Raw genomic sequence first — 106511 nt, 5'->3', positions numbered from 1 at the left:
GAATTCGAGGCCGACCTGATCCGAGCACGCACCCGCGAAGGGATGCAAGTCGCCAAAGCGGCTGGCCAGCTCCGCGGCAAGCAGCCCAAACTGTCTCCGGCGCAGGAGAAGCACCTAGTCGAGGTCCACCAACGGGGCGAACACACCACCGCGCAGATCGCAGAACTTTTCAGCATCGCCAGATCCACGGTCTACCGGGCAATCCAACGAGCTGGGGACACCGCCGTCTGAACGTGCGTCGTGCAGAGGAGTACGGAAGCCAGTGGACAGCGATGGCACTATCGCGCGGTCATAGTGCCCCTGGCGTCAGATCATACGTAACCCACTGAGTAGACATAGCGGTCAAATCATAGAGGCGGCGGGCCCGAGTATTGTCTTCTGCCGTGATCCAGCGAACGACTGAGCGTCCTTCGCGTTCGGCCAGCGCGGAGAGTTCGCTCAGTAGCGCGCGCCCGACGACGGCTCCCCGAGCTGTCGAATCCGTGAACAGATCGTCGAGGTAGATGCCCACGCTGCCCGTTGAAGGACGAGAAAATCGACGGTAGTGCGCGAGCCCCACGAGTCGATCCCCGGACGTGGCGACGAAAGCATGGACTTCATTCGAGTCGTCATTGATCCAGGTCCAGACACGCTCTACGATGCTGTCATCGGGAGACAGCTCGTAGAAGTCTCGATAGCCCCGATAGAGCTCAGCCCACTGGGACGAGTCTGAGGTTTGGACCGCGCGGATAGAAACCGAATCGTTTGTGATCATCGACCCAGAGTATCTGCGCGCGTTCCGTTCCCTCCTCCGTTTCCATTCGGGCTTTTCTGGCCACGCGTCCACCGTCGGCGAGTGCAGTGCTACGGGGAGCCCGTTGAGGGTCCGCCTTACGGTCACGCGGTGGTGCGTGTCCTGTTGGCCGGGTGGTGGCGAATTCCATGGTTCGCCGAGGCGTGCGTCAGTGGAGATCCGCTCATACGTGCTCGCAGGGCGATGCCGCCCAGGATGATGACGACCATGGTCGTGGCCTTTGCGATTGGTCCAGGACCCGGAGGACTTCCCCGGTGGACGAGCACGGTGAATCGTCTACTGAATCTATCGACAACCACACAGATAAAGACGGTATCGTCCTATTATTAGGTTCGCGGTTTTCTCCGCGCCCCACTCCCTCAGAACCTCCTCAGGGCTGTGCAGCATATGACAGGACAAACACTGTGATTGACTCGAAGACTTTCGACTTTCTCCATGACATCACCGAGAACAACACCAAGGAGTGGTTTGAGGGACACCGGGATGCCTACAACGACGTCCTCGCCAACCTCACCGACGTTTCCAGCGCTCTCATTACCGGTTTCGACAAGGAGAGCGCTGGTTTTGCTGCTGCGAACCCCGATCCACGACGCACGATCTCTCGCATCCACCGGGACATGCGCTTCGCGAAACCGGGCAAGCCGCGCTTTAAGTCTGAGTTTTTTCTGATGTTCAAAGCCCCGGCGGCCGCGCCGGCCATCGCTGGGTTCTACCTGCATGTCGAGCCGGGGAACGTGTATTGCGGTGGTGGCGCGTTCACTCCGCAGCGCCGGGAGCTGACTCGTATCCGTAAGCGGTTGTCCGGTTCCTACGGGAAGTGGCTTGGTGTCGTGGAGTCTGAACCGATGACGAGCATGTTCCCGCATGGGCTCACCAGCCCCGGAAACTTGAAGATCGCGCCCCAGGGCTACGATCCGGACGACCCGGCCATCGAGTACCTACGGATGAAGGGGTACTGCGCGAACCGGCCAATGACGATGGCACGCGTGAAGGAATCCGAGTCGACGACCGACGTCGTCGAGACATTCAGCACGGTCCGTCCGCTGGTGGACTACCTGAACGAGGCCGCCCGGTGACCGTATGGTCGATCGGATGCCGTGGCCGACGATGACATTCCCTCTCCAGCCTGACCCGCCGCGGCGTGGTCGACCTCGCGCCGATCAGGCCGGCGAAGTCGAACAGCGGATCCTCGACGCCGCGACCACCCTCATCCTCACCCAGGGATATGCGAAGACCACCGTCGATCAGGTCGCCGCTGCTGCTCGGACCGGTAAGACAACCCTGTACGGGCGGTTCTCGACCAAGCCGGATCTGTTCGCTGCTGTCATTCGCCGTTCCACTGCGGAGTTTGCCCGCGCGGTCACGGTCGGGGAATCTGAGGGGTCTGCTGAGGAGCGCCTGGTGAAGGCCGGTCTCGAACTGGCTGATGTGACTCTGACCCGGTTCTGTATTGACCTGATGCTCGTCACGGCGGCTGAGTCTGACGCGTTCCCGGAGCTTGCGGTCGAGGTCGGCCGCGTCGGGTTCAGCCAGTGCGCCGCTGCGATCGCCGTGTGTCTGGCCGAGATCACGACGTTGGGCACGGTCGAGGCGGCAACCCCTTTGGGTGAGCGGTTCGTTCAGATGGCCCTGCACCCGTTATATATGCGGGCATTCTACGGCGAGGACCTCGCCGGTCTCCGCGAGCAGGCTCGCATCGACGTCGCCCTGGTCGCCCGGATGTTCTTCGCCTCTCTCGTCACCGCCCGCTGACCCGCCGTCTTGTCACCACGAATCCGCCGTCCGACCACCGCCTTCACCTGCGAGAGGATCACTTGTGCATACCGTTGTTGTTTCGATCCGGTCCGCTGCCGCAGACCCGGACGCGCCCCAGGTGTTCGCCCAGTTCGCTCCCGAGTCCGTCCACGCCGGCTTTCCCTCGCCCGCCACGGGCTACTACAACGGTCCAGTTGATTTGAACCGGCACTTGATGACGGATCCGACGGCGACGTTCATCGTCCGGGTCAGTGGCGACAGCATGATCGGCGCCGGTATCTGGGACGGGGATGAGGTCATCGTCGACCGGTCGCTGAACGCTCGGGACGGGAGTGTCGTCGTCGCCGTGGTTGACACCGAGCTCACTATCAAGCGTCTCCGCCTCGATCCCGACGGGGGTGTGCGCCTGATCCCGGAGAATCCGGCGTACCCGGAGATCGTGCTGGAGGAGATGAGCGAGCTGGTCATCTGGGGAGTTGTCACGAGGTGCCTGCACCGTGTCTAACGCCTCGTCTCTGGCTCTGGTCGACGCGAACAACTTCTACGTCTCGTGTGAGCGGATCTTCAACCCCGCCCTCGAGGGGAAACCGGTGGTGGTGCTCTCGAACAACGACGGGTGTGTCATCGCCCGTTCTGCCGAGGCCAAGATGCTCGATATCGACATGGCTGCCCCGTGGCAGGCCATAGCCCCCGAGGCCAGGCTGAAGGGAGTCATCGCCCGCTCCAGCAACTACGAGCTCTACGGCGACATCTCGGCCCGCACCGTCGAAATCCTCGGCCGATATACCTCTTCCCAAGAGGTGTACTCGATCGACGAGAGCTTCATCCGCCTCACCGGCACCCCCGCTCAGGTCACTGCCACCTCCCGCGAAATCCGCGCCGCGATCAAGAAGTTGATCGGGCTGCCGGTGAGCATCGGTATCGCTCCGAGCAAGACCTTAGCCAAACTCGCGAACCGCGGTTCCAAGTCTTCCCCGGCGCTCGAGGGTGTCTGCAACCTCGCCGCGTACACCCCCGCCCAGCTCACCTTGATCCTCGAATCGGTCGCGGCCGGCCAGGTCTGGGGAGTCGGCTCCCGGACAGCCCGAAAGCTTACCGGGATGGGCATCCATACCGCCGCCGGCCTCCGCGACACCGATGCGGTCCGCATTCGCAAGAGCTTCAGCGTCGTCATGGAGCGAACGGTGCAGGAGCTGCGCGGCATTGACTGTCTCCCGCTCGAGGAGGAACGGGCGGACAAGGAGCAGATCCAGTTCTCCCGCTCTTTTTCCATTCCGATCAGCACTGTCGCCGAGCTCGAGGAAGTCCTCTCCGTGTACACACAGCGGGCCTCGGCCAGGCTTCGGCAGCAGGGCTCCCTCGCCCGCCTTATGCGCTGCTACGCCTCGACGTCACCGTTCAAAGACAACCACACGACCCACGCCGTCTCCCTGGCCTTCCCCAATGCGACCGATGATCCGGTGGAGATGTACCGGGCGGCGATCGCCGCCCTCGGCCCGCAGCTCGACAGCAGCCAGCGCTACGTCAGGGTCGGTGTCAGTCTGCACGAATTCTCTCCTACCGACTCCCATGCCATCCTCGATATTTTTGGAACCGACCCGACACCCTTCGCCGCCGGTGCGGTCCTGGATTCCATCACCGCCCGCTACGGGCAGGAGAGCCTCGCGCTCGGCCTCGCGGGTCTGAAGACGAACCGGGCGTGGACGATGCGCCGCGAGATGGTGTCACCGCGGGCGACCACCCACTGGGACGAATTGGCCATCGTTAAGGCCAACTAGAGCGGTCTCAATCTGTCAGCACTCTCCCAGCCACTAAACAGGACTACTTCGTACGATTACTGTTAGTATCAGTGATACCACCCGGTTCGTCGCGCTGTTCACGGACGGTTCTTGTCGCTTTGTTGCGACCCTCCACCTCACTCATCGAGCTGAGGCCATCTTTGCGCCCGCAGTCTCTTCAACGTCCCCGTCAGGAACTCCATATCCCAAATTCGTGTTGCACGCCTCGTCACTGCTGGGGAACCGCTCGTCCTCGGCGTCGCCGACAAGCCAACTCCGGGCCCGAACGACGTCCTGGTCAAGGTCGTCGCCGCCGGCCTTGTCCCCAACGCCTACAACATCATCACCGTAGTGGGCGCCCCCGTCCCGACCCTGCCTGCGGTGTTCGGCCTCGACGTCTCCGGCGTCATCGAAGCCGTCGGGGACAATGTGCTCATACTCAAGCCCGGTGACCGGGTCTACGTCGACCCGCACATGACCTGCGGTACCTGCACCAGCTGCCGCCGGGGACGCGAGGACATCTGCCGCTACAACAGCCTCCGCGGCTACGTCGCCCTCACCCCCGAAGGTGGCGAACTGCTCAACCAGAACCCCCTCGGCGGCCTGTCCGAATATGTGATCGCCCCCGACGCCCGCATCGCCAAGCTGCCCGACACCGTTGACCTGCGCACCGCCGCCCGCTTGGGATACATCGGCACCTCCTACGCAGGACTCAAAAAAGTGGGCGTTGGACCCGGCAAGACGGTGCTGATCAACGGAGTCACCGGCACCCTCGGCCTCGCAGCCGTCGCGATCGCTCTCGGCATGGGCGCCACAACAATCCTCGGCATCGGTCGCAACCGCGACGTGATGCACCGAATCGAGCAGCTCGCCCCCGGACGGATCAGCACCCACAGTTCCGAAGACAACATCGACCTCGTCGCCTGGGCCCAAGATGCCACTGGCGGCGACGGTGTCGACGCCCTCTTCGACTGCTCGGCAACGGCGGCGACAGCAACAGCACCAACACGCTGCTGGCCGCCATCACCAAGGGTGGCCGCGCCGTCTTGGCCGCCGGTGGCGTCGACGGCCAGATCTCCCAGTCCTACTGGGACATCCTCACCCGCGACGTCGCCGTCGTCGGCTCACAGTGGTTCACCTCCACCGAGATCGACGAACTGATCACTCTGATCGGAGCCGGCGTCATCGACCTGTCCTTCCTCGAACACCGCAGCTACCCCTTGGACGAGGTCAACGACGCTTTCACGTTCGTTGACGACCGACCCGGCGGCTTCATCAACGTCGTCGTTCATCCCGGCGACACCGCCACCGCCATCTAACCGGACAGGCGGCGATACCCATGCTCGACCAGACAACCATCACCCGCGTGTACGAGGTCTTGAAGGACACCTACCCGACGTTCGACAACAGCGATGACGAATGGATGACCAGTGGAATGTCCGACACCCCTTTCCGGGTCATCGTCGCCACCGCCTTGTCCACCATCACCCACTCCAAACGGGTGATCCGCGCCTGCACCGCCCTGTTCGCTGAAGTGTCCACGTTCGAAGGCATTCTCGCGCTCACTGACGATGAGCTGCGTGAACTCATTCGCCCTGTTGCCCACTACAACATGAAGACCCTGTCGTTGAAGAAGATGAGCCAGCAGATCATGGACTGCCACGATGGTCAGATTCCGCACACGCACGATGAGTTGATGGCTTTGGCGGGCATCGGTCGCAAGTGCACCGATATCGTCATGACCACGCTCTTCGACGAATCCAGCGTCGCCGTCGATACCCACGTTCACCGCGCAGTCAACCGCCTCGGCCTCGTTCACACCACAACCCACGTCGCTACCGCCGACGCCCTGAACCGCATCACGCCGTTTGAGTACAAACGTCATGCCCATGAATGGCTCATCCAGCACGGAGACAAAGTCTGTGTCGCGGGGACACCTAAGTGCGGCGACTGTCCACTGACCGCCTACTGCGACTACTTCCAGAAAACAGCCCAGTAGGTCCACGGTGACACAGCAAAGAATCCCCAACTTCCCACGAACCCTAGGACAGAAACATGACTGAAATGAACGTCGCGCGCATGGTCGCCATCGGCAAGCCGCTGGAGGTGGGGACCGCTAAAATCCCGACCCCGGGTAAGAACGAGGTGCGGGTGAAGGTCGCGGCCTGTGGCCTCGTCCCGAACTCATTCAACGTCGTCAACGGCTACACACCGTTCGCGCTCCCCGACATGCCCTACATCTTCGGCCTCGACACCGCGGGCACCATCGATGCCGTGGGTGACGACGTCCTCAACCTCAAAGTCGGCGACCGCGTCTGGATCGATCCTGTCTTCGTCTGCGGGACATGCGAGACCTGCCGCAGCGGCCGCGGTGTCTGTCCCTTCGCCACGATGCGCGGCTACATGGGTACCAGCCCGCAGTCGAAGGAGATCATCAACCAGTGGCGAGACGGCGGCTTTGCTGAATTCACCCTTGCTCCCGCTGACAAGATCGCCCTCATCCCCGACACCCTGGACTACCTCACCGCTTCCCGGCTCGGCTACATCGGTACCTCCTACAACGGCCTCATGACCGCAGAGTTCACCCCGGGGCAGACTCTGCTCATCAACGGTGTCACCGGAACCCTCGGTATGGCTGCTGTCGCCATCGCCCTTGGCCTCGGCGCCACGAAAATCCTCGGCATCGGACGAAACAAAGACCGTCTCGAAATCGTCAAGCAGCTCGCCCCACACCGCATCGAGATCCTCTCCACCGAAGACGACGTCGACCCCACCGGCTGGGTAAACGCTCACACCAACGGCGCCGGCGTCGATGTGTTCTACGACTGCCTGGGCGTTGGTGGCGACGCCAACAGCACCAACGACCTCATCAAGACCGTCAAACCGTCCGGACGGACCGCCCTGGCCGCAGGCGGCGCCGTCGGTGACATCACCCAGACTTACTCGGAAGCGATGGCTCAAAGCGCCCCCATCCTCGGAACCGGATTTCCCACCCGACCGCAGATGTACAACCTGCTCAAGCTCATTGAAAGTGGCGTGGTTGATTTCTCCTTCCTCACTCACAAAACCTTCACCCTCGACAACGTCAACGACGCACTCGCCTACGTCGGCGATCGTCCCGGCGGAAACATCACTGTGTCTGTTCTGCCCAACGGCCCCTTGGTTTAGTACTCCGGCCTCCCGCGTGGAGCTAGTGGGGACTGTCTCTTAAACGGTGTTTCCGGCCTGACGCGCTGGACGTGGGTCTGGCGGGAAAGGTGCCGTGATGACGACACTTGATGCTGTGACGAAGAAGACGAAAAATGAGCCCACCCGTGAGGCGTTGGCGGCGAAGGAATGGGTGCGCCTGGCCAAGGAGCAGGGCCTGGCTCTGGACGGTCCTGAAGGGCTGCTGGGCCAGTTCACGAAAACGTTCCTGGAGACGGCTCTGAACGAGGAAATGACTGAGCATCTCGGTCATGAGAAGAACCGTGCCCCGGACGAGCGTGACGAATCCAACGTGCGCAACGGGACCCGGCCCAAAACGGTGATCAGCCCTCGACGGGGCCGGTGACCATCCAGGTGCCTCGTGACCGGGACGCCACGTTCACTCCGGTGATCGTGCCGAAACGACAACGCCGTTTGACCGGGGTCGATGAGATTGTGCTGTCGTTGTATGCCTGCGGCCTCACGACCGGGGAGATCAGCGCGCACTTCAACCAGATCTACGGTGCGCAGGTCTCCAAAGAGACGATCTCTCGCATCACGGACAAGGTGATCGAGGAGATGCAAACGTGGCAGTCTCGCCCCTTGAACGGCGTCTACGCGGCGATCTTCATCGACGCGATCGTCGTGAAGATTCGGGATGGGCAGGTCGCCAACCGGCCCATCTACACGGCCATCGGCGTGACCTTGGACGGCGATAAAGATATTCTTGGGTTGTGGGCCGGCACCGGCGGTGAGGGCGCCAAATTCTGGATGTCTGTCCTGACCGACATCAAAAAACCGTGGTGTCACCGACACGTTCTTCCTGGTCTGTGACGGGTTGAAAGGGCTCCCGGACGTTGTCGGGAACGTGTGGCCGTTGACACGGTGCAGACGTGCATCATTCACCTCATTCGGAACACGTTCAAGCTGTCCTCGAAGAAGGATTGGGATGCGATGAAACGAGCGGTGAAACCGATCTACACCGCTCCGACCGTCGACGCCGCACGGGCAGCATTGGACGATCTGACCGAGATCTGGGGAAAGAAATACGGTGCCATCATCCGGTTATGGGAGTCGGCATGGGAAGAGTTCACCCCGTTCTTGTCCTACGACCCCGAGATCCGCCAAGTGATCTGCTCCACGAATGCGATCGAGTCACTCAATGCCCGGTACCGGCGGGCGGTGCGTGCTCGAGGGTATTTCCCCACCGAGCAGGCCGCTCTAAAATGCTTGTATCTGGTCACGCGAAGTCTCGATCCCACCGGTGAGGGCCGAGCTCGTTGGACGATGCGTTGGAAGCCAGCTCTCAACGCCTTCGCCATCACCTTCCACGACCGCTGGCCGAACGCAGAATCCTACTAATGAAAAACGCCGGAAACACCGTTAACGAGACACACCCAGCTAGTGGGCTGCGGGATAGCTATTTCAGCTGTCCCGCAGAGGGTTCGGCGGATTCAACCGGTCGTCGCAACGATGGGATTTTCTGGCTCTGACAATAGTCGTTCCATGGCTTGAGCGGGTGTGATGCCGCCGAGTGTTTTGCGGGGTCGATTGTTGAGTTCGGTAGCGACTTCGAGCAGTCGCTCGGGCGAATGGACGGATAAGTCGGTGCCTTTGGGGAAATATTGGCGCAGTAGGCCGTTGGTGTTCTCGTTCGTGCCCCGCTGCCACGGCGAATGTGGATCACAGAAGTAGATCGCGATCCTGGTGGCCAGCGTGATCTGCCGGTGCTGGGCCAGCTCGGTTCCTTGGTCCCACGTCAGAGTCTTCGCCAAGTGGTCGGGGAGACTTCTAATGGCGGCCAACAGCCCCTCGCGAACCGTGATCGCGCCGTGGTCACCGGGGAGGTGGACCAGCATCGTGAAGCGGGTCTGACGCTCCACCAAAGTGGCGATCGCCGACCGGCAGTGTGACCCCAAGATCAGATCGCCTTCCTTACGTTGTTGTGGTGGGTGATTTCGGGACTGTCGTAGTGTGTCGATCACCCTCGGGTGGCGGGTATGGCTGAGATCGCCTTGCCGCATAAACGGCTCACTGGGAATGGCCGCCCGCTGCCCGCAGATGACTCGACCGCTGATTGAGAATTGCGACATTGATCGCTGGGTAAGGACGTGCCGGCGTGGTTATCGACAGGGAAACTGCTATCAACGAGACGGAAGGAACATTCAGATGCCAGCAGTATGGGCGGGAATCGATTCAGGAAAGCGGGCGCATCACTGCGTCGTGATCGACCAGACCGGGGAGATGCTTCTCTCCCAACGGATAGATAACGACGAGACCGTGCTGCTCGAAATCATCGCCACGGTCACCGAGATCGCCGATGGACACGAGGTCGTATGGGCGACGGATCTGAACTCAGGCGGCGCAGCGCTCCTGATTTCCCTGCTGGTCGATCACGGCCAGCAGCTGCTCTACATCCCGGGCAGAATCATTCACCACGCGGCTGCGACCTACCGCGGTGACGGCAAGACAGACGCGAAAGATGCCCGAATCATCGCCGATCAGGCACGGATGCGCACCGACCTCCAACCCGTTCGCGATAGTGATCAGATCAGCGTCGACCTGAAACTCCTGACCGCTCGACGCCTGGACATCATCCACGATAGAGTGCGCGCAATCAATCGGCTCCGCGCGACCATGCTGGAATACTTCCCCGCGCTGGAGCGCGCGTTCGACTACTCCACAAGCAAAGCCGCTCTCACCCTCTTATCGACCTACCAGACGCCCGGAGCGCTTCGCCGGATGGGAGTAACGCGTCTGGCGGCATGGTTGAAAGCCCGCGGCTGCCGCAACAGCGCCACCGTCGCCCAGAAAGCAATCGACGCCGCGCGTGAGCAAGAAACGACGTTGCGCACCGAGATTATCGCCGCCACCCTCGTGTCGCGCCTGGCCGCCGTAATCACCGCAATCGACGCAGACCTCGTCGACCTCGACAAAACCATCACCGCCCGATTCAACGAGCACGAGAACGCTGAGATCTTGGAAAGCATGCCAGGATTCGGGCCCATCCTCGCCGCCACGTTCCTTGCCAACACTGGAGGCGACCTGCGCAGCTTCGAAAGCCCGGACCGGCTTGCAAGCGTTGCCGGCGTCGCACCAGCTCCCAGAGACTCCGGCCGCATCAGCGGCAACCACCACCGACCCCGCCGATTCAACCGACGGCTGTTACGAACTTGCTATCTCGCAGCACTATCAAGCTTGAAGAACAGCCCCGCCTCCAGGGCTTACTACCACCGAAAGCGCCGCGAAGGGAAAAACCACAAACAGGCGCTGCTCGCTCTCGCCCGGCGACGCATCAACGTCCTCTGGGCAATGCTCCGCGACCACACCCTCTACCAGGAACCAGCCGAGATCCCGATGCTCAAAACCGCTTGACAAAGACATTGAGATTCCCACGGCCCAGGCACGGCGCGATCCTCAACCTCCGGCGGTCGCTCGCTGATCATGGTCATGTCCGGGATCTTGCCCGAGTTCTTCGCAGCGGGCCGTCTCGGACGCCTGATGCGCGGCCGGTGCGCAAGTGCTGATGCAGATCACCGCGCAGGCCACCCCGGCCGCCCTCGTAAAGCGCCTGGTAGATCGCTTCCGGGCTGACTCGCATTTCCTGCCGATCGGGAAACACCGCAGCCAGATGATCACTGATCTGTTCCGGACTCCATTTCAGGCACAACTTTTTCTGCACCACAAGGGCCAGTTCCGGACGGTCGAATTTGCTGCCCTTCGGGCGACGTCCACGAAGCTCGGCCTGCTTCTGCGCCGCATAAGGGGCATACTTCGTCCGTGCCTGCGGGCCAGTCTTGGCCCCGCCTCGAGCCAGCTCTCGACTGATCGTGGCAGCAGAGCGGCCCACCAGAGCAGCGATCGCCCGCACGCCGGTGCCACCCAGATGCAAGTCCGCGATCCGCAGTCGCTCCTCCAGGGACAAGTACCGCCCGGATACCTCTGCCACAGGAAGAGGGATCCGCCCACCCGTTGCTTGACGCCAACGCCGTCCAGTTCGTCGATTCACCCCGACAGCATCGCACGCTGCAGTCAGCGTCGAGCCTTGAGTCATCAACACCCAAAACCGCGCCTGTTTCTCAACCAGCTCATACTTCGACCACACGTACAACACCTCAAAAAAATCGAGTGTTGCAACGACCGGTTGAGTCCGCCGTTCCTCTACTGGGCAATCGGCCGCCGCCTCGTCCCACCGCTTGAACTGCCGAAGCGATCGCTGGCCAACCGCACGTCATTCGGGCACGACCAACGAATTGACGCGATCCGACGGGTTCTCCTGTCCGACGAGATGCTCCTGAACCTACGGATCGCAGGCGGCCTTGTGCTCCTCTTCGGCCAGCCACTGAACCGCATCGCATCCATGAAGTTAGACCACGTCAAGCTCGACGGCGACGCGACAACGCTCCAGGTCGTCGACGAGTGGCTGGACCTCCCCGCTCCGTTCGACGCGTTGATGCGGTCATGGCTTAGTACGCGATTCAATCTGCAGACCGCCGCGCACACACAGTCACCCTGGCTGTTCCCGGGCCTGATGCCAGGCCAGCACCTACTCCCGGCCTACATCTCCACAGCGCTAGCCAGGGAAGGCATTCCCGAACAACTCGGACGCACGGTCGCATGGCGCGACATGGTCAAAGACGCCCCACCGAGCATCCTTGCCGGCCTCCTCGGAATGACCCCTGAAACGGCCATGCGACACGCAGAACTCGCCGGCGCTAACTTCGCCCGCTACGCCGCGCTCCGCCACTGACTCATCGCCTCTCGACATACGGGATCGAGTGCAATTCGACGCCGTTGGACACGCATCGTTACCGGTATAGGCTGTGATTTACCAGGGATCGCATAGTGAAGTCTTAGTCTTTTGTTTGCTATTTGCTGTGGGATGTTGTGTACTTGATTCATGGGTACTACAACTGCACGGCCCGGGCTGCGGGGGTATGAGGAATCACTTCGGCTGTCGCCGGCCGAGATCGTTGCGGGGCTGCGTGAGACGCTCGGCGCGAAGCTTGTCGCCTATCTAGGAGGCGTTCGCGAAACTCGAGCGGTGCGCGAGTGGTCCGAAGGTAAGCGAGCTCCTTCTGCAGAAGTTGTCCAGCGCTTACGTACAGCGTTCTACGTGATGGCGTTGCTTCGTGACCGCGAGGCGGCATCGACCGTGGCGAGCTGGTTCCAGGGGATGAATCCTGAGCTTGGCGATGTGGCTCCGGCCCGCGCGCTGCGTGAACAGGATCTCGCAACAGCGGGGCCAGCTGTGCTGGCCGCCGCACGTTCGTTCGTGGCGTTCGGCTAAGCAGGAATGTCTGATGCAAATCTCATCCTGAATGCTGGCCTAGGTACGGTTTGGCGGGTTGGATTTCGCCCCGAACCGTGGGCTTGGAGCGACTGGAAGTACGCCAGCAATGAGGGGCGCTTCAACGGGCGGTGGGACGACATCAATGGTCAGTTCAGGACGGTCTACGCCGGGGATTCCCTCTTCGCATGCTTGATCGAAGTACTCGCGATGTATCGAGCCGACCCCCACCTGTCAGGCGCTCTGGACGAGATTGTGGAGGACGCTGCAGACACGGCAGAATTCCCTGCTCGAGTGCCGGCTGCCGTGAGTTACCGCTGGCTTGAGGATCGGCGAGCATCGACCGCCACGCTAGAGGGCACCTATTGTCGCGTGCTCGCTGCTGGGACTATCGCCGCGCTCTGGCCGCGTTTCGTTGACGCCGCACGCCGTCTGGGTGCAAGCGACTTCGACGCAGCGGCACTGAAAGACTCAGGGCCGCGGGATTTGACGCGCTCGATTGCGAGCTGGCTCTATCAGCAGACCGACCCGGTGATTGACGGCGTCGAATTCACATCAAGACATGGCGATGACCTTCGTCTCTGGGCGATCTTCGAGCGCTCATCGGCAGACTCGGATTTCTCGCCTCGACTCACCGACGTCGGACCGGTCGACCTAGCCCCAGAAACTCCAGAGCTCGTCGCCGCCTTCGCGGTGCTCGATCTGGTTTGGGCGGATTAGCAGAGCGGCGGTCATTTCAGGAATCCCGCCTTGGTGACGACGTCCGTGACGCCGGACTGCATCGTTGTAATCGCGTCATCCAGGGAGATCTGCCCGGCCAGGTTCGCCTTGGGCGCGGTCACCTGATCCCGGCTCAACAAATCCGAGTCTCAAGGAGACCGAGAACTGACGACGCGACCGAAGATTCGGCGAGCGTCCTTAACGCCTGGTAGCGATCACAGAACGCCGCCACTCAGCGATCAACTCCACACCTCATTTCCCGCAAGGGGAACTTCTCTACGGGGCGGCGGAAAAGCGTCCAGTCTTCGGCTTGGTCGTAGCGCCACTCGTGATGGATCGATTCCTCGTGCGTAACTCCGGTTAGCCAAAGAATCTGGCCTGGGTCCCAACCCAACGATTCGCCGACAGAACGCCCACCCACCCCGTTCCACAGAAGGTTCGGCTTAACCGCGACTCACCGGCTGGCTTTGCCCTGCTTCTGGTAGCCGTGGACTTCTTTGATCGTGTCGTCGACATCGACCAGGACGTAGTCGTTGATCCCAGAAGCGATCGGGGTCGCTTGCGGGACGTTGACCAACCACCGCCAGGCGACGGCGTCGAGTTGGCGGACGTGCCCAAAGGTGAACGATCCGGACGGCATTTGCAGTTTAACGCGCCGCCATCACTACGATCCCGATGGGTGGATCGACGCTTAGGTGACGGCACTCGGCGCAAGTTACGAGACACCCAGATGCATAGCGACAAAGCTGAGCGGCAGCGGGCAGGGCGAATTGCCCGCGGAAGGTTACAGTTCTCCCGAGGTATCGTGTTGTCATGACGAATGCCGAGACCGTCCAGACGGTTCCTTCGCGGTACCACGCGATGATCGTCGTGCCGGGCGGCGAGTTCGCGATGGGATCGCAGGACTTCTACCCGGAGGAAGGCCCGGTGCACCGCGCGACGGTCGATACCTTCGTGCTCGACCGGAGCCCGGTGACGAATCGGCAGTTCGCCGACTTCGTCGATTCAACCGGCTACGTCACGGTCGCGGAGCAGCCGCTTGATCCTGCGACCTTTCCACAGTTGCACTCGGATGACCTCGTCCCCGGAAGCCTGGTCTTCCATCCCACACACGGACCGGTCGATCTGGGTAACTGGCGGGCCTGGTGGGGTTGGGCGGCCGGCGCGAGCTGGCGGCATCCATTCGGACCCGACTCGCATATCGACGACAGGCAGGACCATCCGGTGGTGCAGGTGTGTTACACGGATGCTGCCGCCTACGCCGCGTGGGCCGGCAAACGACTTCCTACGGAATCCGAATGGGAGTACGCGGCCAGGGGCGGTCTCGAAGGGCAGACCTTCGCGTGGGGTGACGATCTGCGCCCGGATGGGCGTCTGATGGCCAACACCTGGCAGGGCTCCTTCCCGTATCGGAACACCGGGGCGGCAGGCTGGACCGGCACGTCACCGGTCGACACGTTCCCAGCAAACGGGTTCGGGCTGTTTGACATGATCGGAAACGTCTGGGAGTGGACCTCGTCGGAGTTCCTCAGCGACCACAGCGCTGTTCGCGCCGCTGCCGGCGCTCTGCTTACGCCGGCATCCGAATCATCGCTCACCGGTGGACCGGCACCGGGGAGTTGTGGCGAGGGATGCCTGTGTGGTCCGTCGTCGACAAACGAGGCACGTCAGTCGGTGTCGTCGCTTCCGCTGCCGGATCCTGACGTGCGCCGCGTGACGAAGGGTGGTTCACACCTGTGTGCGCCCGAGTACTGCCTTCGGTATCGACCCGCCGCACGGTCGCCGCAAACCGAGGACTCCGCGACCAGCCATATCGGGTTCCGCTGCGCCACCGACATCGCGATCGCATGACAGACCGACGCTTCCCGAAGGTGGTCTATCGACACGGTAGTGAGCCAGACCCGCGCTTCACGCTGGCCAATGAACGCACCTTCCTCGCCTGGATCCGAACCTCTCTCGCCTTGGTCGCTGCGGGCGTCGCGCTTGAGGCGCTCGAACTGCCGATTCAGCCGGAACTCCGCCTGCTCGCGGCCGCGATCTTCATCCTGTTGGGGATCGCTGCCCCAGCACACGCGTGGATCGGCTGGATGCGCACGGAGCGGAGGATGCGTCGGAATCTGCCGTTACCGGCTCCGGCGCTCTCCGGCGTTCTCGCCGCCGGAGTTGTCATTGCCGGTTTGCTCATCGCTGCAGGGCTGCTGTTGTGAGTGGCAGCCACATCAATGATCGACCGTTCGATGTCGGACTGCAGGCGGAACGAACGCTCCTGGCCTGGCAACGAACCGTGCTCTCCCTGGCCGTCGGTTGCGCCGTCGCCATTCGTCTGACGGTGCCCGCAATCGGTCTGGGTGGCGCCGTGGCCGGAATGGCGGGACTCGGCCTCGCGATTGCCGCTTACTTGGGCATCGCCCGGCGGTATCGGGCGACCCACAACGCTCTCCGGAGCGACGCAACGCTCCGCGGTGTCAGTGCGTGGCCGCTGGTAGCGGTCGCAGCGTCAACGGTGGCGCTGGGCACCCTCGCTGCCGTGTTTATTGTTGCGTACTGAAAGTTCGTGCGTACAAAATCAGTCGAGCGTCCTCTCCCTCAGTGCGGGCGACCTCCTGCGCACGCGGCGTCTCCCACAACCGCTTTCCGCCGCCACCAGCACGAAAGACAGTGCTGTAATGCCCAAGGCCCGTGGCTCAGCATTGTTCTGGACCATCAAAGCTGTGTTCGTTTCATAGGCCTGTTTCGTTTCCTCGTCATGGAGGCGTCGTCGACAAGCAACACGTCCCCTGGTTGGTCTCTGGCTCAGCTACAGAACAGCAGCGAAGGCCGCTTCCTGGTCAAGGCAGATCCGAGGAGCGCACATGGCACCAGTGCCCTGTGCGCCGAGTAACAGAGTCTTGGTTCCAGAACACGTCCCAGCTGTCAGCGCCATGTTTACTTGAGCAGAGGCCCAATCTCAAGAGCTGAACACCTCATATCTTCTTGGACACGCCAGCCGGAACACCCCCTGCGAGTATCACGGGAACTACGTTTCGGCCGGATGAGTCGCTCTTGCGGCGAGGAGATCGAGCCAAGTGCGCGCCAGCGTATTTAGTTCATCGATATGGCCGTGGGGTGGGCCGCCAGTCGGGCCGGTACCTCCTGTGTCGGGTGGGGTACGTCGCCGAGGTCCGCCTGCAGTCTCCAGAGCTGCGCTTCGAGTTCCTCCCGTATCTCGGTGTACGACGGTTCGTCGCAGACGTTGGTCAGCTCTTCGGGATCCGCCACGAGGTCGTACAGCTCCCACTCCGGCGGGTAGCTGATACCCGACGTGCCGGGGAGACCGAGGCCGTCATTGTAGAAGTAGATGAGCTTGTGGCGTTCGGTTCGAATCCCGTAGTGGGCAGGCGCATGGTGGTGCTGGTCGTCGTTCTCGTAGTACCGGTAGTAGACGGCGTCCTGCGTGCTGTCGGGTGAGCCGGTGAGTTGCGGCAAGAAGCTGGTTCCCTGCATCCGTTCGTGTGGTTCGACTCCGGCCGCTTCGAGGATGGTGCGTGCAAAATCGACGTTGGTGATGAGTTGCTCGACGGGTTCGCCCGGGGTGATTCTTGACGGATAGCTGACCAGCAGCGGCATCCGGATCGACTCCTCGTACATGAACCGCTTGTCGAACCAGCCGTGGTCGCCGAGAAAGAATCCCTGATCGGAGGTGTACATCAGGAGGGTGTCGTCGAAGTGACTCTGTGCGCGCAGCCAGTCGGTCACCCGCCCGACATTGTCGTCGACGGATGCGACGCAGGCCAGGTAGTCCTCCATGTACCTCTGGTATTTCCAGAGTGCGAGTTGCTCGTCATCCAGGCCCTCCGGCGGGTCCTGTTTGAGATCTTCTGGCGTCAGGTCTTCTGCGACCCGCATGGTTGCGCGGCGCGCGGCCTGTGAGCGGGTTGCGTGATCGTCATCGAAGGTACCCGGAACGCGGATCGGGTCCGTGTACATCCCCTTGTGCTTCTCGTCGGGTTCCCAGGCGCGATGGGGCGCCTTGTGGTGGATCAACAGGCACCATGGTTCGTCACCATCGAGTGAGTCGACCCAATCGAGGGCAAGGTCCGTGATGATGTCGGTCGCGTAGCCCGGAACCACCTCAACACCGTGCTTAGTGAGTATTTGAGGGTTGAAATACTCGCCCTGTCCTCTCAGCACCGCCCAGTAGTCGAAGCCCTGCGGGTCGTGAGCGGGGCCCTCGCCCATGTGCCATTTGCCCACGAGGCCGGTGCGGTATCCGGCATCCTTCAGGAGCGAGGCGAAAGTGGGCTGGCTCGCGTCGATCGGCGTGTCGAGGGTGGTGACCCCGTTCACGTGACTGTGCGTTCCGGTGAGAATCGATGCGCGGCTAGGAGTGCACAGGGCGTTGGTGCAGAAGCAGTTGTCGATGCGGCGTCCGGTTGCGGCGATCTCGTCGATACGCGGCGTCGTGTTCACCACGGAGCCGTACGCGCCGATCGCGTGTGACGCGTGATCGTCAGTGAGAATCAGGACGATGTTCGGTCGGCGGGCGGAGTTGCTCATCGGCCGGCCACCGCGGACTCCCCTGCCGCCACTAGCGTCAGCCTGCCCCGCAACGTATCCATGACGGCGAGACTCTCGCGAAGCCCACCGCGCCTGGCCCGAGCGAGCCAGCATTCCTCGTGCTGGTGCAGCAACCGTTCAAGGCGTGCCAAGAGGTGTGCGGCGTCGGATGCTGTCGGCTGGGAGTCTGCTGTGACGCCCGAATGGATCAGGTCGATGGCCAATACCGACATGTCGATCACAAATCTGATCTCTTTGATGATGTCTTCGGCATCCGCCAACGTCGGTGTTGCCGTGTCCAATCGCACAAGCGCCTCGGAAAGGACGCGCCGCGCGTCTGCGAGCGCGCCTGTCGTTGGCACCTGGCTGGCGCGCAGCTCGCCGCCGGACTGCAGCACGACCCAGAGTGGGGTCGTGTTGAGAATGTGCGTTCCGAGACTGTCGGCGATTCGGCCGATGTCGCAGAGGACCTGGCCGATGGCCCCGGATGCGTCGTCGAAGAAGTGACGGTTCAGCACCTCCGGCAGCGCACTGGGATCTCCGAGTCCCCGGTTCGCCTCGAGCGCCCAGCTGAACGCACCGCCGGCGGCGATCGGTGGCACCGAGACTGTGGGCGGGTCCCAGTATCCGTTGTTCCCCCAGGAGGTGACGAGGTAACCCTTCGAGTTGTTCTCCAGCCCAACCTCTGCCGCGTCGATGAGGTTGCCGAGTCCTTCGTCCAGGCGCCCGATCAGAGACCGCCAGGCGTTCGTTCCCGGAGCGACCCAGAAGGGGACGCCCCGCTCGATGAACGTTGCGGCGCGGTCTCTGAAGCCGTTCAGCAGGCCTCGGATGTTGATTTCGTGCGCGGCGTGGATGGCCTCCTCTTCCGCGTCGTTCAAAGCGGCGAGGCGTTGCATCGCGTTGGGGGTGTTGTACATCCAGACGACTGGAATAGCGCCGGTCGGCATGTCGTCGATGGCATCGGGGTGGTGAGCGATGACATCCGCCCAGTACTCGACTTCGTAGCCCTGGCCGGTCCAGGGCTCGATGATGCCGGCGACATAGTCTGTGTACACCCTCCCGAGCCCGACGGCTTCGGCCTTGGCCCGGCTCGTCCCAGCTCCCAGCTCCCAGGGCTCGTCGCAGTCGATGTTGACGCGCCGGGTGCGGAACAGAGGCAAGAGTTCACCGAGCAGATCGCCGACGAATCGGGCGTTCTCAGGCGTCGGAGCGAGGGTTGTCGGGGGAAGGATCTCGCTGGTCAGGTCGACCCCCTCCGGCTTTTCGGCTCGATGGGCATAGTCGGGGTGCGCGAGCCAACGCTCCATGTGGCCGAGGATGTTTTGATTGGGCACCAGTGCGATCCCTGCTGACGCGCACAGACCATCGAGCCAGCGGATGTCGTCTGCGGTGAGCGGTGAGGCGTGCTGCCAGACCCCGGGGTGATCGCGATATGCGAAGGTGTGCTCCGTGTAGAGCTCGAGCTGGTTGTACCTGGCGCGTTCGAGGAGCTCGACCAGGTTGCGCAGCGCGAGTCGGTTGGGGACCCGGTCACGGCTCACGTCCAGCATGTAGCCGCGCACCGCGAAGTCGGGCCAGTCCTCGACGTGGAATGCGCCGTCGTCGAGCATCCCGCCCATCCGAATTTGGGCGAGCGTTGCCAGTGCGTAGCGGAGCCCGGGTTCGTCGGAATGCCGGACCTCGACGCGGCCGTCCTGCGCTAGCAGGTGGTACCCCTGAACCGGTACCGTGAAATCCGTGATGACCTCAAGCGAAGCGAGTCGCCCTGCGGGGCGACCGTCCAGTGTGCTGAGCGAGCGCGGGACGGGAAAGATATCGGTCGAGAACAACGTGGTGACTCCAATGGTTTGAAACTGGCGGGCGGCTCGGAGCGGGGCTATCCTTTCACCGCTCCAGCCACCATTCCCTTGCTCATCTGGTTTTGCACGATGAGGAACAGGATGATGACGGGGATGGCAATAGCAGTCGATCCGGCCATGACACCGCCCCAATCGGTGCCGCGGTTTTGGGTCTGAAAGTTTTGCAACCACAGCGGGAGGGTGGTGGTCCCCGCTTTCGTCAGCATGACGAGAGCCAACGTGAACTCGTTCCAGGCGGCAAGGAAACCGAACACCCCGGTCGCTACCAGCCCTGGGCCGAGCAGCGGGAGGGTGATGCGGAAGAATGCTCCGGTTCGGGTGCACCCGGACACCATCGCTGACTCCTCGAGTTCCACCGGAACTCCGTCGATGAATCCCTTGAGCATCCAGGTGATAAAGGGCAGAACGGTCCCGGCGTACAGGATGGCGAGGCCGAGTGCGGAGTTGAGCAGGTTCCACGAGTCGAGCATCTTGTACTGGGAGATGAAGATCGCCTCGGTGGGGATCATTTGGATCACCAGAACGGCTACAATGACCCAGCGGCGGCCGAGGAATCGGAGGCGGCTCAGCGCCAATGCGGCCAGGCACGCCGACACGAGGGAGAGACCGACGGCGATGAGTGTGATGGTGAGACTCATTCGCAGGGACGACCAGAATTGCTTATCGGTGAACACCCCGGCGAACGCAGCAAGATCCGGTGCTGCGGGAAAGAACGTCGGCGTCTCGTTTAGAAGCTTGCTGTCTGGCAGCATCGAGCTATTGATCATCCAATAGACCGGGAACGCCCAGAGCAGGCCGAGGACGATGGCGAAAACGTTCCACAGCGTCCTTTGGCGGGTCGTGCGCGTGCGTCGCTGCCGCTGCCTGGGGTTTGCGATGACGGTCATGAGATGTCTCCCTGTTTTGCCAGTCCGCGCATGTAGAACCAGGTCATCATCAGCGCGATCGCCAGCATGACCATTGCCAGGGCTGACGCCATGCCGTACTCTCCCTGGCCAACGCCGATCTCGTAGACGTACGTGCCGAGCACATTCGTCTCCTTCGAGACACCGCCGGCCTGTTGGAGTACGTAGACCTGAGTGAAGACCCGGAAGTCCCAGATGACCTGCAATACACCGATGAGGAAGATGATCGGTTTGATGATCGGAAGCACGATGTAGCGGAGGCGGTTCCAGAATCCAGCACCGTCGATGCCCGCAGCCTCGAGCACCTCATCGCTGACCTGGGAGAGGGCGGCATAGATGGTGATCGCCACGAGAGGAATGCTCCCCCAGAGCACGATGACTCCCACGATGACGAGGAAGGTGACCGGGCTGGACGCCAGCCAGGAGAAGCCCTCGAATTGCGTCAGGCCGATGTTCACGAGCACGTAGTTGAGCACACCGAGCCGAGCATCGAGGATCCACTGCCAGACGGTGAGGCTGGCGATCGCAGGCATGGCCCAGACGAACATCAGGCAGACATTCAGAATAACCCTCGCGTAGGCACTGACGCGCTGCATCAGCACAGCCATGCCGATACCGACAGCCATCGTCGCCGCGGCCACCAGCACGCAGAATGCGAGCGAACGCCCCAGAACCGCCCAGAAGTACGGGTCGCTGACGATGGCGATGTAGTTGTCGAATCCGACCCATTCCGCTGGCTTTCCGAATTGCTGTGCGAGGCCGTACTTCTGAAGCGACATCACGACCTGGCGGAAGAGCGGGTAGCCAAGGGTCACCCCGATGACGACCGCGGGCAGGAGCAGAAGCGCCAGCGGCGCAAGCCGACCCTTCAGCCGCTTTCTGGGGCGAATGCGGTGCGGTGGCGGCGAACCGGCGAGCTCGATCGGGGAGACCGGCTTGCTCGCGGTGATGAGAGTCATGGTGTGCGTTTCCTGTAATTGGGAGGTTCGGGCGGAGCGCTCGGACGCCCCGCCCGCCGTGGTGTCGTTCCTTAGTTGCCCGCGTTGAGCGTCTCTTCGAGCGCTGCATCGACCTCTTTAGCCACAGCTGCGGGATCGTCACCCTGGGCAATGCGGGTGTAGAAGTTCTGGATGACGTTATTCCCTGTCGCAACACCCCAGGCTGGCGTGTTGGGTGTGAGCTTGGACGTCGTGACAGCCTCACGTGCGGCCTCAGCGAATGGACCGGTGAGAGCATCCGCATAATTGAGGTTGCCCGGAACCCAGCCGCCGTCGGAGGCGAGCAGGGACTGGAAGTCCTTGCCCATGATGATCTCCAGGGCGGACTGGCTGAGCGCCTGGTTCTTCGACGCAGCAGAGATGCTGATGTTTGATCCGCCGGCGAACGTGGCTCCGGCCTCGTCAGCGTCCAGGCCAGGGAACGCGAACATACCAACCTTGCCTGAGTCGAGCAGCTCTGGAGCGATCTGTTTGGCGACGTTGCCGGTTCCGACCATCATTCCGACCCTGCCCTCGTTGAAGAGGTTGTACATTCCGTTCGCAGCGGAGATGCTGTCCAGACCGTACTTCGTCCTGCTCGCCCAGATGTTCTGCAACTCGCCCAGCGCTTGTTGCGATTCCGGTGACGACAGCTCACCGGTCCACGTGCCGTCCTTCTCGGACGCATAGTCGCCACCGTTCGCGAACAACCATGACTCCGGCGCGTGCACGTCACTGGCGGCGAGATAGATAGCGGAGAAGTCCGCGACTTGGTCAGGATTGGCGGCCTGCAGCGTGTCGATCGCCTCATGAAGGTCGTCGAGCGTCTTGGGAACTTCGATCCCGGCCTTCTCGAAAAGGTCGGTGCGATAGTAAACCCCACGCGATCCAGCCGACAACGGCACGCCATAGATCTGGCCGTCCCAGCTGGCTGAATCGATGAAGCTCTGGATAAGCGAGTCTCCGCCGAGCTCGTCAACCTGGTCGGTGATATCACTGAACGCGCCGACGGAGGCGAATACCGAGGTCTGGGTGTTACCGGTTTCAACCAGGTCCGGGGTCTGGCTTTCGCTCGGGAGACTGGTCTGCAGCTTCTGGACAATTCCCTTCCACGCCTGCTCCTCGACCGTAAGCGTCGAGCCCGTGTTCTCCTTCTCGAACTGCGTCTTGAGCAGCTCCTGTGCGCTAGGCGGCACCGAATCCTTCATGAACCACACCCGGAGGTCGGCCGGTCCGGTCTCGGTGGCGGCCGGAGCTTCGCTCTCGGTCGCGCAGGCGGTCATGCTTGCTGCGAGTGCGAAGACCACGCCCGTTGCCACTGCTAGGTTTCTCATCTTCATTGATTAACCGCTCTCTTGTTGACTGCTGATGGGTTGGTGCTGAACTGGTGAGGGAGTTCCGGTTCGCCCAGCGCGGTGTCCGGGTAGCGCTCGAGCAGGGGGGACTGGTGGAACATTGCGGCAATAGCGCCGAGCGCGCCGACGTCGTCTCCGAGCGCTGCAGCCCGAATTGTGGGTGCCGTCTCCGGCACGGGCTGCAGCTCGTAGGTGATCGTCGCAATGGCCTGCTGCAGGATGACCGGAGCGATCTGCACGATCTCGCCGCCGATAACGATTTGTGAAGGGTTGAGGGTCACAGCGACGGTTCCGAGAACCCGGCCGAGGGCGTCACCTGCGTCGCGCAGCACGCCGTCGACGATCGGGTCGGCTTTGGCGACGGCGGCGCGCAGCTCTTCCAGCGAGCCTATTGCGACACCCTTGACCTGGCATCCGGCGAGTATCGATGGCACTGATGCGATGGTTTCCAGGCAGCCGCGTTTTCCACAACGGCACTGCAGGCCATTCGACTGCACCGAAACGTGACCGAGTTCGCCGGCAAAGCCGCCAGATCCTGTGACGAGGCGACCGCCGACCACGAGGCCCCCACCGATACCGTCGGACAGGCGCACGTAAACAAGATTCTCAGTGTCTGCTCCGTCACCCCAGATCGCTTCGGCCAGGCCGGCGAACCGGGAGTTGTTGTCGATGAGCACGGGGGCGCCGAAACGCCTCGAGAAAGAAGATCTGACCAGCTCTCCCGGCGTGATGTCCTTACTGGCGGCGTCGGCTTTTGGCAGGTTCGGCGCAAGTGGGCCCGGGTACCCAATGCTCACACCCTGCAGCGCGCCATAGTGCGTTCCTGTGTCGTGGCTGAGCTGGTCGAGCAGGTCGTGGGCAGAACGGATCCGTTCCGGCCAGGTGGAGTCGGCATCGTAGCCACGCGCACCAGACGCAATGATCTCGTGCGAGGCATCTGCCACCGCGACGTGCACTCGTCGACGCCCGAAGTCGATGCCCATGAGCTGCCCGGCACCGGGATCGATTGCAAGTCGCGCCGCGGGACGGCCACGACCGGCACGTTCACTCGAGTCCACGGCGGCAACGACGATGGCCCCACGCTCGAGCAGCACGGTGGTGATCTCGGACAGTGTGGTTCTGGACAGTCCAACATAATCAGAGATTTCACTCCGGCTCAGCGAACCGTGCTCGCTGAGCGCGCGCAGGACGCGCTCCTCGTGAGTTCTTCGGATGAGTGCGTGCACTCCGGTGGGCTTGAACACCTCAGTGACGATACGGGGGGTGATTTCTTCCGTCAACAGTCCGACATAAATAGAATCTGAATTTGTTTGTGTTCCTGACAGAAAGCTGTGGGCCACCCGTAACGATCGGGTGGCCCACAGCAAAACGTCGGTGTGGTTACCGCACCGGTCCGTTGTAGGCGCCGATATGAGGAACCGCGGCGTCCGATACCGGGTTGCCGTAGAAGTCGAGGCCGCCGTTGCCGGGGATCACTGCACCCGCGCCGAGCGCTACTGATTCTGGTTTGAGCGAGAACGTGAACGGCGAAGGCCGTTCCGGCTTCGCATATGTCCAATCGTTCAGGTATGGATTGCCGACGCGGCTCTCTGCATCCTGTTCAGTCGCGGTCTGGAATGCTGCGAGGGTCTGGTAGGTCGCCTGGTTGTATTGGAAGGCCGGCTCGTCATTGGGCGTGAAGTACACGTTGTGGTCGAGATCGGCGTCTGGTGTGGTGGTCGAGATCATGGTGCTCGGCTGGCCGCGATAGATGAGATTGTTGCGAATCAGGTTGGGTTGATCCCCCTCGAACCGCGACTGCAGACGGATGGCTTGACCCTGCGTGTTCCGCGCCATCGTGTTGTTGTAGATGTCGAGGCCGTCGACGATTCCCTCCGGATGCGGGGAGCTCACCATGATGTCGGGGGCCCCGATGGTCGACTGTCCGTTGCCGGCGAAGACGTTGTAGCGCACCACCGAGTTGCGGGAGGCTCCCTTGCCGGCGATCACGGAGAAGCCATACGCGTCGTTGTTGCTCAGATAGTTGTACTGGATCAGGTTGTCGTCGGTGCGGAAATCGGCGTCGAGGCCTGATCCGTCGTGACCCGTGCGACCCCGAATATTGCTGTGCGCCGAGTTGTATTGTGCCGTCAGGCGGGTTGTGTTACCCCACCAGGCGCCCTCGCCGTTCATTCCGGCTCCGCCGCCGTTGTGGTCCAGTTCGTTGCCGTCGACGAGTACATCGGTGGCGGAGAAGATCTGCGTGCCGGAGGCGTCATTGTGGTGCAGGTGCGAGTTCTTGATCACCGCGTTGACGATGCCGGTTCGGGGTGCCACCCGGTCGCCCAGGTCGCTCATGAAGCAGGTCGGAGCGTTGTGCGACCCCACCTCGTTGACCGGGTCGTACTCATCGAGCATCGAGTAGCCCATGTGGATGCCGGATTCGCTCTGGTTATACGACTCAACATTGTCGATGGTGATGTCGCGGATGGATGCGGTATAGCGGCATGGCTGGATAACCAGGCCACCGGTGCCGACGATCCAACCGGCGAACGGTGGTTCCCAAGCATTGTCATGCAGGCTCAGGTTGCTGAAGCTCAGGCCTTCCATGACCGTGTTGTCTTGGTCGGCGACGACGAGAAGATTCTGCCAATACCCTCCGGTGAGCTCAAGATCGGCGACCTGCCAGTGACTCTGATTGCGGAGCACGATGGCGGCCGGCGCATGCTTCTCTGTGCCGCCGCGGAGCACGGGTCTGGCGCCCTGCCCGTAGGAGCCGATGACGATCGGCAGGTCGGCCGTGCCGGATCCGGTCGGTTGCAGACTGCCCTCGCAGGACGTGTCCTTCTTGAACAGGATGCGCTCACCGGGCTGGAATTGTGCCGGCAACTGTTCGATGGAGTTATACGGCTTCTGGATCTTGCCGTTGCCCGCCTTGTTCTGTGAGCAGTCCACGTGATAGGTTCCGGGCGGCTTGGCTGCTACGGCGGCGTCCATGGGTGGAGTGGTCACACTGAACGCGAGGGCGCAGCTGACTCCTGCCACAAGCAGAGTACGTATCTTCATTGATGAATCGCTTCCTTGTCGGAACGGTCTGGATCTCAACCACCGTACGGAGGCCGATTTTTTCCGTCAACAATCCGGCACAATAGGCTCGCAGATTGCTCACGGGGCCAGCGATGATTCCTGCACGACGACGACCGCGCCAGCCGGAACGAGCAGCGTTCCGGCCGCTTCGACGCCGGTGAGGAGTTCTGTGCCTTCGCAGGCGATCGTCGCGTCTGCTGCAGTGTGGTTGACGGCGAAGAGGAAGCACGTGCCGTCGTCTCGCCTGCGGCGGGTGACTTCGACGCCGGCGGGAGCCTGAACGGCCGGAAGAACCCCCGACTCCGTCAGCAGCGCGTCAGTGAGCGCGCCAACCGCTTCCGAGTCGAGGGCGGTAGCCACGTACCAGGCGTGGCCATCCCCCGCCGCCTTCCGGGTGAGGGCCGGGACATCCGTCAACGGCGAATCGGTGAACCTGACGAGTGCCTCGGCTCCCTCCAGGTGCATGTGCTCACTCCACACCGTTCCAATGCTTCCGTCGGAAAGGACCACAGACTGGTCCGCGAGCAATGGGTAGAACTCCTCGGTTCGCACGCCGAGTAGTTCACGGAAGGCACCGGGGTATCCGCCCGGCCGCACGTGGTCGTTTTCGTCGACGATCCCGCTGAAGTAGGTAACCAGCACGCTTGCACCACGCTTCGCTGCACGCGCGATGTTCGCGGCGGCGACATCCGTCACCAGATACAGCGAACAGACCAGAACCAGTTTGTAGCGGGAGAGATCTGCCTCCGGATGAACGATGTCGGCGCTGATACCACGCAGCCAGAGAGCGCGATGGTAAGCACGCATCGTGTCCAGGTAGGCGATTTCGTTGCTCGGGTGCGAGTCCAGTTCGATGGCCCACCACGCCTCGTAGTCGAAAACGATGGCGACGTCGGCGTCTACCCGTGAGCCGCGAACCGACTCCAGTGACCGCACGGCGCGGCCCAAGTCGACAACCTCCCGCCACATGCGCGTGTCGGTTCCCGCGTGCGGGACCAACGCGGAATGGAACTTCTCGGCACCCGAAAGACTCTGTCTCCATTGAAAGAACATGACCGCGTCGGCGCCCCTGGCGACGTGGGCAAGCGAGTTGCGGCGCATCTCGTTAGGGGTCTTCGCCCGGTTGCGCGGCTGCCAATTCACGGCGGATGTCGAATGCTCCATCAATATCCACGGGTTTCCCCCGGCGATGCCGCGGGTCAAGTCCGCACTGAACGCCAACTCGATGTGTCGTTCGGGATCCGCCGCCACCAGATAATGATCATTGGCCACTACGTCGAGGTCACCGGCCCAGGAAAAATAGTCCATCGATTTGGTAGCCGTCGTTGCCATCAGGTTCGTGGTGGCCGGAATGCCAGGGGTCACCTCGCGGATGACGGACACCAGACCCCGGTAGAACTCGAGCAGCGACCAGGAAGAGAACCGCTGGAAGTCAAGCCGCTGCGTAGGGTTGATGCTGGTCGGGGTCGCTCGAGGAGGCAGGATCTCCTCGAATTCGGCGTAATGCTGTGACCAAAACGCGGTACCCCAGGCCCGGTTCAGCTCCTCAATCGTGCCATATCGATTCTCGAGCCAACGCCGGAATGCGGCGGCGCTGTCGTCGTCGTAGAACTCGGAGACATGGGCGCCCAATTCGTTGTCCAGGTGCCAGAGCGCGAGCGCAGGGTGGTTCTTGTACCGCTCGGCCACCACGCGTGTGATGCGCTGCGCGTGGTACTGATACGCCGGCGACGACGGCGAGTAGTGTCGCCGCGATCCCGGCCAGAGCGTTGTGCCGTCGGAGAGTCGCGGGAGGATCTCGGGATGCTTGCGAGTAAGCCACGCCGGCGGCGCGGCCGTGGCGGTGGACAGGGCGACCCGTACGCCGGCACCATGGAGGTTGTCCATCACCTCGTCGAGCCAGCCGAAGTCGTGCTCGCCTTCGACCGGTTCGAGCAACGCCCAGGAGAAGATCCCGACGCTGACCACGCTGACGCCGGCCTCCCGCATCAGGTCGATGTCTTCCGAGCGCACCGAGCGCGGCCATTGTTCGGGGTTGTAATCCCCACCGAAGCCGAGGAAGTCCAGCCGCGCCGGCCACGATGCTGCCGTGCTCCAGTCAGGTCGGGTCGCTGCCACTCTGTTCACTGGTACTCCTGTTCACGCGTCAGCATTTTTGCTGAGCCATCTGCAGGCCGCTCGGGGCACTTGCAGTCGATTCCGCCCCAAAGAATCGGCTGAGGTCCGCGCTGCCGCGCAGCGCCTCGAAGTTCGCGTTGTGGGCGTTTTCCGTGTAACGGAATTCGGTCACAGCGGGGAAGGCCGACCAACCGCCGGGGGCACACACACCCCTGTCTTTTGCCGAGTTCGTATCGGCCGGCGGGTTCTGAACACCGATGAGGATGTTTCCCTTGAAGGTGTATCCGCCGGAGCGCAGCCGGAAGTCTGCGGTTCCCGATCCTTCCTTGTACACGATGTTGTGATCGAAAGTCACGGTGCGCAGATTCGGATTGTTCTCGTTGACCACCGTCTGGCTCACTCCGTCGCCGATGTAGATGGTGTTGTGGTGGACGTTTGCGCTTTCTACTCCACCATTGCAGTTCTCTACACCGCGGAAGGCGTCGTTTTGACTGAAGTTGTACCGCACGACGGCATTGCGGATGATTCCCGGGCCGTTGTTGCAGAGCAGGAAGAACCCGCCGGCGTTATCGTGACTCAGGTTGTACTGAAAAGTCGTTCCGATGTTGCCCTGGTCGACGTCATAGGCCATTCCATCTCGATGTGTCTCGCCGAGTGAAACATCGTTGTACTGAACCAGCGTGTTGTCCGTATTGAACGGCCAGATTCCGGCGTTGTAACCGGCCGATCGCTTCTGAAAGCCGACGACGGTATTCCGCTCAACCAGTGCACCGTCTGTCGTATTCATCACGATGCCGTCGCCGCCGAGGTCCGTGAGGGTGTTCCCGCGCACGACGACGCGGGTCGAGGCCAGCCAATTGTTCGGCGCCGTGCTTCCCACCTCGGGACGGTTGTTCCATGGACTGGAGACAATCAGGATGCCTTGGCGGTCTATGTGGTCAATCCGGTTGTTCAGGATCTGCACGTCGTCGTAGCGGGTGGGAACGGCGCTGCCGGTGACCGTGAAACCGATCGCGGCGCTTCCGTTCGGCCCCTTGAGGTCACCGCCGAACACATCGTGGATGTAGAGGTTTTCGAGAAGGTAGCCGGTACCCGTGCCGTAGTCAGCCAGTTCGACATGCACTCCGCGGCGCTGGGTACCGGGGGCAGCGGCGTTCGTGATTTCGAGGTTCGACAGCACAATGTGTTGAGCATTCAGCAGATGTACGGCCGACTGGGCGCCATCTCCGTCGATCACCGCCCGTTCGGTCGCGTTGCCGTAGTCAGAGATCACGAAGGGATCGTCACTCGCCCCTGAGCCGTCGGGCGATAGGGTGCCCACGCAGGTCGAGCCGCGCAGAAACAGGAGCTGATCTCCCGGATGGAAGGCGTGCGCATTGACTTGTGCAAGGTCATTCCATGGGGCGGCCTCCGTTCCATTGCCGGCCTCGCTTGCGGAGCAATCGACATAATGGTTGGCTTCGTCGGCAGCCGCCGGAAGTGCACCTGCAGTGAAGGTTCCCACGCCGAGTGCCAGTGCCGAAATGATGGAAATGGTACGTCGTCGTACAGACATTCTTCTCCCGTTGTGTTGAGATCGTGCCCAGTAGGATGGACGCGCCAAACTGTCACCGTACGTGGCCTGATTTTTTCCGTCAATGTACCGACGTAATTCCGCTCACCGATTCAATGCAAGACTCCGTGGGCACGAACGTCCTGCAGGTGCCGATCGAGTAGGAACACGGCATTCGAGATTGTGCCTTCCGCGATCCCGCCGGAAACCTGATTCCGGTCACGTCCCGCTCTGTGGAGTTTCTCGACACCGTGCGGGTCAGTTATTGTCACTCAATGAATCGCGCAAGATCTCGGGGGGCTACGGAGTCGATGACGGAATCGCCGCGGGGAAGGAACTTCTCGCTCGCTCTGACCGACCTACGGCGATCTTCGCAGCCAATGACAACATCGCAATCGCGACGCTGAAAACCGAGTTTTACTACCGCCGGATCTGGCCCACCCGGGCCCGAGCAATCCGAGACGTCGCGATGTGGATCGAGGACCGCTATAACCGTCGCCGTCGCCACTCCTCGATCGGGCATGTCACGCCTGTGGACTTCGAGATGCAATACTCGTCACAGGCCGCAGAGATCCAACTCGCCGCTTAACCCGTGTCCACTCTCCGGGGTCAAGGCCGAACCGACACCGTCCGAGTCCCGTCGCATGGTTGTCCCTCGCGGTGTGCGGCACGCTCACTGGTTGCGCGGGAGCAGTCCCGGTGTCGGACGCGGTGTCACAAGTGTCGGCGCGCAAGGCAGTCGCTGACGTCTCTCGGGGTCTCTACCGTGAGGGGACGGACGTGATCGATGACTATGCCCGCTGGGCTGACACCGACACCGAGAAATCGACCGTAGTCGAGTTGATCGGCTACGAACCATATCCCGGCGCGATCCACGGCGAACCAGTTGGAGCGCTGCAGTTTCGTGCGACGCTACAGCCCACCCCGAACGAAGGGCCGCACGTCGCTTGCTTTGAGTCGCAGTTCGATTTCTGGGGCGTCGCGACCGAGGAGCCCGGAGAATGGAGCGACGACACAGCGGTCGCCCACGACATCGCTTGCCCGCCGGACGCAAAGCGCATCCCCCCTCTGGTCGACACCCGCTTGGTTGACGTTGTTCCCGACGGAGCGGAGGCTCTCGTCGTCGAGGTGCTGACAAACGCGCCGTCCGCGGCATCCGCTGACGACATAGTCGCCGAGATCGTCAAGCGGATGCCGCAGCCGACCGGTGAGCGTGAGGTCGCGTTCGATCCCGAGGCGACGGTAGTCGACGGCGACGGCGACATCGGCTTCGCGATGGGCGATGGGGACGACTGCCTGCTCGTGAAACGAGACGTCGACGGCGTGCAGGTGGTGCAGGTGCCCAAGGTTCTGCTTCAGCCCGGAGAGCTCGGGTGCGCAGCCGGCACTGCGCTCCAGCCGGGCGACCAGCTACGGTCCCCCCACTGACCCAGAATCTGGACGCTCGGCAATCGGCCCAATTGGCCGCGGATCCGTCGCGCAGGGGGTTCGCCTATCGGGCCTCGAGTCTTCAGCGTATCCCGTGGTTCGGCGAAGTCGGCTCGGGAACGTCCGGAGGCTCTGGTGGTTGTCTGACGAGTCCGCCAGTGGTGTAACGAGGTGCGTTGGGCTGCGGACCGGCGCCGTGCCGTGAGTCAAATTTGGACGCTGGCTGATGTCAGCCTGCCGTCGTATACTGGCCAAATGACACCGAAGCTTGCGGCTTACATCGCGGCGGGTAAGGCCCTCGATGCTGACGAGCGCGAGATCGCCGCTCTTGCCCTTCAGCAGGTCGATGCGTCAGACCAAGCAGCGATAGACGACGCCTGGGACCAGGTGGTCGGCCGACGACTCGACGAAATTGTCAGCGGCAAGGTCGAGCCGGTCAGTGGCCGGGAGACCATCGCCATCGCGCGGGCACGATCGGCCGCACGGCGTAAGTGACACGGGACTGGAACGAGCATCCCGCCGCGCGTGAGGAGTGCCTCGACGCCTACGAACGTTACTCTGCGATCGAGGACGGCAGGCTCGGAGACAAATTCACGGATGCCGCAGCTGAATTGATCCTCCAATGGTCGGATGCGGCGGCGCGAGCCCGTAGTCCGCACGTGGCATCTCGGCAAGTTTCCGTACAACGTGGTCTATGCCGTCCGAGATAGTGACATATTTGTGCTGGCCTACGCCCATGAGTCGCGTCGCCCGGGTTACTGGGCGCGTCGGCTCGCCGACTGACCCCGGACCGAGCTTTCGAGTCGCCCCTACCGCGGGCGTGTGAGATCGCGAACCGCGACAGCCGTGCCCACATATTGCCCATACTTGACTGAAACGATAGTGACTGCGGAGCCTCGCAGATGATCATAGATCGTTGAATCTATGCGGGAGTTGGGCCACCGGCGGGCTCTGACTGGGGTCGTGCTGGGGTCCAAATCCCACCGTCGCGGGGCCGGCCGTTTCGGGACGCCAATGAGGCCACGTGGGACGGCGAGTCCGCGTTTTTCTGGGCTGGCATAGGACATGCGTTGCACGGTTGCTCAGGCGGCACGGAGGCAGCGGACCCACTTCTCCTGGCCTTGAGGGCGGGCGAAGGTCAGGCCGCGGCAGTCATGATTTAGTCATGATGAGAGGCGCAACTCGCCGCAATCGTGGTGATCATAGCGACCCTGGAGTCGTCAACCCGCCGGTTTACCGACGGCAGATCGAGTAGTAATTTGGAGCCTCGTTCCAGAGAAGCGGTTAGATGAGGCCGGCCGAACTGGTGATCTCACCGACCGAAACGGTGCGTTTCTCCTGCAGTGAGCGGGTCAGCGCGTCGGCTGTTGCGATGGACGCCCTCGCCGCAAATCCATCTGTCAGCGTCGCCAGGGCAGGATCGACGATTCCGGATGTGACGAGCTTGGTGAAGTAGTCGAGTTCGTTCCTCATTGCTGCTCGCAACCATGCCGGTGGCCGTTGGGTCGAATCTCCATACGTGACGCCGCCGCCGGATAGGGGTGCCATATTCGTGCGCGTGCGTTCGGCATCTGTGCCCAAAGCGCCGTGTAACGGGTACCGCTCGACTCTGTCACCGACGTGCACCGTCACTCCAACGTCGTGCATGTCGATCAGCACATGGCCCTTGGTGCCCTGCACGGAAATGACGTGTTGCGGGTGGCGAAACACGGAACCCCACTCCGCTGTGGCATAGCGATGCCCGGCGAAGGTCAGGCTGACCAACAAAATCGCGTCTTCATCGCCGGCGCGCGGGCCCGCCTGGGGCGCGTCGCCACCGATCATCGTCGCTGTCTCTGCCGAGCCCATCAGACGCTGGATGATGTCGAGCTCATGGATGTGGTGATAAAGGTGGCCGCCAGAGAGTGCCCTCGTTTTCTTCCAGGTCGGGGCCTGCGTGCCGTCTTCCCATCCCGTGCGAACCGCTCGCGACAATGGGGTCGCCGATCGCACCGCTCGTGATCAGGTCGGCTACGCGGCGTATTCCGTCTATAAAGTGCATGACGTGTCCTGCCATGAACTGCACGCCGGCGCTGTCGCACGCTGCCACCATCGCATCGCAGCCCGGGTACGAGAGAGCCACCGGCTTCTCTCAGAAAACGTGAACTCCGCGCTGTGCGGCTTGTTCCACGGGTTCGCGATGAGCGTGATTCGGCGACGCGACGATGACGGCATCCACCCTGTCTGGGAGGTCGTCGAGGGTTGGCAACACCGCGCATCCGAGATCGCGGGACAGCTTGTTGGCGTCGCCCGGCGAATAGGCCGCCACCAGCTGTGACGTTCGGGATTCAGACAGGATGCGTGCGAACTCGAGGTCGAAGTATCCGGCTCCGATAATTCCATATCGCAGGGGAATTCCACCCGTGAGGCGCATCAGAACTGGGACAGTGCGCGTTGTAGGGGCTCGTAGTGTTCAATAACGGCTTGGCGATAGCCGGCGACATCGCCGCGCACGGCAGCGTCCAGCATGTCGCCGTGCGCTTTGGCGGTCTTCTGAATGTCGGCCGGTTGCGGAATTCCCAGTTGTGGGAGCACAGCGGAGTGCACGTCCCAGAACGCGCCGACCAGTTGCTCCGCAAGACGGTTGGATGTTACTCGGAAGAGCTTTGTGTGGAACGCGCGGTCGGCTTCCAGGAACGACTCGCCCTTATCGGCTCTGTCCACCATCTCGGCAACGAGATCGGCCAGCTCGGCGGCATTACCGTTGGCAGCCCCATCAACGACGCGATCAGCCATGGCGAGGTCGAGTGCCAATCGCACCTCAACGACCTCGCGTAGTGCAGCCAACGAGCCGTCGGGGGAGAGGACACCACGGAAGACCAGCGTCTCAACCATCGGGTCTAAAGACATGGCGCCCACGAAGGTTCCGTGCCCGTGGCGTACTTCGACGATATCCAGTGTGGACAGTGTGCGAATTGCTTCGCGCACCGACGAGCGGGAGACGCCGAAAGTTTCGCACAGTTCGGGCTCGGTCGGTATGGGATCGCCGGGCTTGAGCCCCCGCGTAAGGATCAACTCTTTGATCTGTGTGGCCGCTGTCGACCGCCGCATCCGCGCTTCATTATTGGCTGCCATAGGGATGCTCATAGCGCCCTCTGATCGGCGTCAACCGCCGGGCCGGAGAAATCTTGTGTTGTGCGAAACGCTGACATATGTTTAGAGTACATCAGACGTAAGATGTCTTCAATACGCCTTCCTCTCAAATCTCGATGGAGCAACACATGCAAAGAAGCACACTCCGCAGTCGCGGCCCGGGGCGATTCACGGCGGTGGTCGCTGGATCGGTGATCGCGGCATTCGCCCTCGCCGGCTGCAGCCCCTCCGCCGGAACCGACCCCACGGCCTCAGATTCTGCAGCAGAGACCGACCCGGATGCCATTATTCAGGCCGGCATTTCCTACACGCTCAGTGGCAGTTTCGACCCGATGGTCGCCTCGGGCGCCGTCACGGTCGCCGCAAACTGGCACGTTTTCGAGGGCCTCGTCGACCTCGATCCCGTCACCCGCGAGCCCTACGCCGCACTGGCGGCAGAGATGCCCACGCAAGTGGACGACACGACCTATGACATCGACATTCGTGCGGGCGCTACGTTCCAGAACGGTGATCCCGTCACCGCCGACGACGTCGTGTTCAGCTATGAGCGGGTCTTAAACCCGGATTCGGGCAGCTTTTTCACGACGTTCATCTCGTTCATCAACACCGTTGAAGCCGTCGATACCGACACCGTCAGAATCACCACGGATTACCCCTTCTCTCTCATTAATGAGCGCCTCGGCGTCGTCAAGATCGTGCCGAAAGCGCTCGTTGAAGCGGATGCCGAGGCGTTCGGAGCGAATCCGGTGGGTTCCGGTCCCTACGCCCTCGTCTCCGCGGTTCCGGACAGCGCCATCGTGTTCGATCGCTATGACGCCTACAACGGACCCCGACCGGCGAAAGCCGCCGGTATGAACTGGAGCTTGCTCTCAGACTCCGCAGCCCGCGTCACCGCGATGTCGAGCGGCACCATCCAGGCGATGGAAGACGTGCCGTACATCGACGTTGACTCCCTCGCGGCCACGACAGATGTGGAGACCGTTCAGTCCTTCGGTTTGCTCTTCATGATGTTCAACACGCAGCTCGCCCCCTTCGACGACGTGCGTGTTCGTCAGGCGTTCTTGTACGCACTCGACATGAACAAGATCATCGACACCGGGCTGCTGGGCAACGCCGAGGCAGCGACGTCGTTCCTGCCTGAGACGAACCCGAACTACAACGAAGCGTCAACGGTCTACACCTACGACCCCGAGAAAGCGCGGGATCTGTTGGACGAAGCTGGCGTGACGGACCTTTCGATCACGCTGCTGACGACGGACACAAGCTGGGTCCGCGACGTGGCACCGCTGATCAAGGAATCCCTGGACGCGATCGGAGTCGAGACAACGCTCGACATTGGTCAGTCAGGTGCCCAGTACACCAAGGTGGACTCCGGGGACTTCCAGGTCATGGTCGCCCCTGGCGATCCATCCGTCTTCGGCAACGACCCGGACATCCTGATGCGCTGGTGGTACGGCGACAATGTGTGGCCCAACGACCGCTACCGCTGGTCCGACAGCCCGGAATTCGCCGAACTGACCGCACTGCTTGACCAGGCCGTGGAACTCAGCGGCGACGATCAGCAGAACGCTTGGAACGAAGCATTCGATCTGGTATCGGAAGAAGTTCCGCTCTACCCGCTGTTCCACCGGAAGCTGCCGACCGCGTTCGATGACACCGGCCTCGTGGACTTCGCGCCGGTGCCGACCACTGGACTGTCCTTCCTCGACGTTGGAGTCGCAGCACAATAAGTTCCCGCCGGGGCGCGGCCTGGCGCCGCGCCCCGGCCTTTACCTGATTCGAAAGGACAGATCGTGCCCAACCCGCTCCGTCTCATCGGACGCAGACTTGCACAACTGCCATTGATGATCCTTGGCATCACGTTCCTGGTGTTTTTCGTCATGTCGTTCTCCCAGGTCGATCCGGCCCTCACCGCACTGGGTGAAGGCGCCTCCGTTGCCGACCGCGAGGCCTATCGTGACGTCAACGGCCTCGACGATCCGCTGTTCCTCCGCTACACGAGCTTCCTCGCTGGACTGCTGCACGGAGACCTCGGGACTTACTCCGCACGCCAGCTTCCCGTCATCGACGAGGTAGCCCGCGCATTCCCCATCACCCTGCAGTTGACCTTCCTCGGCTTGATCATCGCCGTGATCGGAGCCGGAATCTTCGGCATCGTGGCGGCGGTCTACCGGGATCGGTGGCCCGACAAAGTCATCCGCGTCATCTCCGTGGCGTCGCTGTCAACACCGTCGTTCTGGCTCGCAATCCTGCTCATCCAGATGTTCGCTCTGCAGCTCAACGTCCTGCCCGCCTCTGGCCCACTGCCCGCACTCACGGATGACCCGGCTGGCTGGCTGGCGCGGATGGCCCTTCCCGCTCTTGCCTTGGCCGTACCCGTCGTCGGGCAACTCTCCCGTGTTGTTCGCGCCTCCATGGTCGAAGAACTCGACCGAGATTATGTGCGCACCGCGCTCGGCGCCGGCATACCCCGGCCGATCGTCGTGGGCAGAAACGTATTGCGAAATGCGCTCATTACCCCGGTGACCGTGCTCGGCCTGCGGATTGGATACCTGATCGGCGGCGCCGTCGTCATCGAGATCATCTTCGCTCTCCCGGGCATGGGAACCCTCATCCTCAACGGAGTTACGAACAACGAACCCAACCTCGTGCAGGGAGTGACGCTGGCCGTGGCACTGGCGTTCGTCGTGATCAACATCATCGTGGACCTTTTGTACGTGCTCATAAACCCCCGGATCAGGTCGGTGTGACATGCGACGCAAACTAACTGAACGACTGTCCATTCCCGGCCTGCGGCTGGGCGGCCTCTCCATAGGCGCCCGCATCGGTCTCGCCGTGATCGTACTGATCGGGCTCGTGGCCCTGTTCGCTCCCCTCGTGGCTCCATTCGATCCCTTGGCCTCAGGACCGGCGGTGCAACCGCCGAGCCTGGAGCACTGGTTCGGGACTGACCGCCAAGGACGTGACATCCTGTCCCGGCTCATCTACGGCGCACGGTACTCCCTGGTCATCGGACTTGGCGCAACCTTCATCGCCCTGGCGGCGGCGGCGGTGCTCGGCACCATCGCTGCCACGGCACCCAAGTGGATCGCCGAGACGCTCATGCGCCTGCTCGATATCGTCATGTCCTTCCCGGGCATCGCACTCGCCGCAGTCTTCGTCGCGGTGTTCGGCCAGTCGCTCCCCGTGCTCGTGCTCACCATCGCGTTCCTCTATACACCGCAACTCACCCGCGTCATCCGGGCGAACATCATCGACCAGTACGGCGAAGACTATGTCGCAGCTGTTCGAGTCATGGGCACCTCGACCGCACGCATCATCGCCAAGCACGTGGCACGAAACTGCCTAGCTCCCGTGCTCGTCTTCTCCACCGTGCTTGTTGCCGACGCGATCGTATTCGAGGCGTCGCTGTCCTTCATTCAGGCCGGTGTGCCCGATCCGGCCGCATCCTGGGGAAATGTCATCGCGGCCGGCCGCAACCTAGTCATGAGCGGCGCCTGGTGGGCAACGTTCTTCCCGGGAATCCTGATCCTGATCACGGTGCTGTGCCTGAACATGGTGTCCGAAAGCATGACGGATGCCATGGTCTCGCCGCGATCACGCAAAGCCGCCGTTGACGCGCCCAACGACGACGTGGCCGTTGTCGCGTCCACCTCGCCCGAGGCATCCGCTGCGACCACGGCCGTGGTCCCGCTGGAGGACCGCCTCGCCGAGCTTCGCGAGCGCGAATCGAACCGCACCGACCGCCTCGTCTACGGGCGCGCCACCGCCCCGTTGCTGGAGGTGCAGGACCTGAGTATTTCCTTCCCCCGCCACGGCGATGTCAACGTCGTCGACGGCGTCTCCTTCACAGTGCGGCCGGGGGAGACCATGGCCCTGGTCGGAGAATCCGGTTGCGGAAAGTCCATCACATCGTTGGCAATCATGGGTCTGCTGGATCCCCGCGCGACGGTCACAGGCCGAATTCTCTTCGACGGGGAGGACCTGCTCGAGATGGGCAAGGTGAAACGCAACTCCCTGCGCGGTCACGACATCGCGATGATCTACCAGGACGCGCTCAGCTCTCTGAACCCGGCAATGAAGATCAGGTCCCAGATGAAACAGCTGACCAAACGAGGCGGAACACGCTCCGCGACAGACCTGCTGATCCTCGTGGGTCTGGATCCCCAACGAACCCTGGCCTCCTACCCGCACGAACTGTCCGGCGGACAGCGTCAGCGCGTTCTTATCGCGATGGCCCTCACCCGTAACCCTCGGCTGGTCATCGCTGACGAACCTACCACGGCCCTTGACGTGACAGTACAGGCCCAGGTAATCGCGCTGCTCAACAGCCTGCGCGAAGAGTTCGGCTTCGCCATGCTCTTCGTCTCGCACGACCTGGCGCTGGTCGCTGAACTCGCACACCGAGTCACCGTCATGTACGCAGGACAAGTTGTCGAACAGGCGACCACGAGCGAGCTCCTCACCCAACCCATCCACGAGTACACGCGAGGCCTGCTAGGCGCCGTGCTTTCGATCGAATCCGGTTCAGACCGCCTGCACCAGGTTCCGGGCGTGGTGCCCTCACCGAGCGATTTCCCCACGGGAGACCGATTCGCGCCGCGATCCAGCAACCCACAGCGCAACCTCGGCGTCGTGCCCCAGCGTCGCCATATCGCGGGAACCGACCACAACTACGCAGCGCATCCCGACGATGCGCTCATCGAGCCGATCGGAGTCGAACGGTGAGCGAACCTGTCAGTGCAGCCGTGAGCGCACCCGTGATTGAACTCAGGGATGTGCACGTTCGGTACAAGGCCCGCAATTCCACCCTGTTCCGGCCCCAGTACGTGAACGCCCTCGACGGAGTGTCACTCTGCGTGAAACGCGGACAGACCCTTGGAATCGTGGGCGAATCGGGATCCGGCAAGTCCACCGCCGCAAAAGTGCTCGTGGGGCTGGAACGCCCCACATCCGGCATCGTGCTCTTCGGCGGCGAACCACTGATCTCGTTCACAGCGGGTGTCCGTCGCCGGCTCGGACGTATCGTGTCCGTCGTCTTCCAGGACCCCGCCACAGCGCTCAACGCGCGAATGAGCACCAGGGACGCCCTCCTGGACCCCATGCAGGTGCACCACGTCGGCAACTCTGCCGACCGTGAGAAGCGGGTACGCGAGCTCGTCGACATGGTCGGCCTGCCCCAGTCGGCCCTCGGGGCGTTTCCCGGACAGCTCTCCGGCGGACAACGCCAGCGCGTGGCCATCGCCAGAGCCCTGGCACTGGATCCGCAGATTATCATCGCCGACGAACCGACATCCGCTCTCGACGTATCGGTGCGCGCCCAGATCCTGAACCTGCTGACGGACCTCAAGAACCAACTGGGTCTGGGGATGGTCTTCATCTCTCACGACATCCAGACGGTTCGTTATCTCTGCGATGAAATCGCCGTGATGAACGCCGGGCGCATCGTCGAATACGGCAGCGCCGCTAGTGTCTTCGACTCCCCGAGCAACGAGTACACCCGCACTCTCCTCAGCGCAGCGCCATCACTGCTGGCACCCCGAACCTTTTCCTGACCCACTCCACCTATCCCACCTGGAATACAGATGTCACCCTCCACACACGTCCTCTCATCCATCAACTTCTCCGGCGTGGTCCCGCCCGTCGCCACACCGCTCCACCCAGACGGCAGCATCGACCACCCGTCCCTCGAACGGCTCGTGGACTACCTGGTCACCTCCGGCGTGACCGGCCTGTTCGCCCTCGGCTCGACGGGCGAAACCGCCTACTTCACCGAGACCCAGCGGCTGGAAATCGCTCGCACCATCGTGAGCGCGGCCTCCGGACGCGTGCCGGTCATCGCCGGTGCAATCGAACTCACTGCCCCGCGCATCGCCCAGACGGCCAGGGTTCTGCTCACGGCGGGAGTCGACGCGATCGTGACCACCGCTCCTCTCTACACACTGAATTCCGCCGCCGAAACGGCCGATCACTTCCGTGCCGTGGCCGCCGGCATCGACGCGCCGCTGTGGGCCTACGACGTTCCCGTGCGGGTGCACTCCAAGCTCGGCATCGAACTGCTCATGGAGCTCGCCCACGACGGCGTCATCCACGGAGTCAAGGACTCTTCCGGCGACGATGTCGGTTTCCGCCGCCTGATTGCGGCCAACACGGCAGCCGGCCGCCCGCTACAACTCCTGACCGGCCACGAAGTCCTTGTCGACGCTATGGCCCTCGCCGGCGCCGACGGTGTCGTTCCGGGCCTCGCGAACGTCGACGCGGAGGGATACGTCCGCCTCTGGAACGCCACAGCCAGAGGCGACTGGGATACCGCACGTGCCGAACAGGAACGACTCAACCGCGTCTTCGACATCGTCTTCCAGCCGAGAGGCCTGTCCGGCGATGCCACCGGCGTCGGGGCGTTCAAGGCCGCGATGAAGGCCCGCGGCCTCATCGACAGTGCCACCATGGCACCGACCGTTCAGCCGCTCAGCGACGACGCCGTCGAGCGCATCGTCGAGATTCTGGCCGGCCTGGACCTACTGCCCGACCTGGTCCACTAGTGCGAGAGGTCGTCCTCGCCGTCGACATCGGCGGCACCAAAACTGTCGTGGCCCTGGCCGACCGTGGCGACGTCCTCCTCGACACGGCATCCGCGCCAACACCGGCGTTGTTTGGGCCGGACGCAGTCGTTCGCACTGTTGTCGACCTGGCCGCGGAACTCCTCGCCCGATCTCCCGGGGTCAGAGCCCTGGGTGCCGGCATCGGGACCGCGGGCGTTGTCGACGTCGGTGCTGGCTCGATTGTGTCCGCGACCGACACGTTCACCGACTGGGCCGGGACGCCGTTGGCCGCGCTCCTTCGCACCGGACTCGTGGGATTGCTGGCGACGCCCGGCATCGTTCACGTGCAGAACGACGTCGACGCGCACGCAGCGGGGGAGTATCTCCACGGCGCCGCATCCGGTGCGGACAGCGCTCTGGTTGTCACCGTGGGAACGGGGGTCGGCGCCGGAATCATCCTGGGCGGGCGGCCCCTGCGCGGCGCACGGCATGTGGCCGGTGAGATCGCCCACGTTCCGACTCCCGGCGCTGGGCACCTTCGGTGCCCCTGCGGCCGATTCGGGCACCTCGAAGCTCTCGGATCGGGAGTGGGCATGTACCGCCATTACCTCTCACTCGGAGGCGAGCCGGTTGTCATCGATGCGCGGGGGATTGCCGAACGCGCACATGCAGGCGACCCCGTCGCCTGTCGTGCCGTGGAGGACTCCGCAGCCGCGGTTGGACGTGCCATCGCGTCTGCCGTGACAATCCTCGACCCTGAACGGGTCGTCATCACGGGTGGCGTCGCGCGCATCGGAGACCTCTGGTGGGACGCCGTCAGGCGTTCCTTCCACGCAGAAGTTATCGACGTTTTGCAGCAGGTGCCGCTCGTCCCCGGGCGGCTCGGTGACGACGCCCCCTTGCGGGGAGCCGCGGCATCCGCCTGGGACGTTATAGAAGGAAGACCATGAATTTGTCAGCGACCCTCATCATGTCTGCGCTTGACGGCGGACTCATCGTGTCGTGCCAGGCCTATCCCGGCGAGCCCATGCGCGACCCCCGAACGATGGCGCAGGTCGCGCGCGCGGCGGTTCTCGGCGGTGCCGTCGCCGTGCGCCTGCAGGGTGTTGCCGACATCCGCGCCGCCGCAGATCTCTCCGTGCCGATCATCGGACTGTGGAAAGACGGGGAGGATGATGTTGTGATCACGCCCACCCTGGAACACGCACGAGCCGTGGCCGATGCGGGCGCCGACATCGTCGCCCTGGACGGCACGCGCCGCCACCGCCCCGATGGCCTGACTCTGGCCGAGACCATCGCAGGGCTGCGGCAAACGCACAGCGTGCTCGTCATGGCTGACTGCGGGTCGCTCGACGACGCGATTGCAGCGGAGGCAGCCGGCGCGGACATTCTCGGCACCACGCTGTCGGGATACTCGGGCGAACGCCCCACGACGAGCGGGCCCGACGTGGAATTGATCGGGCAGATAGCGGCGCACTGCTCGACACCGATTGTCGCCGAAGGACGCATCCATACACCGGAGGACGCAGCGGCTGCCCGCCGCGCCGGCGCACACGCGGTCTGCGTCGGAACCGCCATCACCCACCCCACCACGATCACGTCGTGGTTCATCGCCGCGATAGACAAGGAACGCTGATGGACGTCATCATCACCGACGAGTCCAGCATCGGCGACCTCGTTGCCGACGACATCGCCGCGCTTCTCCAGCAGAAGCCACACGCCGTTCTCGGGCTCGCGACCGGCTCGAGCCCACTGCGAATCTACGACAGCGTGGCCACACGGGTCGCCCGCGGCGAACTTTCTCTCGCGCAGGCGCGCGGCTTCACCCTCGACGAATACGTCGGCCTGCCCGACGGGCACCCGAGCCAATACCGCACCGTCATCGACAACGATTTCGTCTCCCGTGTGGACTTCGCACCGGGAGCCGTGCGGGCACCGCGGGGCAATGCCGCCGACCTTGGCCAAGCGTGTCACGACTATGAAGCCGCTATTCGAGCGGCCGGCGGTATCGACCTGCAAATCCTGGGCATCGGCACCGACGGTCACATCGCGTTCAACGAGCCAGGATCGTCACTCGCCTCCCGAACCCGCGTCAAGACCCTGGCCGAACAGACCCGCCGCGACAATGCGCGCTTCTTCGACGGAGACGTCGCAGCCGTACCGATTCACTGCCTCACTCAGGGCCTCGGAACAATCATGGAGGCGCGGCACATCGTTCTTGTCGGAACCGGTCTCGGCAAGGCCGAAGCGATCCATCAGCTCGTGGAAGGCCCGGTGAGTGCCCTCTGGCCCGCTACCGTCCTCCAGCATCACCCGCACGTGACCGTTCTCGTAGACGACGCCGCAGCCTCACGCCTTCAGCTCGCAGACTACTTCCGCTACACCTACGCCCACCGGTACCTGGTCCAGTGACGGCGGGAAACACTCCCATCCTCGTGAGCGCATACGCCGCATCCCCGGCACACACCCGATGGAATCCGAGACTAGAGCACGAACTACTGTCGTCGGTCTGCTCCCTGCCCGGAGTGGCAGGGCTGGAAGTGCCCTGGCTCGGAGCCCTGCACCCCCATGACGTGCCGTGGTTCCTGGACAACGTGCCGACGGGAGCGCAACTCTCCCTCACCGCTCTGCCCTGGGTCATGCGCCGATGCGGCGAAGACTCCGGATACGGCATCGCATCGCCCGACCACGCGGGCCGCGCCTCGGCACTGGCCGATCTGCGCAGTCTCGCGGCGGACGTTCGCCGGGTGCCGCACGACAGTGGAGCATCCGTGGAGATCATCAACTTGCACACTGCCCCGCGAAACGGCGGAAGCGTGCAGGCCTTGAGCGAGTCCCTCAGCGAGATCGCGGACTGGGATTGGGGAGACGCTGGGCTGGTCGTTGAACACTGCGATGCCGCGATCCCGGGTCGGCAAGTCGAAAAGGGTTTTCTCCGCCTCGACGAAGAGTTCGCGGCCATCGAGCGCTCCAAGACTTCGGTGGGGCTGTGGTTGAACTGGGGACGGTCTGTCATCGAGTTGCGCGACTTCGACGCGGTCACGGCACAGATTTCGTCCGTTGCCCAGAGCGGCCGATTGGTGGGGCTCACCTTCTCCGGGGCATCCGCTGTTGACGGGCCCTATGGCATGGCCTGGGCGGATGCCCATCTGCCGATGCTGTCGGCCGACCCGACCTCGGCCTCCCTCCTCGATGACGCTCACCTGCAGTCTGCCCTCGTCGCTGCCGGCGACGTGCCCTGGCACGGACTCAAGGTCAGCCGCCGTCCCTCGGATCTCACGGCGGACGACGTCACCCGTACCATCAGTGAAAACCTGTTGCGGGTTCACGCCTCAATGCTCACGGCGTGACACGCGCCCGATAGCCACCTTGACTCGACAGGAAACTACCCATGGCCGGACTGCTCATTCACTCTGCGAGGCGTATCGCTGCGGATGCCAACGATGCGCCCACCGACGATGATGACGGCTGGGTGCTCATCCGCAATGGATTCGTCGTCGCTACGGGCACCGGATCTGACTGGGCTCCTGCCGTTTCAGCCGGCGACGAAACGGTCGATGCCCGAGCAATCGCAGGACCCGGGGCGATCCTCACACCGGGTCTCGTCGACATCCACAATCACGGCGGGGGAGGGCATTCCTATGACGAGTCCGCGGAGGGGATCGCCGTGGCCGTCGCCACCCACGCGCGCCATGGAGTTACTCGCGTCGTTCTGTCTTTGGTGAGCGCTTCCGTCGACACGCTCGTCGCGCAGGTGGACCGAATCGCTGCCCTGCGTCAGCAGATTCCCGGAATCGTCGGCGTCCACCTCGAGGGGCCGTTCCTGGACCAAGCGCATAAAGGTGCACATAACCCGGCCGCGTTGATCGCACCAGCACCTGTCGCTCTCGCACGCCTGCTAGCGAGCGGCATCATCCGTCACATTACGATCGCCCCGGAACTGACCGGTGGCATCGACGCTGTGCGTCAGATTTCCAAAGCGGGGATAGCGCCCGCCATCGGCCACACCGCAGTCGATGCCGAGACGTTTCAGCGCGCCGTCGACGCCGGGGCGACACTGCTCACCCACACCTTTAACGCGATGCCGCCACTTCACCACCGGTTGGTGGGCCCGATTGGGGTCGCTATCGATGACTCACGGGTCACGCTTGAGATCATCGCGGACGGGCACCACGTGGATCCTCGGATCGTAGCCATGCTCTTCCGCGCAGCGCCCGGCAGAGTCGCGCTGGTCAGCGACGCCATGGCTGCCGCCGCGTCACCCGACGGGGCCTACCGCCTCGGCGACATCGACATCGACGTCGACGTCGACGTCGGCGGCGGCGTGGCACACGTGCAGGGCACCGATGTCATCGCCGGATCCACACTCACCCTGGACCGCGCAGTGCGCAACGCCGTGAGGTACGGGATCCCGCTGCCCGCCGCCGTGGCCGCTGCAACACTCATCCCTGCCTCGGCGATCGGCTGCGAGACTCTGGGCCGGTTGACCCCCGGCAGCCATGGCGATGCCGTCATCTGGACGTCCGGCCTAGTTCCGATGGCAGTGTGGCGAGATGGGGCGCTCGTCAGCGGCGCGACTTCAGAGGAGTCCGAATAGGCGACAAGGCGGCCTTGACTGCGCGGTTGAAAGCTTATGTCGTTCCCCGCAACAACAGGATCGACGGTCAGGCTGGGGAGTCGAGCCCGGTGCTGGCGACCCAACCGCCATTCACAATCAGCGAGAGAATCCTCGTTGCGGCACCTCGTCAATGCTGCGGGTCGCGTGGGCCAGAGTGCGCATCGACTTCCTGGCCGCGTCGATCGATACGCTGCCCGAACATTTGCGCCGCTCGACAACCTGAGATCAGGGATCCGAGATGTCGCGCCACGGAGAAATCACCATGGCCACCGGCATGGCAATTTATTTTTGTGACCCACACTCGCCTTGGCAACGCGGCAGCAACGAGAACACCAATGGTCTCCTATGGCAGCACTTCCCCAAGGGCACCGACCTCTCATTCCACGGACCCGGGATCCTCGAGAATGTCGCAGCGGAACTCAACCATCGGCCCCGGAAGCGCCACGGCTATCTCACCCCCGCGGAAGTCCTCGACAAGCTAATCTCGAATCCAACAAATCAAACCGGTGTTGCCGACACCACTTGAATACGCCCGGAATTCGAGCGGGAGTGTCTTAGTAACGGTGTTTCCGGCGTTTTTCATTAGTAGGATTCTGCGTTCGGCCAGCGGTCTCGAAAGGTGATGGCGAACGCGTTGAGAGCTGGCTTCCAACGCATCGTCCACCTGGCTCGGCCCACTCCAGTGGGGTCGAGACTCCGCGTGACCAGATACAAGCATTTTAGAGCGGCTTGCTCGGTGGGGAAATGTCCTCGAGCCCGCACTGCCCGCCGATACCGTGCATTAAGCGACTCGATGGCATTGGTGGAGCAAATCACTTGGCGAATCTCGGGATCGTAGGACAGGAACGGGGTGAACTCTTCCCACGCCGACTCCCACAACCGGATGATCGCACCGTATTTCTTCCCCCAGACCTCGGTCAGATCATCCAACGCCGCCCGCGCCGCATCAGCGGTCGGAGCGGTGTAGATCGGTTTCACCGCTCGTTTCATCGCATCCCAATCCTTCTTCGACGCGAGCTTGAACGTGTTCCGAATCAGATGAATGATGCACGTCTGCACCGTCGTCAACGGCCACACATTGCCGACGACGTCTGGCAGTCCTTTCAACCCGTCGCAGACCAGGAAGAACGTGTCGGTGACACCACGGTTTTTGATGTCGGTCAGGACGGACATCCAAAACTTGGCGCCCTCACCGCCGGTGCCGGCCCACAACCCGAGAATGTCCTTCTCACCGTCCAAGGTCACGCCGATGGCCGCATAGATGGGCCGGTTGGCGACCTGCCCGTCGCGGATCTTCACCACGATCGCATCGATGAAGATCGCCGCGTAGACGGGGCAGTTTCTACTGGTCGTTGCGAATCGTGTGTGCCTGAGTTCTGTGTCCTAATCGTCTCATGGCCTGATGGGGCGTGCGGTCTTTGAGGCAGGCTCTGGGTCGACCGTTAAGTTCGTCGGCCACAGCGTTGAGGTGATCTTGGTCCCACTGGCTGAGGTCGGTCCCCTTCGGGAAATATTGGCGCAGGAGCCCATTAGTGTTCTCATTAGTCCCTCGCTGCCACGGCGAGTGCGGGTCGGCAAAGTAAATACGAAGCCCAGTCTCCGTCTCGATGCGCTTGTGATGGAACATTTCGTTGCCTTGATCCCATGTCAGCGTGCGCCGGAGCGACGACGGCAGGCTCGAGAACGCACGAATGAGTGCGTCACCGACGGTTTGTTCGCTGTGGTCGCTGTGGAGGAAGACGAGGAGCGTCATGCGAGTCTTGCGTTCCACGAGCGTGGCAATTGCTGAGCCGTTACTGGTGCCCAAGATGAGGTCTCCTTCCCAATGCCCGGCTTGGAGCCGAGATTCGACGTGTACTGGGCGTTCGTGGATGGAGTACATGACGGTCGACTGCTTCATCGAACCGTCCTTGGACCTGCCACGCCCGCGACGGTGCCGGTACGTGCGTCCCGTGCGCAGGCTCGCGGGGGTGGCCACGACTATCAGCCCGCGATACACACCGTCGTAGATCGTCTCAGGACAGACGTGCCAGGTTAGTTTGTTCGGATAGCGTCGTCTCAGCCATCTACTGATCTGACCCGGCGACCATCGTTTCGCAAGTTTCACTGCAACGATGCTTCGAAGAGGTGGGACCTCCTCGAAGACGCGGACCTTCGGCCGCTTGCGCTGCAAATGGGCTTGGTTATGAGCGAACCACGGCTGGTAGGTGCCGTCCGCCTTGCGGTTGCGTGCAATCTCTCGATAGACGCTCTGAAAACTTTTCCCAATCCGAACAGCGATCCCTTTCACGGCCTCGCCTGCAGCGAGGCCGTCTCCGATTTCGATTCGGTCGTCCTGAGAGAAATAGCGAGAACTAATAGGGACGCGTCCGACGACAGTCATACTGCCAGCATCGATGAACCACAACGATCCGCAGCTGAGCGACACTCCGACCTGTCGGGCCGCCTCAGACCCTGACAAACCCTGTCGAATCAATACGAAGTAGCGCCGCTTCACCGCTGCCGGCATCTTGTTCGGTGCAAATCTGACCATTGCGTTCTCCTTGCTCCGGATTCGCAACGTTCGCTAGAAACTGCCCGGCGTCCAACGGGCGTGACTGCCACGTCTGCATCTCCTCTATCACCTTGTCTGTGATGCGGGAAATGGTCTCTTTCGATACCTGCGCACCATAGATCTGGTTGAAATGGGCGCTGATCTCGCCGGTTGTGAGGCCGTGGGCATACAACGACAGCACGATTTCATCGACCCCGGTCAGGCGGCGTTGTCGTTTCGGCACGATCACCGGAGTGAAGGTGCCGTCTCGGTCACGGGGCACCTGAATAGTGACCGGCCCGGTCGTCGGACTGATCACCGTTTTGGTGCGAGTCCCGTTGCGCACGTTGTTGTCGTCGCGCTCGTCCGGGGCACGGTTTTTTTCATGGCCGAGGTGATCGGTCATTTCCTCGTTCAGCGCGGTCTCGAGAAATGTTTTCGTGAACTGGCCCAGCAGCCCATTCGGACCGTCCAGGGCCAGGCCCTGCTCCTGAGCCAGGCGCACCCATTCCCTCGCCGCCACCGCCTCACGGCTGGGCTCAATTCTCGTCTTTTTCGTCACAGCATCAAGTGTCGTCATTACGGCACCTTTCCCGCCAGACCCACGTCCAGCGCATCAGGCCGGAAACACCGTTCAAGAGACAGTCCCATTCGAGCGTCAGGTTATGAGGCGTAGTTATGAGAATCGCAGCCCGCGAGATTCCGATGAGCGTGGTGGACGCAAGCGGTTGGGCGAGAGAAGCCTTGCATCTCTAGGGTTGCGAGACGATATTGGAGCGGATTAGAGGCCTGCCGGAGGGGCCAATAAAAGGCGGAGCTAGGTTCGGAGCCTACATGCTGACGAAGAGCTCTAGTGCCACATCGTCTGGGGCCTTGAAGCGGAGGGCGGTTCCGTAGTCCGCTTCGATGAGGTCGCCGTGTTCGATGGTGGCACCGGTGAGGTACTCGGCCCATCGGTGGAGTTCCTCTATGTTTTCGACGGCGAAGCCGAGATGATCCATGCCGGGACGGAAGGGAGTGAATCGCGCGGTCGTGGTAGTAGTGTCCTTGGTCAAACCAGCGAGAGTATCTGTGATCAGGTTGAGTAAGCGGGGACGTGCTGAGCCGATTCCAGGGCGAAGCGGGCTTTGGCTCTACTTCGAGATCGAATTGCGTGTTGTTTTCATGACGGTGCTTGCCGCCACGTATACCAGTGCGCTGATCAGCATCGAGTCTATGGAAGAGATTCCGGTGAGGCTGAAGACGTTGTAGGCGGTGAGGTAGCCGATCACGCTGCCGATGAACCAGGCAGCGAAGGTCTGGAGTTTGATCGCGCTCTGGCTGGTCAGCACGGCGTTGTCGTAGCCCGTGCGGCGATGAAGGAAGAAGTCAGCGACGAAGATACCGGCAACGGGCGGGGCGGCGATTCCTAAGAATAATAGGAAGCTTGGCAGCCAGGCGACGAGGTCAAAGCTGCCGACGATGGCGGCGGCCACGCCGATACCGACGGTGATCTGCCACTTGCGCAGTGCCGTGACCAGGGTGGAAATGGCCAGCGTTCCTTGGAAAATGTTGCCGGCGTTGGCGGTGACGGCCGCGATGATTAGCAGCACGATGGCCGGAAGGCCGGACGCGATGAGGGTCATGGCATTGATGAGAGTGCTCTCGCCGGTGTATGCGCTGGGGATCGCGGCGCCGATGTACAGGCAGGGATAGGCGATGCCGAAGGCGAGAATAGCCGCCAGGATGGCCTGTCGACGGTTGCGAGTGAAGCTACCGAAGTCGGCCGCGGTGACAACCAAAACAATGGCGGTGCCCACTACCGATGACACGGCCACACCCCAGCTAATGGGTTCGACCGGATCCAGCACTGTAAGGGCAGAGTTCAACGCCTGGTAGACCAGGAACGCCAGGATGAGCACAATCACGGGTACGGCGAACTGCGCGACGTTGCCGAGGATCTTGAACCCGAAGGCTGTCGAGGTAACAAAGATGACGCAACCTAAGACAACGAGATAGGGCAGCGGCACCGTCATATCGAAGAGCTGGATGAGTAGGCTCTGAACCGCGACTCCGAAACCATTGGCCGTGACCGCTGTCCAGCCGAACAGGCTCACTGCCAGCAATACGTTGATCGCCCTGGCGCCCTTGGCACCAAACGAGAAACGCACGATGTCGTACGTGCTCTGACGCGCGTGTTGGCCGATGGACAAGGTCGTGGCCCCGACAATCAGCAGAATGACCGAGCCCACGATGATGGCCGTGATGGATGTGCCGAGGGTCAGGCCGCTGCCCAGGGTGGGGGCGGACAGCATGACCGGTGTGACAACGATCCCGAGCAAGATCAGTGCGATGCGATAGCCGGGTGCGCCGGCCGCGGCAGTACCCCGGTCGGTGGCGGCCGTGACGCTTCCTCGGGACATGACTCAGTTCTCCTTGACGAGGGCGTTCACGTATGGGCGCCATCCTGCGAACTCGGTGATCTCCCGCTGGTTCTCCACGAGAAACGGTTCTCCGACCACGCCGAGGACCTCGGAGGAGTCGGCCAGGAGGACCTTGCCGATGGTGAGCCCGGCTGGCTCCTTGGCCAGCACGTCGGCAAGGCCGGTGAGCGGGATCTCCCACACCTCAAGTAGCACGGAGGTCCCGCTTCCGTCGGTGGTGCGGATCATGGCCGGGTGGCGGTCACCGATGCTCCACAGGCGGTAGCAGGGTGCTGTCGCATCCTCGCGAACGAAGGTGGCACCTGCATCAATGAGGTTGGGGTTCAAAACCAGCCCGCGCATGAGTGTGCCGTTCACGGCGAGTTCGGTGGTCGGGGTCATGACTGCTTCTCCTTGTTGGTGTGGCTTGCGGCCTCTGCGCCGCGGGGGCTGTCGTTCTCGATCCAGGTGCCGCTCCGACGCTCAAGCGCCGCGGCGATGCAGGCGGGCGAGGTGATCAGACCGGCCGCCGTGGGTCGCTCCCTGAGGAAGTCGAGAATTGCCTCGACCTTGGGTTGCATGCTGCCTTCCCCAAAATGGCCCGCCGCGGCGTAGCTCACGGCAAGTTCGGGAGAGAGCCGGCTGAGCCACTGCTCCTTCGGCGTGCCGAAGTGAATTGCGACCTGGTCTACCCCGGTGGGGATGACGAGCAGATCGGCCTTCAGATGCACGGCGAGCAGGGCGGATGAGCGGTCTTTGTCGATGACGGCTTCCACGCCGGCGAGTTGGCCGTCGGTTGCACGGGTGACGGGGATGCCGCCGCCTCCGGAGGCTATGACGAGAGTTCCGGAGGCGACCAGGGAGCGGATCGTTTCCAGTTCGACGATTTCTTGCGGTTGCGGTGAGGGAACAGTGCGCCGCCATCCTCGGGAACCGTCCTGGGCGACAGTCCAGCCCAGTTCGTGCTCATGACGGCGAGCCTCGGCTTCGGTAAAGAACGCGCCGACCGGCTTGGTCGGCCGGGTGAAGGCCGGGTCCTGGCTGTCAACCACGGTTTGGGTGACCACCGAGACCACGGGCCGCTGGATGCCGCGGCGGGTCAATTCGTTGTGCAGGGCTTTGCTGAACATGTAACCGATGGCGCCCTGGGTGTCGCCGACGGCGTAGTCCAGGGGTACCGGCGCTACCTCGCCACGTGCCAGCTCGGAGCGTCGCAATATATAGCCCACCTGCGGACCATTTCCGTGGGTCACCACAACGTTCCAGCCGGCGTCGATCATGTCGACGATGGCCGGTACCGTATCGACGACGGTGGCGTACTGGTCGGCGATCGACTGGTGGGTGTCGTCACGAACCAGGGCATTTCCGCCGAAGGCGACCACGGCGATTCCCGCGCTCACGGGGCAACCTGCAGATCGTCAGCGAGCGCGGTGACGGCCTGGGTGAAGCACTCCAGCGGAGCCATGGTGATTCCCGCGCCGATCTGGCCCACTCCAGCCTTCTTGTGCGCGATACCGCTGTTGATGATCGGGAGGATCCCGGTGTCGATCACGGCGCGGGCATCGATTCCGGCCGCGGTGCCGCCGAAGTTCAATGCGGGGAGGGTGAACACCGGGTTGATCCCTAAGGTGATGGAACGCATCCGCCGGCTGTTTTCGGTGGCGTCGGCTGGCGTGCCGCCGACGAATTGCACGATTGCGGGGGAGGCGGCCATGGCAAAACCGCCCAGCCCGGCCGTCTCAGTGATCGCGCTGTCGCCGAGGTCGGCCGCAGCGTCGTCGACGGTGTAGCCGGGGAAGAATAGACCGTCAACCGGGTTGGCGGGCGCCTGGAACCACCGGTCTCCGGTGCTGGCGAGGCGGATCCCGAAGTTCACGCCGTTGCGTGACATTGCGGTCACCATGGAGCTGTGGGGTACCACACCGGTGGCGTCCAGCATCGTCTTACTGGCGGCCATGGACAGGTTCAGGAAGAAGTGGTCGTTCCCGGCGATGAACTCGACGCTGCGCCGCAGGGCATCAGCGGGGAGGTCCGCTGCCAGTAGAGCTGGCACCAGCTGCTTGAACAACAGGCCGGTCGCGGCCGAGTTGCGGTTGTGCACCTCGTCACCCATGTGGAGGGCCTGAGCCATCAGCGGTTTGAGGTCCAGGCCGCCGAGCACGCGCACGCCGGCTCGAACGCTGTCGAATAGTTCATGGCCCATCCAGCGCAGCCGGTCCAGCACCTCGGGGCTATTGGCGCCGAAGCGCAGTACTTTACCCAGACCTTCGTTGAAGTTGCTGAAGGCTCGGTTGGTGCCGGTGGCGTTCTCCACGACCCACAACGGCATCGAGGGGCTGATGACGCCGGCCATCGGACCCACCGCGCCGTGATGGTGGCAGGGCGCAAAATCCACCTGGCCGTCGGCGGCCAGTTTCTCGGCCTGCTCGGGTGTGTCAGCCCAGTCCTCGTAGAGGATGGCGCCGATGATGGCGCCCTGCATGGGACCGCACATGTCTGCCCAGTCAATCGGTGGGCCGGCGTGCAGGATCAGTCGTTGCTGGCCCATGGCCGGAATCGCCTCTCGGGCGATTTGTACGTCCACGAGCCTGGGCTGCGCCGACAGGTAGCGATCGAAGGCGATGGCGTTGGCTTTTTCCACATCGGGATGAGCCATCAGCCGGGCCAGATCCAGTCCGAGGTCGACGTCACCGCCAGCAGGGGGTCGCCAGTCCAGTGTCGTCGCTGTGCCGCCTGCCCGGGTGATGTTGTCGCCGAATGAGGCCAGTCCGAGGTTGACCACGTTGAGGTTCTCAGTAAATAGTTTCACTTTCACTTCTTTCCGGGCTTGGTGAGCTCGCCTGAATTTGTGGAGGCCGCGATCTGGGATACGAGGAAGCCGGCCATCTGTGCGGCTTGGGCGTTGCTGTCTGAGACGAAAACCCCGGCAGCTTCAAGGGCGGCCACGACGGTTTTGCGGGACTGGGGATCTTCGTCGGTTCCACAGACGTGTGCGAGGAGAGTCAGGGAACGGCCAGCGGCCGAGGCCAGCGATCGGGCCCGCTCAAGAACCTCAAGCAGGTGACTGGTCGGGTCGTCTGCCGCGCCATATCCCAGGACCACGTCGAAGAGCAGAACCGCGGTGGATGGGTCCTCGGCCTCGGCCAGGAGCCGCTCATCGCGGAGGGTCGGGTCGATCATGGGGTGGGCACGGCCGCGTGTGAAGTCGTCGTCTCCCATGTCGATGATGGTGTGCTCGCGGCTGGTCCAGATGTCTTCGAGCACGGGGTTACCCGTGACGGGAGTGTTGGAATGGGCGTGGATGCCGTAGGCCTGGCTGAGCGCTTGGGCCTCGTAACAGAATGTGCCGCCGGAGTAGATGCCGCGAAGGTAGCGCTGCGAGTTGCTTACTCGGCTTGCGACCTCCCGAAGTCGGTCCTGCACCGCCATAGGGAGAGGGAGCTGCGCGGCCGGAATGGCCCCAAGTTCCGGGGGTGTGCCATTGAGCAGGACCACGGCGAGATCCGCAGCTTCGGCCAGGGTCGACGCCGTGTGGAGTTGCTCGTCCGTTTGTGCGCGGTCGCCGGCACCGACGAACATGACCACTACTGGCGTGGACAGGTTGCGGGCCACCTCCAAAACCACGGAGGCAACCTCGGGCGCCGGGGGCTTGGAGACCAACACGATGACGTCGGTGTCGTCGTCAGCGCCAAGGGAACGCAGTGCGTGCAAGGTGGACAGGCCGCCAACCTGGCTGGACAGATCGTGGCCGCCCGTTCCGATGGCCTGTGACACGCCCGCACCGAGCTGGTGAATGCGGGAGGTGATCTCCTGCATCCCTGTTCCCGATGCGCCGACGACTCCGATGCGGCCTCGGCGAACCACGTTGGCGAAGCCCAACGGAATCCCGTTGATCAGTGCGGTACCGCAGTCGGGGCCCATCACCAGCAACTCGTGTTCCGTGGCGTACTGCTTGACTTCGACTTCGCTCTCAATGGGCATGTTGTCGCTGAAAATCATCGCGTTCAAGCCGAGCTTGAGGGCCTTGAGAGCTTCGGCGGCGGCGTACGGGCCGGGGACTGAAATCAAGGCCAGGTTCGCGCTCGGGTCAGCGGCCACGGCGAGTCGCAGGCTGGTAGAGGGCCGGCCCTGGGCGGTGCCGGCGCCGGAGTCATCGACCGGCTGTTCAGCCAACAGCCTGTCGGCTAGCGTGAGGGCTTCCTCGCACGCGGCGTCTTCGCCGCGAACAACTACGAGAAGATCGTTGACGTTGGCGTCGGTGACGTCGGCGAGTCCGGCATTTTGAAGGTTTTCCCGGTTGGTGTCTGTTGCCATGACAACCGAAGCTGCCTGGATCTCCGGCACTGCCATCAGGGCAGAAGAAACCGCCATCAGGGAGACAGAATCCTTGTACAGATTAGGATAAACGCGGTGCTGTTGGGTGATCATGCGGCCTTCTTACTATCGGAAAAATTGAGTGCGGCTTCCAAGCCAAGGAGCACACCCCTGAGAGCATCGGCGCCGGAGGAAGCCCCAACGCTCAAGACCTCGCGGGTGCGGGCGTGCACATCGTCAACCGAGGAACCGGTGAAAACGGAATCGACCAGATTTGTGAGGGGTTCACTGAAGGAGCCCCGCGTTGCGAGTCGGAGGTAGTGTGCGCTGATACTTGTGGTGCGGTGAGTATTGCGGAGGACGCTCTCAGCAATGCGGGAGACGATGGCCGTTGATCCGGCAGTCTGACCGCCGCGAGTTAGCGCGGCCAGGAGCCCGACGAGCACATCGTCACCGCTAGGTGTAAGGCCTTCACCGGCGCCGATCAGCCGTCCGACAACCACGTCAAGGTCGTCGGTTCGCGAATCGGAGGCGGTACCGGCGACGATGCCGCGGAGAGCGGCTAGGTCGCGAGCGAGAGTGAACGCCAGCGCCGACGAGCTGCGGGCCGTGGGAGCCCCGTGAACCCGGATCAACTCATCCAGGAGCCGGCGAGCAACCGCTGGTGGTGCAAAGCATGCGGGGGCGTGGGGTGCCCACATGGGCACCCCACGAAGGTCCAGAAGGTGGCTGCCGAAAGACAGCCACCCCGATCGAAAGCTGGCGCGGTCGCCCACGTGCACGATCGGAGTCCAGGGCGTGGTCCCGACCATAGCAACCCGCACCGAGGTGGGAGTGTGCTGTTTCGCTGCGTCGTGCACTGTGATGAGCAATTCTCCGACGGCAATGTTGCAGGCCGTAGCGAAGACACTGTGGATGGTGCCGTCACAATCGAACGACGGCACCAAGTGAGCCTTTGACACTGCATAGCCGCTTGATGCCGAGGCCGCCCAGCCGGTGCTCATTAGGAGGCGATGGCCTCGATCGCGTGCTGGGAGGTGGAGACCCAGCCAAAGATGCCGCCCTGCGCCTTGATCATTTCGAGGCCGACTGCTTGGAACTCGGGGAAGTAAGAGCCGACGCAGTCTTCGAGCACGACGCATTCATAACCGCGGTCATTGCCCTCGCGCACGGTGGACTGCACGCAGACCTCGGTGGTCACACCGCACACGATAAGCGTCTTGATTCCGCGGTTCTGCAGGATGATGTGCAGGTCGGTCTCGAAGAACGCGCCCTTTCCGGGCTTGTCGATGACCGGTTCACCCTCGACGGGGTAGAGCTCGGGAATGATGTCGTGACCTTCTTCTCCCCGAACCAAGATGCGTCCCATCGGCCCCTCCGTGCCGATGAAGGTCTTGCCACCCCGGGTGAGTTTCGCGGGTGGGCAGTCGGTGAGGTCGGGCCGGTGGCCTTCGCGGGTGTGCACAACGAGCATCTTGGCCGCTCGCGCTGCATCCAATACGGTGCGCGTTGGCTCAATCGCCGAGCGCAGCAAGGAGACATCATTGCCCAGCAGCTCCCCAAAGCCGTGCGGCTGCAGGAAGTCCCGCTGCATGTCAATGATGATGAGTGCAGTAGTCGAGACGTTCAAATCGAGGTCAAACGGTTCGGCGGCGATGGTGGTGCTGCTCATGTGCGAATTCTCCTGCGCTAGCAAATATGGCAGCGGCGAGGCTTGTGACGTCGACCGCTAACGGTGTAATTCATTGGCGCCGGCGACATACCGTCGTGGGCGTCATAAACCATCGTTGCTCGAATAAGCTAATCTGTCCAACGGATAAAACAGAAGACTGTAATCGATATATTTGATGAATAGGATTGCGGAGTCAAACTATGGAGTTACGCCAACTGGAGCACTTCGTAGCGGTCGCGAAGCACCTGAGTTTCACCCGCGCGGCCCACGAGGTGTCGGTCGTTCAATCGTCGCTGAGCAGCTCTGTCAGCAAGCTGGAACATGAACTCGGTGCCCCCTTGTTCGACCGGACCACCCGCACGGTGGGGCTCACCTCGGCAGGGTGGGCACTGCTACCGGTGGCACAGCGCATCCTGCGGGAAATACACGCGGCCAAAGAGGCTGTGGCTGCCGTCACCGGGGTTCTCCGAGGGCGGCTGGCGGTGGGAACCATCCAGCTGCTCAGCTGGGTGGACCTGCCCCTGAGCCTCAGTAAGTTTCATCAGACGCATCCCGATGTAGAGATCGCCCTGCGCGAGGCTCCCGTGGACGAACTCCTCGAGGGGGTGATCATCGGGGAGCTCGACATCGCGTACATCGCTCGCGATCACAGCAAACTGCCCGACACTATCGCCGTGCTCGCGACCTGGGATGAAGAGTTGGTCGTCATCGCGCCGCGCGACCATCCCCTTACTCGCCAGGAGCAGGTATTCCTGTCGGATCTGGGGGAGGAGCCGTTTGTCGACTTCCAGGCGGGGAGCGGGTTGCAGAAGGTCGTTGAGCACGTCTGTGAGCAGGCGCACCTCAAGCGCCACATCACACTCTCGGTCACCCAACTCGACCTGCTCATTTCCCTGGTTCGTTCCGGACTCGGGATCGCCATCATCCCGGCACCGGTCGCTCGGGGCACCGACCTGGCCAGCATTCGGATCGCGGGGCCCGTGCCGCATCGGAAACTCGCGCTGGTATCCCGAACGCCACAACCGAGTAACCCCGCTGCCGTCGCGTTGTTGCGCGACGTGCACGGCCTCACTCTTGGCTGAGGTCAGAAGCTAGCCGCCCGTCGGTGCCGCTCTGCTCCGTCAGGGTGATGTGGCTCCTGGTCTCGCAGTCGGTCAACACCCGTCAGGAACTTTTGCCATTGTGAGCCACGGTTTCACCGTTACGAAGGGCGAACCGGAGAGGGCTGTGGCGTGCCCCCTCACGTTTGGGGTGTGCATTTCTTCGCTTAAGCTGAAGCCAGCAACTTGGGCAGGGCCGATCGGTCTGGGGCTTTTGGGGGCACGGACGTAAGGCAATTGCACCATGAAGACGAAGAACATTCTCATCGCGACCGCCGCTGGCATCGTTCTGCTGCTGGGCGGCGCCGGCATTGCTCTGGCCGTGAGCGACAACAACAACGACGGCCCCCTCACCGGGGAGACGCTCGACCGCGCCAGCAACGCCGCCATCGCCGAGGTCGGCTCGGGCACCGTGACGAACGCAGACCGCAACGACGACGGCGGAAGCGCCTATGACCTCGAGGTGCGCCTCGACGACGGCACGACCGTAGACGTTGAGCTCAACGACGCCTTCGACGTGGTCTGGGTCGGCGACTACGACAACGACGACACGAACAATTCAAACAACAACTCGTCGAACAATACGACCGACAGCAGCAGCTCATCCTCGCCCAGCACAGCCCCGAGCGCCGCGGTCGACACGACCACAGCAGACCAGGCAGCGAGCGACCGCTCCAGCGCGGAGGCCGCCGCCCTCGCCGCTGTCGGCAGCGGTCGCGTGACGGACTTCGACCGGGACGACGACTGGGACCACCTCTACGAGGTTGAGGTCACCCTCGACAACGGCAGCGACCGCGACGTCGATCTCGACGCCAACTTCGCCGTCGTGAGCATCGACGACGTTCTGCAGTAACCATTTTTACCAGAGGCGCTGAGCGAATCCGCTCAGCGCCTCTGCTGATTAAAGTGTCAGCGATTTAGGGGGAGGGGCATCAGCCGCCGCACCGTCGCCTCACGAGGAAGCCGATCGTGCGCCGCCAGTGAGGGGGCCGTCGTTGTTGTTGCTCACGGCCAGATGAATGCCGGCGCCGCCGAACGGCAGACCAAGGCGCTGCACGATTTTGGGATTCCCGATGACCGCATTTACGAAGACAAAATCAGTGGCAAATGCAAGAACCGTCCCGGACTCGATGGGGTGAAGGCGCCGACCGCTTCGCCCCGGACGGACGATTCACCCCAAAGGCACCTAACGGGGCCAGGCTTATGATGAGTCACGACCAGAGCAAAGCGACCAATACCAACCCTGCCAGCCGGTCACAGACCAGCCAAACCAAGACTCACAGGCTTGTGAATTCGTCGAATATCTGACGCTAAGGCTTTGTGACTGTGTGGTGTTCGGTAGCGATCGTTTTCGGTAATTACCCGCGCGCGAATCACTGCCGGTTCTCTCCTTCGGTGCGGCTGGGAGCCAGCCATAGACCGAGGATCCTCGCCGACGGGGGATAATCTCCCGAAAGACTGTCGCCACACCCATGAAACGCCTGGGACATATTATGCGGGTCGAGGGCCTCTGTGAGGGACGGCGGGGTTGCCTGATCGCGTAAGTTGCGCTCCACGCATTGTGAGGATCATGTCAATGCCGAGTTCGTTTGGGAGCGCTTGCGCGCGTACGAGCGCGCGGCGCGTACTCGGTCCCCGCACCGGATTGAGCACCACTGCCTACGTCCGTGGGTCTTCAGCAGGAACCGCGAGCATGGTTCCGCTTCACACTGCGCCAGCAGATGAGCTTCGTCGCCTGCGAGCAGTGCTGAGGCATCTTCCGCGATGACGGACATGGCGTGCTCGATGAGCCGGGTAGCTGGGTGTTCTAGCGAGCGGAAGAACCCATCGCTGGATGCATAGCGAAGCAGGGGAGTGTTGGGGGCGGCAACGAGAGCGGCGTTGATGCCGTCGAGCACTCGAGGATCGACGGTGGAACCGGAGATGCGAGCGGCGAAGGCTTCCCGAAGGTCGCCGCGGAGGCCGACGAGCCGGCTTTGACAGTAGGACTGCAAGATCGCGCCTTCGTCGACGAGACCGCGCGTAATGAGCCAGGTGGTCGTCCCCTCGGGGGTATTCAGGGCATCGTAGCTCTTCCCTCCGGGCAGATGGATTTCGCTGTTCACGAGGTCAATGCTGCGGTGTTCCCGGGCCCCGGGGCTTGGCGGTAGCGGCATTTCAAACATGCGTCTCATGGTAGCAGGGTTGATTTACCGTGACATGCTGCTACGCTCAACATCACGCTAAAATACGATTATCCCGTGAGAAATAAGGTCTGGTTTGCAATCCGTTCCAATGTTTGGTTCTGCCCCGTTCGCCCTGTCCGTACACACCGGGGGCGGTCCTGGCGTCGGGCGCACTGCCGAAGAAGGACTCGCCGACATTATTCGCATCGCGAAGACCGCGGATCGCTTCGGCTATCACCGTTTGTGGATGTCAGAGCACCACGCAATGCCTGCGCTGTCCGTCGCTTCGCCGCCACTAATGATCGCTCGTCTCACCGCGGATACCGAGCGCATCCGGCTCGGCGCGGGTGGGGTGATGCTGCCGAACCATGCTCCGCTGGTGATTGCGGAGCAGTTCGGGATGCTCGATGCCCTCGCCTCGGGGCGTATCGACCTCGGACTTGGGCGGGCCCCGGGTACCGACGGCGCGACCGCCGCCGCGCTGCGCCGCGGAGCCAGGGCGAATGATGCGTTCCCGCAGCAAGTCGCCGAGCTGCTCGGCTTCCTCACCGACGATTTCCCAGCTGGCCACCCCTACCGCGAGGTTCACGCGGTGCCCGGCCCGTGGCAGAACGCGCAGAACCGGGTGCCGGCTTCGGCGACGCACCCGCAGGTGTGGATACTCGGGTCATCGCCCTACTCCGCGCAACTGGCAGCCAGGCTCGGCCGCCCCTACGCGTTTGCGCTGCAGTTCGGCGACGCCGATATCACCACGGCTATGCGCATCTACCGCGAGAACTTCATTCCCTCGGAGGTGCTCGACCGGCCCTACTCGTTGGTGAGCGTGAGTGCGATGGTCGCCGAGGATGCCACCGAGGCCAAGCGTGAAGCTTCGACTGCGGCGATGGCGATGCTGCGCATGTTCAAGCGGGAACCGTACACACTTTTCTCGGCCGAGGAAGTCGCAGCTTATCCTGCGACGGCGAACGAGCAGGGGATCCTCGATATGTACACGAACCGCGCCTACGCCGGAACGGCGGAGACCGTGGCCCATCGCCTCGAAGACCTTCAGGAGCAGACCGCCGTCGATGAGGTCATGGTCGTGCTAGGCACCCATTCCCGCGGCGCGGATGAGCGCACCGTCACACTCCTCGCTGATCACTACGGTATTCACGCGCAGCCCTAAATTCTTTCGGTATCCGCCGGAAGCCACCCCACCACCACAACCAAGGGAGAACCCATGTCAACACCCCGCCGCGCCCTGATCGTCATCGACGCCCAGCAGGAATACTTCGAAGGACTGCTGCCGATCCAGTACCCTGCACGAGATAAGTCGGTCTCTCGCATCGCCGAGGCGATGGACACAGCCGAGCAGGCCGGTATTCCGGCCGTCATTGTGCAGCACGAAGCCCCCGCAGGGTTCCCGGTCTTCGCGCCGGAGTCGTCGACTTTCGAGCTACACCCCGAGATCGCGAAACGCGCCGATCACGCGGCACATCGCTTCACGAAATCCTTCGCCAGCATATTCGCCGGCACTGGCCTCGAAGAGTGGCTGCGCGAGCGCGAGATCGACACAATCACCATCGTGGGCTACATGACGAACAACTGCGTCATTGGTTCCGCCGCCGCGGCCGAACCCCTCGGATTCACCGTCGAGGTGCTATCGGATGCGACCGGAGCCATCGGCATTGTGAACGCCGCCGGTTCTGCGTCGGCAAACCGGGTACACGAGACAATCATGGCCGTTCTGAACTCTAACTGGGCTGCGGTCGCCACGACGAGCGCCTGGGCCGAAGCCGTAACATCCGAGAACGCTGTCGCAGGCGACAACCTCATCGAGTCAGCTGCCCGGGGGCGGGACGCTAAATAATTCAACGAACAGCAGGAATCGGTACGCAACGTCGTACCGGTTCCTGCGCTTTTGACAACATGAAAGTGAATGTTCCGTACGCAGTAGCCGAAAGGCTGGGCATACGAGTCAACTCGGACCAACCGCGGCGACCGGTACCACAACCGCACCAGGGAAGCTTGTCCTGGGATCTTCGCCGCTCTCTCTGAATTCGAGCGGGTGCTCATCTCTGAGCGCACAGTTGGAGGGCTCGCCGCTGGTCGAGCACGGGGGCGAAGGTCCGCTTGGCCATGGCCGCGATGGGGCAGAAGGAAACGACAGTCAGCGCCCTTTGTCAGGAGCTTGGGAGCACCCGGCAGACGCTGTACCGTGCATGTTGCACCGGCTGAGATCTGCGGGCCGACGGCCACTAAAGAAAGGCGTCGACGGAGTGCGGTTGTGACCATGCTCGCAGTCTATTTCCAGACCTCGAACCGAGCGGAGTACCAATGATTTCAGTGCCAACACTGTGCCCCAGGGGTGTCTCATAACGAACGGTGTCTACCACAATTACGACAGGAGGTTATGCGACGTAGTTACAAGACTCGCCGCACCGCCAGATTCCGCCAAGTTTAGGAAGCGCAGCTCACGGCCGTGAGACGTCTTATATCCCTAGGGATACGCGACGGCTGTGTGTCACGGTCTTCAGCTATTTCCTCGAAGATCCCAGTGTCGCAGCCACCCGCTAAGGTACTGAAAGCGGGCTGATCCCCGTGTCGCTCTGGGCTTTCCGCTCCCGATGGGTAACGAATACCGCGAACCACAGCATCCTGTCAGCTACGCAGGCTTGGCCAGCATGGGCGACGTAGCAGGGGCGGGCCTGATCAGCCCGCCCCACCCGCACCGTTTAGCGGCTGAGTTAGTTCTTAACAAAGTTCATGCTGGGGGGCTGAGCGCGCCCAGACCGGTGAAGCCTAGGATGAAACCAATGTCCATGTTGAAGGGAGCCTTATGTCCGTTCGCATGAACGTGCGTCCCGAACTCATCAAATGGGCTCTCCAGCGAGCTAGCTGGACAGACGTGAATGCTGAGCAGAAGTTCCCCCGGTTGGCAGAGTGGATCGCTGGGGATGTTTCTCCGACCCTGCGGCAGCTGCAGGGCTTCGCCGCCGCCGTGCACGTTCCGTTCGGTTTCCTCCTGCTGCCGGAACCACCAGAGGAAGAGACGCCTATCCCAGATTTCCGGACGCGGGGCAATGAAGGCCGGACTACTCTGTCTCCCGACCTCAGGGACACAATTCATACCTGTCAGCTGCGCCAGGAATGGTTTCGTCAGTTTGCTGTCGCGCATGGGTTTCAGCCGGTCGACTTTGTAGGATCGGTGGCCGTCGGTGATCCTGTCGAACCCGTTGCGGATGCGATTCGTCAAGCCATCAACTTCACCATGGAACGGCGAATTGCCTTCAGAACTTGGGAAGAAGCGCTGCGCCAGTTGATTGATCTGATCGAAACGGCCGGGATACTCGTGTCCATCAATGGTGTGGTGGGCGCGGATACCCATCGCAAACTCGACCCCGACGAATTTGGCGGGTTCGCTCTAGTCGACGACTACGCACCACTGATCTTTGTGAATGCTGCGGACACGAAGGCTGCTCAGATCTTCACCATCGTCCACGAGCTGGCGCACATTTGGGCTGGAGAGTCCGCTCTTTCGGATTCCGGCGTCTCCCGCAACCCGACCGAATCTCACGAGAAGTGGTGCAACGAGGTCGCTGCGGAAGTGCTGGTGCCTCGAGCTCGCATACGAAGCGACTACCGCGGTGATCCGGATGCCGAGGAGCTTGACCGCCTCGCGAAGGCGTATCGAGTAAGCACACTCGTTATCTTGCATCGGTTGTTTGAAACCAAAGCTCTCGCATGGGACGAGTTTCGGGAGCGTTATCAAGCAGAGCTTGAACGCGTGCGGGCGATCGCGGACAGCAGGAGGGCTTCCAGCAATGGTGGCAATTTCTACTTCACCCAGCCTCTTCGGCTTGGGCGACGATTTGCAAGAGCAGTTGTACTGGATACGTTTGAGGGTGGCACGACCTACGGAGAGGCATATCGACTGTTGGGGACATCGAAGCCGGAAACATTCAACAAGCTTGCGGCCGAGCTGGGGGTAGCTTGATGTACCTGCTCGACAGCAACGTCTTCATAGAAGCGAAGAATCGCTACTACGCATTCGACCTAGCTCCTGGATTTTGGGAATGGCTGGACTCCGCCAGTAACGCAGGTGTTATTGGCAGCATTGACCAGGTCGGCCGTGAACTCACGCGGGGCACCGACGACCTTTCGACGTGGGCCAGCGGGCGGCCTGAGGTTTTCCGCCCTACTGACGAGCTCGTGGTCATGAAGCTCGCGGAACTCTCTGTTTGGGCCAACGGTGCCGGATACACCTCAGCAGCCGTGAGTGAGTTCTTGAGTGTGGCCGACTATTACCTAGTGGCACATGCCGCAGCATATGGGGACACCGTAGTAACGCATGAGCAGCCTCAAGCGGCCGCAAAGAAGCGCATCCTCATCCCGAACGCATGCATTGCCATGGGCGTGAAGTACTGCGACACGTTTACGATGCTTCGATCCGGAAGTGTGCAATTCGGCCTGCTTGAATAGTCCGTAAACGCAGACGGCTGGACGCCCGTCGACCCAGCTCCGGAGCAGCGAGCGATGAGTTCAATGCGCCAAATAGCCATCACAGAACGCCGCAAGGGAGCCGGGAAAGTCACGCCTCTACTCTTGCTCAAGTGGGCGGCTGTCTCGTAACCGACATGTCTCGTATCCCATGGGATAGAAGACGCTGACTACCCGCTCTGAGCAACGCGGTAACCAGGTCGATGCGCCAAATAGCGATCACGGAATTCCGCCACATAGTACCGAAAGTCACTGGTATTTTCGCTGCCCTGGCCGAGTTCGAGCGGGCGCTCATTTCTGAGCGCACGGTCGCCAGGCTCGCCGCAGCGCGAGCACGGGGGAGGACGGGTGGGCGCCCGTTCAAGATGACGCCGGCCAAGGTTCGCCTAGCCAGGCAGCGATGGGGCAGCGGGAAACAAAGGTGGGTGCCCTCTGCAAAGAACTCGGTGTCACCCGGCAGACGCTGTGCCGCCATGTCTCCCCGGCGGGGGAGCTGCGACCAGACGGCGCGAGGCTGATCTCCAAGAAGTAGTGCATCCGTGATTTCCGACGTCGCGTGTTCCTTGTTGTGGTTTTCGCATGCAGTTTTGAACGGTCCCGGGTAGTTCGTCTCGAAAACGGGTCCGTTTCATAGGAATAATCGTGGCGAGACCTCCGTCGCTTGGGCACAGTCAGCCCTTCTTGGCCAGGACAACTGTGTCGTGCAGCAATCGGCCAAGCGTGCAGGGTTCAACTCCCTTCAGGAATCTGGCGTCCTAGAGATCGATAAGGATCTTGGGGTCTTCCCCCGTGGTGGCGGCGGCCAGCACGGCAGTGAGACTTTCGCGGTCGACTCGACGTGGATTGGTGGCGGGAATCTGGGGAAGGACCACTTCAACGGCCTCGCGGATGCTGTGCACTGTGAAGCCATAATCTTCCAGCGCACGGGGGGCGCCAAGTACTCCGCGCAATTTTTGCAGTCCTTCATTGGGATCGACGGTGCCGAATGCAGCTGCAATGCGGCTCGACGCCTCGGGCGCGGCCGGAGCGTTGAAGGCCAGGACGTATGGGAGTACGGTGGCGTGGGTTTGAGCGTGCGGGAGGTTGAACGTGCCTCCAAGTACATGGCAGATCTTGTGGTGCATCCCCGACCCGGCAGAGGCAAATGCGACAGCTGACAGATACGCCCCATATAGGGCCCGCTCCCGTCCGGCAAGTCCATTGGGGTCTATTTTGATTGCGGGCAGTCCTTGGCTCAGGGCGCGGATGCCCTCCGCTGCCAGCGCGGCGTTGATGGGGTCCGCACTTGGGGCCCAGAGCGAGTCGATGCAGTGCGCCATCGCGTTGAGCCCGGACGCGACGGATAAATCCACCGGCAGAGAAAGGGTCAGGGCAGCGTCGTAGATTACGGTCACCGGCAGCACGCGTTCGTCTACTCCTGTGGTCTTCCGTGCAGCGTCGGTCATGCCCCAGACATTCGTGGCCTCGGATCCTGCGTAGGTCGTCGGGATAGCTATGATCGGGATTCCGGTTGCCAGCGCCACAGCCTTTGCCAGGCCGGTGGTGGAGCCCCCACCCACCGACACCAGCAGATCTATATTGTTCGCTGTAGCCGCGTTGCGCGCTTTCTGTGCCGTCTCGACGGGTACATGCATGACCACCTCATTCCAGCGAAGTACCGGTGAAATTTGTGCACTGATTCGATCCGCGATTGCAGACTCAAATTCAGACGCGATCACCATCACACGGCCGGCGTCCAGCCTGAGGACTTCTGCCGCTAAGTGTTCTGCTGCCTTCCCTGAGCCGAATAGCACGCGCTGGCCAAGAGTCACATGCTCAAAATCCAAAGTCACTTCTATTTCCTGTCTGCGTCGAGGGTGTATGGAGCGCTCAAGGCGTGGGGTTCTGGTTCGCCTGGCTCGCGGAGTTATACAAAAGGGTCGCGGCGGCATTGACGGCTTCCTCCGTGATGATGTGTTCGTCGCCCGGCACGATATTCAGGTCTACTTCGGCGCCGGCTTTGAGCAGAGCGGCCGCCGTCTGCTCAACCCTCATCCTCGGCACCCATGGATCGTCCTCGATGCTTCGTAGCACCGCGGGGACGCCTTTTAAAGGTTTCCCTACTGGACCGGCAATGACATCGGGACCGATATAGCCGCCGGTCAGCAAAATGAGCCCGCCATATTTCACCGGACGGGAGAGCACGAAGTGGGACAGCAGACAGGCACCCTGCGAAAAGCCGCAAAGAATAACCTGATCCAGAGTGAATCCGTCTGATAGGACGGCGGAAACGTGAGACTCTAGCGCCACCATCGACTCGGAAAGAGCCGGCTCGTTGTGCTCAATAGGTTCCAGGAACGGCCTCGGATACCACGTGTCTGCCGCTGCAGACGGTGCGTAGTACCGCAGCCCGGAGACCTCGAAGCGCTCAGACAGAGCCTGCATGAAAGAAGGGGTCTGACCTCGACCGTGCACAATCAGGACCGCAACACGGGCTTCTCCCAAGCTGCTGCCCCAGACAGCCATCGGCCGATTCGCGTGCGGATTTTCAGTCATCACTGGTCTCCTCAGAACTGGGCGGTCAGTCCGAATAGGCCGGGGCCGCACTAGATCTTCGTGCGGCCTGCGGAACGGACGCTAGACGTCGATGTGTTCGAGCTGTTCAAAAATCTTCACTCGCTGGTTTTCGAACTGCGAGGGCAATTGGAATTTGGTGCCGAGCTCCTCCGGGGATTCGTCACAGGTCCAACCGCCGTCCTCGTCGGTCACTGCGAGCTCGAATAGGGCACCGCCGGGGGTGCGTACATACACGCTCTTGAAATACTTTCGGTCCTTCAGCTCGGAGATATCCGTGTAGCCGGCGCCCTCAATTTCAAACTTGACCTCGTCTTGGTTCTTGAGCGTATCCAGGTTCCAAGCGAAGTGGTGGTAGGTTCCCGCACCATACGTCCAGGTTCCCTGGTCGTCGGTGCGGTTGACAGTAAGTTCGACGTGGTTGCCAAATTTCTCGTTTCCGACTTGGAAAACGGCCCGATCGCCCTCCTCCGAGATCTGGCCCTGAGAGAAGAAGGTATCGTTTGCGAAATCCACCATCCTTTCGGGCGTGGTGACGTGGATTCCGATGCCATGGATGCCATGGATGGCATGTTCTCCGGGAACTCCATTGCCTGCGAAACCCTCGCGCGGGTCGTTGTCAGTGCCGACGAAGACATATTCAATGCCGGAGGGATGGCGAAACGCCAGCCGACGCTGGTCGAAGACTTCAATGTTCTCCACGCCAGCCTTGTGCTCGGTCAAACGCTGATGCCAAAAGTCCAGCGACGTGGAGGGAACCGAAAGCAGGACTTCCCTAGCCTGGTTCGTTCCCCGCTTGCCATGGATGCCGGCCTGGGCCCAGGGGAAGGTGGTGATCACCGAGGACGGGTCACCGGCCGCATTGGAGTAGTACAGGTGATAAATGGGTTTGGAACCGTCGAAGAGCACGGTTCGCTTGATGAACTTCATGCCCAGCGTTTTGACATGGAAGTCCACGTCCTCCTGGGCGGTTCCGACAGAAAGCGTTACATGGTGTGAGCCCTGTACGTAAGCCACAGATATCTCCTTCGATAAGTTCAGATGCTTTTGCGCCCTCATTAAGCTAGGCGATCTCGTCGCCCATGTCTAGACGCATGTCCAGTTTACCAGATTGTATGACGGTCCTGGATGGGTAGGTGCTCGCATGCGCGGCGGCACTACAGCAAATAACTGGACACAGGTCTAGTTCTGACTGTAAACCTATGTCACACTGTTCGAGACGTGCCAAATAGCCACGAAACGGCGCGCTCGTCGCAGCAAGTCTGCACAACGTCTGCCGATCATACAAACATGCCAGCTGGTTCATTTCCTCTCAGCACACACGATTGTTGTCGCTCGTCCACCGCATTCATCTCACCGTCGAGAAGCGCGAAAGCGATCTCCTTACCCTCCAGGGATCAGAATGAATTCAAAGCCAGAGTTACTCATAGCGGCGGAAGCCCCATCTCGAGGAACCCTCAAGTGGAAGTACAGGGGGATGCTCATGGGTATAACGTTCTCCGGCCTAATGATGCTCAACGAAGTTGGTGCCCTCATGGCCATTCCCCTGTACGGGTCAATGAGCTTGGAATTGGGCCTAACGCCCACACAAGTGTCGTGGGCGCTGTTGTCAACGCTTCTCATGGGAGCGGTATCCGTTGCGTTCCTGTCCAAAGCTGGCGACCTGTTCGGACACCGGAAGTTCCTGTTGGCGAGCGTGTCGATTATTTTCGTCGGTTATGTGATCTCGGCACTAGCCGTGAACTTCGAAACTCTCGTGATCGGGCGCGCATTGGTCGGCATCACCGCTGGCCAAGCCCTGGTTATCGGGATTATGAATGACCGGCTGACCTCATTGAGCAGGAAGAAAGCGATCGGCATCATTGCCGGCGGACAGGCCATCGGAGTTACCTTGGGCTTCGGAATCGGCGGGCTGATGATTTTATTGGGCGCTACTTGGCGCCACAGCTTTTGGATCGGCGCGGCCCTGACGCTCATCAGCCTCATTGGTGTCGCCCTTTGGGGTTCAGATTCTGATGCGATTCTCCGCAGCCGCACGGCCAGGAAGCGCATCGACGTAGTGTCTGTCGGTATCCTTGGCCTGTCCCTTACAGCCATTTGTATCGGAATCAGCCAGAGCACGGTGTGGGGTTTGACGTCCGTGCTCACCCTCGCCTTCTTTTTCGGTGGTCTCGCGGGCCTGGCTCTCTGGTATTCGTGGGAACGCCGCAGCAAGGACCCGCTGGTTGATACCGGCCTGCTCGTAAGTCGCCGCCTCATGCCTGCCAACGCCGTCTTCATCGCGATGGGCGTCGGGGGCATGATGACCTTTAACCTGATTCTGGGCTACGCGCAGACACCGTTTCCGGTGGCCGGCTATGGCTTTGGCCTCAGCCCGCTCGTTGCTGGGTTCCTGTTCATTCCAATGACTGTCGCGGGCATCCTGATAGGCCGTTGGATCCCGGGGCTGCTGGGGCGAATGCGGCCTCGTGTCCCCTTCGTTGGCGCCGCAATTCTGCTACTTGTGGCGTTTGTTTGGCAGTACTTCATGCATCAGCACCTCGGGGGTGTCCTGGTCGGCGTGCTGTTATATGGAATCGCTTACACCATGCTGCTTACTATTGCAATCTCCGTCATCGCCGCCGAAGCGCCCGAGGGTAAGGGGGCAGGTACTTCTGCGATCTACATAGGCATCGCCCTGACCGGCGCAGCCATCGGTGCGGCCCTGTTCGGTGCGGTGATTGGCGCGGGCGTGACGCCGGCGAATCCGATTCCTGCGGCCGGCAACTATGATGCGGGTTGGCTCGTCGGTGTGGCGGCCGCTGTCGTTGCGATCATTGCCACGGCGTCACTGTCCAAGCATGTGGAACTTACAGAGGTGGCCCCCCACTGACCCCTGAGGTGGAGGGCTCCGCGGCGAATCCAGTCGTTCTACCATTGAAACGAACTCGAACCCCCAGGGCCCTCACGTGATCCAATCTCGCATGGGGGCAAAAAATGTATGTCCTGACGGTTCGTCGGGCACCCAGCCCTGCTATAGCAGGGATCGAATTGTCGGACGAGGGTGCCGTAGGATGTGGAGATGCCGACCAGCAGCAAGTCAGAAACGCTAAAGCTCGATCGAGCAGTTGTCCGCATCGCTGCCCCGCTCCGCGAGCAGGTCATCATGGCGTTGCGGCAGGCGATCCTGGACTTCCGCTTCGAGCCTGGCCAGCGACTGGTGGAGCGGGAACTCATCGAACTCCTGGGCGTGTCCCGGACGACGGTCCGCGAAGCCCTCCGTGAGCTGACTTCCGAGGGACTGGTCACGGTCGTCCCACAGAAAGGTGCCGTGGTCAGTACCCCTACGCCGGAGGAAGCGCTGGATCTGTATGATGTCCGGGCGACACTCGAAAGTCTGATCGTGGAGCGGTTCGTGCAGCGTGCTTCCCAGTCGCAGGTCATTCGCCTGGACGCCGCCGTTGAGCGGTTTGCGGAGGTCGTAGAGGAAAACGTAGACATCCGGGAACTACTCTTCACCAAGGACCAAATTTTTGAAGTGTTGCTCGACGGCGCCGGCAGCCCTGCCATGCAACAGATCGTGGGGGGCATCCAGGCCCGGGTCAGGGTACTGCGTGCCACATCGATGGCCGGCGAAGGGCGCCTCTCGGCCTCTGTGCAGGAGTTGCGCGTTATCGTCAGCGCAGTCCGCGAACGTGACGCCGCCAAAGCCGCCAGTCTCTATGCCGAGCACATCCGCGCGGCTGCTTCCTCGGCCCTGGCCCACCTAGAGGCGGATCCGGTTCAGGCCGCAGGCTAGATCGCCCTGGGGCCCAGCGTGGCGAGATGACCGCCTGGGATAGCAAGCTTCCTGTGTCCGCGACAGCGCGGCAGTCCGAGACAAAGATCTGGCTGCCGCACTGTCGTGGCTGCTACTTTTCTAGCGTCCTTGCGACCGCGTTTGTGATCGTCGAGATCTTGCGAGCCGTGGCAACGCTGGGTTTGTGCTCGGAATCCGCCGCGTGGGAGTGAGAAGCAACCTGATCCATCGGCGGCGGACCATGGCGTTCATAGTCGACCGTCTGCCTTGTCTGCTCGGCTTTGAGGGTCTCTTCATCGCCGCGGTAGCGGGCGATGAGCGCCTTCTTGGCCGCTGGGCCAACATGGCATAGCCCGGGGACGTCAGGGTTTTCAAAGCAGTCCGTGCCGGCCGCCGTGACGGGCGAGGTGCCCCTCCGTCCTAAACCGGCTGTGGTGAACAGACGACGGGCGTCAGATCCGCAGCCGACACAGGCGCAGCTTGTGGGTGCAGGGGAGCGCACCAAGGTTTCATATTGCGTCCCGCAGGAGGGGCACTTGTAATCGACCATGATCATCTCTGCTCGCCACTATTCCTGAGGAACCAGAGCACCGAAGGATTTCCAGTCGTCGGGATCGTGGGCGATCCACAGCCGGTGGCCTTGCGCCTCAAGATCGCGCAGGATCTCCAGGCTCTTGACGGCTTCACCGTAGTTCCAATCAGCGGGGTCAGGCTGCATCCTGTCCAAACCCTCACGGAGGTGAACGGTGTCGGCGGTCAGCACAATCGTCTGGCTCGGCAGCTTGACGATCACGGAGAGTTCTCCCGGCGTGTGGCCCGGAGTGTGCAGGACGGTGATGGATCCGTCACCGAGCAGGTCAAGCTCGGGCCCTCCCAGGGTGGTCCAGTCGAAATGTTTCACCGGTGCAATGTCGTCGGCGTGGCGAATGAGGTAGGCGCTGGCTTCGGCCGGGGCCGCCGCCCAGTCGAACTCGCCGGGGCCGATGAAGAATTTCGCCTGGGGGAAGAGGTATAGCCCTCCGGCATGGTCTGAGTGCGTGTGTGACAGGACAACATGCGTGATGTCTTCGGCCCGGAAGCCGAGTTTGGAGATCTGCCGGTCGATACGCTGTTCAGGACTGGACTTGACCTTGAAGACGTCAGCCAGGTCGCCGAAGTAGTCTCGGGGGTTCTCATTCAAGATGGGTGAGAAACTTGTATCGAATAGAATCAGCGCACGCTCATGTTCGATGAGAAAGGCTGGCATCGGGATTGTAACTTCACCTTCGGCGCCAATCACGAGGTCTGCGGCCTCCATCGTCATGGTGGGAGCGTCCAGTGCCCACAGGCGTTTAGCGGTAACTGACATTGTTCTTCCTTCCTTCCGGCTGACCTTGAACGGCAGCCGGTGTGCTTGGTGTAGTTGCTGGGATCGCTTTGCGAAGCCACGCCAGGATGACCTGCAGCGCGGAATCGTTGTTCGCCTCGTAGATGAGACCGTGGCCGGTACCGGCGACGCCGTAGTCGGCAAGGACCAGATGAGTGACGTTCACTCCGGCCTGGCGCAGGTAGGCCACGGTAAATGCGTCATCCAGATTCCTTCCGGAGGCTTCACCGCTGACGACAGCGGTCGGGACCTTGGCCAACTGGGTCAGCTCGCGTGCCGGTTCCCGCTGTTCCACGCGGTGATGTACTTGGCCCTGGGCGGGTTCACACGTCTGGAGCGACAGTTCTTCAGGTGTGGAAGCCGGTGGCTCATACGTCAGCGGAGCTGCGGTCGGTCCCCACCCGAGCGTGCCCCGCGGCCCGAGGTCCTTGAATGGAGGACCGATGGGTTCAATGCTGACAACGGCCAGGACCCGGTGCGGGCGTGCGTCTGCGGCCAGCCAGGCAGCGGGACTGCCGGATGAATGCGCCACCAGCACGGCAGGGCCAATACGTTCCAAGAGGTCAACCACCCTGTCCCGGTCCATAGCCTGAGCAGCTGCCGTGTCGGCCAGCATCAGCCCGGCCGCTGCGGCGACCGCATCGATCTCTGGATGTCCCGGCTTCCTCGGCCACGGCCATGCCGTATGCCGCTTGGCCTGTTCAGTTCCCTCATGCGGCACGAACACTGCGTGGACGCCGTCATAGCCAGATGGCGGCAGAGAGGGTCCATGGACTTCGGGCAGATAGGTTGAGCGACCATGACCCGGGCGGTCGATGAGGTAGACGGGGTGACCGGCAGCGACTAGAAGCTGGGCCCAGCCGGGTCGGCCGTCCGGAGTCAGAAGCCAGTCTGTGCTTTGACCCCCGCCGCCGTGAATCAGGATGAATGGCGCCCCAGTAACCTCGGCCGGAGCCTCCCACTGAACATAAGCTGGGCCATGCTGCATGGGCCCGGTGTCGTTGTACTTCAACTCGCCGGTGACCCAGAAGTTGCCCCGTCGAAGTGGGACTGCCGCGGTGGTTTCGTGCGGTGCCGGTCGAATCATTCTGGGGCCGGTGTCATGCGAATCGGAATATAGTCGTGGCCGAAGGCCTGGAAGTTTATGGCAGGCCGAGGTTCACCGGTCAGTTCAATCTTTGCCACCCGCTTGACCAGGGCATTTAGGATGGAGCGTCCCTCCATCCGGGCGACGGCCTGGCCGGCGCAGGTGTGAATGCCGAAGCCGAAGGACAGGTGGCCGCTGGCCGCGGGGCGGTCAATCCGGAACTCATCCGGGTTTTCCCATTTGCGCGGATCGCGTCCCGCACCCAGCCACATGACCAGGATTTTGGCGCCTTCGGGGATGCGGATTCCAGCCAGCTCCGTTTCCTTCACCGCGACCCGTCCGCCGTAACGCGACGGCGCGTAATAGCGCACCGCTTCTTCGAAGGCGGAATCCACTAGATCCGGGTTCTCCCGCAGTTTTGTCCATTCCTCCGGGTTGTCGGCGAACGCGCGCAGCATGCCCGCGATGCTGAACACCGTGGTGTCAAAGCCGGCGCCAAAGACGGCGGTAAGAAGCTGTTCCGCTTCGGTAGGTGTGATGATGCCTTCGTCCGCAGCCTGGTATAGCTGCCATCCGATGCCGCCCTCCAGCTGCTTCTCACGCTTGACGTTGGCTCCAACCCATTCCAGCGCAGGCTGCCCGGCCTCCATCTTCTGGAAGTGATGGGCGTTGTGGGGCCCCAAGACGTTGAACACCGCGTCGCCGAACTTCAGCAACAGCTCGCGTCCTTCCTCCGGCAAGCCCAGAATGTCCGGGAAGACCTTCAGCACATAGCGGGCAGCAAGGTCCCGGTAGGCATCCAGTTCGACGGGCCCGTCCGCCAGGAGTTCATCGACAAGCCGCTCGGCATGTTCCGCGAAATAGCTCTCCATTTTGTCCATGTTTTCTTGGGAGAAGATGCGCAACATGACTGACTTAGTCTGTGTGTGTTCCGGCGGATCCTGCATAAGGGGTGCGTTGGGACGGAACGGGTTCGGCTCGTAGAACGGGCGGTCTGTGGAGGAGAAGACGCGGAAATTTCGCAGTGCCTTCTGAATTTCTTCGGCCCGGGTAATGGCATAGAAATCATATTTTTCGATGTACACCACGGGTGCTACCTCGCGCAAGAGTCCATCGTGGTGGTGGACTGCGGCAAGCACCTCGGGGTCAAAGGGGTCGTAGTGAGAAACTGGGGCGTCGATGAGAGTTTCCGGCATTGGAGTTCGCTCTTTCAGGGGTGGGTTCTGATTGATTGGGATGGTTTGTGGCCTAAACCCGGGCAGACTAGGTGCCTGCCTGGCGGATCACCGGCGGTTCTCCGGTTTCCATCCAATGCAGGCGCTTCCGTACTCCGGCGAGGGCGAGCTCCGGGTGCGGCAAGATGAAGAACTCTTCGGCGCGGATCGCTGACATGACCATGTCGGCTACGGCGCTGGGCTCCAGCCCCTTTTCCTCGGCTAGCCGGGATAGACGCTCCAGCGTGGCCAGGCGTCCCGGTTCAGATGCCGCAGGCACGTCGGCCGGTCTGTTCCGTTCCGCCTTTGGCATGTTGGTTTTCACCGGACCCGGCGCAAGGAGTGATATGCCAACGGAGCTGCCTGCCGTGCGCAGCTCCACCTCCAGCGATTCGGTCAGGCCCAGAATCGCCATCTTCGAGGCACAGTAGGGAATCATGGTGGCGGTACCGGAAGCGAATGCCGCTACGGAAGCTGTGTTCACGATGTGAGCTTCGTCCCGCTGTTCCAGCAGAGGCAGGAATGTTCTGCAGCCGTTAAGGACGCCAAAGAAGTTCACGTCCATCACCCATTCCCAGGCGCGGGGAGGGATCCCCAGAAACGTGCCGCCGGTTTCGACGCCGGCATTGTTGCAGAGCACGTCCACCCGGCCGAATGCTTCCATGGTCGCGTCCGCCAGTCTGCCAACGCTGTCCGCGTCGCTCACGTCCGTTTGGACACCCATGACGCGCGAACCGAGTGCACGCAGCCGGTTAACGGCCGTGTCTAGTGCAGACGATTCGATGTCTGCGATGACCACGTACATGCCCTCGGCGCTGAACCGCTCCGCCATGGCAAAACCGATGCCGCTCGCACCCCCGGTGACGACCGCGACCTTGTCCTTGAAACTTTTCATCTTTGGATGCCCTTCTTTGCGCTCTCGAGCAGCGAGGGGGTCTCCAGGGTCTTGGGGAACATCAGGCGTTGGATGAGGGCGTCCCTGTCGCTAAGCAGCCCCCGCAGCTGCATCATCTCCGCTTCCAGCTTGACTGGATCCGACGAATGGTAGACAAGCTGCTTATTGCGGGTGGCCGCCGGGGACGCAATGTCCACGAAGACCCGTCGGCGCTCGGCTGCATAGCGGTCCAACACCTCGTCGTCGGCCTCACGCTTGATCACTGCGGCCAGGGCTTCGTAGAGAACGTAAGTGTCGAACAGGCCCGACGTCAGACCCAGTCCGCCGGTGGGGTTTGTCGAGTGTGCCGCGTCGCCTGCCAGAAGGACCCGGCCGGCACGAAAACCTGACGCTGCGCGCTGATGCATCTTGTAGGGCGAGTACCCGTCCAGTTCGATGCCCGCAAGTCCCGGGAAAACCTTTTCAAAGTATTCGGGCATGCGCTCTAGAATGCTTTCGACCGGCAGCGACTCGTCTTCGCAGTATGTGTATCGCCAAAGATTGTCGGTGGTGATCTTAGAATGGATGGCACCGTAACGGTCGTCGATCAGCATGGTCGTCTGGTCCCAGCCCGCGGCTTCAAAATCGAAGCGGATGTTGGTGGCAACGAAGCGTTCTGGCCAGGTCAGTCCGTCAAAGTCGATGCCTAGACTCTTCCGCACGGCGCTGCCTGCTCCGTCGGCACCAATCAGCCAGCTTCCGCGGATGAGGTCTTCGGAGCCATCCCGTAGGACGGACACCGCCACACCCGATTTGGTCTGTGAGACACCTGTTACCGCGGTGTTCCAGAGAACCTGTGCGTGGTCGAACTCCTTGAGCTTCTCCAACGCAATTTCCACCAGATCGTTCTGACCCAAGTGCAGGTTGTAGGGGTGCTTGACCCTTCCTTCCAGAGCCTGAAGTCCAAACGAGACCTTCTCGCCGCTCTTGAAATTCCTATAGGTGTAGCCCTGCTTGAGAAAGCCGCGCTGCACTGCCGCGTCGAACATCCCCAGCCCTTCCAGCCCATCAAGAGTGGACCAGTGATAGACCATCGCTCGCGGGGAGCGCACAACTGTTCCGCCGCGCTCAAGGACGGTCACCGGAATGCCGGCCCGGGCCAGACCCAAAGCGTTGAGAACTCCCACCGGGCCTGCGCCCGCAATCAGCACTGTTTCAGGATTCATCTTCGACATCCGTTCTTCCCTCTGTCTAGGTCCTGCAGACTCGCAGGCCCCGCCGCCGCGCAAACCGCGGCTGAATGGGACACTCCCCGTATTGCTATTTTGTATGACAGCATGACGACAACTTGGTTGAGTGTGGCCCGGTTACATCACAATAATGGACAGATGTCTATTTTGTGTAGCCCCAATGTGTAATCCTTGTATTTACGCCTTAGTCGTGGCGTCGCACTCAACCATCGGGCTACGAGTGTCCGCGGAGGTGACGTCCGGCAGCATTAATCGGGGGGAACCAGTTTCGAAACCTCCGTGCTGAACAATAATTGTCATACAATTTACTGCAAGGCGGACGTGGTTTGGCAGGCCAATACCTGCCGGCGGCCAGCGTTCGAAGGCGCAAGATAGGGAGAGATAGTGAGCACTGAACGTACCCATAAAGAGACCTACGAGGACGGGATCCAGATGCGCAAGGCAGTCCTGGGCGCGGAGCACGTCGAAAGGTCGTTGAGCAATGTCACGGACTTTTCGCGTCCGATTCAGGAACTCGTCACAGAATATTGTTGGGGTGCCGTCTGGACTCGTAAGGGACTCGAGCGAAAGACCAGGAGCCTCATTAACCTGGCCATGCTGACGGCCCTGAACAGGCCGCACGAGTTGGCCGTCCACGTGCGGGGGGCGGTGGCGAACGGTTGCACCGAGGAGGAGATTCAGGAAGTGCTGCTCCAGACCGCTATTTATGTCGGTGTGCCGGCCGCGCTGGAATCCTTCCGCATCGCGGAGAACACCCTGAACGAAGCGCAGGCCCGTGCCTAAGCCGGACAAACGCACGGTCGCCTTTATCGGTCTGGGCAACATGGGCCTTCCCATGGCGTCCAGGCTCATCAAAGGCGGGTACAACGTCGTGGGCTTTGACCTATCCCCGGACGCCAAGGAGAAGCTGACCGAAGCTGGGGGGAGGCCTGTCCACGTTGCCAAGGATTCCGTCGCTGGCGCACAAATTGTCATCCTGATGCTGCCCAACTCGTCCGTGGTGGAATCTGTCTTGCTGCAGGACGGGGTGGCCGCCAATTTGGAGGAAGGCAGCGTTGTCGTCGACATGAGCTCCTCGGAGCCCCTGGCGACCCGGGAGCTAGAGGCTGTTCTTCGGCGGGAGTACACCGTCGACCTCGTAGATGCGCCGGTGTCCGGAGGTGTCAAGGGGGCTGTGAACGGAACCTTGACCATCATGGCCGGGGGCCGCGAAGAGAGTCTGGCGAAGGTTTCGGCGGCACTGGCGATCCTCGGTAACGTGACGCATACGGGTGACGTCGGCTCGGGCCATGCACTCAAGGCACTCAATAACTTGCTCTCCGCCACTCACCTGTTGGCCACAAGCGAAGCCATGCTAGCCGGTCAGCTCTTCGGACTGGATCCTCAGGTGATGCTCTCGGTCCTTAATGGCTCCAGCGGTCGCAGCGGGTCAACCGAAAACAAATGGCCGAACTTCATTCTCCCGCAAACGTACGACTCCGGTTTCGGCCTGCGGCTCATGGTCAAGGACATGAAAATTGCCTCAAGCTTGTTCCAGCAGCTCGGCCTTCCGAGTTTCCTCGGCAAGGAATCCGTCCGGTTATGGGAAGAAGCAGCCGAACAACTGCCGGCGACCGCGGACCATACAGAGATCGTCCGATGGCTGCGCGACGAAAGCAAGCCATAGCCATCCTCCCGGCCGGGTGCCGGCCTACGCCCACCGGCCGTAGTCACCATCGCGCTCAATGTATCTAGACACATGTCCAGTTTGTGTGGATACTGTTACTTGCGCCACATAGCCGGCATCGCCCGCGCAGGCCGCCCGAGGGCGAGTCCGTCAATTCCTTACCCAGCAAGGAGTCTTCACCATGACGCAGCCGCGAGGTGCTGAGCGTCCGCCAATGCCGGAAACGGAGCCATTGCCGGGTCTGACTTGGGGGCTCAAGCGGAGTTTCATCAGATACATTTCAATGCTCCCAGACGGTGGCCACTCTGTTTCGGGCAGCGCGTCCCTGACTTACTCGAGCTTCTTCAATTTCGAGCCCGCGGCGGACTCCACCTACGATCCCATCACGGGCAGGGGTGCGCTAAAATTCGTGGGAGAGGTCCGCCTGACTGGTCATCATAATCTGCTTTTCGTGATGATTGCAGATCCCTGGATCGAGTTCAGGGACGGGGAGGCAACGCTTTCGGTGGCCGATACGCGGTATTGGCCTGATCGGAGGCGGCGAATACCGCTTGCCATTCTTCAGGCCGAAACGCTGTCACGGTCGATACATGGTGTCTGCGGCGAGGCACGGACCTTCCTGACGGGCGAAGGTGTGGAAGTCTTTAACGGCCAATATGGCGACGGGGAGGAACTGGATCCGGTGTTCATTCTGGGATCGACGCCGCCGGCCACCATGGATTAGACGCCCGCATGCGAGAGCGGGCAACGCACCCACGGACAGAGAGTTCGGCTAGATCATTCGACGCCGGCCGTACTGCAACCTGGACGGCTGGGCCGCCCGATATGCCGAAGTCCGGTCGAATAGTCAGGACGGTCCGTCAAGTCTGTCAATGAGCGCCAAACCCCGCCGCGCCCACTCGATTTTCGTCTGGGCCCGGGCTATAAAGCCCTCGTACGCGAAGATCTTGAACTCGGTGGTCCGGCGGCGGTCCGCTTCGGGGATCCGGGCCAAGCGACGGTTGAGCATGGCACTGGTGCCGCTTCGGATTTCCCGGAGCTTTTCCTGCCGGCTCTCACATTGACCCGAAAGTCGCTCTTGGCGGCAAGGAGCAAAAGCACTCGTACTCTGTCGTCGAGTCCAGCGAAGACGGCAAACGCGCGGACTGCAAATTAGGGGATTGACCTCACAATGCGAATTGTATATGGTCATATTGACAGACCGTCATACAATCTATCGGCTGATAATGGAACTGGTCTACCCACTCACTGAAGAGCAATGCGTGCCCCTGCGGCCAACCACGTGAAGACGTCCGTGACGCCGCGCAGCGCCGAAAAGGAAGTTAATCCATGAAGCCTTTGATCGTACCCGTGGACGCCGAGGAGGTAGGGAGTGAGTACCGCCCCACCCTGGTAACGGATTTCCCGGCAGAATATGGCCGCCTTCGCCAGGAAAGCCCTGTTGTGCACAGCAGCGACTTCGGCGGCTTTTGGACCATCCTGAAGCACGAGGATGTTTCTCGAGCGAGCCGGGACTGGAAGAAGTTTCTGAGCAGGCAACCGTTCGTCGAATACAAAAGCTTCTCGGACGCCATCCCGATCAGTACAAACCCGCCGCAACATACATACTTCCGAAAATTCCTCAACCAGTATTTCAAACCGGATCGAGTGGCAGCCCTCGTCCCGGAGATTGAGCGCTCCGTCGCAGACTTGCTGGACCCCTTCATCAGTGGCGGCGGCGGCGACATCTATCGCGACGTGATCCGGTTGATCCCTCCCGGGGTCCTTGCACGGCTCCTCGGCCTGTCGGATTCCGGGTGGGAGGCTCTATCGGAGCGGCTGGCCGAGGCGGACGCCGTCCGTCACGACGTGACCGCTTTCGGACGCCTGCAGGCCAATCTGTGGACGGCCTCGGTCGAAGAGCTCATTGCCGACAGGACCGAGCGGCCCCGTGATCCGTCTTTGGACATCATGAGCGGAATACGTCAGTTGGAGCCCCAGGGACGGCCCATCACGCACGAAGAAATGCTTAACCTAGGAACCCAGCTGTTCGCCGCTGGAGCGGACACAACCATCGCCGCGCTCGGATCCTTAACGGTCCACTTTGCGACGCATTTGGAGGACCAGAAGGCGTTGCGAGCCCGACCTGACCTGATTCCGGCTGCCATCGAAGAAGTATTGCGCCTGTCCCCACCGATTCATCAGACAACTCGCCACGCGTCGGAGCCCATGGTCATGGCCGGACAAGCGATTGGTCAGAATGATTTGGTGGCGCTGAACGTGGCCTCGGCCAACAGGGATGAGGACAAGTTCACGGATGCGGATAAATTCCGGCTCGACCGCCAGGTGAACCCGCATCTGACGTTCGGTTTCGGACCCCACATGTGCATCGGGGCGCCTGTAGCCCGCGAGGAACTTCGGATTTTCGCCGAACAGCTTCTAACGAAGACGAGAAGGTTCACAATCGACCAGGCCCCCGAGCCCGGCGGTCGGCCGTTGAGGTCCGGGTGGGCCAGTGTGACAATTCGCGTGGAAGGGCTGTGAACCGAGTCCTTCCAGAAGGGCGCTAGAAAGCGGCATTCCCTAACGGCCTCACACTAATCCCGGAGCGGAAGACGGACCGACGAGGTTGGGAACCGCCCGGCGACACCAGGCACAGGAAAGGAATAAGAAGCAGCGACTGATCAAAACATCAAGACGTCCTTGTCCCGACGAACCCTGTTAGGAGGAAGTATGGTCGCCGCAAGCGTTTTCACAGGCATCCCGAGCGCACTCGCCGAATCGGTGCAGCCGGGGAAAAAACACAGCGAAACTCGAGTTGTTCTACTTGGAGTTGGCGGCGGACCCTCAATCCTGCCCGGCGCCGTGTGCGAAGGCATTGCCTCAGCTCTCTTCGTCGGCAACCGCTATTACCTCCAAGACGCCGGCCACGGCGTCCTCCAGCGCCTTCGCCACGCCCAGTTGGGCACGTGGCAGAGCCCTCCGGACGGACCCCTGGATCAGATGCGTACATTGTTCATTACGCATTTGCACTCTGATCATGTTGCCGACCTCGCCTCCATCGTTACCTCGGGCATCTTCAATGGTCTGCAGAGGGCGGACCTCCCGGTCAAGCTCATTGGTCCTGGCCGGCGCGGAGCACTTCCCCCGCTTTATGGTCCAGCACCCGCCCCTCCGGTCGTCAGCCCCGAAAATCCTCCTCCCGGCATGACGGATATGTGGGATCTTCTAGTCCGGATGTACGCAACAGACTTCAACGACCGTGCTCGGGACAACCGGACCTCGTGCCAAGCCAAATGGTGGAGGCACGTGATGTCGAACTGCCTGCATGGGCGACCGCGGATCCCAATGGCAGCCCCCATCCAGCCATGGATCCGGTCCAGGTCTACGAGGACGACCGGGTTAAGGTGACTGCAACTCTCGTTCAGCACGCGCACATCTTCCCTGCACTGGCTTACCGATTCGACACCGAGGCCGGCTCCGTCGTCTTCTCCGGAGACACCGGGCCCTCGGACAACCTCGTGCGGTTGGCAAGGAACACGGACATCCTTGTACACGATGTGATATCCGAGGAGTGGGTTAAGGCGCTAATTCCGGAACCACGAACAGCCGCGCAGGAGGCGGCACTGCAGCACCTGCTGGGGGGCCCATACAAAGATCTCCGAAGTAGGCCCGCTGGCCGAGCGCGCAGGAGCGAAGATGCTGGTGCTGAACCATTTGGTTCCCCAGAGATTGCCTTCAAATAAGTGGACGGCCGCACGACGCGGATACTCCGGGGAACTGGTCGTCGGCAAAGACCTAATGCAGATCGCCGTGGGTTCGGCTCCATAACGGGGAACCTTCCCTGCCCGTCAGAGGTCGCTTTGTTGAGCATCCTGGAATAACAAAGCGATGGTGTGATCTGTCTCACACCCCTTCGTCGCGGGCTTATGCTAATTCCCGTGGCTGTTACGGGTATCCCGGCCGGTTGCTGGATCCCGGGGATGCTGGGGCGCGTGCAATCATCTGTTCCCTTTGTCATCGTCGCCGCGCCTCATAAAGTTTGGTGGCTTACCCTCAGCTAGTGACGGCGGGTTTGGGCCAAAACACCACAGCATCCGGCGCGTCCCGCACCAACAACGACGTGAACCGGTCGCCGATTACAGCGGCCGATGAAGCGAATGCGCGCAGCCAGCCGCGGACCGTGGAGGCTGGTCTGCCGCAGCTCACGGCGATCTTCCGGTGACCCCACCCCAGCACGGTCTTCGCCTCGACCGCTGCCGCGATGACGTCGGCGGCATCGGCCCGCCGAGCAGCTAACTGCACCTCGAGGAGCACATGCGTGCCCTGGCAGATCGTGCATCGAGATCGGCGCGGGCGAAGGCTGCGGCCCAACCATTTTGTGTCGACGCCCTCCCGGATCACGCGGGGCATTGCCCACCCCCAGGGCCGCAACCGGCCACCGCAATCGGGGCACGCACGCACGCGCCTGACCAGCAGGTTCGACTCGACAACAACAGGATCATCACTTACCGTGAGCATCAGCGTGCCTTTACGCGTCAGAACGGCCCGGCGTGATCCTCAGAGATTGCACGCCGGGCCATTCGTCTATCCGGACATCGTCGGCCTGACGCCGCCGACGAACAGATGCCAAATCCTGGAGCGCTAGAACCCATCGTCACCGGGGAAGACGCCCACATCGTCACCCCGGGAGACGTTCAACGCTGATCCAGGACCTGCTGCCCGGGCCGGGAGATCTCGAGAGGCTTTTGAAGGGGGACTATGTTCATTGATTCATCACTTCGTTGTCGGAGGTTGCGCTCGATGGTCCTCCGCCCACGGTTGGTCCAGTGCCCAATTTGCTTGCCATCTGCCCACGCGGCGGGGCCGACTGAGGGTGGCTGGGCGGTCCTGTCGCCGCCCAACCATCTCCGGTCTTAGAGCATCAGTTTGAGGGGGCATCCGCTCTTTGAACGGGATACGCAGATGAACATCGTGTCCCCTCGTTCTTTTTCACTGTCCGTGAGGATCGAGTCCCGGTGATCGGGGGTCCCGGCCAGGACCGACGTCTCACAGGTTCCGCAGGTCCCTTCTCCGCAGGAAGACAGGACGGGCACCCCTACCTCTTCTGCCACCTCCAGAATGGATTTGTCGGCCGGGATGCGTACTGTCAGTCCGCTGTCAATGAATTCGACGTCGAACTCGACGTCTGCAGAGGCGTCAATCTTTTTCGGAACAAAGCGTTCCGTGTGAAGGCTGCCGACGGGCCAGTGCGCGCTCGACTTCTCTACGGCATTTAGCAGAGGCTCAGGTCCGCAGCAGAAGATCAGTGTCTCGTCTTGGACTTCTCTCAGATATTCCGCAAAGTCCACACGCCCGTCCGTGTCCTCCGGTACAAAACGGATGCGGTCGCCGTAACCGGACAATTCTTTGACGAAAGCCATAGTGTTTCGTGAACGGCCTGCATACACGAGTGACCAATCGGCCCCGTCATGCTCAGCCTGTCCGATCATGGAAACGATCGGGGTAACGCCTATGCCTCCTGCGATGAAAATGTACCTCTTGGACGGCACGAGCAAAAAGTTGTTCCGGGGGTGACTGACCGTCAGCTGATTTCCGACCTGGACCGTTTCGTGGATGGCCCTGGAACCTCCCCTGCCGGCAGGTTCCCGCAGCACTCCGATGCGCCACCGTTCTTGGTGGATATCAATCGCACACAGGGAATACTGACGCGTCGTTTCATCGTCAATGTGGACATCAATGTGTGCGCCCGGGCTCCATGCGGGTAAAGGCCGACCGGCAGGATCCGCGAGGGTCAGCGCCACTACACCTTCCGAGGCTTCGCTACGGTCCGTAACCGTCAGCGTCAGCCGCGCTAGTGGGTCATTGGGAACAAGACGTTCGTTTTCGGGGTCGGACCCCGTCGGATGCGCGCCTTCAGGGACGAGATCCTTGTGGTCGCTTTCGCTTCCGTTGTGTTTTTCGGCCTGCAAGCCGGGGGAGTGGGCGCTCATGATCGTCTCGCTTCTTTGCGGGGGAGTCTGATGGGATGGGGAAGTCGGTTCGAGATGCGAACTACATGTGGATGCCGCCGGATGGCGAGAGTGTCTGTCCGGTGTAGTAGGACCCATCGTCACTGGAAAGGAACAGCAACGTCTGTGCGATTTCGGCCGGCTGCGCTATGCGACGCAAAGGCTGCATGGCGATCAATCCCTCGTTGAAGTCCTCCGGCTGCTGCCGGAAGAGCGGGGTGTCCACCGCTCCAGGCGCTATTGCGTTTACCCGGATGTTAAAAGGGGCCAGTTCCGCTGCCGCGGCACGCGTGAGTCCAAGAATGCCAGCCTTGGAGGCGGGGTAATACAGAGGCATCGTCACGCCAACGAGAGCGGCGGCACTGGAAACATTTACAATGGCTCCGCCTCCGGTTTTCTTCAGCAATGGCGCCGCGGCGCGGATGACATAGAACTGACCGAACAGATTCACCTCCATCACGCGGCGGAAGTCCTCATCCGAGGTATCGGAGAGGTACTCGGCGAAGAATTCTTCGCCGTTCCGGGCCGCCTGGAAGGCCCGAACGTTGGTTTCTATTATTTTCTGGTTTGCCGCTTTCGTCGGGGCATTCACGCCCGCGGCGTTGATCACAGCGTCAAGTCGTCCGAACTCGGCCTCGAGTTTGGCAAGGGCGTCGTTCACTGCGGCGCTGTCGGAGATGTCGAGCGCAATGCTCATAGACCGAGGAATGGTGTTGAACTCTCTCGCCAGGGATTCGGCTGACAGGTCTACGCCCACAACGCTGGCACCTTCAGCGGCAAAGGCCTTCGCCGTTGCAAGCCCGATACCGGAGGCGGCACCGGTGATAAAAGCGACTTTGCCTTCAAAATTCATTACTGGATCCTTGCTGTGACATTGGGCACTGAGAGTGATGTATGCCACCACTATGACACGCAAACTAGACACGCGTCCATATTTATTTGTACGCAATTTTGCACCGCAATCTGCTGGACGATTGCTCGTCGTGCGGCACGGGGGTTGGCCATGCCTACTATTTCTGCCTGCAAGAGGAACGATGGGGCGGCGCTGCTTCAGCCACAGTCACCCGCGGGCCCGGACGGGGTGCCGACGGAAGACCTCGCGTAAAGGACCTGGCCCAGGACCGTCCGCACCCTGGGCAAGGCGGGTTGCTCATGCCGGGTATATGGGGCCAAGAGGCATTCCGTCCCAATCAGAGTGACCGCCGCCCCCAAGGCCAATCGATGGGAGAGCCACCCACCGGCGCTGATACTCCGGAGGCGCGATTCTCGTCGCGGAGTACCCAAGGCTACGGGCCATCGGACACTCCCGCATGCCGCTAAAGGCTACCTAGCCCGTCGGAATTATGAACTCCGGGGAGCCCCCATCTGGAGCATCTCGGACCACTGGTCGGCAAGAGCCTCCACCATTTCCCGGCGGTCCAGGCCGGACTCCCGAACGACGGTAAAATACATGGAACGTTCGTACTGGAACATTAACGTCAAAAGCCGGGCCCGCGCCCGCGTGCGGCGTGCACCTTCCTCAAACCTGCAAAGGTACTGAGGCATGGCATCAGCTGCGTGCTGAAGGGTGCGAGCCCACCGCTCCGAGACGAGCGGCTCAACCGCCAGGGCCCGCTCCAAGGTCTCGAACCGGTGGCTATCACGGTCCCAGAGCTTCGCAGTATCAAAAACCCAGGCGCGGATCTCAGGCTCGGAAGATTTGACGAGTCCGTCGAGTGTCGAATACATGGCGACGACTTCCGGCTCAAGGCTGTCCAGCATGCTGACGACGAGTTCTGCCTTGCTCTTGAAATGCAGGTAAAAGTTTGACCGGCTGATTCCCGCGGTCTGCGCGATCTGCTCCGCGGTCGCCAGCTCATAGCCGCGATCACGGAACGCGAGCAGGGCCGCATCGGTAATTTTGTCCCTGGTGCGCTGCTTCCTGCCGGACCGAGGGGCTGCGTGCGGGGGTGACGTGGGAAGCGTAGTCATAGTGCACTCAATTTTAGTTACTTCAATTGCGGCCGACGTCCGCTTGCAAAGCGCGTGCCGCGGCGATCGCTCACACACCACATATAACTGGACACATGTCCAGTTATATGTGAGTCTAGTCAACACGCAGCGTGGCGCATCTCACAATGCAGGTTCGGAAAGTCATCGCCCCACCTCAACGGGGCCAACACCAGAAGGATTTCGCCTTGATCAATGAAGCTCACACAGGATTCGATTCAGCTGCCTTGTGGCGGATCCAGAAGCGGATAGAGACCGATATTGCTGCCGGGCACTACGACGGTGCGAACATCATCGTCGCGCGCGGCGGACAGATCGGTCTGGAAGCATCCATCGGCTTCGCCGACCGCCAGGCAGGCAGAGTGTCCAGCGCCGACGACGTCTTCCGGATTTTTTCGATGACTAAGGCGTTCACGAACGTCCTGGTACTCCAGGCGATCGACCGTGGCCAAATGGATTTGACAACCCGGGTCGTGGAACTCATCCCGGAGTTCGCGGCCGGTGACCGGTTCCGGCAGGGAAAGAAGGACCGGATCAACGTGGCGCATCTACTGACGCACCGCGCCGGCCTGGTCGTTACACCCAACCCCCTGCCGTATGCAGAACTCGGCAATCTCGACAATGTCATCCGGGCCATCAGCGAGTTGGACGTAGTAGGGGAGCCAGGAGGCAGCTTTGACTACTCCCCGGCTCTAAACCACGCCCTTCTAGGTGAGATGGCACGGCGTGCGGCCGGGGCGGCTTCGTTCCGTGAGCTGATGTCAAGGGAGCTTTTCGAGCCGCTAAAGATGACCAATACGGCCCTCGGCGCGCCTAGGGCGTGGAGCGAGCGGATGGTCCCCGTCCGTGCAAGCTTCCCCGACGGCGGCTGGTTGAGTGCACATGACGTTGAGGTCATGGAGGAGATCATCACCGAAGAAGCAGAGATGCCCTGGGTCGGGGCGGTATCCACAGTCGGAGACATTCACCGATTTGCTGAAATGCTGAGGCGCGGCGGCGAATTGAACGGCCAGCGCATTCTCTCGCCTGCCATCCTCGATTTGGCTACGACCAACCAGACCGGCACCTCACCCAACAGCCTCTATGCCGGCATCGCTACCGCCCGCGGGTGGGAAATCCCGCCGGGCAACTTCGGGCTGGGGTTCGCACTATCCGGCACAGGAACCCATGCCTCATTCTTCGGATCCACGACCAGCCCGCGCACTCACGGCAACTACGGCGCCGGCTCAACATTGTTCTGGGTTGACCCAGAACTGGACCTGACATTCTCGTGCCTGACAGCCGGTGTGATGGACGAGGGTGACAACGTCATTCGCTACCAGCGTCTGTCGACGATGGCCGCCGCGGCCGCTGTCTGACCCGGTTAACGGCAAAAAATTCACTCGAGGAGCTCTTTTATGACAACGCCAACTTCTGAACGACCGACCGCACCGCCGGAATTCAACCCAACCGGCATGGCCGCCCTGCGTGATCCTGCCAGCATGTACGTCCAGGCGCGTAAGGACAATCCTGTTTTTTGGTCCCCCGAGCTGCACACGTGGATCGTAACGCGTCGGGAGGACGTGGATGCCGTTCTCATGGACTGGGAATCATTTTCCTGCCTGGGAAACGGCGGCAATATCCCCGTCCCCGATAAGTTCGCCGAGATTGTTCCCTCGTCACTGATGTCCAAGATCATGATCAGCATGGACCCGCCCGAGCATACAGAGGCCCGCAGAGTGGCCCAACGAGGCTTTCTCAAGCCGGTGATAGACGCTTTGGTTCCCGAAATCGAGGCGCGCGCCCACCGCATCATCGACAGATTCGCCGACGCAGGTGCCGTGGACCTGATGGATGAGTATTGCCTCGAACTGACCACGCAAACCCTCATGGCATTGCTCGGATTGCCAGATGAGGATGAACGCATGATGCGCACGTTGCGCGACGACCATTTTGCGATCTTGGCGAGCGGTCGCGAACCGATGGAAGAACCACGCTGCACTCAGGTATGGGATCGTTATACTAGGGCTCAGCTGCGGCTGCGGGCTCTTGTCGAGGAGCGTCGTGAGGGAAGCGGCAATGACATCATCACGACGATGGCTACTGCCCGGAACCGCGAAGGCGGCCCGGCATTATCGGCCGAGCGGATTGCCATGCACCTTACCGAATTCTCGGCAGCCGGCACTGATACGACGGCCCAAGCGATCGCAAACGCGATTCTGTTTCTCTCGGCGGCGCCTGAGCAATTGGCTCAGGCGCAAGCGGATGCTTCGCTGTGGTCACGCGTCATCGAGGAGACGGTCCGGCGTCGGCCCTCAGCCCCGTTCGCATCCCGACAGGCAGCCCGCGATGTAGAGATCTCGGGTGTCGCCGTCACGAAGGGCGACATGCTCTGGCTCGCCCTTGCCAGCGCCAACACTGATCCCACGCACTACGCAGACCCCGAGAAATGGGACATCCACCGGGAAAATCCCGAGGATCACTACGCGTTCACTAAAGGTCGCCATGCCTGTCTTGGCCAACCCCTGGGACGCGCTCAGGGAGCGGCCGCACTGCGGGTACTGTTCACCCGACTACCGAGTCTCCGCGCCGTGCCAGACGCCCCACAGGAATTCCTGCCTCTGGCCATGCTTCCGATTCGAAGAAATCTCGCCGTCGCTTGGAACCGCGATGATGCCCTGGCGGGGCAGACTTCTTAGGCACTGCTTTCCTCGTGCTACCGGATCAGTGTTGTCGGCGCTCACCGGAGCTCGTGAGAAGGCCCTTATCTACTCGAGTCCAGACGCCCGCCAACTGCCCGCGTCGATGGCAAGCCACCCACGACATCGACGAGTCGGTCTATCTTGACGAACGCGTCATCGTGCTCTCGAGCTCGCCGACCGTCGTACAGGAAGACCTCACCATCGACCTGCCTGCCGAGCGCGACCAGCTCAACACCCGCGCCCTGCCCCGCTTCATGGAGCTGCGCTCGCACGTCTACGCCAAGATTCAGCGCGCCAAACTCGGCCCGGTCACCGAGCAGATTACCGCGCAGCGCAGAGCCGCCCTGAAGTAACTGCGCACAGATAAAAGCGGATGCCCCGGCGTAACTCGTCGGGGCATCCGCTGTGTTGTGTTATCGGCTAGGCGACGGCGATCGTGACAATCGCGGGAGCGCCGCGTGCGGCATCCGCTTGCAGGCCAGTGGGTGAGGTGACGGCGCGTGAAACGCAGCAGCACATTTTCTCAGCAGCGTGCTGCTGGCGTTCGCTGTAAAACACATCGCGGTGGTCAATGGTGCCTTCGAGCGCAAGCACCTTGACCTCGCACAGGCCGCATTCGCCCTTGCGGCAGTCGAACATCATCTCGACGCCGGCATCTTCGAGTGCTTCGAGCATCGACCGACCAGCGGGCACGCGCGCTTCGACGCCGAGGCGCGGCACCCGCACGATGAACTCCTCGGGGTCGTACCAGCCGCTGTTGCCGAAAGTTTCGAACCGCAGGTTGGGGTAGTTGAGCTCGCGTTCGCACCAGGCGCGGCGCACCGCATCCATCAGGCGGATCGGCCCGCACATGTAGAGCTCGGCCTGCGGGTCGACGCTGCCGACCAACTCGGCCACTGACAATTCGGTGCCCTCGTCGTCGATGTGCACCCGCAGCCTGTCGCCGTGCAGCGCGAGCAGCTCGGGCAGGTAGGCCATGCGCTCGCGACTGCGCGCCGCGTAGATGAGCGTGTAATTCGCCCCGAGATTTTTCAGTACCCGCGCCATATTGACGATCGCGGTCACGCCGATGCCGCCGGCCAGCAGCACGTAGCTGGGCGCGCCGACCCGCAGTGGAAAGTTCTGTAGCGGCTGGGTGATCTCGAGCGTGCCGCCCGGCTGCAAAGAGTGCATGAAGATCGAGCCGCCGCGGGACATCGGCGCTTTCAGCACGCTGATCGCGACCCGCGAGCCGTCCTCGGTGGAGTCGACGACGGAGTAGGAGCGTTTGTGCCGCGCGCCGTCGATCGTGACGAACAGGTCGAGGTGCGAACCGGGTTCGGCCCGTTTGGGTGAGGTTGGCGCCAGCACGATGCGCTGGATATTGCTGGCGACGGCCACGGTCTCGACGACCGTCGCCTGCTGCCAGACCTCAATATTGGTGGCTGCCATGTTCGTGCCCGCCTAGTTGGCGGCGCTCACGCGGCCAGCGCGGCCGGCGGAGACCGGGCGGCCCTCGGCCTCGAGCATCCGCTCAATGAGGCGGCGCACCCACAGACCGCCGGCGTCAATATTGAGGTTGTAAAACTCGTAGTCGGGGTTGGCGTCGATGGCAGTCTGCTGGGCCAGGAGCATGTCCTCGTCCTCCTTGAACACGCCGGAGACCCCGGCGCGCAACTGTGAGGTGATCAGCTGGCTCTCCAGACGGTAATTGCGCATGAACGCCCAAAAGTAGTGGGCACTGCGGGCCGTTTCAGGGGTGATCGTGTTCATGACGTAGCCGTTGACGCCCTGGCTACGGTCGCCCTCTTTCGCTCCGGTGCCAGCCTTGGCCACCCCCACATCGATGTTGATGGTCGAGGGCGCTTCAAAGTGGATGATCTGCCACCGGTCGACCTTGCCGGTGAAACCCGGAAACTTGTCGCGCATATTCTTCAGCCAGAACGGCGGCGCATCGATATTGTGCATCCAGCGCGAGACGGTAACGGTGGTGTCATCGTGGGTGACCTCGAAGTCGCTCTCGCTCAGTTCGGCCTGGCCGATGCTCGAACCGTGCACGAATTCTTCGTGGGTGAGGTCCATCAGGTTGTCGAGCACGAGCTGGTAGTTGCAGGTGACCGGAATGGTCAGGCCGTCACCCGCCCACTCGGGGTGGTCCATCTGGTGCATGTCGGGAATGGTGTCGGGGTTGGCGAGCGTGGCATCGCCGAGCCAGACCCAGAGAAAGCGGTGGCGTTCGACGACCGGGTAGGAAGGCACCGTCGCGCTCGGGTTGATGGTCTCCTGGGCGGGCATCGAGACGCAGCGGCCAGCCGAGTTGTAAACGATGCCGTGGTACGGGCACTGGATCTCGTCTTTGGCGAGCACCTTGCCCTGAGACAGTGGGGCGAGGCGGTGCCAGCAGGCGTCGGCGAGCGCGACGGGCCGGCCGTCTTCGGTGCGGTAAATGGCGAGCGGCTTGTCGGCGACCTTGCGGGAGATCAGCTTGCGGGTGACCTCGTGGTCCCAGGCGGCAACGTACCAGGTGTTAAGCGGGTAGTTGAGCACCTTGTTGGTGGTCGAACTCTTGGTCTGGATAATCGTCATTGAAAACCTCCGGTCAGCTAACTATCCCCATAGATAGTTCGCGCTGGTCCAGACTATCTATGCTGGTAGTTACTTTCAAGTAGCTACAGTCAAGACTGAGACGGGATTTTTCGTGAGCCTTCGACACGCGCTCCTGGCGCTCCTCACCGTAGAACCGATGACCGGCTACGACCTGTCGAAGGCGTTCCAGGCATCCGTTTCGCATGTCTGGCATGCCCCCGACTCGCAGATTTACCCGGAACTGCGCCGCATGGAGGCCGGCGGGCTGCTCGTCGGCACCGAGGTGCCGTGGGGGCCGCGTGGCAAGAAGCGCGAGTACCACGTGACCGAGGCCGGGCTCGATGCCTTTCGGGCGTGGATGAACGAGCCGCTCAGCTACACCCGGGAGCGCGACCCGGCCCACCTCAAGGCCGCCTACCTCGAGTGGGCCCAGCCGGAAGCGGCCCGCGCGCAGCTGCGAGCGCATATCGCGAACTTCGACGAACAGCGTACCGAGTGGCTCGAAAAGGTGCGCGAGATCGACACCGGAACGAGCACCATGCTCGAGAAACGCCTCGCTCACGCTCCGACGAGTGAGCACGCCAGCATCCGCGCCTATAAGAGCTACACCTACGAGGGGTTGATCGCGCGGGCCGAGCAGGAGATCCAGTGGGCGAATCGGGGGCTCGCGCTCATCGACCAGCTCAACAGAACAGATGCCCCGGCGCTGACTTGTTCGCCCGAGTTTCCACACGGTTGCAGGTGACGTACTGACCATCCGGATAGTTATGATCTACATCGCTCACATACCTCCACGCCGTGCCATCGTTGGCAATTCCGCCGAGACATAGTTACCCGCGGGCTACATCGTCGCCCGGTGCTGGTGCGGAAACGTAGGAGTTCCTCGAGGGCATGACCCCGGGTAGACACAAAGACGCGGGACCTGCAACAGGCACCGCGCCTTTGGGCTGAGCCATGATGTAAGGAGCGAGGGAGGAAATTGAGAGGCCCCGCTGTCTCACAAGCTGATCAGCATCGGGACGCAGCGGCGACCCGAGCGGAGCTACAGTGACCTCAGGAGGGTGACCATGAAGGATAAGGCGTTGCAGCAGTATGCGCGCAGTCGCGTTGAGGAGTTACCTGGAGCTGGGTTGGTGCATCCGTTCGGGCCGGATTGGGACGTGTTTAAGGTACGCGAGAAGGTTTTCATGCTGATGACAGATATAACCGGGGAGCCGATCGTGATTGTCAAGGCCGACCCGGAGGACGCAAAAGCACTCCGCGCGCAATACGAGGACATCACCCCGGGCTACCACATGAACAAGCAGCACTGGATTACCCTGCGCCCAGGTGGGACCCTGCAGAAGGATCTCGTCGATGACCTCGTCACCGAGTCCTACCGACTCGTGGTCGAGAACCTGCCCCATGCGAAGCGGCCGGTCGACCCCGGAACGTTCGGACGGAGCGAACAGTGACGCTCTCCGGCGAGCAGCTGCAGCAGCACGCCCGCGTTGCCGCGGCATCGCTCGAGGGCATCACTGCCGGGCGCCCATTCACCCCGTACCTCGAGGTGTGGGAGGCAAACGAAACGGAGCACCAGCGTCGTGTCCAGTCGGGGGATGATCGTGAGGATCGCGGCGACTGCCGCGAATCCGAGCACGGCTTGCGAGACCGTCATGGCAATAGAATACGTCCTCCGCTCGCGTGGAGAAGAGCCAGTGGGGGCGCTGGCTACCGAGCGCAAGACGCCATGAGAATGAGCCCTGTCCGAAGCGATGGTCTGCTTACCCGATCTGCCCGCAAGAAACACGAGGCACTTCAGCCGTCCGGGTGAGAAGCTCGAGTACCTGGTCACGCGCGGGTATTACGAGCGAGGAACGCTCGACCAGTACACCATGGACTTCATCCGTGACCTTTACCGCGGCACCTATGCAAATAGCGCTGGCGAAAACACCGCCATTTACCGTTGCGACCCACATCGCTTGACTCGGCGTCATGGGAGAGTTATGGTCAGTCATACGATTAACTGACATTCACGAGGAGGTGACCGGAATGGCTCAAAAGAGCCGAGCGACGACCATGTGGGAGGTCGCCGAACGTGCGGGCGTTTCCCAGGCCACAGTGTCCCTCGTGCTGAACAACGCGCCGAGCAATCGCGTCACCGATGCCACCCGCGCACGCGTGATGGCGACCGTGCACGAGCTCGGTTACCGCACCAATGCTTTCGCCAAGACGCTGCGCAGCGGCGAGTCTGGCATCATCGGGTTCATCTCCGACGAGGTCGCCAGCGCGCCCTTCGCCGGCAAGCTTCTCAAGGGTGCCCAGCTGCTGGCCTGGCAGAACGGCCACGTCATCCTCAGCGTTGACACCTACAACACCGCCGAGCTCGAGGCGGCCGCGATCGACATGATGCTTTCGTACCGCGTGCAAGGCGTTGTCTATGCGACGATGTACCACCGGGTCGTGGACCTCCCGCTCGCGCTGCGTGACGTGCCCACCGTCGTGGTAAACGCGCGCGACCGTGCGGGGTTGGTGTCCAGCGTCTTCCCTGACGAAGAGCTCGGAGGCTACACAGCCACGCGCACCCTGATCGAGGCAGGCCATCGACGCATCGCCATGATCAACATCCAGTCGCCCGAGAGTGACCTGCCCGCCGGAATCGGGCGTCTCGCTGGATATCGGCGGGCCTTGGCCGAGGCCGGCATTGACGAGGATCCAAGCCAGCTGCGATTTGGCACCGGCGTGGTCGAGGATGGGCTTGAACTCACGGCGGATCTGATGGGGCAAGCCAACCGGCCAACCGCCATCTTCTGCGGAAACGACCGTACTGCCTGGGGTGCGTACCGTGCCCTTGAGACCCTGGGCCTGCGCGCCCCCACTGACTGCTCCATCATCGGTTTCGACAACCAGGAGACCATCGCGCCCTTCTTGGATCCCGGGCTGACCACGATGGAGCTGCCGTACGAGCGAATGGCTCGGCGGGCGGTAGAGATCCTCCTGAATGAAGCAGACCAGAAACCCAGTCAGAATCCCATTGAATGCTCACTGATCTCCCGTGGATCAGTGGCGAGTGCAAAGGTGCCCGCATGACAGTTCAGCTTTCGCCCCCACAAGGGTCGGTTACGCCCCCGCCCGTTGTGCGGCCCAAAAGAAAGCGCCGTTCCCCGTTGAAACGCGCGCTGGCATCATGGCAGTTATACGTATTACTGACTCCGGCCGTCGTCTACTTTCTTATCTTCAAGTACTGGCCGATGTACGGGGCCCAGATCGCGTTCCGGGACTACAACCCCGCGGACGGCTTCTCCGGCAGCCCATGGGTGGGTTTGGAGCATTTCGCGCGCTTCGTCAGTTCGTTCCAGTTCGAGCGGCTCCTGGTCAACACCCTGAGCCTGAACGCGTTGGGCCTGCTGCTGGCCTTCCCGGTGCCAATCATCCTGGCGTTGATCGTTAACCAGCTGCAGAGCGAGCGGTTCAAGAAGTTCACCCAGACAGTGCTCTACTCGCCGTCCTTCATCTCAATCGTTGTGGTCGTCGGCATGATCCACCTGCTGTTTTCTCCCCGCGCCGGGATCGTCAACAACGCCATCGAGACATTCGGCGGTGATCCAGTATTTTTCATGGGGATACCGGAATGGTTTCGGCCTCTATTCGTGGGGTCAGATATCTGGCAGAATGCCGGCTTCTCGATGATCGTGTACCTCGCCGCCCTCACCGCCATCGACCCGTCCCTGCACGAGGCCGCCCGGGTCGACGGCGCCAACAAGATGCAGCGCATCCGACACATCGACATCCCCGGCATCATGCCCGTGATCACGATCCTGTTCATTCTGGCGATCGGCAACCTGTTCAACCTGGGGTTCGAGAAGGTTCTACTCATGCAGACCGACCTCAACCTGCCCACCTCCGAGGTCATCCAGACCTACGTCTACAAGGTCGGACTGCAGCAGGCGCAGTTCAGCTACTCCGCGGCCATTGGGCTGTTCAACTCACTCATCAACCTCGTCTTGCTGCTGACCTTCAACCAGGTTGCCCGCAAGGCGGGCCAATCAAGTCTCTGGTGACGAAGCCATGACCCACATCACCCACGCCTCCGACGCTCCGCTCGCCGAGCCGATGCCCGCTCCGCTCCGCCGCGCGGCCGCACCCCGCACCGCCACCGGCGGCAGTTGGCGCTCCCGCATGGCGGATCCAGTCTTCAACGTCGTCGCCGTCGGCGGGCTGCTTCTGGTGATCCTGGCGATCCTCTACCCGATGTACTTCATCGTGATCGCCTCGTTCAGCGAACCCTCCGAGATCCTCAACGGCAACGTGTGGTTGTGGCCTAGAGGTTTCACGGTCGAGGGCTACGCCCGGATCTTTTCGGACCCCACCATCCTGCGCGGCTTCGGCAACTCGATCCTGTACACGGTGGTCGGCACCTGCATCAGCGTGGTCTCGGTGCTCTGCGCCGCCTACACGCTTTCTCGGAAGGACTTGTACGGGCGCACGTTCTTCATGCTCCTGTTCATCATTACCATGTTCATCGACGGTGGCCTCATCGCCCGTTATCTGGTGGTGCGCGACCTCGGCATTCTGGACTCGATCTGGGCCGTCGTGCTCCCCGGTGCCATTGGGGTTTGGAACCTGATTATCGCCCGTGCTTTCTTCGAGAACAACGTTCCCTCCGAGCTGCGGGATGCGGCCCAACTCGACGGGGCGCATGACTTCCGGTTTTTCTGGAGCATTGTGCTGCCGCTGTCGAAGCCGCTGATCTTCCTGATGATCATGATCCACCTGGTGGCCAACTGGAATGCGTTCTTCGACGCGTTGATCTTCCTGGAGGACCAGAGCAAGTACCCGTTGCAGCTAGTGCTGCGCAACGTGCTCATCCAGTCCGAGGTGTCCTCGGCCGGTGGCTCTGGTGCGTTGGATTCCTACGCCGCCGCCCAGCGCTTGGGCGAGCTGATCAAGTACGGAATGATCGTCATCTCCACGCTTCCACTGTTGATCGTGCTGCCGTTCATGCAGAAGCACTTCACCAAGGGTGCCTTGCTCGGTGCCGTTAAGAGCTGACCTCCCATGCCCATCCACAACCACACCACACAGAAGATCGGAACACAGATGAGACACCGTAGTTTCTTCACCCGCATGGCCCTGGGCATGAGCGGCGTGCTGCTGCTCGCCAGCTGCTCGGCCGGCGGCGACACCACTAAGACCGAGGACAAGTCTGCCGACTTCGGGTTTCAGACCGACGGCCTCCCGATCGTCACGGATACCCTGTCGCTGACCTTCGGCGGCACGAAATCGGCTCTGGCCCCCGACTATGCTGACATGGCCCTCGTGCAGCAGTGGGAAGCGGACACCAACATTGCGATCAGCTGGAAGAACCTTCCCGAGCAGGTGTACATCGAGAAGAAGAACCTGATGCTCGCCAGCGACGATCTTCCTGACGTGCTGTACAACTCGGGCCTGACCGACGCTGACATTGTGCAGTACGGCGGCAACGGCACCCTGCTGCCGTTGGAAGATCTGATCGAGGAGTACGCGCCGACCCTGTCCGGAATCCTCGATGACCGTCCAGACATCCGGGCTGCGATCACTGCCTCCGACGGTCACATCTACACGCTCCCGTCGGTCGAGGAGCTCGGCATTCTGCAGTTCCCGAACTTCCTCTACATCAACACGGCATGGCTGGATGCGCTCGGACTGCCCATGCCGACCGCGATCGAGGAGTACCGCGACGCGTTGGAGGCGTTCGCTATTCAGGACCCCAACGGGAACGGTGAGGCCGACGAGATCCCGCTGTCGTTCCGCACCGATTCCTTCGCCGCCAACCCCAACGACCTGATCGCCGCGCTGGGCGCCCAGCCCGAGAACAACGATCACCGAATCGTGCGGGACGGCAAGGTCGAGTTCACGGCCAACACTGAGGGCTACCGGGAGGGTGTCGCCGCCCTGGCCGACTGGCATGCAGATGGCCTGATCGATCAGGAATCGTTCTCGCAGGACGACGTCGCGTATCTCTCGAAGGGTAAGGCGGACACCGCGGTTCTCGGCTCGTTCTTCTGGTGGGAGGCGAAGGAGATGGTCGGTGCGGACCGCGTCGACGACTACGCGCTGGTCGGCATTCTGGAAAACATCGACGGTGACAAGCTCGCGAGCGTTGCGAACAATCAGGAGATCAGCCGCGGTGCGATGGCCATCACGCGATCCAACGAATATCCGTCAGCCACCATGCGGTGGGCCGACCGACTATTCGACCCGGTGATGTCCGCGCAGGTCAACTGGGGCCCTGTCGGGGTAACGCTTGAAGAAGACGCCGCAGGTGTCCTCGTGCAGATCCCGGCTACGGGCGGAGAAACCGAGGGTGAGCGCCGCCAGAAAGTCGCTCCCGGCGGCCCGAAGATCACCACCACGGAGGACTTTGAAACGGTTGTGGCACCCGAGCCCCGAGCGAAGGAACGCCAGGACCTGGTCACTGAGTTCTACGTCCCGTTCAAAGCCAACGAGGCCTACCCGCCGGTGATGCTCTCTACAGAGGAGCTCGACCAGACCTCCTTCGCTGTGACCGACATCAACGCATTGGTGAAAGAGAAATTTGCGGCCTGGATTGTCAACGGAACCGTGGACAAGGAGTGGGACGGCTATGTGTCCCAGCTGGAGTCCTTGGGCGTCGACAACGTCATCGCCACCTACCAGCAGGCCTACGACCGCTTTCAAGAGGGCGGAGAGTAACCCGCCGGCTCGTGCGGGCGCCCGCCCGCACGAGCCGCTTACCTCATTACCTGCGCGCCCGTCACTCACGTACCACCCGACCGACCGATCAAACGACTGACACGTCAGGAGCACTCATGACGACCACCCGACCCGAACCAACATTTTCTCTTGACAACACGCTCACCTCCTCGCCACGTCCCGTGGCCCACTTCACCGCTAAGAGCACCTGGCTGAACGACCCCAACGGGCTGCTCTACCACGACGGCGTGTACCACCTCTTCTTTCAAACCAACCCGTTTGGCGACACTTGGGGGAACATCTCCTGGGGGCACGCCACGTCCACCGACCTGGTGTCGTGGACCGAGCAGCCCATCGCCATTCCCGCCACCGCCGACGAGATGGCCTTCTCGGGCAGCGCGGTCGCCGATGTGCGCAACACAGCCGGATTCGCGGGGCCCGGACAGACCGCACTCGTTGCGATCTATACCAGCGCCCGCCCGCCACTGATCGACGGCCCCTCCGTTCAAGCGCAGTCGTTGGCCTACAGCCTCGACGCCGGAATATCCTGGACCCGGTACCCGGGCAACCCGGTGCTGGACATCGGATCCTCGGAATTTCGCGACCCTAAGGTGTTCTGGTACGGCGGGGACGACGGCTACTGGGTAATGGTCGCCGTGGAGGCGACCAACTTCCGCGTGGTCATTTACACTTCCGTCGACCTCATGACCTGGACCCGGCAGTCCCATTTCGGGCCCGCTCACGCTATGGGGGGAGTGTGGGAATGCCCCGACCTTTTCCCGCTGACTATTCACGGTACTGATGAGACCCGCTGGGTGTTGGTGGTGAGCCTCAATCCCGGTTCGATCGCGGGAGGTTCCGGCACGCAATACTTCATCGGGGACTTCGACGGCAGTATCTTCACACCGGACCGGCTCTCCGACTCCACCGACCCCTCGACCTTTGACTGGCTTGACTACGGCCGGGATTACTATGCGGCGGTGTCGTTCAACGATGTGCCTGATGGTCGACGTCTCATGATTGGCTGGGCCAGCAACTGGGAGTACGCCAATGCGACGCCCACCCACCCCTGGCGTTCGGCGATGTCTCTTGTTCGCGAGGTGACCCTCGTACGCTTCGCGGATGGCCGGCTGCGGGTCGCCCAACAGCCCGTGCTCCCGGCCGAGCCTTCGGCCGTCACTGTCTTCAAGGTCGCCGTGCCGTGCGGTCCCGGTGAGCGAACCGAAGTGGCCCTGACCGGCGCCACTGACGATCGGGTAGTTCTGATGATCGATGGCGACGAACGCACCATCTCCTCCGACCGCACGCACAGCGGCGCAGTGGACTTCCACCCCGCTTTCCCCTCTGTGGACAGTGCACCCCTTCTGAGCCACTGTGCGTACGTGCATCTCACGATCGTCATCGACGCCACGATCCTCGAAGTCTTCGTTGACGACGGCACAGTCGCGATCACCCAGCAGATTTTTCCCCGCGCCCCACTCACGTCGCTGCTTGTCGAGCCGATCGCGATCTGAACAGGTCCTTGACATGACCACAAATCGACCCGCAGCTGCCCCCAACGTACTCGTGGTGGGGGAGACCATCATCGATATCGTCGATCGCGACGGGGTGACCACAGAGCACGTTGGCGGCTCGCCGGCCAATGTTGCCCTCACCCTAGCCCGCCTCGGCAACCCTCTACGGTTCGTCACCGATCTCGCCGACGATGAGCGCGGTGCATGTGCCCACCAGCACCTCGCCGCATCCAACGTGCTCGTCGAACCACGCCCGGTTGGCCAGACCTCAACCGCGCACGCCCGACTGCAACCGGACGGCTCCGCCGAGTACACCTTCAACATCAGCTTTAGTTCGCAGCGGGTGGAGCTCGGCGCAGCAACCCACGTACACACGGGGTCAATCGCCGCGTTCCACCCGCCAAGCGCCCAAGCGGTCCGGGCGCTTCTCGCGTCGCTGCCAGCCGGGGTGACGAGCAGCCTGGACCCAAACATCCGCCGTGCCCTCATTGGTTCGCCCGCTCACGCGCGGGAAACCTTCGAAGCCCTCTCCGGATGCTGCGACATCATCAAGCTCAGCGACGAAGATGCGGACTGGCTCTACCCGGGAGAACTTGCTGATGCTGTGCTCGACCGGCTGCTTGAGCTGGGAGCCAGGCTCGCGGTCGTGACGCTCGGCGCCAAGGGGATGCTTCTCGCTTCGGCGGAGGCACGAGTCGGGGTGCCAGCTGCCCGAATCAAGGTCGCCGACACCATCGGCGCTGGTGATTCTGCGATGGGCGCCATCGTCGATATTGCGCTTCGAGAGGGGCTACAACACCTCGACGAATTCACCCTAATGCGGATCGGGACGTGGGCCGCCCGCGTAGCTGGCGTGACCACCTCGCGCGCGGGCGCAAACCCGCCGCAACGACAGGATCTCGTAGCTCTGAAGTAATTATGCTGTCAATCAGGACGCTCCACGACGCCAAGGAATCCAAGCCTTGAGCCCTGCGATATTCCTGGCACAAGGGATGATATCGACTGATTAACGGACTGATTAACGGACTGAGCAGGTGTCCTGCCTCATTCAAATTGAGGCACGTACCCCGGTATTCTCGCCGTTGCCTTAACTGACCGGAACGAGTTTTTGGCCAGGTGCTTCTGGGGGTGATTGTTGGCAAGGGTACCCGCACGATCGCCCGTTGGGCAAGCGGGATGGTTCGGCCGCCGTATGCGTGTGAGCACGTGTTGCGAGATACGTTCCAGGTGTTGGAATTGCTCATGTCGGTTGAGTCGCCCGAAGTTGCCCGAGCTTGGTTCATGGGGATGAACCCACAGCTCGATGATGCTTCGCCGGCCGAGGCGCTCTCGGATGGGCGGTCCAAAGATGTGATGGCGGCGGCTCGGGCTTACATCGGCGGACGCTAACGAGTCGCTTCTAGTCGGAAGCCCGGTGACCGTTCTGTGATCTGGGGCGGGAGACAATGAGGGCATGGCTCGTGCTGAGATTGTTCTACCTGACGGATACGCCGCGTTTCTTGGCGGGCTGAAACGAAGTGGACGATGCTGGACGATGCTGGACGATGCTGAAGGTGAGCACGTTGCCCACGCGTGGTTCATTGCGGCGAACCCGTGGCTTGGATATGACACCCCGGTCACCGCCATTCGTGACGACCGCTTCAAGGACGCCGCCACAGCGACTCAGGCCGTCATTGATGATTCTTTCTCCGGTTGATGCGCATTTGTGCCCGCTCGGGGTTGGAGCTTGTGGTTGATCCGATGCCGGGTAGCTACCGTATTGCTCGAACATTGTTCGGGCCGAAATTGCGCCCGAACAATTTCTGAGTTAGGTGTACCGCTCCGATTCCGTGAGGCCAACAGTCTTGGGCCCTTCTACAGGGCTGGTCAACTGTACGACGTTTTGCAAGGCCGCCGCTGCGCCCCTAGGTTAGGTAAGGCAAACCTATACTTCGGTAGCAGTAGAAAAAGGATCCCATGTCTCGCACCCCCAAACTGATCGCACTCGGTGCCATCGCATTGCTCACTATCGGGCTCACCGCCTGCGCCCCCGCCACCGCGAGCGACGACGCGGCCGCCGGCGCCGACGACTTCACGCCAATCACGATCGAGCACGCCCTCGGCATTTCGGTGATCGAGACCAAGCCGGAACGCGTCGCCACGGTCAACTGGGCCAACCACGAGGTGCCCCTCGCGCTCGGCATCGTCCCGGTCGGGATGGCCGCCGCCAACTTCGGCGACGATGACACCGATGGCCTGCTCCCGTGGGTCAAGGAGAAGCTCGATGAGCTGAAGGCCGAGACCCCCGTGCTGTTCGACGAGACGGATGGCATCGATTTCGAGGGCGTCGCCGATACCCGGCCCGACGTGATCCTCGCCGCCTACTCCGGCCTCACCCAGGAGGACTACGACACCCTGAGCGAGATTGCTCCCGTCGTCGCCTACCCGGAAACCGCCTGGGGCACCTCGTGGCGGGACACGATCGCCCTCAATAGTGAGGGACTCGGCCTGGCCGAGGAGGGCCAGGCCCTCATCGCCGAACTCGAGCAAGAGATCACCGACACCGCCGCCGAGCACGCGTCGCTCGTGGGCAAGACCGCCATGTTCCTGACCCACGTCGACACCGCCGACCTCAGCGAGGTCAGCTTCTACACGGCCAACGACACCCGCGCCATGTTCTTCGATGACCTCGGCTTAGTCACCCCGCCGAGCATCGCCACGGCGTCGGCGGCCACCGATAAGTTCTCGCTCACCCAAAGCGCCGAACAAGCGGATGCCTTCAACGATGTCGACATCATCGTCACCTACGGCGGAACCGACCTGGTCACCGCACTCGAAGCCCACCCGATCCTCTCGCAGATGCCAGCCGTCGCCAACGGCGCCATCGTGAACCTGTCCGGATCCAGCCCCCTCGGCACCGCCGCGAACCCGACGCCGCTCTCTATCTCCTGGGTACTCGACGACTACGCCGCACTCCTCGCTGCGGCAGCCGACAAGGCCTGATGAACCCAGCAATACCGGGCGCCGCCATCGTGCGGCGCCCGCACCTGCTGCGTTCGGCCTGGCTGCTGCTCGCGCTAGTCGTGCTGCTCGGCCTTATGCTGACCTCCGTCACGATCGGTTCCCGCGAGGTCGGCTGGACCGATATTTGGGCCGCACTCGGCGGTTCAGCCGAAGGCTTCGACGAGGCCGCCGTCGCCACGCGCATCCCCCGCACCGTTCTCGCGGTTCTGGCCGGAGCGGCCCTGGGCCTGTCCGGCGCCGTCATGCAGGGTGTCACTCGGAATCCCCTCGCCGACCCCGGAATTCTCGGCGTCAACGTGGGAGCCGTCCTCGCTGTCGTCACCGGTATCGCCTTCTTCGGCCTGAACACGTCGACGAGCTTCATCTGGGTGGCCATCATGGGCGCCGCCGTCACCGCGACCTTCGTCTACACGGTTGGTTCGCTCGGGCGCGGTGGCGCGACGCCTCTGAAGCTCGCGCTGGCCGGTACCGCAACCTCGGCGGCTCTCGCCTCGGTCGTCACTGCGCTCGTGCTACCGCGCAACGACATCGCCGGCGGCGTTCTCTCTTGGCAGATCGGCGGAGTCGGCGGTGCGACGTTCGTCAGTATCGAACAGGTTGTGCCCTTTCTGCTCGTGGGCTTCGGCGGGAGCCTACTCTCAGCCCGGTCGCTCAATTCGCTCGCCCTCGGCGACGACGTCGCGGCCGGCCTCGGCGAACGCGTTGCCCTGGTGCGTGGCACCGCGGCACTCGGTGCAGTCATTCTCTGCGCGGCGTGCACCGCGGTGACCGGGCCGATCGGCTTCGTCGGCCTCGTCGTTCCGCACGCCTGCCGCCTCTTCATCGGCGTCGACCACCGCTGGCTGCTGCCGTTCTCGGCCGTTCTGGGAGCGGCGCTTCTCACCGCAGCGGACGTGCTGGGCCGGGTCATCGCCCGCCCCAGCGAAGTTGACGTGGGCATCATCACCGCCCTGATCGGAGCCCCCCTCTTCATCTATATAGTGCGTCGCCAGAAAGTGCGGTCACTGTGACCCTGCTCGCCACCGCCCAGGCCATCCGGCAGAGTCGAACTCGCCGCACTGCTCGCCGACGCTCGGTCGTGGCGCTGCTCGCTGCCATCATCGTCGTCGGCTTCGCGATCACTCTAATGGTCGGCCAGACCTTCTACCCGCCCGCCGACGTGATCGGCGTGATGTTCGGTCAGGACGTTCCGGGCGCGACCTTCACGGTCGGCCGCCTGCGCCTGCCGCGAGCATCGCTCGCGATTCTGGCCGGCCTGTGCTTCGGCCTCGGCGGTATCACCTTTCAGACAATGCTGCACAACCCACTCGCCAGCCCCGACATCATCGGCATCAGCTCGGGCGCGAGCGCGGCCGCCGCCCTGGCCATCGTCACCCTCTCGCTCAGCGACACCGCAGTGTCGGTGCTCGCGATCGCTGCTGGCCTCGCCGTCGCCCTGCTCGTGTACGTTCTCTCCTTCAAGGGCGGAGTGGCTGGCACCCGCCTCATTCTGATCGGCATCGGTATCGCCGCCATGCTCGACAGCATCACCGCCTATTCCCTCACCCAGGCGGCCGAATGGGACCTGCAGAATGCGATGCGCTGGCTCACTGGCAGCCTGAACGGCACCAGCTGGAGCCAGGTCATTCCGGTGCTCATCGCCCTCATCGTGCTCGCTCCCGTGCTGGTCGGCCAATCTCGCAACCTGGCGATGACGCAGCTCGGTGACGATACGGCATCCGCTTTGGGAGTGCGCGTTGAGCGTTCGCGGCTCATCGTGATCGTCACGGCGGTCGGCCTGATCGCCTTCGCCACGGCGGCCGCGGGACCGATCGCGTTCGTCGCGTTTCTCTCCGGCCCGATCGCCAGCCGCATCGTTGGGCCCGGCGGGTCGCTGCTGGTGCCGTCAGCGCTGGTCGGGGCGCTACTCGTGCTCGTCGCCGACTTCTGCGGCCAGTACGCCTTCGGCACGCGGTTTCCGGTCGGTGTCGTCACTGGTGTCCTTGGCGCGCCGTACTTGATCTATCTCATTATTCGCACCAATCGCGCGGGGAACTCGCTATGAGCATCGAACATTCACTCCTGATCGAGAACCTCACCCTCGGCTATGGCGACCGCACGGTCATTGAGAATCTCGATCTGCACGTCCCGCCAGGTGAGGTAACCGCGATCGTCGGGGCGAACGCGTGCGGAAAATCCACCCTGCTACGGTCGATGTCACGCCTGCTCGCGCCACGCGCGGGTCGCGTCATCCTCGACGGCAAGAGCGTGCACCGGATGCCGGCCAAACAGTTGGCGCGCACGCTCGGTTTGCTGCCGCAGTCGCCGATCGCGCCGGAGGGCATCACCGTGGCCGATCTGGTCGGCCGAGGCCGCAACCCACACCAGGGCATACTGTCGCGCTGGAGCACGGCCGACGATCTCGCTGTGGCCGATGCCCTCGAGGCGACCGAGACGGTCGACCTCGCCGACCGGAGTGTGGATGAACTCTCCGGCGGGCAGCGACAGCGGGTGTGGATCGCGATGGCGCTCGCCCAGCAGACCGATCTGTTGCTGCTCGACGAACCCACGACGTTTCTCGACGTGAGCCACCAAATCGAGGTGCTCGACCTACTTACCGACCTCAACCGCACCCGCGGCACGACGATCGTGATGGTGCTGCACGACCTGAACCTCGCCGCTCGGTACGCTGATCACCTCGTAGCCCTCGCCGCTGGGCAGGTGTATTCTAGGGGCACGCCGGCTGAGGTACTCACAGAGGAGGGCGTGCGCGCTGTGTTCGGTTTGGACAGCCAGATGATCATCGATCCGACCTCCGGCAAGCCGCTGATGCTGCCCATCGGCCGGCATCACATGGTCTGACCGCGATGGATACACTCGTGGGCCGCGCACATTCCGCCGAAAGTGACAACGGCAACAGCGCCGACGACTTGAGCTGCACCAGGCGGATCTCGTCTAGTTCCAGTCGATATCGTCCAGCCGCAGTAATGCGATGTCGCCGCGGCGAGCCTGGTTGAAAGCGCCAGTCGGACCATCGCGCAGTCCCTTCCCGCGCGGCGACGTGGTCTCGATGGCAGCCATGATTCGGCCCGTTTCCTCGACGGTCAAGCACGACTAATTTCGAACGGTCGACGGTCGCGACCTAACCGAACAACGGGGCGCGCCGCAACACGACTTGCTGCCGCCTGGGCGCCCAGGACAGCAATGTCCCAGCAGGCCGCTGGGACATTGGCGTGGGGGCACATCATGATTTCCCTCGACAAACTCGACACGATCGAAACTCGGGAGTCGTATGCGAAAAAGGCCGTACAGAATGCCTGGCCTCGCAACGTCCTGCTCAATCAGATCAAGAACCGGACCCTCGAACGAACCGGCACGGCTCCGTCGATTTTCAGAGTTGCTGGGATCCAGCAGCCTACAAAACCGTCGACATAGTCGCGGACTCTTTCGTCTTCTGCGGCTGGCTTTCCTTCGGGTCAACGGGGAGCTTCTTGACGTCGCGGGTGGGAATGCCGAGACGGTCGGCAACCTCGGCGCGAGGCGTGCCGAGCGCGAGCATGGAGGCGATCACAGCGTCAGCGGTGGCTCGTGCAGCCGCGCTCCGTTTGGCTGTCCGCTCACGGACCGCGGCTATTTCCTTCTGTGCGGATGCCTCGATTTCTTTGAGGGAGTCGGTGGCAACGAAGTAGTCGGTGGCGAGTTGTTCGAGCTTGTCGTGCTGTGCGCGGAACTCGGCTGCTTTCTCGCGTGCGCGAGTGCGAGCGGCGGTCTGCTTTGCGGACTTGCGAACGTCGGCCATGATGCGCTCCTTCGGATGGTTAGACCTTTATTATGGAGGCGCGCCCGATGGCGCAGGAGTGACCGGCCCGGCCCGCGGGCAAAGCCTCGCGGTTTCGACGCGGAGACTGCACCGTTCGTCGTCGCAGATCGTCCCTCACAGCTCCTTCTCACTTGCCGCGGAGCTGGCCAGCCGCTTTGGCGACTTGCATCCCTTCGCGGGTGCGTGCTCGGATCAGGTCGGCCTCGAATTC

Annotated in this window: 100 protein-coding genes and 10 pseudogenes; 63 read left to right on the top strand and 47 right to left on the bottom strand. The window is 62.3% G+C overall.

Features of this window, described 5'->3' with window-relative positions; translation table 11 throughout:
* Positions 1-231, top strand: a 231-nt coding sequence (locus tag CXY78_RS03320; RefSeq protein ID WP_104088045.1) for a helix-turn-helix domain-containing protein, incomplete at its 5' end; no start/stop codon positions are given.
* Positions 232-289: 58 nt separating this feature from the next.
* On the opposite strand, the gene CXY78_RS03315 is transcribed toward CXY78_RS03320, so the two are convergent.
* The gene (locus CXY78_RS03315; protein ID WP_104088044.1) at positions 290-754 is read right to left on the bottom strand and encodes a GNAT family N-acetyltransferase; all 465 of its coding nucleotides are present in this window, start codon (positions 752-754) and stop codon (positions 290-292) included.
* A gap of 443 nt (positions 755-1197) precedes the next feature.
* Between CXY78_RS03315 and CXY78_RS03310 the strand changes: the two genes are divergently transcribed.
* The 9 genes and pseudogenes from CXY78_RS03310 to CXY78_RS03275 all read left to right on the top strand — a co-directional run bounded on the left by CXY78_RS03310 (position 1198) and on the right by CXY78_RS03275 (position 8874).
* Entirely contained in the window at positions 1198-1869 is a 672-nt protein-coding gene (locus CXY78_RS03310; protein ID WP_158253257.1) for a DUF2461 domain-containing protein, read from the top strand.
* Positions 1870-1900: 31 nt separating this feature from the next.
* Complete coding sequence (locus CXY78_RS03305) at positions 1901-2545, top strand: TetR/AcrR family transcriptional regulator (RefSeq protein WP_158253256.1); 645 nt, start codon at positions 1901-1903, stop codon at positions 2543-2545.
* Positions 2546-2630: 85 nt separating this feature from the next.
* Positions 2631-3053 (top strand): LexA family transcriptional regulator, encoded by a 423-nt coding sequence (locus tag CXY78_RS03300; RefSeq protein WP_140425647.1) that lies wholly within the window; start codon positions 2631-2633, stop codon positions 3051-3053.
* On the top strand, positions 3046-4326 hold the full coding sequence (locus CXY78_RS03295; RefSeq protein ID WP_158253255.1) for a Y-family DNA polymerase: 1281 nt from the start codon (positions 3046-3048) through the stop codon (positions 4324-4326). Before CXY78_RS03300 ends, CXY78_RS03295 begins: the two co-directional genes overlap by 8 nt.
* A 201-nt stretch (positions 4327-4527) precedes the next feature.
* Complete coding sequence (locus CXY78_RS03290) at positions 4528-5487, top strand: alcohol dehydrogenase catalytic domain-containing protein (protein ID WP_104088038.1); 960 nt, start codon at positions 4528-4530, stop codon at positions 5485-5487.
* Positions 5373-5645 carry a hypothetical protein gene (locus CXY78_RS20655; protein WP_140425644.1) on the top strand — a complete coding sequence of 91 codons (273 nt, stop codon included), beginning with the start codon at positions 5373-5375 and terminating at the stop codon, positions 5643-5645. The genes CXY78_RS03290 and CXY78_RS20655 overlap by 115 nt, the downstream gene beginning before the upstream one ends.
* 20 nt (positions 5646-5665) lie before the next feature.
* The gene (nth, locus tag CXY78_RS03285) at positions 5666-6325 is read left to right on the top strand and encodes an endonuclease III (RefSeq protein WP_104088036.1); all 660 of its coding nucleotides are present in this window, start codon (positions 5666-5668) and stop codon (positions 6323-6325) included.
* 56 nt (positions 6326-6381) lie between these two features.
* Positions 6382-7494 carry an alcohol dehydrogenase catalytic domain-containing protein gene (locus CXY78_RS03280; RefSeq protein WP_104088035.1) on the top strand — a complete coding sequence of 371 codons (1113 nt, stop codon included), beginning with the start codon at positions 6382-6384 and terminating at the stop codon, positions 7492-7494.
* 94 nt (positions 7495-7588) lie between these two features.
* Positions 7589-8874: pseudogene (locus CXY78_RS03275) on the top strand (IS256 family transposase).
* 92 nt (positions 8875-8966) lie between these two features.
* Here the strand turns inward: CXY78_RS03275 and CXY78_RS03270 are convergent.
* Positions 8967-9536, bottom strand: a complete 570-nt coding sequence (locus tag CXY78_RS03270) for an IS30 family transposase (protein WP_369827232.1) — start codon at positions 9534-9536, stop codon at positions 8967-8969.
* Positions 9537-9681: 145 nt separating this feature from the next.
* Between CXY78_RS03270 and CXY78_RS03265 the strand changes: the two genes are divergently transcribed.
* Positions 9682-10887: an IS110 family transposase gene (locus tag CXY78_RS03265; protein ID WP_369827230.1), complete on the top strand. Its 1206-nt coding sequence runs from the start codon at positions 9682-9684 to the stop codon at positions 10885-10887.
* 73 nt (positions 10888-10960) lie between these two features.
* Here the strand turns inward: CXY78_RS03265 and CXY78_RS03260 are convergent, their stop codons facing one another.
* The gene (locus CXY78_RS03260; RefSeq protein ID WP_158253253.1) at positions 10961-11461 is read right to left on the bottom strand and encodes a helix-turn-helix domain-containing protein; all 501 of its coding nucleotides are present in this window, start codon (positions 11459-11461) and stop codon (positions 10961-10963) included.
* 411 nt (positions 11462-11872) lie between these two features.
* On the opposite strand from CXY78_RS03260, the gene CXY78_RS20650 reads away from it, so the two are divergent.
* The 3 genes from CXY78_RS20650 to CXY78_RS03245 all read left to right on the top strand — a co-directional run bounded on the left by CXY78_RS20650 (position 11873) and on the right by CXY78_RS03245 (position 13522).
* Entirely contained in the window at positions 11873-12262 is a 390-nt protein-coding gene (locus CXY78_RS20650; protein ID WP_140425642.1) for a hypothetical protein, read from the top strand.
* Between the two features lie 150 nt (positions 12263-12412).
* Positions 12413-12802 carry a hypothetical protein gene (locus tag CXY78_RS03250; RefSeq protein WP_104088031.1) on the top strand — a complete coding sequence of 130 codons (390 nt, stop codon included), beginning with the start codon at positions 12413-12415 and terminating at the stop codon, positions 12800-12802.
* Between the two features lie 6 nt (positions 12803-12808).
* Positions 12809-13522, top strand: coding sequence for an RES domain-containing protein (locus CXY78_RS03245; RefSeq protein ID WP_140425641.1), 714 nt, complete (start codon positions 12809-12811; stop codon positions 13520-13522).
* A gap of 11 nt (positions 13523-13533) precedes the next feature.
* Here the strand turns inward: CXY78_RS03245 and CXY78_RS21840 are convergent, their stop codons facing one another.
* On the bottom strand, positions 13534-13659 hold the full coding sequence (locus CXY78_RS21840) for a hypothetical protein (protein ID WP_255410383.1): 126 nt from the start codon (positions 13657-13659) through the stop codon (positions 13534-13536).
* Positions 13660-13991: 332 nt separating this feature from the next.
* Positions 13992-14150, bottom strand: a pseudogene (locus CXY78_RS03240) (IS1380 family transposase); the annotation flags it as partial.
* 185 nt (positions 14151-14335) lie between these two features.
* On the opposite strand from CXY78_RS03240, the gene CXY78_RS03235 reads away from it, so the two are divergent.
* Genes CXY78_RS03235 through CXY78_RS03225 form a run of 3 tightly spaced genes read left to right on the top strand, consistent with a single transcriptional unit; the run spans position 14336 to position 16070 of the window.
* A complete protein-coding gene (locus CXY78_RS03235) occupies positions 14336-15373 on the top strand; it encodes a formylglycine-generating enzyme family protein (protein ID WP_233206069.1) in 1038 nt (345 codons plus the stop codon).
* Positions 15370-15729 carry a YidH family protein gene (locus CXY78_RS03230; protein ID WP_104088028.1) on the top strand — a complete coding sequence of 120 codons (360 nt, stop codon included), beginning with the start codon at positions 15370-15372 and terminating at the stop codon, positions 15727-15729. The genes CXY78_RS03235 and CXY78_RS03230 overlap by 4 nt, the downstream gene beginning before the upstream one ends.
* Positions 15726-16070, top strand: a complete 345-nt coding sequence (locus CXY78_RS03225; protein WP_104088026.1) for a DUF202 domain-containing protein — start codon at positions 15726-15728, stop codon at positions 16068-16070. The genes CXY78_RS03230 and CXY78_RS03225 overlap by 4 nt, the downstream gene beginning before the upstream one ends.
* Before the next feature lie 533 nt (positions 16071-16603).
* Here the strand turns inward: CXY78_RS03225 and CXY78_RS03220 are convergent.
* The 9 genes from CXY78_RS03220 to CXY78_RS03180 form a co-directional block, all read right to left on the bottom strand.
* Positions 16604-18058 (bottom strand): sulfatase, encoded by a 1455-nt coding sequence (locus tag CXY78_RS03220; RefSeq protein WP_104088025.1) that lies wholly within the window; start codon positions 18056-18058, stop codon positions 16604-16606.
* Positions 18055-19890, bottom strand: a complete 1836-nt coding sequence (locus tag CXY78_RS03215) for a glycoside hydrolase (RefSeq protein WP_104088023.1) — start codon at positions 19888-19890, stop codon at positions 18055-18057. The genes CXY78_RS03220 and CXY78_RS03215 overlap by 4 nt, the downstream gene beginning before the upstream one ends.
* A gap of 47 nt (positions 19891-19937) precedes the next feature.
* On the bottom strand, positions 19938-20807 hold the full coding sequence (locus CXY78_RS03210; protein WP_104088022.1) for a carbohydrate ABC transporter permease: 870 nt from the start codon (positions 20805-20807) through the stop codon (positions 19938-19940).
* The gene (locus CXY78_RS03205; RefSeq protein WP_104088020.1) at positions 20804-21784 is read right to left on the bottom strand and encodes a carbohydrate ABC transporter permease; all 981 of its coding nucleotides are present in this window, start codon (positions 21782-21784) and stop codon (positions 20804-20806) included. The genes CXY78_RS03210 and CXY78_RS03205 overlap by 4 nt, the downstream gene beginning before the upstream one ends.
* Positions 21785-21855: 71 nt before the next feature.
* Positions 21856-23136: an extracellular solute-binding protein gene (locus tag CXY78_RS03200; protein WP_104088067.1), complete on the bottom strand. Its 1281-nt coding sequence runs from the start codon at positions 23134-23136 to the stop codon at positions 21856-21858.
* 2 nt (positions 23137-23138) lie between these two features.
* Complete coding sequence (locus CXY78_RS03195) at positions 23139-24401, bottom strand: ROK family transcriptional regulator (RefSeq protein WP_104088065.1); 1263 nt, start codon at positions 24399-24401, stop codon at positions 23139-23141.
* Positions 24402-24537: 136 nt separating this feature from the next.
* Complete coding sequence (locus CXY78_RS03190; protein WP_104088019.1) at positions 24538-26202, bottom strand: right-handed parallel beta-helix repeat-containing protein; 1665 nt, start codon at positions 26200-26202, stop codon at positions 24538-24540.
* A gap of 99 nt (positions 26203-26301) precedes the next feature.
* Complete coding sequence (locus CXY78_RS03185; RefSeq protein ID WP_369827229.1) at positions 26302-28350, bottom strand: beta-galactosidase; 2049 nt, start codon at positions 28348-28350, stop codon at positions 26302-26304.
* A 19-nt stretch (positions 28351-28369) separates the two neighbouring features.
* On the bottom strand, positions 28370-29896 hold the full coding sequence (locus CXY78_RS03180; RefSeq protein WP_104088016.1) for a right-handed parallel beta-helix repeat-containing protein: 1527 nt from the start codon (positions 29894-29896) through the stop codon (positions 28370-28372).
* A gap of 262 nt (positions 29897-30158) precedes the next feature.
* On the opposite strand from CXY78_RS03180, the gene CXY78_RS22030 reads away from it, so the two are divergent.
* From CXY78_RS22030 to CXY78_RS03165, 3 genes are all read left to right on the top strand, one after another.
* A complete protein-coding gene (locus tag CXY78_RS22030) occupies positions 30159-30482 on the top strand; it encodes an integrase core domain-containing protein (protein ID WP_104088015.1) in 324 nt (107 codons plus the stop codon).
* 191 nt (positions 30483-30673) lie between these two features.
* Positions 30674-31321, top strand: coding sequence for a hypothetical protein (locus CXY78_RS03170; RefSeq protein ID WP_104088013.1), 648 nt, complete (start codon positions 30674-30676; stop codon positions 31319-31321).
* Between the two features lie 255 nt (positions 31322-31576).
* Positions 31577-31816, top strand: coding sequence for an addiction module protein (locus CXY78_RS03165; protein ID WP_104088012.1), 240 nt, complete (start codon positions 31577-31579; stop codon positions 31814-31816).
* Positions 31817-32605: 789 nt separating this feature from the next.
* Here the strand turns inward: CXY78_RS03165 and CXY78_RS03160 are convergent.
* From CXY78_RS03160 to CXY78_RS03150, 3 genes are all read right to left on the bottom strand, one after another.
* Entirely contained in the window at positions 32606-33295 is a 690-nt protein-coding gene (locus CXY78_RS03160) for a Gfo/Idh/MocA family oxidoreductase (RefSeq protein ID WP_158253252.1), read from the bottom strand.
* 157 nt (positions 33296-33452) lie between these two features.
* Positions 33453-33734 carry a Gfo/Idh/MocA family oxidoreductase gene (locus tag CXY78_RS03155; RefSeq protein WP_104088009.1) on the bottom strand — a complete coding sequence of 94 codons (282 nt, stop codon included), beginning with the start codon at positions 33732-33734 and terminating at the stop codon, positions 33453-33455.
* Entirely contained in the window at positions 33734-34435 is a 702-nt protein-coding gene (locus CXY78_RS03150; RefSeq protein ID WP_233206068.1) for a FadR/GntR family transcriptional regulator, read from the bottom strand. The genes CXY78_RS03155 and CXY78_RS03150 overlap by 1 nt, the downstream gene beginning before the upstream one ends.
* A gap of 146 nt (positions 34436-34581) precedes the next feature.
* On the opposite strand from CXY78_RS03150, the gene CXY78_RS03145 reads away from it, so the two are divergent.
* The 11 genes and pseudogenes from CXY78_RS03145 to CXY78_RS03095 form a co-directional block, all read left to right on the top strand.
* Positions 34582-36183 carry an ABC transporter substrate-binding protein gene (locus CXY78_RS03145; RefSeq protein ID WP_104088006.1) on the top strand — a complete coding sequence of 534 codons (1602 nt, stop codon included), beginning with the start codon at positions 34582-34584 and terminating at the stop codon, positions 36181-36183.
* 63 nt (positions 36184-36246) lie between these two features.
* Positions 36247-37203: an ABC transporter permease gene (locus CXY78_RS03140; protein WP_104088004.1), complete on the top strand. Its 957-nt coding sequence runs from the start codon at positions 36247-36249 to the stop codon at positions 37201-37203.
* Position 37204: 1 nt separating this feature from the next.
* A complete protein-coding gene (locus tag CXY78_RS03135) occupies positions 37205-39181 on the top strand; it encodes a dipeptide/oligopeptide/nickel ABC transporter permease/ATP-binding protein (RefSeq protein WP_104088002.1) in 1977 nt (658 codons plus the stop codon).
* Positions 39182-39201: 20 nt separating this feature from the next.
* Positions 39202-40008, top strand: a complete 807-nt coding sequence (locus CXY78_RS03130) for an ABC transporter ATP-binding protein (protein WP_104088064.1) — start codon at positions 39202-39204, stop codon at positions 40006-40008.
* A 30-nt stretch (positions 40009-40038) separates the two neighbouring features.
* A complete protein-coding gene (locus tag CXY78_RS03125) occupies positions 40039-40995 on the top strand; it encodes a dihydrodipicolinate synthase family protein (RefSeq protein WP_104088001.1) in 957 nt (318 codons plus the stop codon).
* Positions 40995-41945: an ROK family protein gene (locus tag CXY78_RS03120; RefSeq protein WP_199182579.1), complete on the top strand. Its 951-nt coding sequence runs from the start codon at positions 40995-40997 to the stop codon at positions 41943-41945. The genes CXY78_RS03125 and CXY78_RS03120 overlap by 1 nt, the downstream gene beginning before the upstream one ends.
* Positions 41942-42631 (top strand): N-acetylmannosamine-6-phosphate 2-epimerase, encoded by a 690-nt coding sequence (locus CXY78_RS03115; protein ID WP_199182578.1) that lies wholly within the window; start codon positions 41942-41944, stop codon positions 42629-42631. The genes CXY78_RS03120 and CXY78_RS03115 overlap by 4 nt, the downstream gene beginning before the upstream one ends.
* Entirely contained in the window at positions 42631-43407 is a 777-nt protein-coding gene (gene nagB, locus CXY78_RS03110) for a glucosamine-6-phosphate deaminase (RefSeq protein ID WP_104087999.1), read from the top strand. Before CXY78_RS03115 ends, nagB begins: the two co-directional genes overlap by 1 nt.
* Before the next feature lie 23 nt (positions 43408-43430).
* The gene (locus CXY78_RS03105; protein ID WP_158253251.1) at positions 43431-44345 is read left to right on the top strand and encodes a DUF4862 family protein; all 915 of its coding nucleotides are present in this window, start codon (positions 43431-43433) and stop codon (positions 44343-44345) included.
* A 41-nt stretch (positions 44346-44386) separates the two neighbouring features.
* Entirely contained in the window at positions 44387-45592 is a 1206-nt protein-coding gene (locus CXY78_RS03100; protein WP_104087997.1) for an N-acetylglucosamine-6-phosphate deacetylase, read from the top strand.
* Between the two features lie 184 nt (positions 45593-45776).
* Positions 45777-46139, top strand: a pseudogene (locus CXY78_RS03095) (IS30 family transposase); the annotation flags it as partial.
* Between the two features lie 56 nt (positions 46140-46195).
* Here the strand turns inward: CXY78_RS03095 and CXY78_RS03090 are convergent.
* The 11 genes and pseudogenes from CXY78_RS03090 to CXY78_RS03045 all read right to left on the bottom strand — a co-directional run.
* Positions 46196-46945: pseudogene (locus CXY78_RS03090) on the bottom strand (IS256 family transposase); the annotation flags it as partial.
* 10 nt (positions 46946-46955) lie between these two features.
* Complete coding sequence (locus CXY78_RS03085) at positions 46956-48146, bottom strand: IS30 family transposase (protein ID WP_104088059.1); 1191 nt, start codon at positions 48144-48146, stop codon at positions 46956-46958.
* Between the two features lie 49 nt (positions 48147-48195).
* Positions 48196-48726, bottom strand: a pseudogene (locus CXY78_RS03080) (transposase); the annotation flags it as partial.
* A 250-nt stretch (positions 48727-48976) separates the two neighbouring features.
* A complete protein-coding gene (locus CXY78_RS20640; RefSeq protein ID WP_140425639.1) occupies positions 48977-49201 on the bottom strand; it encodes a hypothetical protein in 225 nt (74 codons plus the stop codon).
* A 78-nt stretch (positions 49202-49279) separates the two neighbouring features.
* Positions 49280-50548: a cytosine permease gene (locus CXY78_RS03075; RefSeq protein WP_104087995.1), complete on the bottom strand. Its 1269-nt coding sequence runs from the start codon at positions 50546-50548 to the stop codon at positions 49280-49282.
* Positions 50549-50551: 3 nt separating this feature from the next.
* Entirely contained in the window at positions 50552-50950 is a 399-nt protein-coding gene (locus CXY78_RS03070) for a glutamyl-tRNA amidotransferase (protein ID WP_104087994.1), read from the bottom strand.
* Positions 50947-51948 (bottom strand): carbamate kinase, encoded by a 1002-nt coding sequence (locus CXY78_RS03065; RefSeq protein WP_104087993.1) that lies wholly within the window; start codon positions 51946-51948, stop codon positions 50947-50949. Before CXY78_RS03065 ends, CXY78_RS03070 begins: the two co-directional genes overlap by 4 nt.
* A complete protein-coding gene (locus CXY78_RS03060; protein ID WP_104087991.1) occupies positions 51945-53357 on the bottom strand; it encodes a DUF1116 domain-containing protein in 1413 nt (470 codons plus the stop codon). The genes CXY78_RS03065 and CXY78_RS03060 overlap by 4 nt, the downstream gene beginning before the upstream one ends.
* Before the next feature lie 2 nt (positions 53358-53359).
* Positions 53360-54976, bottom strand: a complete 1617-nt coding sequence (gene fdrA, locus CXY78_RS03055; RefSeq protein ID WP_255410382.1) for an acyl-CoA synthetase FdrA — start codon at positions 54974-54976, stop codon at positions 53360-53362.
* Positions 54973-55866, bottom strand: coding sequence for a DUF2877 domain-containing protein (locus CXY78_RS03050; protein ID WP_104087990.1), 894 nt, complete (start codon positions 55864-55866; stop codon positions 54973-54975). The genes fdrA and CXY78_RS03050 overlap by 4 nt, the downstream gene beginning before the upstream one ends.
* Entirely contained in the window at positions 55866-56534 is a 669-nt protein-coding gene (locus tag CXY78_RS03045; protein WP_104087989.1) for a cysteine hydrolase family protein, read from the bottom strand. The genes CXY78_RS03050 and CXY78_RS03045 overlap by 1 nt, the downstream gene beginning before the upstream one ends.
* A 200-nt stretch (positions 56535-56734) precedes the next feature.
* Here CXY78_RS03045 and CXY78_RS03040 point away from each other — a divergent pair, with 200 nt between their 5' ends.
* Together CXY78_RS03040 and CXY78_RS03035 are read left to right on the top strand one after the other, a co-directional pair.
* The gene (locus CXY78_RS03040) at positions 56735-57616 is read left to right on the top strand and encodes a LysR substrate-binding domain-containing protein (RefSeq protein WP_104087987.1); all 882 of its coding nucleotides are present in this window, start codon (positions 56735-56737) and stop codon (positions 57614-57616) included.
* Positions 57617-57878: 262 nt separating this feature from the next.
* Positions 57879-58487 (top strand): hypothetical protein, encoded by a 609-nt coding sequence (locus CXY78_RS03035; RefSeq protein WP_104087986.1) that lies wholly within the window; start codon positions 57879-57881, stop codon positions 58485-58487.
* 715 nt (positions 58488-59202) lie between these two features.
* Here the strand turns inward: CXY78_RS03035 and CXY78_RS03030 are convergent.
* Positions 59203-59808, bottom strand: coding sequence for an ABATE domain-containing protein (locus CXY78_RS03030; protein WP_233206067.1), 606 nt, complete (start codon positions 59806-59808; stop codon positions 59203-59205).
* A 100-nt stretch (positions 59809-59908) separates the two neighbouring features.
* Between CXY78_RS03030 and CXY78_RS03025 the strand changes: the two genes are divergently transcribed.
* The 6 genes and pseudogenes from CXY78_RS03025 to CXY78_RS21880 all read left to right on the top strand — a co-directional run.
* Positions 59909-60964 (top strand): LLM class flavin-dependent oxidoreductase, encoded by a 1056-nt coding sequence (locus CXY78_RS03025; protein ID WP_104087983.1) that lies wholly within the window; start codon positions 59909-59911, stop codon positions 60962-60964.
* A 54-nt stretch (positions 60965-61018) separates the two neighbouring features.
* Entirely contained in the window at positions 61019-61648 is a 630-nt protein-coding gene (locus CXY78_RS03020; protein WP_104087981.1) for an isochorismatase family protein, read from the top strand.
* 115 nt (positions 61649-61763) lie between these two features.
* Positions 61764-62016, top strand: a pseudogene (locus tag CXY78_RS21490) (recombinase family protein); the annotation flags it as partial.
* Between the two features lie 601 nt (positions 62017-62617).
* Positions 62618-63775, top strand: coding sequence for an ImmA/IrrE family metallo-endopeptidase (locus CXY78_RS03010; protein WP_104087980.1), 1158 nt, complete (start codon positions 62618-62620; stop codon positions 63773-63775).
* Positions 63775-64260 carry a DUF4411 family protein gene (locus CXY78_RS03005; RefSeq protein ID WP_104087978.1) on the top strand — a complete coding sequence of 162 codons (486 nt, stop codon included), beginning with the start codon at positions 63775-63777 and terminating at the stop codon, positions 64258-64260. The genes CXY78_RS03010 and CXY78_RS03005 overlap by 1 nt, the downstream gene beginning before the upstream one ends.
* Positions 64261-64526: 266 nt before the next feature.
* Positions 64527-64810, top strand: a pseudogene (locus CXY78_RS21880) (recombinase family protein); the annotation flags it as partial.
* Between the two features lie 223 nt (positions 64811-65033).
* On the opposite strand, the gene CXY78_RS02995 reads toward CXY78_RS21880, so the two are convergent.
* The 3 genes from CXY78_RS02995 to CXY78_RS02985 all read right to left on the bottom strand — a co-directional run bounded on the left by CXY78_RS02995 (position 65034) and on the right by CXY78_RS02985 (position 67848).
* A complete protein-coding gene (locus CXY78_RS02995; RefSeq protein WP_104087976.1) occupies positions 65034-66110 on the bottom strand; it encodes a maleylacetate reductase in 1077 nt (358 codons plus the stop codon).
* 37 nt (positions 66111-66147) lie between these two features.
* Positions 66148-66813: an alpha/beta hydrolase gene (locus CXY78_RS02990; RefSeq protein WP_104087974.1), complete on the bottom strand. Its 666-nt coding sequence runs from the start codon at positions 66811-66813 to the stop codon at positions 66148-66150.
* A gap of 81 nt (positions 66814-66894) precedes the next feature.
* A complete protein-coding gene (locus CXY78_RS02985; RefSeq protein ID WP_104087973.1) occupies positions 66895-67848 on the bottom strand; it encodes a VOC family protein in 954 nt (317 codons plus the stop codon).
* 385 nt (positions 67849-68233) lie between these two features.
* On the opposite strand from CXY78_RS02985, the gene CXY78_RS02980 reads away from it, so the two are divergent.
* Both CXY78_RS02980 and CXY78_RS02975 read left to right on the top strand, forming a co-directional pair.
* Positions 68234-69703, top strand: coding sequence for an MFS transporter (locus CXY78_RS02980; RefSeq protein ID WP_369827228.1), 1470 nt, complete (start codon positions 68234-68236; stop codon positions 69701-69703).
* Positions 69704-69892: 189 nt separating this feature from the next.
* Positions 69893-70609 (top strand): GntR family transcriptional regulator, encoded by a 717-nt coding sequence (locus tag CXY78_RS02975; RefSeq protein ID WP_104087971.1) that lies wholly within the window; start codon positions 69893-69895, stop codon positions 70607-70609.
* A gap of 112 nt (positions 70610-70721) precedes the next feature.
* On the opposite strand, the gene CXY78_RS02970 is transcribed toward CXY78_RS02975, so the two are convergent.
* From CXY78_RS02970 to CXY78_RS02945, 6 genes are all read right to left on the bottom strand, one after another.
* Entirely contained in the window at positions 70722-71165 is a 444-nt protein-coding gene (locus CXY78_RS02970) for a zinc ribbon domain-containing protein (RefSeq protein WP_104087970.1), read from the bottom strand.
* A 12-nt stretch (positions 71166-71177) separates the two neighbouring features.
* Positions 71178-71912 carry an N-acyl homoserine lactonase family protein gene (locus CXY78_RS02965; RefSeq protein ID WP_199182574.1) on the bottom strand — a complete coding sequence of 245 codons (735 nt, stop codon included), beginning with the start codon at positions 71910-71912 and terminating at the stop codon, positions 71178-71180.
* A 28-nt stretch (positions 71913-71940) separates the two neighbouring features.
* Entirely contained in the window at positions 71941-72963 is a 1023-nt protein-coding gene (locus CXY78_RS02960; protein WP_233206070.1) for an alpha/beta fold hydrolase, read from the bottom strand.
* A gap of 95 nt (positions 72964-73058) precedes the next feature.
* Positions 73059-74258 carry a cytochrome P450 gene (locus tag CXY78_RS02955; RefSeq protein WP_104087967.1) on the bottom strand — a complete coding sequence of 400 codons (1200 nt, stop codon included), beginning with the start codon at positions 74256-74258 and terminating at the stop codon, positions 73059-73061.
* 67 nt (positions 74259-74325) lie between these two features.
* On the bottom strand, positions 74326-75171 hold the full coding sequence (locus tag CXY78_RS02950) for an SDR family NAD(P)-dependent oxidoreductase (RefSeq protein ID WP_104087965.1): 846 nt from the start codon (positions 75169-75171) through the stop codon (positions 74326-74328).
* On the bottom strand, positions 75168-76385 hold the full coding sequence (locus CXY78_RS02945) for an NAD(P)/FAD-dependent oxidoreductase (protein WP_199182573.1): 1218 nt from the start codon (positions 76383-76385) through the stop codon (positions 75168-75170). Before CXY78_RS02945 ends, CXY78_RS02950 begins: the two co-directional genes overlap by 4 nt.
* Positions 76386-76784: 399 nt before the next feature.
* Here CXY78_RS02945 and pcaC point away from each other — a divergent pair, with 399 nt between their 5' ends.
* The 4 genes from pcaC to CXY78_RS02925 all read left to right on the top strand — a co-directional run bounded on the left by pcaC (position 76785) and on the right by CXY78_RS02925 (position 80589).
* The gene (gene pcaC / locus CXY78_RS02940; protein WP_104087964.1) at positions 76785-77183 is read left to right on the top strand and encodes a 4-carboxymuconolactone decarboxylase; all 399 of its coding nucleotides are present in this window, start codon (positions 76785-76787) and stop codon (positions 77181-77183) included.
* The gene (locus tag CXY78_RS02935) at positions 77176-78066 is read left to right on the top strand and encodes an NAD(P)-dependent oxidoreductase (RefSeq protein WP_199182572.1); all 891 of its coding nucleotides are present in this window, start codon (positions 77176-77178) and stop codon (positions 78064-78066) included. The genes pcaC and CXY78_RS02935 overlap by 8 nt, the downstream gene beginning before the upstream one ends.
* A 181-nt stretch (positions 78067-78247) precedes the next feature.
* Positions 78248-78790, top strand: a complete 543-nt coding sequence (locus CXY78_RS02930; protein WP_104087963.1) for an HtaA domain-containing protein — start codon at positions 78248-78250, stop codon at positions 78788-78790.
* A 605-nt stretch (positions 78791-79395) separates the two neighbouring features.
* Positions 79396-80589, top strand: a complete 1194-nt coding sequence (locus CXY78_RS02925; protein ID WP_104087961.1) for a cytochrome P450 — start codon at positions 79396-79398, stop codon at positions 80587-80589.
* Between the two features lie 1512 nt (positions 80590-82101).
* On the opposite strand, the gene CXY78_RS02915 is transcribed toward CXY78_RS02925, so the two are convergent.
* The 4 genes from CXY78_RS02915 to CXY78_RS02900 form a co-directional block, all read right to left on the bottom strand.
* On the bottom strand, positions 82102-82458 hold the full coding sequence (locus CXY78_RS02915; protein WP_140425638.1) for a hypothetical protein: 357 nt from the start codon (positions 82456-82458) through the stop codon (positions 82102-82104).
* Positions 82459-82961: 503 nt separating this feature from the next.
* Entirely contained in the window at positions 82962-84038 is a 1077-nt protein-coding gene (locus CXY78_RS02910) for a PDR/VanB family oxidoreductase (RefSeq protein WP_104087958.1), read from the bottom strand.
* 61 nt (positions 84039-84099) lie between these two features.
* Positions 84100-84909 (bottom strand): SDR family NAD(P)-dependent oxidoreductase, encoded by an 810-nt coding sequence (locus CXY78_RS02905; protein WP_104087957.1) that lies wholly within the window; start codon positions 84907-84909, stop codon positions 84100-84102.
* Positions 84910-85397: 488 nt separating this feature from the next.
* Entirely contained in the window at positions 85398-86027 is a 630-nt protein-coding gene (locus CXY78_RS02900) for a TetR/AcrR family transcriptional regulator (protein WP_104087955.1), read from the bottom strand.
* 206 nt (positions 86028-86233) lie between these two features.
* Between CXY78_RS02900 and CXY78_RS02895 the strand changes: the two genes are divergently transcribed.
* The 3 genes and pseudogenes from CXY78_RS02895 to CXY78_RS02885 form a co-directional block, all read left to right on the top strand.
* A complete protein-coding gene (locus tag CXY78_RS02895) occupies positions 86234-87403 on the top strand; it encodes a serine hydrolase (RefSeq protein ID WP_199182571.1) in 1170 nt (389 codons plus the stop codon).
* 39 nt (positions 87404-87442) lie between these two features.
* Positions 87443-88723, top strand: coding sequence for a cytochrome P450 (locus tag CXY78_RS02890; protein ID WP_104087953.1), 1281 nt, complete (start codon positions 87443-87445; stop codon positions 88721-88723).
* Between the two features lie 116 nt (positions 88724-88839).
* Positions 88840-89079, top strand: a pseudogene (locus CXY78_RS02885) (ABC transporter ATP-binding protein); the annotation flags it as partial.
* A gap of 67 nt (positions 89080-89146) precedes the next feature.
* Here the strand turns inward: CXY78_RS02885 and CXY78_RS02880 are convergent.
* Together CXY78_RS02880 and CXY78_RS02875 are read right to left on the bottom strand one after the other, a co-directional pair.
* Entirely contained in the window at positions 89147-90157 is a 1011-nt protein-coding gene (locus CXY78_RS02880) for a PDR/VanB family oxidoreductase (RefSeq protein WP_104087951.1), read from the bottom strand.
* 12 nt (positions 90158-90169) lie between these two features.
* Complete coding sequence (locus CXY78_RS02875) at positions 90170-91291, bottom strand: aromatic ring-hydroxylating dioxygenase subunit alpha (protein ID WP_104087949.1); 1122 nt, start codon at positions 91289-91291, stop codon at positions 90170-90172.
* Positions 91292-91403: 112 nt separating this feature from the next.
* Here CXY78_RS02875 and CXY78_RS02870 point away from each other — a divergent pair, with 112 nt between their 5' ends.
* The 14 genes and pseudogenes from CXY78_RS02870 (at position 91404) to CXY78_RS02800 (ending at position 105342) form a co-directional block, all read left to right on the top strand.
* Positions 91404-92036 (top strand): PadR family transcriptional regulator, encoded by a 633-nt coding sequence (locus CXY78_RS02870; protein WP_104087947.1) that lies wholly within the window; start codon positions 91404-91406, stop codon positions 92034-92036.
* A 322-nt stretch (positions 92037-92358) separates the two neighbouring features.
* A complete protein-coding gene (locus CXY78_RS02865) occupies positions 92359-92745 on the top strand; it encodes an MmcQ/YjbR family DNA-binding protein (protein WP_104087946.1) in 387 nt (128 codons plus the stop codon).
* Positions 92746-93075: 330 nt separating this feature from the next.
* Positions 93076-93201, top strand: a pseudogene (locus CXY78_RS21835) (hypothetical protein); the annotation flags it as partial.
* Positions 93202-93322: 121 nt separating this feature from the next.
* Entirely contained in the window at positions 93323-94360 is a 1038-nt protein-coding gene (locus tag CXY78_RS02850) for a LacI family DNA-binding transcriptional regulator (protein WP_233206065.1), read from the top strand.
* A 161-nt stretch (positions 94361-94521) separates the two neighbouring features.
* Positions 94522-95331: a sugar ABC transporter permease gene (locus tag CXY78_RS02845; protein WP_199182570.1), complete on the top strand. Its 810-nt coding sequence runs from the start codon at positions 94522-94524 to the stop codon at positions 95329-95331.
* Positions 95332-95338: 7 nt separating this feature from the next.
* Positions 95339-96322, top strand: coding sequence for a carbohydrate ABC transporter permease (locus CXY78_RS02840; RefSeq protein WP_233206064.1), 984 nt, complete (start codon positions 95339-95341; stop codon positions 96320-96322).
* A 48-nt stretch (positions 96323-96370) separates the two neighbouring features.
* A complete protein-coding gene (locus tag CXY78_RS02835) occupies positions 96371-97984 on the top strand; it encodes an extracellular solute-binding protein (RefSeq protein WP_104088048.1) in 1614 nt (537 codons plus the stop codon).
* A gap of 116 nt (positions 97985-98100) precedes the next feature.
* Positions 98101-99498 carry a glycoside hydrolase family 32 protein gene (locus CXY78_RS02830; protein ID WP_104087940.1) on the top strand — a complete coding sequence of 466 codons (1398 nt, stop codon included), beginning with the start codon at positions 98101-98103 and terminating at the stop codon, positions 99496-99498.
* Positions 99499-99511: 13 nt separating this feature from the next.
* Entirely contained in the window at positions 99512-100414 is a 903-nt protein-coding gene (locus CXY78_RS02825) for a carbohydrate kinase (RefSeq protein ID WP_104087938.1), read from the top strand.
* A 537-nt stretch (positions 100415-100951) separates the two neighbouring features.
* Positions 100952-101194: a hypothetical protein gene (locus CXY78_RS20635; protein WP_140425637.1), complete on the top strand. Its 243-nt coding sequence runs from the start codon at positions 100952-100954 to the stop codon at positions 101192-101194.
* Between the two features lie 260 nt (positions 101195-101454).
* Entirely contained in the window at positions 101455-102480 is a 1026-nt protein-coding gene (locus CXY78_RS02815) for an iron-siderophore ABC transporter substrate-binding protein (protein WP_104087936.1), read from the top strand.
* On the top strand, positions 102480-103511 hold the full coding sequence (locus CXY78_RS02810) for an iron ABC transporter permease (RefSeq protein WP_104087934.1): 1032 nt from the start codon (positions 102480-102482) through the stop codon (positions 103509-103511). The genes CXY78_RS02815 and CXY78_RS02810 overlap by 1 nt, the downstream gene beginning before the upstream one ends.
* Positions 103508-104545 (top strand): iron chelate uptake ABC transporter family permease subunit, encoded by a 1038-nt coding sequence (locus CXY78_RS02805; protein ID WP_199182569.1) that lies wholly within the window; start codon positions 103508-103510, stop codon positions 104543-104545. The genes CXY78_RS02810 and CXY78_RS02805 overlap by 4 nt, the downstream gene beginning before the upstream one ends.
* A complete protein-coding gene (locus CXY78_RS02800) occupies positions 104542-105342 on the top strand; it encodes an ABC transporter ATP-binding protein (RefSeq protein WP_104087932.1) in 801 nt (266 codons plus the stop codon). Before CXY78_RS02805 ends, CXY78_RS02800 begins: the two co-directional genes overlap by 4 nt.
* 93 nt (positions 105343-105435) lie before the next feature.
* Here CXY78_RS02800 and CXY78_RS21830 read toward each other — a convergent pair whose 3' ends face one another.
* The gene (locus tag CXY78_RS21830; protein WP_255410380.1) at positions 105436-105561 is read right to left on the bottom strand and encodes a hypothetical protein; all 126 of its coding nucleotides are present in this window, start codon (positions 105559-105561) and stop codon (positions 105436-105438) included.
* Here CXY78_RS21830 and CXY78_RS02795 point away from each other — a divergent pair.
* Positions 105514-105915 (top strand): DUF1016 N-terminal domain-containing protein, encoded by a 402-nt coding sequence (locus tag CXY78_RS02795; RefSeq protein ID WP_369827231.1) that lies wholly within the window; start codon positions 105514-105516, stop codon positions 105913-105915. The genes CXY78_RS21830 and CXY78_RS02795 overlap by 48 nt on opposite strands.
* On the opposite strand, the gene CXY78_RS02790 is transcribed toward CXY78_RS02795, so the two are convergent.
* On the bottom strand, positions 105896-106279 hold the full coding sequence (locus CXY78_RS02790; RefSeq protein ID WP_104087930.1) for a hypothetical protein: 384 nt from the start codon (positions 106277-106279) through the stop codon (positions 105896-105898). The genes CXY78_RS02795 and CXY78_RS02790 overlap by 20 nt on opposite strands.
* A gap of 151 nt (positions 106280-106430) precedes the next feature.
* Positions 106431-106511: pseudogene (locus CXY78_RS21470) on the bottom strand (recombinase family protein); the annotation flags it as partial.

The sequence above is a fragment of the Cryobacterium sp. N19 genome (assembly GCF_002929595.1).
GTDB lineage: Bacteria > Actinomycetota > Actinomycetes > Actinomycetales > Microbacteriaceae > Cryobacterium > Cryobacterium flavum.
Note: the sequence above shows the minus strand (reverse complement) of the source record. Positions and strands in the feature narration are given on the sequence as shown.

Bases quoted from the DNA above. Each gene is read 5' to 3' on its own strand.
- CXY78_RS03315 (WP_104088044.1), bottom strand. From the start codon at position 754: ATGATCACAAACGATTCGGTTTCTATCCGCGCGGTCCAAACCTCAGAC.
- CXY78_RS03305 (WP_158253256.1), top strand. From the start codon at position 1,901: ATGACATTCCCTCTCCAGCCTGACCCGCCGCGGCGTGGTCGACCTCGC.
- nth (WP_104088036.1), top strand. From the start codon at position 5,666: ATGCTCGACCAGACAACCATCACCCGCGTGTACGAGGTCTTGAAGGAC.
- CXY78_RS03280 (WP_104088035.1), top strand. From the start codon at position 6,382: ATGACTGAAATGAACGTCGCGCGCATGGTCGCCATCGGCAAGCCGCTG.
- CXY78_RS03270 (WP_369827232.1), bottom strand. From the start codon at position 9,536: ATGCGGCAAGGCGATCTCAGCCATACCCGCCACCCGAGGGTGATCGAC.
- CXY78_RS03265 (WP_369827230.1), top strand. From the start codon at position 9,682: ATGCCAGCAGTATGGGCGGGAATCGATTCAGGAAAGCGGGCGCATCAC.
- CXY78_RS20650 (WP_140425642.1), top strand. From the start codon at position 11,873: ATGAAGTTAGACCACGTCAAGCTCGACGGCGACGCGACAACGCTCCAG.
- CXY78_RS03250 (WP_104088031.1), top strand. From the start codon at position 12,413: ATGGGTACTACAACTGCACGGCCCGGGCTGCGGGGGTATGAGGAATCA.
- CXY78_RS03245 (WP_140425641.1), top strand. From the start codon at position 12,809: ATGTCTGATGCAAATCTCATCCTGAATGCTGGCCTAGGTACGGTTTGG.
- CXY78_RS03235 (WP_233206069.1), top strand. From the start codon at position 14,336: ATGACGAATGCCGAGACCGTCCAGACGGTTCCTTCGCGGTACCACGCG.
- CXY78_RS03230 (WP_104088028.1), top strand. From the start codon at position 15,370: ATGACAGACCGACGCTTCCCGAAGGTGGTCTATCGACACGGTAGTGAG.
- CXY78_RS03220 (WP_104088025.1), bottom strand. From the start codon at position 18,058: ATGAGCAACTCCGCCCGCCGACCGAACATCGTCCTGATTCTCACTGAC.
- CXY78_RS03210 (WP_104088022.1), bottom strand. From the start codon at position 20,807: ATGACCGTCATCGCAAACCCCAGGCAGCGGCAGCGACGCACGCGCACG.
- CXY78_RS03205 (WP_104088020.1), bottom strand. From the start codon at position 21,784: ATGACTCTCATCACCGCGAGCAAGCCGGTCTCCCCGATCGAGCTCGCC.
- CXY78_RS03200 (WP_104088067.1), bottom strand. From the start codon at position 23,136: ATGAGAAACCTAGCAGTGGCAACGGGCGTGGTCTTCGCACTCGCAGCA.
- CXY78_RS03190 (WP_104088019.1), bottom strand. From the start codon at position 26,202: ATGAAGATACGTACTCTGCTTGTGGCAGGAGTCAGCTGCGCCCTCGCG.
- CXY78_RS03180 (WP_104088016.1), bottom strand. From the start codon at position 29,896: ATGTCTGTACGACGACGTACCATTTCCATCATTTCGGCACTGGCACTC.
- CXY78_RS03165 (WP_104088012.1), top strand. From the start codon at position 31,577: ATGACACCGAAGCTTGCGGCTTACATCGCGGCGGGTAAGGCCCTCGAT.
- CXY78_RS03155 (WP_104088009.1), bottom strand. From the start codon at position 33,734: ATGCGCCTCACGGGTGGAATTCCCCTGCGATATGGAATTATCGGAGCC.
- CXY78_RS03150 (WP_233206068.1), bottom strand. From the start codon at position 34,435: ATGGCAGCCAATAATGAAGCGCGGATGCGGCGGTCGACAGCGGCCACA.
- CXY78_RS03145 (WP_104088006.1), top strand. From the start codon at position 34,582: ATGCAAAGAAGCACACTCCGCAGTCGCGGCCCGGGGCGATTCACGGCG.
- CXY78_RS03135 (WP_104088002.1), top strand. From the start codon at position 37,205: ATGCGACGCAAACTAACTGAACGACTGTCCATTCCCGGCCTGCGGCTG.
- CXY78_RS03125 (WP_104088001.1), top strand. From the start codon at position 40,039: ATGTCACCCTCCACACACGTCCTCTCATCCATCAACTTCTCCGGCGTG.
- CXY78_RS03115 (WP_199182578.1), top strand. From the start codon at position 41,942: ATGAATTTGTCAGCGACCCTCATCATGTCTGCGCTTGACGGCGGACTC.
- nagB (WP_104087999.1), top strand. From the start codon at position 42,631: ATGGACGTCATCATCACCGACGAGTCCAGCATCGGCGACCTCGTTGCC.
- CXY78_RS03100 (WP_104087997.1), top strand. From the start codon at position 44,387: ATGGCCGGACTGCTCATTCACTCTGCGAGGCGTATCGCTGCGGATGCC.
- CXY78_RS03085 (WP_104088059.1), bottom strand. From the start codon at position 48,146: ATGGTCAGATTTGCACCGAACAAGATGCCGGCAGCGGTGAAGCGGCGC.
- CXY78_RS03075 (WP_104087995.1), bottom strand. From the start codon at position 50,548: ATGTCCCGAGGAAGCGTCACGGCCGCCACCGACCGGGGTACTGCCGCG.
- CXY78_RS03070 (WP_104087994.1), bottom strand. From the start codon at position 50,950: ATGACCCCGACCACCGAACTCGCCGTGAACGGCACACTCATGCGCGGG.
- fdrA (WP_255410382.1), bottom strand. From the start codon at position 54,976: ATGATCACCCAACAGCACCGCGTTTATCCTAATCTGTACAAGGATTCT.
- CXY78_RS03050 (WP_104087990.1), bottom strand. From the start codon at position 55,866: ATGAGCACCGGCTGGGCGGCCTCGGCATCAAGCGGCTATGCAGTGTCA.
- CXY78_RS03045 (WP_104087989.1), bottom strand. From the start codon at position 56,534: ATGAGCAGCACCACCATCGCCGCCGAACCGTTTGACCTCGATTTGAAC.
- CXY78_RS03040 (WP_104087987.1), top strand. From the start codon at position 56,735: ATGGAGTTACGCCAACTGGAGCACTTCGTAGCGGTCGCGAAGCACCTG.
- CXY78_RS03035 (WP_104087986.1), top strand. From the start codon at position 57,879: ATGAAGACGAAGAACATTCTCATCGCGACCGCCGCTGGCATCGTTCTG.
- CXY78_RS03030 (WP_233206067.1), bottom strand. From the start codon at position 59,808: ATGAGACGCATGTTTGAAATGCCGCTACCGCCAAGCCCCGGGGCCCGG.
- CXY78_RS03025 (WP_104087983.1), top strand. From the start codon at position 59,909: ATGTTTGGTTCTGCCCCGTTCGCCCTGTCCGTACACACCGGGGGCGGT.
- CXY78_RS03020 (WP_104087981.1), top strand. From the start codon at position 61,019: ATGTCAACACCCCGCCGCGCCCTGATCGTCATCGACGCCCAGCAGGAA.
- CXY78_RS03010 (WP_104087980.1), top strand. From the start codon at position 62,618: ATGTCCGTTCGCATGAACGTGCGTCCCGAACTCATCAAATGGGCTCTC.
- CXY78_RS03005 (WP_104087978.1), top strand. From the start codon at position 63,775: ATGTACCTGCTCGACAGCAACGTCTTCATAGAAGCGAAGAATCGCTAC.
- CXY78_RS02990 (WP_104087974.1), bottom strand. From the start codon at position 66,813: ATGACTGAAAATCCGCACGCGAATCGGCCGATGGCTGTCTGGGGCAGC.
- CXY78_RS02980 (WP_369827228.1), top strand. From the start codon at position 68,234: ATGAATTCAAAGCCAGAGTTACTCATAGCGGCGGAAGCCCCATCTCGA.
- CXY78_RS02975 (WP_104087971.1), top strand. From the start codon at position 69,893: ATGCCGACCAGCAGCAAGTCAGAAACGCTAAAGCTCGATCGAGCAGTT.
- CXY78_RS02970 (WP_104087970.1), bottom strand. From the start codon at position 71,165: ATGATCATGGTCGATTACAAGTGCCCCTCCTGCGGGACGCAATATGAA.
- CXY78_RS02965 (WP_199182574.1), bottom strand. From the start codon at position 71,912: ATGACGATGGAGGCCGCAGACCTCGTGATTGGCGCCGAAGGTGAAGTT.
- CXY78_RS02960 (WP_233206070.1), bottom strand. From the start codon at position 72,963: ATGCAGCATGGCCCAGCTTATGTTCAGTGGGAGGCTCCGGCCGAGGTT.
- CXY78_RS02955 (WP_104087967.1), bottom strand. From the start codon at position 74,258: ATGCCGGAAACTCTCATCGACGCCCCAGTTTCTCACTACGACCCCTTT.
- CXY78_RS02950 (WP_104087965.1), bottom strand. From the start codon at position 75,171: ATGAAAAGTTTCAAGGACAAGGTCGCGGTCGTCACCGGGGGTGCGAGC.
- CXY78_RS02945 (WP_199182573.1), bottom strand. From the start codon at position 76,385: ATGTCGAAGATGAATCCTGAAACAGTGCTGATTGCGGGCGCAGGCCCG.
- CXY78_RS02930 (WP_104087963.1), top strand. From the start codon at position 78,248: ATGACGCAGCCGCGAGGTGCTGAGCGTCCGCCAATGCCGGAAACGGAG.
- CXY78_RS02925 (WP_104087961.1), top strand. From the start codon at position 79,396: ATGAAGCCTTTGATCGTACCCGTGGACGCCGAGGAGGTAGGGAGTGAG.
- CXY78_RS02915 (WP_140425638.1), bottom strand. From the start codon at position 82,458: ATGCCCCGCGTGATCCGGGAGGGCGTCGACACAAAATGGTTGGGCCGC.
- CXY78_RS02910 (WP_104087958.1), bottom strand. From the start codon at position 84,038: ATGAGCGCCCACTCCCCCGGCTTGCAGGCCGAAAAACACAACGGAAGC.
- CXY78_RS02905 (WP_104087957.1), bottom strand. From the start codon at position 84,909: ATGAATTTTGAAGGCAAAGTCGCTTTTATCACCGGTGCCGCCTCCGGT.
- CXY78_RS02900 (WP_104087955.1), bottom strand. From the start codon at position 86,027: ATGACTACGCTTCCCACGTCACCCCCGCACGCAGCCCCTCGGTCCGGC.
- CXY78_RS02890 (WP_104087953.1), top strand. From the start codon at position 87,443: ATGACAACGCCAACTTCTGAACGACCGACCGCACCGCCGGAATTCAAC.
- CXY78_RS02880 (WP_104087951.1), bottom strand. From the start codon at position 90,157: ATGGCAGCCACCAATATTGAGGTCTGGCAGCAGGCGACGGTCGTCGAG.
- CXY78_RS02875 (WP_104087949.1), bottom strand. From the start codon at position 91,291: ATGACGATTATCCAGACCAAGAGTTCGACCACCAACAAGGTGCTCAAC.
- CXY78_RS02865 (WP_104087946.1), top strand. From the start codon at position 92,359: ATGAAGGATAAGGCGTTGCAGCAGTATGCGCGCAGTCGCGTTGAGGAG.
- CXY78_RS02850 (WP_233206065.1), top strand. From the start codon at position 93,323: ATGGCTCAAAAGAGCCGAGCGACGACCATGTGGGAGGTCGCCGAACGT.
- CXY78_RS02845 (WP_199182570.1), top strand. From the start codon at position 94,522: ATGTACGGGGCCCAGATCGCGTTCCGGGACTACAACCCCGCGGACGGC.
- CXY78_RS02840 (WP_233206064.1), top strand. From the start codon at position 95,339: ATGACCCACATCACCCACGCCTCCGACGCTCCGCTCGCCGAGCCGATG.
- CXY78_RS02835 (WP_104088048.1), top strand. From the start codon at position 96,371: ATGAGACACCGTAGTTTCTTCACCCGCATGGCCCTGGGCATGAGCGGC.
- CXY78_RS02830 (WP_104087940.1), top strand. From the start codon at position 98,101: ATGACGACCACCCGACCCGAACCAACATTTTCTCTTGACAACACGCTC.
- CXY78_RS02825 (WP_104087938.1), top strand. From the start codon at position 99,512: ATGACCACAAATCGACCCGCAGCTGCCCCCAACGTACTCGTGGTGGGG.
- CXY78_RS20635 (WP_140425637.1), top strand. From the start codon at position 100,952: ATGGCTCGTGCTGAGATTGTTCTACCTGACGGATACGCCGCGTTTCTT.
- CXY78_RS02815 (WP_104087936.1), top strand. From the start codon at position 101,455: ATGTCTCGCACCCCCAAACTGATCGCACTCGGTGCCATCGCATTGCTC.
- CXY78_RS02810 (WP_104087934.1), top strand. From the start codon at position 102,480: ATGAACCCAGCAATACCGGGCGCCGCCATCGTGCGGCGCCCGCACCTG.
- CXY78_RS02800 (WP_104087932.1), top strand. From the start codon at position 104,542: ATGAGCATCGAACATTCACTCCTGATCGAGAACCTCACCCTCGGCTAT.
- CXY78_RS21830 (WP_255410380.1), bottom strand. From the start codon at position 105,561: ATGGCTGCCATCGAGACCACGTCGCCGCGCGGGAAGGGACTGCGCGAT.
- CXY78_RS02790 (WP_104087930.1), bottom strand. From the start codon at position 106,279: ATGGCCGACGTTCGCAAGTCCGCAAAGCAGACCGCCGCTCGCACTCGC.